The 115,343-nt window shown below is 66.9% G+C and carries 94 protein-coding genes (1 of these 94 running past the window's edge); 49 read left to right on the top strand and 45 right to left on the bottom strand.

The features are described from left to right. The first annotated feature begins 84 nt into the window (after positions 1 to 84). The 4 genes from ABIC51_RS07715 (at position 85) to ABIC51_RS07700 (ending at position 2,744) form a co-directional block, all read left to right on the top strand. Positions 85 to 822: a helix-turn-helix domain-containing protein gene (locus tag ABIC51_RS07715; RefSeq protein ID WP_027791371.1), complete on the top strand. Its 738-nt coding sequence runs from the start codon at positions 85 to 87 to the stop codon at positions 820 to 822. Positions 823 to 899: 77 nt separating this feature from the next. Then, positions 900 to 1,886 (top strand): pca operon transcription factor PcaQ, encoded by a 987-nt coding sequence (gene pcaQ, locus ABIC51_RS07710; protein ID WP_124917828.1) that lies wholly within the window; start codon positions 900 to 902, stop codon positions 1,884 to 1,886. 128 nt (positions 1,887 to 2,014) lie between these two features. After that, positions 2,015 to 2,374: a type II toxin-antitoxin system RelE/ParE family toxin gene (locus tag ABIC51_RS07705; RefSeq protein WP_060085512.1), complete on the top strand. Its 360-nt coding sequence runs from the start codon at positions 2,015 to 2,017 to the stop codon at positions 2,372 to 2,374. 73 nt (positions 2,375 to 2,447) lie between these two features. Beyond that, positions 2,448 to 2,744 (top strand): XRE family transcriptional regulator, encoded by a 297-nt coding sequence (locus ABIC51_RS07700; protein ID WP_027791374.1) that lies wholly within the window; start codon positions 2,448 to 2,450, stop codon positions 2,742 to 2,744. Between the two features lie 160 nt (positions 2,745 to 2,904). Here the strand turns inward: ABIC51_RS07700 and ABIC51_RS07695 are convergent, their stop codons facing one another. The 3 genes from ABIC51_RS07695 to ABIC51_RS07685 form a co-directional block, all read right to left on the bottom strand. Next, positions 2,905 to 4,179, bottom strand: coding sequence for an APC family permease (locus tag ABIC51_RS07695; RefSeq protein WP_027791375.1), 1,275 nt, complete (start codon positions 4,177 to 4,179; stop codon positions 2,905 to 2,907). 135 nt (positions 4,180 to 4,314) lie between these two features. Beyond that, positions 4,315 to 8,844 carry a DEAD/DEAH box helicase gene (locus ABIC51_RS07690; protein ID WP_354006396.1) on the bottom strand — a complete coding sequence of 1,510 codons (4,530 nt, stop codon included), beginning with the start codon at positions 8,842 to 8,844 and terminating at the stop codon, positions 4,315 to 4,317. Positions 8,845 to 9,065: 221 nt separating this feature from the next. Next, positions 9,066 to 9,590, bottom strand: coding sequence for a metal-dependent hydrolase (locus ABIC51_RS07685; RefSeq protein ID WP_226128884.1), 525 nt, complete (start codon positions 9,588 to 9,590; stop codon positions 9,066 to 9,068). Positions 9,591 to 10,011: 421 nt separating this feature from the next. Here ABIC51_RS07685 and ggt point away from each other — a divergent pair, with 421 nt between their 5' ends. Beyond that, on the top strand, positions 10,012 to 11,733 hold the full coding sequence (gene ggt, locus ABIC51_RS07680; protein WP_027791378.1) for a gamma-glutamyltransferase: 1,722 nt from the start codon (positions 10,012 to 10,014) through the stop codon (positions 11,731 to 11,733). 86 nt (positions 11,734 to 11,819) lie between these two features. Here the strand turns inward: ggt and ABIC51_RS07675 are convergent, their stop codons facing one another. Beyond that, a complete protein-coding gene (locus ABIC51_RS07675) occupies positions 11,820 to 12,743 on the bottom strand; it encodes an alpha/beta fold hydrolase (protein ID WP_226128882.1) in 924 nt (307 codons plus the stop codon). 352 nt (positions 12,744 to 13,095) lie between these two features. Here ABIC51_RS07675 and ABIC51_RS07670 point away from each other — a divergent pair, with 352 nt between their 5' ends. After that, complete coding sequence (locus ABIC51_RS07670) at positions 13,096 to 13,545, top strand: winged helix-turn-helix transcriptional regulator (RefSeq protein ID WP_089453165.1); 450 nt, start codon at positions 13,096 to 13,098, stop codon at positions 13,543 to 13,545. A gap of 38 nt (positions 13,546 to 13,583) precedes the next feature. Here the strand turns inward: ABIC51_RS07670 and ABIC51_RS07665 are convergent, their stop codons facing one another. The 7 genes from ABIC51_RS07665 to ABIC51_RS07635 all read right to left on the bottom strand — a co-directional run bounded on the left by ABIC51_RS07665 (position 13,584) and on the right by ABIC51_RS07635 (position 21,259). Then, positions 13,584 to 14,195, bottom strand: a complete 612-nt coding sequence (locus ABIC51_RS07665; RefSeq protein WP_027791381.1) for an ANTAR domain-containing response regulator — start codon at positions 14,193 to 14,195, stop codon at positions 13,584 to 13,586. Positions 14,196 to 14,201: 6 nt separating this feature from the next. After that, on the bottom strand, positions 14,202 to 15,344 hold the full coding sequence (locus tag ABIC51_RS07660; RefSeq protein WP_134255725.1) for a transporter substrate-binding domain-containing protein: 1,143 nt from the start codon (positions 15,342 to 15,344) through the stop codon (positions 14,202 to 14,204). A 32-nt stretch (positions 15,345 to 15,376) separates the two neighbouring features. Further along, the gene (locus ABIC51_RS07655) at positions 15,377 to 16,936 is read right to left on the bottom strand and encodes a nitric oxide reductase activation protein (RefSeq protein ID WP_226128880.1); all 1,560 of its coding nucleotides are present in this window, start codon (positions 16,934 to 16,936) and stop codon (positions 15,377 to 15,379) included. Then, the gene (locus tag ABIC51_RS07650) at positions 16,933 to 17,772 is read right to left on the bottom strand and encodes a CbbQ/NirQ/NorQ/GpvN family protein (RefSeq protein WP_027791384.1); all 840 of its coding nucleotides are present in this window, start codon (positions 17,770 to 17,772) and stop codon (positions 16,933 to 16,935) included. Before ABIC51_RS07650 ends, ABIC51_RS07655 begins: the two co-directional genes overlap by 4 nt. Then, positions 17,772 to 18,254 (bottom strand): AmiS/UreI family transporter, encoded by a 483-nt coding sequence (locus ABIC51_RS07645; RefSeq protein ID WP_021159494.1) that lies wholly within the window; start codon positions 18,252 to 18,254, stop codon positions 17,772 to 17,774. The genes ABIC51_RS07650 and ABIC51_RS07645 overlap by 1 nt, the downstream gene beginning before the upstream one ends. 68 nt (positions 18,255 to 18,322) lie before the next feature. Then, positions 18,323 to 19,360: an aliphatic amidase gene (locus tag ABIC51_RS07640; RefSeq protein WP_021159493.1), complete on the bottom strand. Its 1,038-nt coding sequence runs from the start codon at positions 19,358 to 19,360 to the stop codon at positions 18,323 to 18,325. A 483-nt stretch (positions 19,361 to 19,843) separates the two neighbouring features. Beyond that, entirely contained in the window at positions 19,844 to 21,259 is a 1,416-nt protein-coding gene (locus tag ABIC51_RS07635; protein ID WP_060194667.1) for a TolC family protein, read from the bottom strand. Positions 21,260 to 21,540: 281 nt separating this feature from the next. Here ABIC51_RS07635 and ABIC51_RS07630 point away from each other — a divergent pair, with 281 nt between their 5' ends. The 7 genes from ABIC51_RS07630 (at position 21,541) to ppk2 (ending at position 29,170) form a co-directional block, all read left to right on the top strand. Beyond that, a complete protein-coding gene (locus ABIC51_RS07630; protein WP_006495012.1) occupies positions 21,541 to 21,714 on the top strand; it encodes a hypothetical protein in 174 nt (57 codons plus the stop codon). Positions 21,715 to 21,939: 225 nt separating this feature from the next. Then, positions 21,940 to 22,125 (top strand): hypothetical protein, encoded by a 186-nt coding sequence (locus tag ABIC51_RS07625; protein ID WP_027791386.1) that lies wholly within the window; start codon positions 21,940 to 21,942, stop codon positions 22,123 to 22,125. A 144-nt stretch (positions 22,126 to 22,269) separates the two neighbouring features. Then, complete coding sequence (locus tag ABIC51_RS07620) at positions 22,270 to 24,390, top strand: peptidase domain-containing ABC transporter (protein WP_146253257.1); 2,121 nt, start codon at positions 22,270 to 22,272, stop codon at positions 24,388 to 24,390. Then, the gene (locus ABIC51_RS07615) at positions 24,387 to 25,391 is read left to right on the top strand and encodes a lysophospholipid acyltransferase family protein (protein WP_059696547.1); all 1,005 of its coding nucleotides are present in this window, start codon (positions 24,387 to 24,389) and stop codon (positions 25,389 to 25,391) included. Before ABIC51_RS07620 ends, ABIC51_RS07615 begins: the two co-directional genes overlap by 4 nt. Before the next feature lie 12 nt (positions 25,392 to 25,403). Next, positions 25,404 to 26,699, top strand: a complete 1,296-nt coding sequence (locus tag ABIC51_RS07610) for an HlyD family secretion protein (protein ID WP_027791389.1) — start codon at positions 25,404 to 25,406, stop codon at positions 26,697 to 26,699. Positions 26,700 to 26,703: 4 nt separating this feature from the next. Next, complete coding sequence (locus ABIC51_RS07605) at positions 26,704 to 28,131, top strand: OmpW/AlkL family protein (protein WP_226128878.1); 1,428 nt, start codon at positions 26,704 to 26,706, stop codon at positions 28,129 to 28,131. Positions 28,132 to 28,219: 88 nt separating this feature from the next. Beyond that, a complete protein-coding gene (gene ppk2, locus ABIC51_RS07600; RefSeq protein WP_027791391.1) occupies positions 28,220 to 29,170 on the top strand; it encodes a polyphosphate kinase 2 in 951 nt (316 codons plus the stop codon). Positions 29,171 to 29,236: 66 nt separating this feature from the next. Here ppk2 and ABIC51_RS07595 read toward each other — a convergent pair whose 3' ends face one another. The 3 genes from ABIC51_RS07595 to ABIC51_RS07585 form a co-directional block, all read right to left on the bottom strand. Then, positions 29,237 to 29,824: an IMPACT family protein gene (locus tag ABIC51_RS07595; RefSeq protein ID WP_060085147.1), complete on the bottom strand. Its 588-nt coding sequence runs from the start codon at positions 29,822 to 29,824 to the stop codon at positions 29,237 to 29,239. Positions 29,825 to 30,072: 248 nt separating this feature from the next. After that, positions 30,073 to 30,723, bottom strand: coding sequence for a DUF2625 family protein (locus tag ABIC51_RS07590; RefSeq protein WP_226128876.1), 651 nt, complete (start codon positions 30,721 to 30,723; stop codon positions 30,073 to 30,075). Positions 30,724 to 30,798: 75 nt separating this feature from the next. Further along, a complete protein-coding gene (locus ABIC51_RS07585; RefSeq protein ID WP_027791394.1) occupies positions 30,799 to 31,656 on the bottom strand; it encodes a LysR family transcriptional regulator in 858 nt (285 codons plus the stop codon). Positions 31,657 to 31,781: 125 nt separating this feature from the next. Between ABIC51_RS07585 and ABIC51_RS07580 the strand changes: the two genes are divergently transcribed. After that, on the top strand, positions 31,782 to 32,360 hold the full coding sequence (locus ABIC51_RS07580) for a DUF4865 family protein (protein WP_027791395.1): 579 nt from the start codon (positions 31,782 to 31,784) through the stop codon (positions 32,358 to 32,360). Further along, on the top strand, positions 32,357 to 32,530 hold the full coding sequence (locus ABIC51_RS07575) for a hypothetical protein (RefSeq protein ID WP_167562613.1): 174 nt from the start codon (positions 32,357 to 32,359) through the stop codon (positions 32,528 to 32,530). Before ABIC51_RS07580 ends, ABIC51_RS07575 begins: the two co-directional genes overlap by 4 nt. Before the next feature lie 76 nt (positions 32,531 to 32,606). On the opposite strand, the gene ABIC51_RS07570 is transcribed toward ABIC51_RS07575, so the two are convergent. Next, positions 32,607 to 34,808 (bottom strand): glycoside hydrolase family 3 C-terminal domain-containing protein, encoded by a 2,202-nt coding sequence (locus tag ABIC51_RS07570; RefSeq protein WP_027791396.1) that lies wholly within the window; start codon positions 34,806 to 34,808, stop codon positions 32,607 to 32,609. A gap of 590 nt (positions 34,809 to 35,398) precedes the next feature. On the opposite strand from ABIC51_RS07570, the gene ABIC51_RS07565 reads away from it, so the two are divergent. The 9 genes from ABIC51_RS07565 (at position 35,399) to ABIC51_RS07525 (ending at position 52,396) form a co-directional block, all read left to right on the top strand. Further along, positions 35,399 to 37,828, top strand: a complete 2,430-nt coding sequence (locus ABIC51_RS07565; RefSeq protein ID WP_027791397.1) for a right-handed parallel beta-helix repeat-containing protein — start codon at positions 35,399 to 35,401, stop codon at positions 37,826 to 37,828. 198 nt (positions 37,829 to 38,026) lie between these two features. Next, entirely contained in the window at positions 38,027 to 40,417 is a 2,391-nt protein-coding gene (locus tag ABIC51_RS07560) for a hypothetical protein (protein WP_027791398.1), read from the top strand. 523 nt (positions 40,418 to 40,940) lie between these two features. Then, positions 40,941 to 42,125 carry a polysaccharide biosynthesis/export family protein gene (locus ABIC51_RS07555; RefSeq protein ID WP_027791399.1) on the top strand — a complete coding sequence of 395 codons (1,185 nt, stop codon included), beginning with the start codon at positions 40,941 to 40,943 and terminating at the stop codon, positions 42,123 to 42,125. A 389-nt stretch (positions 42,126 to 42,514) separates the two neighbouring features. Continuing rightward, positions 42,515 to 44,335 carry a serine aminopeptidase domain-containing protein gene (locus ABIC51_RS07550; RefSeq protein ID WP_027791400.1) on the top strand — a complete coding sequence of 607 codons (1,821 nt, stop codon included), beginning with the start codon at positions 42,515 to 42,517 and terminating at the stop codon, positions 44,333 to 44,335. Positions 44,336 to 44,756: 421 nt separating this feature from the next. Continuing rightward, on the top strand, positions 44,757 to 45,950 hold the full coding sequence (locus ABIC51_RS07545; protein ID WP_027791401.1) for a glycosyltransferase: 1,194 nt from the start codon (positions 44,757 to 44,759) through the stop codon (positions 45,948 to 45,950). A 38-nt stretch (positions 45,951 to 45,988) separates the two neighbouring features. Continuing rightward, positions 45,989 to 47,242, top strand: a complete 1,254-nt coding sequence (locus tag ABIC51_RS07540) for an oligosaccharide flippase family protein (RefSeq protein ID WP_027791402.1) — start codon at positions 45,989 to 45,991, stop codon at positions 47,240 to 47,242. Positions 47,243 to 47,540: 298 nt separating this feature from the next. Beyond that, positions 47,541 to 48,752 (top strand): O-antigen ligase family protein, encoded by a 1,212-nt coding sequence (locus ABIC51_RS07535; RefSeq protein WP_261325234.1) that lies wholly within the window; start codon positions 47,541 to 47,543, stop codon positions 48,750 to 48,752. After that, complete coding sequence (locus ABIC51_RS07530) at positions 48,749 to 50,101, top strand: cellulase family glycosylhydrolase (protein ID WP_027791404.1); 1,353 nt, start codon at positions 48,749 to 48,751, stop codon at positions 50,099 to 50,101. The genes ABIC51_RS07535 and ABIC51_RS07530 overlap by 4 nt, the downstream gene beginning before the upstream one ends. 102 nt (positions 50,102 to 50,203) lie before the next feature. Beyond that, positions 50,204 to 52,396: a GNVR domain-containing protein gene (locus ABIC51_RS07525; protein ID WP_226128874.1), complete on the top strand. Its 2,193-nt coding sequence runs from the start codon at positions 50,204 to 50,206 to the stop codon at positions 52,394 to 52,396. Between the two features lie 262 nt (positions 52,397 to 52,658). Here the strand turns inward: ABIC51_RS07525 and ABIC51_RS07520 are convergent, their stop codons facing one another. The 5 genes from ABIC51_RS07520 to ABIC51_RS07500 form a co-directional block, all read right to left on the bottom strand. Beyond that, positions 52,659 to 53,738 carry a glycosyltransferase family 4 protein gene (locus ABIC51_RS07520; RefSeq protein WP_027791406.1) on the bottom strand — a complete coding sequence of 360 codons (1,080 nt, stop codon included), beginning with the start codon at positions 53,736 to 53,738 and terminating at the stop codon, positions 52,659 to 52,661. A gap of 174 nt (positions 53,739 to 53,912) precedes the next feature. Beyond that, positions 53,913 to 55,061, bottom strand: coding sequence for a glycosyltransferase (locus ABIC51_RS07515; protein ID WP_146253250.1), 1,149 nt, complete (start codon positions 55,059 to 55,061; stop codon positions 53,913 to 53,915). A 453-nt stretch (positions 55,062 to 55,514) separates the two neighbouring features. After that, complete coding sequence (locus tag ABIC51_RS07510) at positions 55,515 to 57,086, bottom strand: mannose-1-phosphate guanylyltransferase/mannose-6-phosphate isomerase (RefSeq protein WP_226128872.1); 1,572 nt, start codon at positions 57,084 to 57,086, stop codon at positions 55,515 to 55,517. Then, positions 57,083 to 57,667 carry a GNAT family N-acetyltransferase gene (locus ABIC51_RS07505; protein WP_027791409.1) on the bottom strand — a complete coding sequence of 195 codons (585 nt, stop codon included), beginning with the start codon at positions 57,665 to 57,667 and terminating at the stop codon, positions 57,083 to 57,085. The genes ABIC51_RS07510 and ABIC51_RS07505 overlap by 4 nt, the downstream gene beginning before the upstream one ends. Further along, positions 57,648 to 57,983, bottom strand: coding sequence for a hypothetical protein (locus tag ABIC51_RS07500; protein ID WP_124531402.1), 336 nt, complete (start codon positions 57,981 to 57,983; stop codon positions 57,648 to 57,650). Before ABIC51_RS07500 ends, ABIC51_RS07505 begins: the two co-directional genes overlap by 20 nt. 1,122 nt (positions 57,984 to 59,105) lie before the next feature. Here ABIC51_RS07500 and ABIC51_RS07495 point away from each other — a divergent pair. Then, positions 59,106 to 60,497 carry a sigma-54 dependent transcriptional regulator gene (locus ABIC51_RS07495; RefSeq protein WP_034196042.1) on the top strand — a complete coding sequence of 464 codons (1,392 nt, stop codon included), beginning with the start codon at positions 59,106 to 59,108 and terminating at the stop codon, positions 60,495 to 60,497. 45 nt (positions 60,498 to 60,542) lie between these two features. On the opposite strand, the gene ABIC51_RS07490 is transcribed toward ABIC51_RS07495, so the two are convergent. From ABIC51_RS07490 to ABIC51_RS07465, 6 genes are all read right to left on the bottom strand, one after another. Further along, the gene (locus ABIC51_RS07490) at positions 60,543 to 63,023 is read right to left on the bottom strand and encodes a glycoside hydrolase family 2 protein (protein WP_146253249.1); all 2,481 of its coding nucleotides are present in this window, start codon (positions 63,021 to 63,023) and stop codon (positions 60,543 to 60,545) included. Then, the gene (locus tag ABIC51_RS07485; RefSeq protein ID WP_027791413.1) at positions 63,020 to 64,078 is read right to left on the bottom strand and encodes a DUF1839 family protein; all 1,059 of its coding nucleotides are present in this window, start codon (positions 64,076 to 64,078) and stop codon (positions 63,020 to 63,022) included. The genes ABIC51_RS07490 and ABIC51_RS07485 overlap by 4 nt, the downstream gene beginning before the upstream one ends. Further along, positions 64,075 to 65,049, bottom strand: coding sequence for an amino acid--[acyl-carrier-protein] ligase (locus ABIC51_RS07480; RefSeq protein WP_059696323.1), 975 nt, complete (start codon positions 65,047 to 65,049; stop codon positions 64,075 to 64,077). Before ABIC51_RS07480 ends, ABIC51_RS07485 begins: the two co-directional genes overlap by 4 nt. Then, positions 65,046 to 66,242 carry an acyl-CoA dehydrogenase family protein gene (locus ABIC51_RS07475; protein WP_060171107.1) on the bottom strand — a complete coding sequence of 399 codons (1,197 nt, stop codon included), beginning with the start codon at positions 66,240 to 66,242 and terminating at the stop codon, positions 65,046 to 65,048. The genes ABIC51_RS07480 and ABIC51_RS07475 overlap by 4 nt, the downstream gene beginning before the upstream one ends. Further along, positions 66,239 to 66,490 (bottom strand): acyl carrier protein, encoded by a 252-nt coding sequence (locus ABIC51_RS07470; protein WP_006490451.1) that lies wholly within the window; start codon positions 66,488 to 66,490, stop codon positions 66,239 to 66,241. Before ABIC51_RS07470 ends, ABIC51_RS07475 begins: the two co-directional genes overlap by 4 nt. Before the next feature lie 189 nt (positions 66,491 to 66,679). Further along, on the bottom strand, positions 66,680 to 67,462 hold the full coding sequence (locus tag ABIC51_RS07465; protein WP_027791416.1) for a Crp/Fnr family transcriptional regulator: 783 nt from the start codon (positions 67,460 to 67,462) through the stop codon (positions 66,680 to 66,682). Between the two features lie 923 nt (positions 67,463 to 68,385). Between ABIC51_RS07465 and ABIC51_RS07460 the strand changes: the two genes are divergently transcribed. The 4 genes from ABIC51_RS07460 to polX all read left to right on the top strand — a co-directional run bounded on the left by ABIC51_RS07460 (position 68,386) and on the right by polX (position 73,274). After that, on the top strand, positions 68,386 to 69,168 hold the full coding sequence (locus tag ABIC51_RS07460) for a Crp/Fnr family transcriptional regulator (protein WP_027791417.1): 783 nt from the start codon (positions 68,386 to 68,388) through the stop codon (positions 69,166 to 69,168). A gap of 2 nt (positions 69,169 to 69,170) precedes the next feature. Continuing rightward, complete coding sequence (locus tag ABIC51_RS07455; protein WP_404841756.1) at positions 69,171 to 70,586, top strand: undecaprenyl-phosphate glucose phosphotransferase; 1,416 nt, start codon at positions 69,171 to 69,173, stop codon at positions 70,584 to 70,586. Positions 70,587 to 70,966: 380 nt separating this feature from the next. Continuing rightward, a complete protein-coding gene (locus ABIC51_RS07450; RefSeq protein WP_034196043.1) occupies positions 70,967 to 71,359 on the top strand; it encodes a TraR/DksA family transcriptional regulator in 393 nt (130 codons plus the stop codon). Positions 71,360 to 71,507: 148 nt separating this feature from the next. Further along, entirely contained in the window at positions 71,508 to 73,274 is a 1,767-nt protein-coding gene (gene polX / locus ABIC51_RS07445) for a DNA polymerase/3'-5' exonuclease PolX (protein ID WP_175898007.1), read from the top strand. A 48-nt stretch (positions 73,275 to 73,322) separates the two neighbouring features. Here the strand turns inward: polX and ald are convergent, their stop codons facing one another. After that, positions 73,323 to 74,438: an alanine dehydrogenase gene (gene ald / locus ABIC51_RS07440; protein ID WP_027791421.1), complete on the bottom strand. Its 1,116-nt coding sequence runs from the start codon at positions 74,436 to 74,438 to the stop codon at positions 73,323 to 73,325. Between the two features lie 301 nt (positions 74,439 to 74,739). Between ald and ABIC51_RS07435 the strand changes: the two genes are divergently transcribed. Then, positions 74,740 to 75,156 carry a DUF3995 domain-containing protein gene (locus ABIC51_RS07435; protein WP_027791422.1) on the top strand — a complete coding sequence of 139 codons (417 nt, stop codon included), beginning with the start codon at positions 74,740 to 74,742 and terminating at the stop codon, positions 75,154 to 75,156. Between the two features lie 9 nt (positions 75,157 to 75,165). On the opposite strand, the gene ABIC51_RS07430 is transcribed toward ABIC51_RS07435, so the two are convergent. Beyond that, the gene (locus tag ABIC51_RS07430) at positions 75,166 to 75,750 is read right to left on the bottom strand and encodes an RNA 2'-phosphotransferase (protein WP_175898006.1); all 585 of its coding nucleotides are present in this window, start codon (positions 75,748 to 75,750) and stop codon (positions 75,166 to 75,168) included. Between the two features lie 604 nt (positions 75,751 to 76,354). Here ABIC51_RS07430 and ABIC51_RS07425 point away from each other — a divergent pair. The 4 genes from ABIC51_RS07425 (at position 76,355) to ABIC51_RS07410 (ending at position 82,203) form a co-directional block, all read left to right on the top strand. After that, positions 76,355 to 77,092 (top strand): gluconate 2-dehydrogenase subunit 3 family protein, encoded by a 738-nt coding sequence (locus ABIC51_RS07425; protein WP_060207677.1) that lies wholly within the window; start codon positions 76,355 to 76,357, stop codon positions 77,090 to 77,092. Continuing rightward, positions 77,092 to 78,870, top strand: coding sequence for a GMC family oxidoreductase (locus ABIC51_RS07420; RefSeq protein ID WP_021163240.1), 1,779 nt, complete (start codon positions 77,092 to 77,094; stop codon positions 78,868 to 78,870). Before ABIC51_RS07425 ends, ABIC51_RS07420 begins: the two co-directional genes overlap by 1 nt. Continuing rightward, positions 78,867 to 80,279, top strand: coding sequence for a cytochrome c (locus ABIC51_RS07415; protein WP_175898005.1), 1,413 nt, complete (start codon positions 78,867 to 78,869; stop codon positions 80,277 to 80,279). The genes ABIC51_RS07420 and ABIC51_RS07415 overlap by 4 nt, the downstream gene beginning before the upstream one ends. Positions 80,280 to 80,487: 208 nt before the next feature. Beyond that, positions 80,488 to 82,203 (top strand): cation:proton antiporter domain-containing protein, encoded by a 1,716-nt coding sequence (locus tag ABIC51_RS07410; protein WP_021164046.1) that lies wholly within the window; start codon positions 80,488 to 80,490, stop codon positions 82,201 to 82,203. Positions 82,204 to 82,261: 58 nt separating this feature from the next. Here the strand turns inward: ABIC51_RS07410 and ABIC51_RS07405 are convergent, their stop codons facing one another. The 4 genes from ABIC51_RS07405 to ABIC51_RS07390 form a co-directional block, all read right to left on the bottom strand. Beyond that, positions 82,262 to 83,026: an SDR family oxidoreductase gene (locus tag ABIC51_RS07405; protein WP_059485031.1), complete on the bottom strand. Its 765-nt coding sequence runs from the start codon at positions 83,024 to 83,026 to the stop codon at positions 82,262 to 82,264. Between the two features lie 19 nt (positions 83,027 to 83,045). After that, entirely contained in the window at positions 83,046 to 84,041 is a 996-nt protein-coding gene (locus tag ABIC51_RS07400; protein WP_175860992.1) for an arabinose ABC transporter substrate-binding protein, read from the bottom strand. Between the two features lie 210 nt (positions 84,042 to 84,251). Then, positions 84,252 to 86,147: a peptidoglycan D,D-transpeptidase FtsI family protein gene (locus ABIC51_RS07395; RefSeq protein ID WP_027791428.1), complete on the bottom strand. Its 1,896-nt coding sequence runs from the start codon at positions 86,145 to 86,147 to the stop codon at positions 84,252 to 84,254. Between the two features lie 418 nt (positions 86,148 to 86,565). Beyond that, a complete protein-coding gene (locus ABIC51_RS07390) occupies positions 86,566 to 86,910 on the bottom strand; it encodes a DUF3564 family protein (RefSeq protein WP_027791429.1) in 345 nt (114 codons plus the stop codon). Positions 86,911 to 87,556: 646 nt separating this feature from the next. On the opposite strand from ABIC51_RS07390, the gene ABIC51_RS07385 reads away from it, so the two are divergent. Continuing rightward, positions 87,557 to 88,768 (top strand): SDR family oxidoreductase, encoded by a 1,212-nt coding sequence (locus tag ABIC51_RS07385; protein WP_021164053.1) that lies wholly within the window; start codon positions 87,557 to 87,559, stop codon positions 88,766 to 88,768. 55 nt (positions 88,769 to 88,823) lie between these two features. Here ABIC51_RS07385 and hpaR read toward each other — a convergent pair whose 3' ends face one another. Then, positions 88,824 to 89,264 (bottom strand): homoprotocatechuate degradation operon regulator HpaR, encoded by a 441-nt coding sequence (hpaR, locus tag ABIC51_RS07380; protein ID WP_021164054.1) that lies wholly within the window; start codon positions 89,262 to 89,264, stop codon positions 88,824 to 88,826. 152 nt (positions 89,265 to 89,416) lie between these two features. On the opposite strand from hpaR, the gene ABIC51_RS07375 reads away from it, so the two are divergent. The 9 genes from ABIC51_RS07375 to ABIC51_RS07335 all read left to right on the top strand — a co-directional run bounded on the left by ABIC51_RS07375 (position 89,417) and on the right by ABIC51_RS07335 (position 96,469). Further along, on the top strand, positions 89,417 to 90,106 hold the full coding sequence (locus tag ABIC51_RS07375; protein ID WP_027791430.1) for a fumarylacetoacetate hydrolase family protein: 690 nt from the start codon (positions 89,417 to 89,419) through the stop codon (positions 90,104 to 90,106). Next, positions 90,103 to 90,867 carry a fumarylacetoacetate hydrolase family protein gene (locus ABIC51_RS07370; RefSeq protein WP_059530536.1) on the top strand — a complete coding sequence of 255 codons (765 nt, stop codon included), beginning with the start codon at positions 90,103 to 90,105 and terminating at the stop codon, positions 90,865 to 90,867. The genes ABIC51_RS07375 and ABIC51_RS07370 overlap by 4 nt, the downstream gene beginning before the upstream one ends. Before the next feature lie 22 nt (positions 90,868 to 90,889). Further along, positions 90,890 to 92,353: a 5-carboxymethyl-2-hydroxymuconate semialdehyde dehydrogenase gene (gene hpaE / locus ABIC51_RS07365; protein WP_059696297.1), complete on the top strand. Its 1,464-nt coding sequence runs from the start codon at positions 90,890 to 90,892 to the stop codon at positions 92,351 to 92,353. Between the two features lie 49 nt (positions 92,354 to 92,402). Continuing rightward, positions 92,403 to 93,251, top strand: coding sequence for a 3,4-dihydroxyphenylacetate 2,3-dioxygenase (hpaD, locus tag ABIC51_RS07360; RefSeq protein WP_027791433.1), 849 nt, complete (start codon positions 92,403 to 92,405; stop codon positions 93,249 to 93,251). A 33-nt stretch (positions 93,252 to 93,284) separates the two neighbouring features. Beyond that, the gene (locus tag ABIC51_RS07355; RefSeq protein WP_027791434.1) at positions 93,285 to 93,677 is read left to right on the top strand and encodes a 5-carboxymethyl-2-hydroxymuconate Delta-isomerase; all 393 of its coding nucleotides are present in this window, start codon (positions 93,285 to 93,287) and stop codon (positions 93,675 to 93,677) included. Between the two features lie 20 nt (positions 93,678 to 93,697). Further along, positions 93,698 to 94,501, top strand: coding sequence for a 2-oxo-hept-4-ene-1,7-dioate hydratase (gene hpaH, locus ABIC51_RS07350; protein ID WP_021164056.1), 804 nt, complete (start codon positions 93,698 to 93,700; stop codon positions 94,499 to 94,501). A gap of 12 nt (positions 94,502 to 94,513) precedes the next feature. Further along, positions 94,514 to 95,320, top strand: a complete 807-nt coding sequence (gene hpaI / locus ABIC51_RS07345) for a 4-hydroxy-2-oxoheptanedioate aldolase (RefSeq protein WP_354006395.1) — start codon at positions 94,514 to 94,516, stop codon at positions 95,318 to 95,320. 109 nt (positions 95,321 to 95,429) lie between these two features. Next, positions 95,430 to 95,897, top strand: coding sequence for a helix-turn-helix domain-containing protein (locus tag ABIC51_RS07340; RefSeq protein WP_027791436.1), 468 nt, complete (start codon positions 95,430 to 95,432; stop codon positions 95,895 to 95,897). Then, positions 95,894 to 96,469: a PIN domain-containing protein gene (locus tag ABIC51_RS07335; protein WP_027791437.1), complete on the top strand. Its 576-nt coding sequence runs from the start codon at positions 95,894 to 95,896 to the stop codon at positions 96,467 to 96,469. Before ABIC51_RS07340 ends, ABIC51_RS07335 begins: the two co-directional genes overlap by 4 nt. A gap of 55 nt (positions 96,470 to 96,524) precedes the next feature. On the opposite strand, the gene ABIC51_RS07330 is transcribed toward ABIC51_RS07335, so the two are convergent. Beyond that, positions 96,525 to 97,304 (bottom strand): AraC family transcriptional regulator, encoded by a 780-nt coding sequence (locus tag ABIC51_RS07330; protein WP_027791438.1) that lies wholly within the window; start codon positions 97,302 to 97,304, stop codon positions 96,525 to 96,527. Between the two features lie 95 nt (positions 97,305 to 97,399). On the opposite strand from ABIC51_RS07330, the gene ABIC51_RS07325 reads away from it, so the two are divergent. Together ABIC51_RS07325 and ABIC51_RS07320 are read left to right on the top strand one after the other, a co-directional pair. Next, on the top strand, positions 97,400 to 97,651 hold the full coding sequence (locus ABIC51_RS07325; protein WP_059696293.1) for a hypothetical protein: 252 nt from the start codon (positions 97,400 to 97,402) through the stop codon (positions 97,649 to 97,651). Between the two features lie 46 nt (positions 97,652 to 97,697). Next, positions 97,698 to 98,663, top strand: a complete 966-nt coding sequence (locus ABIC51_RS07320; RefSeq protein WP_175898004.1) for a quinone oxidoreductase family protein — start codon at positions 97,698 to 97,700, stop codon at positions 98,661 to 98,663. A 170-nt stretch (positions 98,664 to 98,833) separates the two neighbouring features. On the opposite strand, the gene ABIC51_RS07315 is transcribed toward ABIC51_RS07320, so the two are convergent. From ABIC51_RS07315 to pdxR, 5 genes are all read right to left on the bottom strand, one after another. Further along, positions 98,834 to 99,925, bottom strand: a complete 1,092-nt coding sequence (locus ABIC51_RS07315) for a porin (RefSeq protein ID WP_034196044.1) — start codon at positions 99,923 to 99,925, stop codon at positions 98,834 to 98,836. 159 nt (positions 99,926 to 100,084) lie between these two features. After that, positions 100,085 to 101,152 (bottom strand): ABC transporter ATP-binding protein, encoded by a 1,068-nt coding sequence (locus ABIC51_RS07310; RefSeq protein ID WP_060171080.1) that lies wholly within the window; start codon positions 101,150 to 101,152, stop codon positions 100,085 to 100,087. Continuing rightward, on the bottom strand, positions 101,145 to 102,917 hold the full coding sequence (locus ABIC51_RS07305; RefSeq protein ID WP_021164063.1) for an ABC transporter permease: 1,773 nt from the start codon (positions 102,915 to 102,917) through the stop codon (positions 101,145 to 101,147). The genes ABIC51_RS07310 and ABIC51_RS07305 overlap by 8 nt, the downstream gene beginning before the upstream one ends. 122 nt (positions 102,918 to 103,039) lie before the next feature. Beyond that, positions 103,040 to 104,140, bottom strand: a complete 1,101-nt coding sequence (locus ABIC51_RS07300; RefSeq protein ID WP_027791443.1) for an ABC transporter substrate-binding protein — start codon at positions 104,138 to 104,140, stop codon at positions 103,040 to 103,042. Positions 104,141 to 104,357: 217 nt separating this feature from the next. After that, the gene (gene pdxR / locus ABIC51_RS07295; RefSeq protein ID WP_146253241.1) at positions 104,358 to 105,845 is read right to left on the bottom strand and encodes a MocR-like pyridoxine biosynthesis transcription factor PdxR; all 1,488 of its coding nucleotides are present in this window, start codon (positions 105,843 to 105,845) and stop codon (positions 104,358 to 104,360) included. Positions 105,846 to 105,947: 102 nt separating this feature from the next. On the opposite strand from pdxR, the gene ABIC51_RS07290 reads away from it, so the two are divergent. The 3 genes from ABIC51_RS07290 to ABIC51_RS07280 all read left to right on the top strand — a co-directional run bounded on the left by ABIC51_RS07290 (position 105,948) and on the right by ABIC51_RS07280 (position 109,527). Continuing rightward, positions 105,948 to 107,189 (top strand): multidrug effflux MFS transporter, encoded by a 1,242-nt coding sequence (locus ABIC51_RS07290; RefSeq protein WP_146253240.1) that lies wholly within the window; start codon positions 105,948 to 105,950, stop codon positions 107,187 to 107,189. Positions 107,190 to 107,348: 159 nt separating this feature from the next. Continuing rightward, on the top strand, positions 107,349 to 108,029 hold the full coding sequence (locus ABIC51_RS07285) for a response regulator (protein WP_027791446.1): 681 nt from the start codon (positions 107,349 to 107,351) through the stop codon (positions 108,027 to 108,029). 79 nt (positions 108,030 to 108,108) lie between these two features. Further along, positions 108,109 to 109,527, top strand: coding sequence for a sensor histidine kinase (locus tag ABIC51_RS07280; RefSeq protein ID WP_060315286.1), 1,419 nt, complete (start codon positions 108,109 to 108,111; stop codon positions 109,525 to 109,527). 107 nt (positions 109,528 to 109,634) lie between these two features. On the opposite strand, the gene ABIC51_RS07275 is transcribed toward ABIC51_RS07280, so the two are convergent. The 6 genes from ABIC51_RS07275 to ABIC51_RS07250 all read right to left on the bottom strand — a co-directional run. Further along, positions 109,635 to 110,501, bottom strand: coding sequence for an MOSC domain-containing protein (locus ABIC51_RS07275; RefSeq protein WP_175853594.1), 867 nt, complete (start codon positions 110,499 to 110,501; stop codon positions 109,635 to 109,637). A gap of 88 nt (positions 110,502 to 110,589) precedes the next feature. Beyond that, entirely contained in the window at positions 110,590 to 111,543 is a 954-nt protein-coding gene (locus tag ABIC51_RS07270) for an ABC transporter substrate-binding protein (RefSeq protein WP_354006394.1), read from the bottom strand. Positions 111,544 to 111,580: 37 nt separating this feature from the next. Further along, complete coding sequence (locus ABIC51_RS07265) at positions 111,581 to 112,774, bottom strand: c-type cytochrome (RefSeq protein WP_146253238.1); 1,194 nt, start codon at positions 112,772 to 112,774, stop codon at positions 111,581 to 111,583. 50 nt (positions 112,775 to 112,824) lie between these two features. Then, positions 112,825 to 113,646, bottom strand: a complete 822-nt coding sequence (locus ABIC51_RS07260) for an ABC transporter ATP-binding protein (protein WP_027791451.1) — start codon at positions 113,644 to 113,646, stop codon at positions 112,825 to 112,827. Further along, positions 113,640 to 114,737: an ABC transporter permease gene (locus ABIC51_RS07255; RefSeq protein ID WP_060171254.1), complete on the bottom strand. Its 1,098-nt coding sequence runs from the start codon at positions 114,735 to 114,737 to the stop codon at positions 113,640 to 113,642. Before ABIC51_RS07255 ends, ABIC51_RS07260 begins: the two co-directional genes overlap by 7 nt. Before the next feature lie 4 nt (positions 114,738 to 114,741). After that, positions 114,742 to 115,343: the 3' portion of an ABC transporter substrate-binding protein gene (locus ABIC51_RS07250; protein WP_060207467.1), read on the bottom strand. It continues 442 nt past the right edge of the window; only the last 602 of its 1,044 coding nucleotides appear in the window; its start codon lies off the right edge, out of view; it ends in the stop codon at positions 114,742 to 114,744.

Here is a 115,343-nt window from a genome sequence, read left to right as displayed (position 1 = left end):
TATGCAGACAAGTATCTGAAATTGTTCATTTGCGTGTGAAGGTAGCCTAATATCTGACCTTGAGCATCATTTTTCGATACCAAAATGACCGAAACCGCCCAACTCATCGAAATGCTGAAGCGCCAGTTGAAGGCGCAGGGCATGACCTACCGCGACGTCGCGCGGGCGCTCGATGTCTCCGAGACGAGCGTGAAGCGGCTGTTCGCCAGCGGCCGCTTCACGCTGGAGCGTGTGGTGGAGATCGCCCAGCTGCTCGGCTATACGCTCGCCGAACTCGTGCAGGAGGCTTCCGCGTCGGCGCCGAGGCTGCGCGTGCTGACCGAGCAGCAGGAGGCGCTGCTCGTGTCGGACGACAAGCTGCTGCTCGTTGCCGTTTGCGCGATCAACTACTGGACCGTGCAGGACATCGTGTCGACCTATCAGGTGACCCAGGCCGAGTGCGTGAAATACCTGCTGATGCTCGACCGGATGAACGTCGTCGCGCTGCTGCCGGGCGACCGGATTCGCGTACGCGTCGCGCGCGATTTCGACTGGCTGCCCGGCGGGCCGATCCGCCGTTATTTCCACGCGCACGCGCTCGGCGATTTTCTCGACAGCCGCTTCGACGGGGAGGGCGAGACGATGACGTTCTCGCAGGGGATGCTGACGGAGGCTGCCGCCGCGGAGCTCGAGCTGGAGTTGCGCCGGCTGCGCAGCAAGGCGGCCGCGCTGCATGCGGAATCGTCGTCCGCGCCGCTCGCGCAGAAGCACGGGACGAGCTTGCTGATCGCGAAGCGGATGTGGGAGCCGGCCGGTTTCCAGGCTCTGCGGCGTCGCGCGTGATGCCTCGTCGAACGCTTGGGGCGATCCGGAAAGTTATGCAAAATGGCGTTTCATCGTCAATCGCATAACCACCCGTTATGAATAACCGTATCGCCGACGGCCGCGTCAAGTTCCGGCACCTGCAGTGCTTTCTCGCGGTCGCGCAGCTGGGCGGCGTGCAGAAGGCGGCGGAAAGCCTGTCGATCACGCAGCCGGCCGTCTCGAAGACGATCGCCGAACTGGAGGCGATCCTCGGCGTGAAGCTGTTCGAGCGCGGCCGGCAGGGCGCGCAGCCGACCCGCGAGGCGCAGCTGTTCATGCCGCATGCGAACGCGTGCGTGCTGGCACTGCGGCAGGGTGTCGGGCTGCTTGCGCGTGAGGGCGGAGCCGCCGCGGCGACGCTGGAAATCGGCATGCTGCCGACGGTCGCGGCATCGCTTGCGCCGGCGTTGATGAAGGCGCTCGCCGCGCGCTGGCCGCGCGTCGTCGTGCGGATCACGACGGCCGCGAATGCCGATCTGCTCGAGCGCCTGAAGTCCGGCGCGATCGAGTGCGCGATCGGGCGGCTGTCGGAGCCGGAGCGGATGATCGGGCTCGCGTTCGAGCAGTTGTACAACGAGCCGCTGGTTGCCGTCGTGCGTGCCGGGCATCCGCTGCTTTCAAGCGCGGCACCGGCGGCCGAGCTCGCACGCCATCCGGTCGTGCTGCCGCCGTTCGGCACGCTGATCCGCCAGTCGGCCGAGCAGTTGCTCGGTGCCTGCGGCGCGCCGCCGCTGGATTCGTTCATCGAGGTGCTGTCGGTATCGGTCGCGCGCGCGCTGACGCTCGAGAACGATGCGGTCTGGTTCGTGCCGCTCTATGCGGCCGAATACGACCTGTCGGCCGGGGCGCTGGCACGCCTGCCGCTGCCGTCCGCGGGCACCGACGAGCCGGTCGGGCTCATCCTGCGTACCGATGCGCAGCCGTCGCCGGTCGCGCGGACGCTGATCGATGCCGTGCGCGACATCGCGCGGTCGCGGTTCGGCGATGCGCGAGCGCACCAGTCGCCACGCGTGGCGCGCAAGCGGGCTCGTCGCGACGAATAACCCGGGGCGGATCGCGCGGCAAGCGCGGACCGAGCCGTCCCCGGCTATCGAATTGGCCGTCCGGCCAGTAGCTGCCCCGGTGGTGCTTGGCTTATCGTACCGATTTTGGTACGATGGGTGTCAAGACGATGACGAGACAGCAGATCCAGGTCACGCTCGGCGTGCGGTTCTTCCAGACGGCTCGTGGCAACGAGCCGGTGCGCGAATGGCTGAAGTTGCTTGGGCAAGCGGAGCGAAGGGTGATCGGCGAGGAGATCAAGACCGTTCAACTCGGCTGGCCGCTCGGCATGCCGCTGGTCCGGAAGATGGCACCGGATCTGTGGGAGATCCGCGTGGCGCTGCCGGGGCGGAGCGCCCGTGTGCTGTTTACGGTCGTCGGCGACACGATGGTCCTGCTGCACGGCTTCTTCAAGCAGTCGCGCGCCACGCCGTCGGACGATCTCGATGTCACCGTCGCGCGTCTCAAAGCGTTGACGCATGCCATCTGAATTTCCCGGTTGCGCCGGAACGCACCGTCTTCGACGGGCAGGCAGCCGGCAACGCCATGCACTGGAGTACCTCATGACGACCACGAACCATCCGCATATCGGCAGCGATTTCGATACCTTCCTCGAGGAGGACGGCAATCTCGAAGCGGCCACCGCCACCGCGATCAAGCGCGTGATCGCGTGGCAGATCGGGCAGGAAATGAAGGCGCAGCACATCACGAAAACCGCGATGGCCGCGCGGATGAAAACCAGCCGCGCCGCGCTCAACCGGCTGCTCGACGAAACCGACACGAGCCTCACGCTCGCGACGCTCGCGAGCGCGGCCGCCGCGCTCGGCAAACGGCTCAGCTTCGAGCTGGTTCCGGCCTGACGAGCGTGAAGCAGCGGCGTATGGCGCGGGTTCGCGCCCATATGCGTGATGCGCACGATGCGCACGGCGCAGTGGCCGGCCCTCCGGCCGGCGGGGCGGCCATGATTCGCCGGCGTGTTGCCGCAAGCCGGCGAGTGCCGGCCCGCGCGCGCATGCCGGGTCACTGGCGCGGTCCGGTCACCCGCAGATAGAGCAGCGCACCGCCCGCGAGCAGCAGCGGGCACAGGATGGCCCAGCCGGTCGTCAGGAACAGCCCGGCAACCGCGACCAGCGAAACCCACGCACAGCGGTAAGCGATGCCGCCGCGCGGCAGCAACTTCAGCGCGGCGGCCGCACCGAGCCCATACACCATCACGAAACATCCGGACGTCACGAGCACGAGCGGTTTGGGCCCGACGTCCGAGAGCGTCGTCGCGGCCAGCGCAACGGCTGCGAGCGTGGCGATCACGCCGAGGCTGCGGCGCGGGACGCCGCCGACCTGGCTGCCTTGCGCGAGCCACGCGGGTAATGCACCGTCGCGACCGAGCGCCGCACCGAGCTTGGCCGCGCCCGCGAAATACGCGTTCATCGTGCCGAGCGTGAGCAGCAGCGCGGCCGCGGCGGCGAGCACCTGTGCATGACCGCCGATGCCGCCTGCGATCAGTTCGGCGAGCGGCGCGCCCGATGCGCCCGCGGAAGGCCCGAGCACCGTCACGCTCGCGGCGGCGACCGACAGATACAGGAACCCGACCACCACGACGGCGATGCCGGCCGAGCGCGGCATGTCGTGCGCGGGCCGTCGGAACTCGGCCGCGAGGTGCGTGATCGCTTCCCAGCCGGCGAAACTCCACACGAGCAGCGCGGCGGCCTGGCCGACCGCGAGCCAGCCGTGCGGGGCGAACGGATGCAGGTTCGCCGTGCGCGCATGCGGCGCGGAGGCGAGCACCGCTGCGAGCAGCAGCGTGACGAGCAACGCCGACAACACGAGCTGCATGCGGCCCGAAACGGTGACACCGAAAGCATTCGCGGCCGACACGGTCGCGATCAGCGCGGCAGCGGTAACGATGACGGTCGTGTGGCCGCCGCCCGTCACGGCCGCGACGTATGCGCCGGCGAACATCGCGGCAGCCGGCGCGCCGGCCGGTACCGCGAAGTAGAAGCACCATCCGACGACCGCCGCGGCTTTCGGCCCGAATGCGCGCCGGGCGTAGGTCGAGACCCCGCCAGCATCGGGATAACGCGCGCCGAGTGCGGCGAAGGTAGCCGCGAGCGGCCCGGACAACACGACCAGCGCGGCCCACGCGAGCAGGGATGCCGGGCCCGCGACCTCGGCGGCCAGCGCGGGCAGCGCGATCACGCCGGTGCCGAGCACCGCGCCGATATAAAGCGCGGCGCCCTGGAAAATGGTCAGCGAGCCCGCGTGATGTGCGGCGGGCGAGTCGGCATGCGAGGGCATGGACAGCAGTCTCCGGAAATCTTGTTGTGCTGGAGCGCGGGGGCACGCGCGGAAAGTCGTTCGATGCTACCCGAAGGCAGGCGGTCGCGCGGCCCCGCGATCAGTAGTCGGTGTGGTGCCGCGTGTCAGCCGATGTCAGTGGCTGCGCGCGAGCCGCAGGCGCGCATCCTCGCGCGCGGCGGGCGACAGTTCGGGGGCGTAGTGGAACGCCCCGGAAACCAGCGAGGCGACGGGCACGCCGTCGCGGAACAGCACGCGATTTCCCGCGAGGGCCGGCACCTTGTCGCCGGGCAGCAGCGTGCCGGCAAGATTCAGCGGATCGGCGCCCGTCACGCAAACGTACTGTCCGTCGCCCGGTTGCCGCCGCAGTTCGCGCAGGACCGGGATCGCTTCAGGCAGCGCGAACTGTTCGCCCGCGAGCCCGGCGACGAAGCGTCCGCCGCGAATCTCGCCGCGCGCTTCGAGGCGTTGCAGCACGCGCACGAGCTCGCGCCAGTTCGGCAGCCAGTCGGCTTCGCGTTCGAGCAACCGCCAGAACACGACGCCGTAGCGGCGCAGCAGCGTCCAGACGATGTGTTCGAGTGCGTCGGGATCGGTCGCGGGCGCACCGCGCTTCGGTGCCGGCGTTGGCGTGTCAGCCGGTGCCGAAGCGCGTTGCACGAGCGCCCAGCGGCCGGCGTCGTCCATTCCGCCGATCAGCGCACCGCCGCGCCGCGTGCGCGGCGCATAGGTCGCGCTGCGCTTGACGGCAGGTTTCAGCAGTGCGCGGAGGCCCGCGTAGCTGTCCGCATTCACGAGGCCGGCCGACACCAGTTCGCCGAGCGCCTGCTCGAGTTCGACGGGCAGCATGTGCAGGTCGTCGAGCAGCGCATCGAAGAACATCGCGCCGTGCGCGGCGAGGGTGTCGCGCACCTGGGCGGCCCGTGCGGACAGCGCCGGTTGCGCGTCGGGATCGCGCAGCGCCTGCCAGGCAGAGAGGTGGCGGCGCGGCAGCAGCACGATCGGTGTCGTCTTAACGGGCGTGCCGGCCGCGCGGGCCGGCGCGCCGATGCGCGTCCACACGAGCTTGCCGGAGCGGCACAGCTCGTCGAGCCCGCCTGCCGTGTAGTCGGTGAGGCGCGCGGGCAGCAGCGCGTCTTCCCATGCGCTCGCCGCGGCCTCGTAACCCTCGAGCTGTTCGACCACGGCCGCGAGTGCATCGCGGCCCGTACCGCGCGTGTCGGGTGTCAGGTGTTGCCAGTGGAACAGGAAGCGCATGAAGTCGGCGCGCTCCACCGGCTCGATTTCGCGGCGCAACCGTTTCACCGTGTAGCGATGAATGCGCGCAAGCAGATGGCGTTCGCACCATTCGTCGGTCGTCGTGCCCGGTGTGAACCGGCCGCGCATCACATAACCTTCGCGCTCCAGCGCCGCGAGCGCCGTCGCGATCGACGCAGGCGGCAGGCAGAGCGGTGTCGCGATCGCGTCGAGTGCAAGCGGGCCGAAACCGGTGAGCCGCGCGCGGATCACGTCGACGAGCGCGGTATCCGCTTCCCACGGCTGCGCGCAGGCAGCCGGCACCTTGAGCGCCGGCGCGATGCGGGCATCGGGATGCAACGCACGCAGGCACACGAGCCGTTCGACCGGCACCCACAGGGCGCCGCCGCCGGGCGTCACGAGTTTCGTCGCGCGGCGGCGTTCGGCAAGTTCCGCGAGCCGGTCGGGCCAGCCTTCGTGCGCGTGTGCTTCGCTGTCGGCGATGCATGCGAGCGTGAGCAGCGCGTCGTGCATTTCGTCGGCGTCGCGCACGAGCGGCCAGGCCTCGTCGCGCACGGCATCGATCGCGTCGGCGTCGAGCGCGCCGAGATCGTCGGCCGATTCAGGGTCGCTCCAGCGGCGCGACTGTACGGCCTGCGTGCGGCGCTCTTCCAGCGGCGCGTCGTCGAGGAACGCATACGGTTTCGCGTTCAGGATCTCGGCCGCGAGCGGCGACGGCGCGGGCAGGTCGCGCGCGATCAGCTCGATCGCACCGCTCTCGATCCGGCGCAGCAGCGCGAGCCAGCCATCGGTGTCCATTGCGTCGTGCAGGCAGTCGTCGAGCGTCTGGTCGACGAGCGGGTGATGCGGTATCTCGCGTTCGCCGACGATGTTCTCGAGGCACGCGACCTGATCGGGAAACACGGTCGCGAGCAGATCCTCGCTCTTCATCCGCTGCAGTTGCGGCGCGGTGCGCTTGCCGCCGGTGAAGCGCGGCAGCGCGAGCGCCGTCGTCGCGTTCCAGCGCCAGCGCACGCCGAACATCGGCGCGTCGAGGAGTGCCTGGACGAGGACGTGTTCGGCGCTGGCCGAACGCAGGTAACGCCACACTTCGTCGAGCGCGAAGCTGTGCGCGAGCGACAGCGACAGGATGATCGCGTCGTCGGTCGCGGCCGCCTGCAACTCGAAGTTGAAGCTGCGGCAGAAGCGCTTGCGCAGTGCGAGCCCCCATGCGCGGTTGATGCGGCTGCCGAACGGCGAATGGATCACGAGCTGCGTGCCGCCCGATTCGTCGAAGAAGCGTTCCATCACGAGCGTGTCCTGCGTCGGCAGCGCGCCGAGCGCGGCGCGGGTGCGGGCGAGGTAGTCGACGATCTGGCGGGCGGCGTCGGGCGACAGGCGGAGATCGTCGACGAGCCAGCGCAACGCCGGCGCGAGGCGGCTTTCGGCGGTGGCGGCGACGACGGTGTCGTGCCGCAAGCCGGTCGAGGCGTCGGTATCGGCTTCGATCCCGGCCTTCGATTTCGCCTTCGCGCCCGCTTTGGCGTCGGCCCGGGGCACGGGCTTCCCGCCAGTCCCTTCACCGATGCGTTCACGGTTCTTGCCATGTGCGAGCCGGTCGCCGTCCGCGAACAGTCCGTCGAGCCGCGCGCGCAGCCGGCCGACCGCCGCCGACAGCTCGTCGCTGCGCCCCGGCGCCTCGCCGAGCCAGAACGGAATGTTCGGCGACTGGCCCTGCGCGTCCTCGACACGCACGCGGCCCGTTTCCACGCGAATGATCCGGTACGACTGGTTGCCGAGCTGGAACACGTCGCCAGCGAGGCTCTCGATCGCGAAATCCTCGTTGACCGTGCCGACCTGGATGCCCTGCGGTTCGAGCAGCACCGCGTAGTCGGCCATGTCGGGGATCGTGCCGCCCGACGTGGTCGCGGTCATCATCGCGTTGCGGCGCCCGCGCACGGTGCCGCCGACCACGTCGCGATGCAGGTACGCGCCGCGCACGCCGCGCCGGCTCGTGAAGCCTTCGGCGAGCATCTTCATCACTTCGTCGAAGCGCTCGCGTGTCAGCCGCGCGTACGGCGCCGCGCGCGTGAAGCTCGCATACAGCGCGTCTTCCTGCCATTCCGTGCACGCCACTTCGGCGACGATCTGCTGCGCGAGCACGTCGAGCGGCGCTTCGGGAATCCTCAGCGCGTCGAGCTCGCCGCGTTGCACGCAATCGAGCAGGGCCGCGCATTCGACGAGCTCGTCGCGCGACAGCGGGAACAGGCGCCCCTTCGGCACGCCGCCGACATGGTGTCCGGAGCGGCCGACGCGCTGCAGGAACGGTGCGATGCCGCGCGGCGAGCCGACCTGGCAGACCAGATTGACGTCGCCGATATCGATGCCGAGTTCGAGCGATGCGGTGGCGACGAGCAGCTTCAGTTCGCCGCGCTTCAGCCGCTGTTCGGCGTCGAAGCGGTGCTCCTTCGCGAGACTGCCGTGATGCGCGGCGATCGCATCCTTGCCGAGCCGGTCGGCGAGATGGCGCGCCATGCGCTCGGCGGTGCGCCGCGTGTTGACGAACACCAGCGTCGTGCGGTGCGCGGCCGCGAGCCCGGCAATGCGGTCGTACACCTGTTCCCACACGTCGGTGGCCATCACGGGTTCGAGCGGCACGTTCGGCAGTTCGAGCGCGAGGTCGCGCTCGCGTGTGTGGCCCGTGTCGACGATCGTGCAATCGCGCGGCGCGTCGGCCGGGCCGCCGACGAGGAAGCGCGCGACCGCGTCGATCGGCTTTTGCGTGGCGGAGAGCCCGATACGCGGCAGCGCACGGCCGGCCAGCGCGTCGAGACGTTCGAGCGACAACGCGAGATGGCTGCCGCGCTTGGACGATGCGAGTGCGTGGATCTCGTCGACGATGACCGAGCGCACGTTCGACAGCATCTGCCGCCCCGACGTGGACGACAGCAGCACGTACAGCGACTCGGGTGTCGTGACGAGGATGTGCGGCGCGCGCTTGCGCAGCGCCGCGCGCTCGGCCTGCGTCGTGTCGCCGGTGCGCACGGCGGTGCGGATCGCCGGCACCGGCAGGCCGAGTTGCGCGAGCGAATCGGCGATGCCGGCGAGCGGCGCATCGAGGTTCACGTGGATGTCGTTGGACAGCGCCTTCAGCGGCGACACGTACACGACGAGCGTCGCGTCGGGCAGCGTGCCGTCATGCGCGAGCGCATCGCGCACCAGATCGTCGAGCGCGCACAGGAACGCGGTGAGCGTCTTGCCGGAGCCGGTGGGTGCGGCGACGAGCGTCGAGCGGCCGGCCTTGATGTGCGGCCACGCGAGCGCCTGCGCGCCGGTGGGCGCGGCGAACGTGCGCCGGAACCACGCGGCGACGGCCGGGTGGAACACGTCGAGCGCACGGGCGGCAGGGCGGGTAGCGGTGACGTCCATCGGAGCGTTGAAATAGGGTGCAAGCAGGGCGCAAAGCGTGCGCAAGGCGCACACGAATCGAATCGCCAGTGTGCCAGACGTCGCGCGTGCGTGCCGGGTGCGCGTGTCGGCGAACGGGACTCAAATGGGGGCCTGCACCGTACTTTCAATGGACGGAAAGTTGCATGCGCGCCGGCGTGCCGATGGCACGCCGAATCGCGTCAAATTGCGCCGAATTGCAACTAGACGCGATGCAGCCAGCCGAGCCAGTGTTCGAGCAGCGGCGTACGCGAGCACAACGACTGCGCGAGCCACAGCGTGCCGCCCCATGCGGCGCCCACGACGATCAGGTCGCAACGCCCGCTGTTCCACAGGTTGAGTGAATGACGCCGCCAGATCCACGGTACGCCGAGCGGGTTCGGCCAGTCGGCGAGCAGGTGCATCACGCCGCCGCATGCGAAGCCGAACAGCGGCGCGGCCCACAGCGGATGCGGATGATGGATGAGCCCGTGCCAGCCGAGCGCGAGCAGGGCGATCCAGCCGATGCCCCAGTGCGTGATGGTTCGATGCGTGACCCACAGGCGGCGCTTGCGGCGCCACCATGCGACTTCGAGCCAGTCGGGCGCGGTACCGCCCGCGACGCCCGCCGCGAATGCGGCGAACATGCCCCAATGCCACGGGCCCGTGGCGCCGGTTTGTGCGACGAGGGCGGCGGCGACGACGCCGGCCGCGAAGCCGGACGCATGATGCGCGTTGTGTGATGCCATAGGAAGCGAGACGAAGAAACGTGAGGCGGCGCGTGAACGAACCAGTGATGCGGTGTGAAAGCGGGGCGCTATCTTCGCAGATCGGATCGTGCAGCGGGACGGGCGTTTGCAGATTTTTTTTCACGCGTCACGTGGCCTGTCGCGCAGTTCGCAACTTTCGGTTTTTGTGCGCTGCGTGATGACGTGAACCGGTGTGAATTGCGGCCGCGCGCCCGGTGCAATTTCGACCTGTCCGCATCCGTGTCGAGAAGCGGCGACATGACCAGGCGCACACAGCGAATGCGCTTTCATCGCATGTCACGTGTTCGACCCTTTTTGTCCCCCTATACTACGAAACCGGATATGGCCGTCGGTGCGCCGGCGGTCATGCGCGGGACAGGTGCTTTTCCTGCCTGAAGGAGATCCACATGGGGGACATGCAATGACTACGCTGAATCGCTTCAAATCATCCGCTGTCGTGCTCGCGACGGTGGCCGGCATCGGTTTCCTGCCGAACGCACCCGTCTATGCGAAGGGGCCGCAGCCGGCCGTCCTGACGAGCTCGGCGGTCGCGGTGGCCGACAAGTACAGCGCGGATGCCGCGGAGCGGATCTTCAAGGAAGGCGGCAACGCGATCGACGCGGCCGTCGCGATCGCCTTCACGCTCGCCGTCACGTATCCGGAAGCCGGCAACATCGGCGGCGGCGGCTTCATGACGATCTACAAGGACGGCAAGCCGTACTTCATCGACTACCGCGAGCGTGCGCCGCTCGCCGCGACGAAGGACATGTATCTCGACAAGGATGGCAACGTCGTGAAGGGCATGAGCCTGTACGGCCCGCGCGCGGTCGGCGTACCGGGCACGGTCGCGGGCATGTGGGAAGCGCAGAAGCGCTTCGGCAAGCTGAAGTGGAAGCAGGTGCTCGCGCCGGCGATCCACTATGCGCGCGATGGCTTCGTCGTCGACGAGCAGCTCGCGCAGCGCGGCGTCGACGCGTCGAAGGAGTTCGGCGGCAAGACCAACTTCGACAAGTATTTCTCCGGGCTGAAGGCGGGCGTGAACTTCAAGCAGCCCGATCTCGCCGACGTGCTCACGCGCATCGCGAACGACGGCGCGGAAGGTTTCTACAAGGGCAAGACGGCCGAGCTGATCGCCGCGTCGATGAAGACCGGCGACGGCAACGGGCTGATCACCACCGAGGATCTCGCGCAGTACCGCGCGGTGTGGCGCCAGCCGGTGCAGGCGAAGTGGAACGGCTATGACGTGATCACCGCGCCGCCGCCGAGCTCGGGCGGCATCGGCCTCGTGCAGTTGCTGAAGATGAAGGCCGACCTCAAGCAGGACTTCGAGGGCGTGAAGCTCAACTCGCCGCAGTACATCCACCTCGTCGCGGAAATCGAGAAGCGCGTGTTCGCCGATCGTGCGCAGTATCTCGGCGATCCCGATTTCTACAAGGTGCCGATCGCGCAGCTGACCGACGACGCCTATATCGCGAAGCGGGCGGCCGAAGTCAACCCGAAGGAGCCGTCGGATACGAAGAGCGTGCAGCCGGGCCTCGGCACGACGATGCCGGAGAAGGCTGAAACGACGCACTTCTCGGTGGTCGACAAGTGGGGCAACGCGGTGTCGAACACCTACACGGTCAACGGCTATTTCGGTTCGGGCGTGATCGCCGACGGCACGGGCATCGTGCTGAACGACGAGATGGACGACTTCTCCGCGAAGCCGGGCGTGGCGAACATGTTCGGCGTGGTCGGCAGCGACGCGAACGCGATCGAACCGAAGAAGCGCCCGCTGTCGTCGATGTCGCCGACGATCATGACGAAGGACGGCAAGGTGTCGCTGGTGATCGGCACGCCGGGCGGCTCGCGCATCTTCACGTCGATCTTCCAGGTGATCAACAACATCTACGATTTCAAGATGCCGTTGAAGGAAGCGGTCGGCGCGATGCGCTTCCATCACCAGCTGCTGCCGCCGAACACGATCTTCTGGGAGCCGTACCACCCGATCGAAGGCGAACTCGCGAAGCAGATCGAGGCGCGCGGCTACACGCTGAAGGGGCAGGATTTCAGCGGCGACATCCAGGTGATCAAGATCGACGGCAAGACGCCGGAGGCGATGGCCGACCCGCGCGGGCGTGGTGTGACGCGGGTCATTCGCTGATGTGAAGCGGTGCGTGCGCGGTTGCGAAGGCGGCCGCGCACGCCGTGTTCCGCGGCGGGGCGCCGGATGCCCGCTGCGGAACGCACTCAGCCGGTCGTCCGGATGAAGCCGGCGATCCGCACCGCGATGGCGTCGGGCGCATCCTCGAAGCAGTAGTGCCCGACGCCCGCCAACCGCTCGACGGGCGCGGACGGAAACAGCGCGGTGAAGAGCGGCAGGAAGTGTTCCGCGCCGAGTGTCCGGTCGGCGTCTCCCCAGATCGCGAGCGCGGGTTTCTCGCGTATCGCGCGCAATGCCGCCGCATCGGGCACTTCGAACCGGTGCGCGCCCGCGGCAAACCCGCGGGCCCATCCGATCGCGCCGAGACAGTCCGCCGGTTGCGCGAACGGCGCACCGTATGCGGCGATCCATGTGTCGGTGATGACTGCGTGGTTCTCGAAACCGTTCAGTTTCAGCGTGCTCAGGATGTTGAAGCCGAGCTGACCGAGCACGGTTTCAAGCGTGTCGTCGGCCGCCGCACGCATGATCCACTGGAACCACGGCGCATCGCGACCGTTCGCATTCAGGCGCTCGACGAGATCGGGCTGGCCGAACGGCGTCGGCCCGTTCGCCGACACGATGCGCCGGATGCGATCCGGATGACGCGCGGCGAGCCCCATGCCGACCGGGCCGCCGAAATCGTGCATCACGAGCGTGATGCGCTCGAGGCCGCGCGCGAGCACGAAGCGCTCGAGGTTGTCGATATGGTCCTGCAACCAGTAACTGCGATCCTGCGGCGTCGCGCTTTTGCCGAAGCCCATGTGATCGGGCACGACGATGCGGTGCGTCGGACGCAGCGCCGCAACCAGATGGCGGAACAGGTAACCCCACGTAGGTTCGCCATGCAGGCACAGAACGGTTTCGCCGTTGTGCGGGCCTTCGTCCACGTAGTGCATCCGGAAGCCGGATGCGTCGTCGAAATGCGGGGTGAAAGGAAAGGTGCCGTCGAACGTGGCATCGGACCGGATCATCGAGCGCTCCTTCGGTAGTCGGATAGTTTGGTTTCAAGTTGAAACCGAATCGAAGCGTAGGATATCGGGTTGCAAGTTGCAACCAAAAAGAGGGCCGCGGCAATCGGCGGATGCTCGGCACGTTGGTGCGGGATGATGTGCCGGAACGGGGAAATGCCGGAATTTATAGGCCAGATGTACGAACTGAAGTGCCAATGAGACCCGAATCGGCCATGGCGTTCATCGATCGGGAACAGTCGAGCCCCGCGCGATTGATCTTTCGTGTGACGAGTTTTATATTGCAACCATTCATTTCAACGAGCGTAACCGCCGTTCCGGCCGCATTCCCGGAACGGCATTGCCTCATGCATCGATGAACAGACGAACCACGCATGAAGATTCCCCCTGCGGCGTTGCCCGCCCGCTGGACGCGATCGGCGACTGGTGGTCGCTGCTGATCGTCCGCGACGCGTTCGACGGGTTGCGCCGCTTCGGCGAATTCCAGAAGAACCTCGGGCTGGCCAAGAACATCCTGGCCGCGCGTCTGCGCAATCTGGTCGCGCACGGGATCATGGACATCGTGCCGGCCGCGGACGGCGGCGCGCATCACGAATACGTGCTGACCGAGAAAGGGCGCGGCCTGTTTCCGCTGCTCGTCGCATTGCGGCAGTGGGGCGAGGATTTCTTCTTCGAACCCGACGAGGCGCACGTGCTGCTCGTCGACCGGAAGACCGGGCTGCCCGTCAGGAAGCTCGAGCTGCGTTCGCAGGACGGGCGCGTGCTCGGGCCGGAGGACACGGTCGTGTTGCCGCCGCCGGACTGACGCGCCTGACGCGCGGCGATCGGCGATCGCCGATCGCGTTACCGCTTCAACAGCGCATGCGCGTGCACGATCTGCTCGGCGAGCTGGTTGATCGAGATGCGCCGTTCCATCGCCTGCGAGCGGATCTGCTGATATGCCTCTTCCTCGCTGATCGCGTTGTGCTGCATCAGCAGCGTCTTCGCTTCCTGCAGCGTGCGCGCGGACATCACGCGCTGTTCCAGCTGCGCGATGCGGCGCCGGTATTCGTCGTGCCGCCGGCTCTGGTGACACGCGAGCGCCATCGCGCTCAACAGGCCGAACGAACGCACCGGCGTCGTTACCGCGCTCTGCGCGTCGATGCGCAGCATCAGTTCGAGGATCGTCGGGCTTTCGTAGGTCGTGACGGCGATGAGCGGCGGCCGCGCATCGTCCTCGAGCCACGGGATCGACAGGTGCAGCAGGTCGGGCCGGACCGCGAGGATCACGAGGTCGACACTCTCCGGCAGCGCGGCGGGCGGCGGCCAGCGCTGCTCGCTCGGGCAACCGATGCGCGAGAGCTGCTCGACGAGCAGCAGGCCGTTGTCGTCATCCGGGTAGTACACCATCACGCGCAGCGAGCGCAGTTCGGCGAGCAGGCGCGGCGTCGAGCGGATCGGGGTGCGGGCGCGCATCGTCGGTTACGCCTTCTGTTCGTCGGGCGCGTGCACGCGGTCGCCGAGCGAATGCGTGACGAGGTACGGATCGGGATGCACGCGCCGCGTCGCTTCGCGCACGATCGTGAAATTGCCGTCGGCCGTCGCGCAGCCGATGCGCGGGTACAGGCACGTGTGCTGCGTGAGCCGGTCGATCTTCACGCGGCCCTGCGGCGCGTCGAATTCCGCGTCCGCGAGATGTTCGACGAGGCGGTCGCGCTGGTCGGTGCCGGCGCGCGCGAGCGCATTGGCGAACAGGTGAACCTGGAAATACGCGGCTTCCCACGGCGCGGAGGCGTTCGCGTCGTCGCCGAAGCGCGCCTTGAGCTGCGCGATGCAGCGCCGGTTCACGTCCGAATCGATGGTCTGGAAGTAGGGCGACGACGTGTAGTGGCCGGCCGCGGCCGCGCCCATCTGACCGAGCTCGATCTCGGAGGTCGTCAGGCTCGCGATCGGCATCTTGCGCGCATCGAGGCCGGCTTGCGCATACGCACGGTAGAACGCGGCCGTGCTGTCGCCGACGAGCGTGCTGAACACGAAGTCGGGCGCCTTCGCGCGGATGTCCTCGACGACCGCCGCGAAATCCTGCTCGGACGCGACGAGCGGCATGTAGACCTCGCCGAGGATCTGGCCTTCCGGATGCTGCGTGACGAGATCGATCATGATGCGGTTCGACTCGTACGGGTAGATGTAGTCGGACCCGACGAGATACACGCGCGCACCGAACTGCGCGGTCATGAACGCAGCGAGCTGCACGCTGTTCTGGTTCGGGGCCGCACCTGTGTAGATCACGTTCGGCGAGAACTCGAAGCCTTCGTAGAGCGTCGGGTAGAACAGCAGCTTGTCCCACTTCTCGACGATCGGAATCAGCGCCTTGCGGCTGCTCGACATGTATCCGCCGAACAGCACGTTCACGCGCTCGGTGGCGATCAGTTCCTCTGCAAGCCGCGCATAGACGGCCGGGTCCGAACAGGCATCGCGCACGACGGGCACGATCTCGCAGCCGTTCGCGCCGCCCGCTTCGTTGATCTCGGCGATCGCCTGCAGCGTGCCGCGCAACTGGCTCCGGCCAAGGTGCGACGTGCATCCGCTCTGCGAGAACAATACGCCAACCTTCACACTGTTCATTCGGTCGTTCCTGTCTCTTCCGGGTGGGGCCGTCATGCGGTCAGTCGTCCGGCCGCGTGCGCGACGACGGCCGGCAATGCGTCGCCGTTCGCCGCGTGCACGCAGCGCGGGCCGACGCCAAGTATTGTAGACAACCCGGGCGGCTCGCCGAACGACAGACCGGCAATCGCGACACCGCGCCGCCGGCCCAGGCGTGCCGCGTGACGCGCATCCTCGACGAGGTAGCGTGGGTCGAACACGTCGACGTCGGCGGCTTCGCCGTCGCCGATCAGCAGCACGGCGGCCCGCGCGCTCGCGGCTTCGCGGCGCAGCAAGGCTAGCGCATGCCGCAGTGCCGCGCCCGTGCGCGTGCTCATCCCGCTGTCGGCCGCGAGCAGCGCCGCGCGGCGGCCGGCGTCGAACGCTTCGCCGAAATCCTTGAAGCGCGCGTAGTACACGCGATGCCGGCCGTCCGACGTGTAGCCGTGCACGGCCCAGCGGCGCCGCTGCCGGTCGAACAGGTCGCCGAGCACGAACGCCGCGCGTTTCTCGAGCGTGGCGACCTGCGCGGCCGTCGACGCCGACAGGTCGAGCAGGATCAGCACGGGCCCGCGCGCGTCGTGCGGCACGCGGCGACGGAACACGCGCGGATCGGGCGCGTGCCCGGCGTGCCGGGCGATGCGTGCGGCGATCGCCGCATCGACGTCGAGCGCATCGCCGTCGAGCTGGCGGCCCACGCGCCGCAGCAGCTCCGATGCGCGCTCGGCCGGCATTCGCTTTGCCGCGCGCCGGTCGGCGTCGATCAGTGCGGAAAGCGACGGCGGCGGCGCCGACGTGGCGGGCGCGCGTTCGACGATCGTCGTCCAGTCGCGTCGTTCGCGCTGCGTGTGGCAATTCCACTCGGGATAGCGCGGCGCATCGGGTGCGGACGGCGGTGCGTCGTCGCGCTCGTCGCTGTGGCCGCCGGTCGAGGCCGACATCTCGACGCCGTCGTTGCCCGCCTGTTCGGCCGCCGCGGTGGCCGGCTGCGCCCACAGCCACGCGTTGTCGTCGCGATAGGGCAGCCATGCGCCGTCGTCGGGTTCGAAGCGGACGCGCATCTGGCCGAGATCGTTCGCGAGCCTCGACGCAATCGTGCGAAACGCATGGTAGTCGTCGAGCATGTCGAGCCGTTCGGCGAACAACTGCGCGCCCTTGTCGACCCACGGGTTGCCGTCGCGATACGACGGATCGAACAACGCTTTCGCGAGCCGCGCGCACAGGCAGCCGAACGTGAGCCCTTCACGGCCGATCGGCGCGAACGCCGGCGCCCAGAACGTTGCGAGCCCCGGCCATTCGCGGGCCAGCAGCGCCTCGACGCGCGCATCCTCGATCACGCCGGCGACGGCCGAACCGATCTGCGTCAGCGTGTCGGCCGGCTCGCCGGACGGCGAGTGCCGCCAGTGAGCCAGCGCGTGCGCGGCCGCCGCGATGCGCGCATCGGGCGGCAACGCACGGGGCACGCGCAGCGCGGCATGGCCGAGCGTCGCGCGCGGCGCCGCGTCGTCGAGGCGCACGTCGGTCTCGTGCGCGGTCATCCCGTGCAGGAAGCGGGCGAGTGGCAGTGCGCTCATGTCGCGAAGTACGCGGCGGCCATCGTCTGCAACGCGGCACGCGTGTCGGCGTCGTCGGTCGCCGCGTCGCTGATCGCGATCCGGCAGGCATCGAGCGGCGCGAGCCCCGCGACGATCAGCCTTGCCGCGTGCACGAGCAGGCGCGTCGACGCGCCTTCGTCGAGCCCGTTGCCCGCCTGCGCCAGCGCCCGCGTGCGCTGCGCAAGATCGACGAGCCGGCGCGCGGTTTCGCGGTCGGCGCCGCTTTCGCGCACGACGACGTCGGCCTCGTGCGCGGCATCCGGATAGCCGAAGTCGATTGCGACGAAACGTTGCCGCGTCGACGGCTTCAGCCGCCGGTGCTCGCCGTGATAGCCGGGGTTGTACGAGATCACCAGATGGAAATCCGGATGCGCATGGACGACTTCGCCGAGCCGGTCGAGCGGCAGCACGCGCCGAGAATCGGTCAGCGGGTGGATCACGACCGTCGCGTCGGGGCGCGCCTCGACGATCTCGTCGAGATAGCAGATCGCGCCGTGCCGCGCCGCGAGCGTGAGCGGCCCGTCGGCCCAGTAGGTGCCGTCGGCGTCGAGCAGGTGGCGGCCCGTCAGGTCGGCCGCCGACGTGTCGTCGTTGCACGCGACCTGGATCAGCGGCAGGCCCATGCGCCACGCCATGTATTCGACGAAGCGCGTCTTGCCGCAGCCGGTCGGCCCTTTCAGCAGGACCGGCAGGTGATGGCGGCAGGCCGTCTCGAACCAGTCGGCCTCGGCACCGGCCGGCTGGTAGAACGGCACATCGGCGATGCGGTGCCCGGCGAGCGGATCGGTGGCCAGCGGCGTATCGCGTGCGCTCATTACCACCTCCCCGTCATCATCAGCATGCCGGGCAGCCAGCAGGTGCCGACGCCGATCGCGATCGTGTAGCCGGGCAGGAAGCGCACGGTCCGCTTCAGCCCGAGCGCGACGAAGAACAGGAACCACAGGCTCGACCACAGCAGCCACATCGCCCCGAAACGCGCGTCGCTCGACGTGCCCGCATAGACGAGTGCGCTGATCGCGACGAACAGGCAATACCAGCCGAGGCCGGCGCCTTGCAGCCCGCGCCACTGGACGGCGGCGAGATACAGGTACGTGAACGCGAACAGCAGCCCGCCCGCGCTCGAGAAAAACTGCGGCGGCGCCGACGCCTGCACGAGGCCGGCGAGGTTGATCAGCAGCGCGAGCAGCCCGACGAGCAGGTTCAGGCCGGCCGCGTCGCGCGGTTCGATGCGGCCGGTGAGCGCGACGCCGTTGACGACCAGCACCGCGCCGATGAAGAAAAGAGCGACACCGAGCATGATGAAGGCTCCAGAGTGAGACGGCGCCGTTCGCGCAGGCAGCGCGAACGGCCGGGCGGGGCGCGGGTTCAGCGATGCGCGGGCGCTTCGGACGGAATGCCTTCGATCGGGCATTCGGGCGTGCCGGGTGTCGCGCGTGTCAGCCGTTCGACGGCCTGGCGCGTGCCGTCCGGGTCGTTCACCCAGTTCGCATAGAACTCGAACGGGCATTGCGCGACGCCGTTCGGCGATTCGCCGGAACCGATCTTGCCCGTGTAGCCGCGGTGCAGCAGCTTGTACAAGTGGTTCTGCGACTGCATGTTGCGGCGCGCATCGCGGATCAGGCTCACCGACAGCTCCGCGTACTGCACGCCGTTCTCTTCCTCGCCGCATTCGCCGAGCGTGCGGCCGTCGAAGCCGACGATCGCCGAGTGGCCGAAATACGAGTACACGCCGTCGAATCCGGACGCATTCGCGACTGCCACGTAGCAGTTGTTCATGAACGCCATCGCTTTCGACACGAGCACCTGCTGGTCCTTCGCCGGGTACATGTAGCCCTGGCAGCGCACGACGAGCTCGGCGCCGCGCATCACGCAGTCGCGCCAGATCTCCGGGTAGTTGCCGTCGTCGCAGATGATCAGGCTGATCTTCAGGCCCTTCGGCCCTTCGGCGACGTATGTGCAGTCGCCCGGATACCAGCCTTCGACCGGCACCCACGGCATGATCTTGCGGTACTTCTGCACGATCTCGCCCTGGTTGTTGATCAGCACGAGCGTGTTGTACGGCGCCTTGTCCGGGTGTTCCTCGTGGCGCTCGCCGGTCAGCGAGAACACGCCCCACACGTTCGCCTTGCGGCACGCGGCCGCGAAGATGTCGGTTTCCTCGCCGGGGATCGTCGATGCGGTGTCATACATCTCCTTTGCGTCGTACATGATCCCGTGCGTCGAATACTCGGGAAACACGATGAGGTCCATGCCGGGCAGGCCGCGCTTGATGCCGACCACGCGCTCCGCGATTTCGCGGGCGTTCGCGATCACGTCGGCGCGCGTGTGCAGGCGCGGCATCTTGTACTGGACGACGGCGACGCCGACGGCGTCGTTGCTGCTGGAAATATCGCCATGACGCATGGTGTGCTCCTGGTTCGGGTGAAGACGTGCGTTTTCGAAAGACAAAAAAAAGCCCTTGCCTCGACGAGCGAGGCAAGGGCTTCTTTGCCGGTCCGTTCATCCGACAACGCTGTCGGATAACGGGAATGCGGATGGGCGGCCCGAAACGGGGCCGGCGAAGCGCGGGCTAGCGGGCGCGCGCTGCGCACGATCGTGGGACGTCTTTGTCCGCCGGATCGATGGGATGCACTCTAGGCAAAGTTTTTTTTGGACGCAACATCGCGTATACCCCTGCACGCGGTGAGGGCGCGGCGTGCGCCCGGGATCGTGTATTGCGCCGCGATCGAGCGGGGTCGGACGCACGCTTGCGTGAACGACGGCGCATTGTCGTTCCGCGCCGGCTTAGATGGATCGACCGGCCGGCGCGTCGGCACCGGTCATCAAGGTTGCGTGTACAACCTTTTTGCGCGATGCCGATGCGCGCCGACCCACGCTCAACTACGCTTAACCGCGCTCGCTCGCCGCATTGCTTTCGAGAAAGCTGTCCACCGCGATCAACGACTGCTCGTCGAGCGTGCCGAGCACGCTTTTCAGCTTCAACTGCAGCTTCAGCGCGTCGAGATAGCTGTCGAACAGCTTCTGCCGGATGCCCGAGATGTCGCGCCGCAGGTTCAGCGTTTCGTACGTCGTGCTGTAGCCGACCTGATGCGCCTTCATCGACGAATCGTACGCGAGGCGCGCGGCCTGCAGCGACTGCTGCAGCGCGCGGATGCGCTTGCCGACCGATTCGAGCGCGGACAGCGCCTCGCGATGATCGGTGCCCAGTTGCTCCTCGACTTCGCGCAGCCGGTTGCGGTACTGCTCGGTCACGTGCTCGGCTTCCACCTGCCGGTAGTACACGCTGCCGCCCGAGAAAATCGGGATCGTCACCTGCACGCCGACCGCGCTCTGATGGAAGTCGGAGCGATCGGTGAGCCCGCGCAGGTTCGGGTTGAGCCCGCGCGAATACGACGCGAACAGGTCGACGGTCGGCAAGTGCTCGGCGCTGACGCGCTTCGCGGCGAGCCGCGCGACCTGGACGTCGCGGTACGCCTGCCGGTACGCGGGGTTGTCCTGCGGTGCGTATTCGCCCGACGGAATGCGCGGTGACGAGCCGCGCATCGCGAGCCGCGGCCAGCGCGAGAAATCGATCGTCGAACCGAGCAGCGTCTCGTAGCGCGCGCGGCGCGCGTCCACGTCGGTTTGCGCGAGGGCTTCGTCGGATTGCGCAAGACTGCGGCGCGCCTCGATTTCGGCCGTGTCGCCGATCGTCTTCATGCCGAGCTGTGCCATGCGTCGCGTATCGCTTTCGAGCCGGGTGAGCGCGTTCACTTCGTCGTCGGCCGACTGCAGTTTCTCGCGCGCGCTCAGCAGGTCGAAGCACGCGTTCGCGACGCGCAGGATCAGGTCCTGCTTCGCGACCTCGAGTTTCTGTTTCGCCGATTCCTCGTACTCGGTCGCGCGCCGCATGTCGTACAGGTAGGGCACGTTGAACAGCGCCTGCGTGACCTGCGCGGAACCGTATGCGGCATTGCTCGAGCCGCTGACGTCGATGCCGAACAGGTTCGCGTGCGTACCGTAGCGTCCCCATTCGAGTTGCGCGGCGGCCTGCGGCAACATCTGCGCGCGTGCTTCGGGGAATTTCTGGCGGGCCGCATCGTATTCGCTGCGCGCCTGCAGGTAGCGCGGATCGTGCACGACCGCGTACTGGTAGGCGGTGTCGAGGCAGAACGCGCGCGCGTTCGCTGACAGGCCGGCTATCGTTACAGCGAACAATGTCACGGTTGCAAGTCGGGGATTCCACCTAGTCGTAAAACTTGATAGGGAATTACCCGAATTCCGCGTCGCCGATCCGTAATTCGCGCGCCTCGTTTCAAACATGGCCGTCTCCGTCTCCTGCCCGTGCCGCAATGCATCGCGGCGGGATTTAAACGTATTGAAATTGAAATTCAAACAGAATGAATGCCTGCCATCCGTGGCGCACCGGAAAACGCGCCTGTAAGAGTGTGTCCTCCATTGAATTCCGATGCGCCCGCATGATAGCCTGATTTCGGCTCGTAATCGCAGTGATTATTAGATTAACAAGTCGCTAGGGATTAAAAGCCGTTTGTCTTTCAATGAAGGTTCTTTGCATCATCTTTATTTTTTACGAGGAGAGAATGATGAAGGTCATGACGACGGAACAGGTCAGGAATGTGCATGGCGGCGGTGCGATCAGCTCGCTGGGTAGCCTCGCCGTTGACGCCGCGCCGGTGGTGACCGCGCTCGGCCAGTTCCTGCCGAGCCTCGGCAATTACCTGCAGAACCCGAAGACGTTCAATAACACCGGCAAGTAACCGCCGTGCGCGGGGAGGCGCCCCCCGCGCGAAATGCTGCGAAACAGAAGGAAAAGAATCGATCGCCGAAGTGGCAATAAAGCGAATCCGGAATGCATTATTTCCGGTTCGGGCGATTATCAGGAGGCGGGAGTGCCGGATTATCCCCGTAATAAAGTTAACAGCCATTGAGATTGCAATTGGCTGACGGTGGCGGGCATTCCGACAATATAAAGGCCACAACAAATGCGAGACATCACGGAAGAACAGGCCCGCCAGATTCGCGGCGGCGCGTCGCTTTACTCCAATTCGGCCGCCTATACGGTCGATCTCGTCAACCAGTCGATCGGGACCACGCTGCAGGGCCTGATGACCCAGTACCAGACCCGCGCCGTCGAACAGTTCCGGATGTCGCTCGGCTCGTCGCGCTGAGCGGCCCGCCAGGCGGCCGGTAACACCGGTCTTCCGTCGCAGCCGGCAGCGTGCCGGCTGTGCCCTTGCGTATCGCGCACGACCCGCCACGGGCCCGCATCGGCAGGCCCGGGCGGCGCCTCGTCGCGCCTCGGGTGCCCGACCATGCTCTTCAATACGCGTAAAGTCCGTCCGGTCCTGCAGGACGAGGTGACGGAGTGCGGCCTGGCCTGCCTCGCGATGATCGCGTCGTGGCACGGGCGCGAAACGACGTTGCGCACGCTGCGCAACCGCTATCCGGTCCGGATCGATTCCGGGCTGTCGTTCTTCGACCTGATGGAGATCTCGAACGATCTCGGCCTGCGCGCACGCGGGCTGCAGTTCGACGCGGGCGAACTCGACGCGCTCAAGACGCCGTGCATCCTGCACTGGGGGATGAACCACTATGTCGTGTTGACGAAGGTCGGCTACGGCAGCGTGCACATCGTCGATCCCGCGCTCGGCGAAACGAAGCTGCCGCTCGCGCAGGCGCTCACGCACATCACGGGCTACGCGCTCGAACTGAATCCCGATATCGGCTTCACGCGGGCGGGGCGGGCCGACCGGATCCGGCTGCGCGACTACCTCGAAGGGCTGACCGGCATCCGCAAGAGCCTCGCGATCGGCATCGCGGGCGGCGTCGCCGCGCAGTTCCTGCTGCTGCTCGGCCCGTCGTACGTGCAACTGACGATCGACGAGGCGCTGAAGAAGACCGACGTCGACATCCTGTACCTGCTGACGATCCTGTTCGCGATCGTGTTCCTGTTCGACACGCTCTACGCGAACCTCGTCGGCAACATCAAGAGCTACCTGCGCAACATCGTGTCGCAGCAGTTGTCGGCGAACATGGTCGGGCATCTCGCGCGGCTGCCGATCGGCTATTTCCTGTTCCACAACACCGGCGATTCGATCTCGCGCGTGTCGTCGGTGTCGGAGGTCGGGCGGTTTCTCGTCGACGGGCTGGTCGGCGGGCTGCTCAATATCGTCACCTGCACGCTGACGCTCGTGCTGATGCTGTACTACAGCCCGGTGCTGGCCGGCATCAGCCTGGCCGGGATGGTGCTGTTCGCGCTCAGCCGGCTCGCGATCCAGCCGCAGCTGCAGGACGCGATGTCGCAGATCCTCACGCGCGGCGCGGAAGCCGACGCGCTGCTGATCGAGAACATCCGCTCCGCGCACTCGATCAAGCTGCTGTCGGCCGAAACCGCGCGCAGCAGCCTGTGGGTCAACGCATTCACGCAGAAGCTGCAGGCGATGCGCCAGCAGGAGCGGCTGCAACTGCTGTTCGATGCGGTGTCGAAGGGGATCGTGCACGTCGAGCAGCTCGTGATCGTCACATACGGCGCGTGGCTCGTCATGCACGGGCAGAGCACGATCGGCGTGATCTACGCGTTCATCCAGTACAAGAACCTGTTCGCGGACAAGTTCATCGATTCGATCCAGCTCTACGTGCGCCGCAAGGTGTTGCAGGTGCACATGGACCGCGTCGCCGACGTGTTGCAGACCGAGACCGAGGAACCCGCGCCGGACGCGGTCGTGCGGCCCGTCGACGGTTTCGACGGCACGCTTTCCATCCGTGCGCTGTCGTACACGCCGAAGGGCGGCAACCGCCCGATCCTGCGCGACATCGCGCTCGACGTGCCGGCCGGCAGCAAGATCGCGATCGTCGGCCGCACCGGCAGCGGCAAGACGACGCTGCTGAACCTGATCTGCGGGCTCGTGCGGCCGGAGCCCGGCACGCTGTTCGTCGGCGGCGTCGATCTCGCGGAAGTGAACCTGCGGCAGTACCGCAAGCATCTCGCGGCCGTCACGCAGTCCGACCAGCTGTTTCGCGGCACGATCCGCGACAACATCACGAACTTCGCGCCCGCGCCGCGGATCGGCGCGATGTTCGACGCGGCGAAGCTCGCGTGCATCCACGACGAGATCGAGCGGCTCGACCATCGCTACGACACGCCGCTCGGCGATACGCAGAAATTCCTGTCGGCCGGGCAGATGCAGCGGCTCCTGATCGCACGGGCGCTGTATTGCGAGCCGCGCCTGCTGATCCTCGACGAATTCTCGTCGAACCTCGATCAGGCGACGACCCACGAGATCTGCCGCAACGTGCTGACGCTGCCGTGCACGATCGTGCTCGTCACGCACGACGCGTCGATCCTGTCGATGGTCGACCGGATCTACCAGATGCACGACGGCGTATTGACCGACGCGACCGATGCGTGGCGCGCGGCCGAGGAGGCACGGTGATGCTCGGGCGACTCTTCCTGCTCAATCCTTTCTCGTATGCGTTCCTGGTGCGGCGCGCGGTGCGGGCCGTCGCGCTGCGCACGTCGCCGGCGCGCGGGTTGCGGCTGATGCGCTGGTGCTCGGGCGCCTGCCTGCGCTGCTTTCCGTGCATTCGCGAGTCGATCGAGCGCGCGGTCGCATACATGCTGAGCGCGCACCTGAACGATGATCCGCGACGCGTGCGGGACGTGTCGGCGGCGATCGTGCGCGAACTGTTCGAAGCGGAATTCGCGGGGCTCAAGCTGCGCACGCACAGCCTCGAATCGATGAAGTCGATGATCGACGGGATGGCGTGCGAAGGCGACGAGCAGCTGCGGGCGGCACTCGCGCGCGGCGGCCCGCTGATGCTCGCGGGGCTGCACTTCGGCAACCTGATGCTGTTCGTCACGAAGCTGCGCTTCATGATTCCCGACGACCGCAAGCTGATGGTGATCCTGCACCGGGATGCGCCCGGTGCGTTCTTCGACGATGCGCTGCGGCTCGTCGCCGAATACGGCGCCGGCGAAGTCGAGTTCATCGACATCGAGGAGCGCGTGCACCTGCGGCGGCTGATCACGAGCCTGCGGCGCGAGGCACCCGTGTTCCTGCTGTTCTCCGACCTGCACGGCAAGTTCGGCAAGACCAACCGCTGCCGGCTCGGCGGCCGCTGGGTGCGGATGGCCGGCGGCGGCGTGAAGCTCGCGGTCGAGCAGGGGATTCCGCTGCTCGTCGCGTATGCGACGGGCGTGCCGTTCCGCGATCGCTGCGCGGTGCATTTCACCGAGCTGGCGGCCAGCCCGCTCGCGCCGATGCTCGGCGCGGACGACGACGCGTCGCCGGTGCGCGCCACGCACCAGCGCATCGTCGACCGTCTCGAACAGGCGCTCGTGCGGCAGCCCGAGCAGTGGCATTTCTGGGAACACTTCACGCCTTACCTGATGCCGACGCCGCTGCTCGATGCGGCCGCGCGGCGTCGCTCCTGACGAGCCTGCCCCATGCCGACCTGGAATTCCGCCCTCCGAGAACAGAAGCCGTCGCGCAAGCTCGCGCGCGGCACGACCTTCGGCACCGTGATCCACGGCGTCGTCGACGTGCCGGTGTCGATGCGCTTCTTCTGCTACCTGTCGCTTGCGATGTTCGCGATGTTCGTGACCGCGCTCGTCGAACTGAGCTACGCGAACACCGAGAGCGTATCGGGGATGCTGACGCCGCGTTCGGGGCTGATCGGTGTCAGCGCGCCGCCGGGCTGGGCCGTGCGCGACGTCTACGTCGGCAAGGACCAGCACGTGAAGGCCGGCCAGCGGCTGCTGGCGGTGACGCGCGACACGAGCTTCGTGAGCCAGGCGAACAACGTGCAGGGGATGCGTGCGGCGCTCGACCGGCAGCGCGTCGAGGTCACGCAGCAGATCGACGCGGCACGCCTCGAATACCGGTCGTCGGTACAGCAGATCAACCAGCAGATCGCCGCGCAGGGCGAGAGCCGCGGGCTGATCGACCGGCAGATCCAGGACCAGAAGCGCATCGTCGACGAGTACGGCGAACGGCGCGCACGCGTGAAGCAGCTGCTCGACGAACAGGTCGTGACGCTCGAGCAGTACAACCAGGTCAACACGCAGTACCTGCAGGCCGGGCAGGCGTACCAGGACCTGCTGCTGCGCCGCGCCGAGCTCGCGAAGAATGCGATGAAGCTGCGCGGCGACCTCGACACGATGCAGAGCAAGTACGACGGTGCGAACGCGGAACTGAAGATCAAGCAGGAGGAGCTGAACGCGAAGGAATACAACATCGACGAGAACGTGAACCAGGTGCTGTACGCGCCGGCCGACGGGCAGATCGTGCGGCTCGACGTCGTGCAGGGCGGTGTGATCGACCCGCCGGGTACGCGCGTCGTCGAGATCCTGCCCGCGAAGGCGGACGGGCTGATCGCCGAGGTCTACATTCCGTCCTCGAAGGCCGGCTTCGTGAAGAAGGGGCAGGAGGTGAAGGTTGCGTACGCAAGCTATCCGGTCGAGAAGTTCGGCACGTATCGCGGCAAGGTGCTGTCGATCTCGCCCGTCGCGTTTTCCGCGAAGGAGCTGAACCTGCCGGGCGATGCCGCCACGCCGCAGACCTACTTCAAGACCTGGGTCGAGCTGGCCGACCGCACGCCGGCGTTCGAAGGGCGGCCGCTGTCGCTGCGGGCCGGGATGATGCTGAAGGCCGACATCGTGCTGGAGCGGCGCAGCCTGCTCGAATGGCTGTTCGAGCCGTTGTACCGCATCCGTCAACGCCTGTTCGGCGTGCCGGCCTGAGCCGATGGCGAGCCGGGACACGTACCGCCGCCGTGCGCGGCCGGGCGCCGTGCGTCCGCTGTCGCGCTGGCTCGGCGCGACGCTGTTCGCGTGCGCGGCCGCCGCGCATGGCGCGCCGCCGCCGGACGCGGACGCTGAACCACGCTGGCAGGCCGGCGCCGACGGGATCGGCTTCTGGCCGGGCGGCGACGCGGACGGGTTCGATGCGAGCGCATGGACGACCGACGCGGGGCCGGCGCGCGGCGGGCGCGGCAGGCACGGCAGGCACGGCAGGCACGGAGAAGAGGCCGACGGGCCGCAACCCGACGCCGTCCCGTTGACGGCGCGCAAGATCACGCTCGGCCAGCGAACCGGCGGGGCGGGGCGCGCATGCGCGGCAGCGTCCGACGACGGCGCGGACGGCATCGGCTTCGACGACGGCGGCGCCGGTGGCGCCGTTGGCGGCTGCGATCCGGCCGTGCCGCGCGACGCGGCGGCGGGCGACATGCCGGCGCCGGGCGTCGTCCATGCCGACCGGATGCCGTACGAACTGCATCCGGTCGATCCGTCGAGGCTGCCCGATCTGCCGGCCGCCCAGGCGCCGCCGTTGCTGACGCAGCTGATGGGCGACGACCGCAACATGGTCGGCCTCGGCTGGCACTTCGTCGGCACGACCGGCCGATCGACGCCCGTGACGACGCACACGGACGCGCTCGGGCTGAACAGCTTCGAGAACCAGGGGTCGCAGCTGTCGCTCGGCAACACGAACACGCTGGCGTTCACGCTGACGCATTTTTTCTCGGAGAACTGGGCGGCCGAACTCGGCGCGGGCATTCCGCCGGTGCTGACGCTGCGCGGGCACGGCAGCATCGCGCTGCCGCTCGACCGGATCTTTTCAGGCGCCCAGGGGCGCTTTCCGCTGATCGATCTCGCGAACACGCAAAGCAACCCGCTCGCGACCACGCGCGCGTGGCTCGGGTCCGTCGTGTTCAAGTATTACCTCGGCGAGCGCGACGACCGTTTCCGCCCGTTCGCGGGCATCGGCGTCAGCTATACGCGCTTCACGAACACGAACCTGAATCCCGTGTTCCAGCGCAAGCTCGCGTCGCTCGGCGGGCTGCTCGCGGCGGGCGCGGACATCGGCAGCCTGCAGTCGCTGCTGCTCGACCCGGCGCTGTTCCAGCGGATCTGGGATGCCGGCGGCGACCTGCTGCTGTCGGGCAAGACCAACGTGTCGGCGAAGGTGAAGAGCGTGTGGGAGCCGGTGTTCACCGTCGGCGCGAGCTACCAGATCACGCGCCAGTTCTGGATCACCGGCATGGTGACCTATATCCCGTTACGTACGAAGATTACGCTGGATATCGACCAGCCGAACCGGCAGCTCGCGTCGAACACGTTCGATATTGCCGCGAACCCCGTGCTGGCGAGCGTGCTGCTCGCGTTCCGCTTCTGACCGGTGCGCCGGCCCTTTTTCATGAATTTGACGCGCGACGCTGGGATAATGTCGGCGTTTGGCTGCGTCAACGATGGAAGGAGGCCCCATGGGCGACAACGATAACCGCACCGAGACCGACAACCGCACCGATCTCGAATCGATGGAAGCGCGTCAGCGCCGCTTCGAGGAAGACCTGGTCGACGCCTACGACGAAGAACTCGAGATGGAGCTCGACGATCGCCGCTTCGACGACAGCGACGACCTGCTGTTTTCGCAGGAGCGGCGCGAAGCGCGCAAGCAGTATTTCCGCGAGCTGTTCCGCCTGCAGGGCGAACTCGTGAAGCTGCAGGACTGGGTCGTGAGCACGGGGCACCGGCTCGTCGTCATTTTCGAGGGGCGCGACGCGGCCGGCAAGGGCGGCGCGATCAAGCGCATCACGCAGCGGCTGAACCCGCGCGTATGCCGCGTGGCGGCGCTGCCGGCGCCGAACAACCGCGAACGCACGCAGTGGTACTTCCAGCGCTATGTCGCGCATCTGCCGGCCGGCGGCGAAATCGTGCTGTTCGACCGCAGCTGGTACAACCGCGCGGGTGTCGAGCGCGTGATGAACTTCTGTACCGACGACGAATACGAGGAGTTTTTCCGTTCGGTGCCCGAGTTCGAGAAGATGCTCGTGCGCAGCGGGATCCAGATCGTCAAGTACTGGTTCTCGATCACCGACCACGAGCAGGAAGTGCGATTCCAGAGCCGGATCGAGGATCCGCTCAAGCAATGGAAGCTGAGCCCGATGGATCTCGAGAGCCGCCGCCGCTGGGAAGCCTACACGGCCGCGAAGGAAGAGATGCTGCTTCGCACGCACATTCCGGAAGCGCCGTGGTGGGTCGTGCAGGCGGTCGACAAGAAGCGCGCGCGGCTGAACTGCATTCACCATCTGCTGCAGCAGGTGCCGTATCACGAGGTGCCGCACGCACCGATCGACCTGCCGCCGCGCGAGCATCACGAGGACTACATCCGCCGGCCGGTGCCGGACCACATGATCGTCCCCGATACCTACTGAATGACCGACTGACCGGCGACGGGATTCGTCCGGCCACGCGGGGAACGCGGACGCGTTCCCCGCGCGTCACGTCGCCGGAAAGCCCGAGCGTCCTTGCGTCAGGTCGAACAGCTCGGTTCTTGCCGCGGCTTCGGCGTTTTCCGGCAGCTTGATCGCGAGCTTCACCGTCATCCCGTACGCGCTGTCCACGAGCGCGTACCCGGCCTGTTCGATCCAGCGGCGCACGCGTGCCTCGTCCGGGTAGCCGATCTCGATCGCGAGCCGCGTGTAGCGGACACGTTCGACGCGCTCGGCGTCGAGCAGCGCCGATGCGATCGCATCCGTATAGGCCCGCACCAGCCCGCCCGCGCCGAGCTTCACGCCGCCGTAATAGCGCACGACCGCGCCGAGCACGCCGTCGAGATCGTGATGGCGCAGCACTTCGAGGATCGGCCGGCCCGCGGTGCCCGACGGCTCGCCGTCATCCGACATGCCCGACTGCCCACCCGCCAGCAACGCCCAGCATACGTGGGTGGCCGCAGGATGCTCGTCGCGCAGGCGCTGCAGCGCGTGCATCGCGGCGTCGCGATCGTCGACGGGGATCGCGAACCCGATGAAGCGGCTCTTGCGGATCTCGAGTTCGCGGATGCAGGTGGTGGCGAGCGAGTAACTCATGCGTCGCGAGATGAAAGGTGTAGGGAAATCAAGGTGATGACGGCCTGACGATGCGTTTGATATCGACCCGCGCAGGCATCGGGCGGCGGCACGAGCGGGCGGGATGAAACACGAATTTTACCGTGGCGCGCATCGATGCCTTTCGAAGCCGTCAAAACGCGACGCCGATGCGAATGGTCAGGCGCGGACGAGCGCACCGGCTCTGCCGCGGGACTCGGCGTTTCGGATTCGAAGGCAGGCACACCGGATCACGGTTGCCTTGACGTCGTGGCGCCGGCGCCGATCTGGAGCGCATACAGCTCGGCAACGTCGACCGCCTGACGGCTGCTGCGTTCGACCGATCCTTCTTTCGTCCACAGGAATGGATGGAAGCTGAAGCATTGATCCGTCGTCAGGCGCTGGACATCGGCCTGCCAGCCGGGCCAGCGCATGCTCGCGTAGAAGTCGCTCAGCGTGTCGCCGAGCGACCATCGCACGAAGTCGCCGTACCCGATCCCGAGGGGCTCCCATTCCAGCGTGTCGGGTGCAAAGTAGTACACGGAACCCGTGTCCTCCCCGAGTGCGCCGCCGTTCAAGGCGAAGAATCCGCCGACGGCGTCATCCGCGACCAACAGAAAGCCCGAGGATCGTCCGTGATTCCAGCCGACGATGTCCCGAGGCAACGCGGGATGGCCCGAGCCGAGCAGACGAAGGTAGCCGCCGTCCACGAGCAGGCCGCCGGTCGAATAGGCGATGGCCCCCAGGAGCGATCGCGTGGTGACCTGAAGGGTGGACAGGATTTCGCCATTCCGGCCCGATGGCGGCAATATCTCGCAACGATCAGGCGCTGCCGCCGACCACTCGATCAATGACGGCAGGGCGGATTCACGCTCGTTGACCAGTTCGTCCAGCGGACGCATGTGTCTTCTCTCCAGGTGGTTCGGTTCGGCATGGGCCGAGCCGGGACGATACGGCCTGCACCGGCTCGAGCGGCATCAACGCGCCCCGACCGACGCGCGCAGTGCCGCGCCCAGCGTGCGCAGCGCCTGCCGGGCTCGCGCATCGGTCAGGCTCGAGTGGAGCACCACGTCGCGCGTCGGCAACGGCGGCAGCCCGTAGCGCGCACCGACGTCGACCGTGCCGGCGGGCGCCACGCGATGCCCGAGCGCCGCGACGGCCAGCCCCGCGGATACCGCCGCGCCGATCGTCGCGACGCCGCCGCCGACGAACACCTCCGTCCAGCCGACACCGGCCTGGTCGAGCGCGCCGATCGCCATGCGGCGCACGCTGCAGGGTTCGGCTTGCGTGGCCAGCCGCAGCGGTTGCGGCGGATGGTACTCGAAATCCGCCGCGGCCATCCAGCCGAACGACTCCGACAGGATGGTTTCTCCGTCGAGCCGCCGGCTGTCGTGCTGCAGCGCGACGGCCGCGTCGAGCTGACCGCGGTCGAATGCATCGAGCACGTCGCGCGACGCGGCGACGCGGATCTCCAGCACGAGCGTCGGCTCCGCTTCGCTCATGCGCCGCAGCAGCATCGGGAGATCGGCGCCGACGACATGGTGGCTGACGCCGATCACCAGGCGCCGCCGGCCGGTGCCGAACGCGCCGATCGCACCGTGGTGGGCGGCCACCAGTTCGCGCGCCGGTTCCAGGAATGCGGTGCCGTCGGCCGACAGGCGAACCTGCCGCGGTGTGCGTTCCAGCAGGCGGCGGCCGAGGCCGCTTTCGAGCCGCTTGATCTTCAGGCTCACCGCGGACTGCGTCGTGTCCATCGCCTCGGCGGCCCGCGTGAAGCTCTTGAGGTCGGCGGTCAGCACGAACGCCTGCACGGCTTCGATGTCGAGCGTTTTCATCGCACTCTCATCCATTGAGAAATCGAATCATTGAAATATTCTGCCATCGTATTTTCAAATGATTCAAGGTCTTCTACGCTGTTCTCGAGCCATTCGGAATCTCCGTTTCCCTTCAGGAGTCGATCATGCTGACCGCGTACTACGTGCACCGCCTGCCGGCGGACTACGACCTCGACATCATCCGCCATCGCGTGCGCGAGCGCGGCAGGCTCTGGGACGACACGCCGGACCTGGTGTTCAAGGGGTTCCTGCTGCGCGAGGCGGGGCGCTACGGTGCGACGGAAAACGGCTATGCGTCGTTCTATCTGTGGCGTAACGAGCAGGCGTTCGCCGGGTTCGTCACGGGCGGCCGCTACCGGGTCGTGACGGACAGCTTCGGCCGCGCGCCGATCGACGTGCAGGTCGCGCTCGATGCGCGCAAGGGCAGTGCGTCGACGGGGCGCTTCGTTCGTCTGGAAGCCGTCGATATTCCGGCGGATGCCGACCTCGAGGCGACGCTGGCGCGGGAGGTGACGCGCAATCGCGAAGTGGCGGCGCGGCAGGGTGTGGTGGCGGCCGCGGTCAGTCTGGACTCGCTACGCTGGCGGCTGACGCGTGCCCTCGTCACCGAACACGAGCCGGACGGCGGCGGCGCAGGCACGGTGTATCAGGTGCTGCATCTGGCGAGGCCGTTGCTCGATACGCTGGAAGGGAGCGGAGCATGACGACGGGCGTCGCGTCGCGATCGCGGGCCGGGCCGTCGGGTGGGGCGAGCGGCCCGGCGTCCGTGCGATTGCCGGCCGGCCTCGTGGTCGCCGCGCATCTGGCCGGGATGGCGGCGGGGATCGCCGCGATTGCCGCGCTCGCGACGCTGCTGGCGCTGCTGTTCCGGTGAGGATCGCCGGTGTGGATGGCGGAAGACGGAAGAGCCGGGCACGACACGCGCGGCTCTTCCGCTGGGTGGGCGCCGCTCAGTGCCCCTGCAGCCGGATATCCCGCGACGACGCACCGACGTACACGGTCCCGCCCGGCACGAACCGCCAGCCGTTACGCGACGTATCCCACACGCTCTGCATGCGCGGCGACACGGTCACGCGGACACGCCGCGCCTCGCCCGGGTTCAGCCGGATCTTCTCCCAGCCGACCAGCCGCTTCGGCGGTTCGTCCTTGTACGGCACGCCGAGATAGACCTGCGGGATCTCCGCACCGGCGACGCGCCCGTCGTTGCGTACCGTGAACGCGACGCTCAGCGACCCGTCCCACTGCTTCGACACCGACAGCCCCGAATACGCGAAGCGCGTGTACGACAGCCCGTAGCCGAACTCGAACATCGGCTTGATGTTGCGCGCGTCATACCAGCGATAGCCCATGTTCAGCTTTTCCGCGTAGACCGGGTCGTTGTCGAACGTGCCGTTTTGCCCCCAGGCAGGCGAATCCTGATCGCGCGCGGGGAAGGTGACGGGCAGTTTGCCGGACGGATTGACCGCGCCGAACAGCACGTTCGCGATCGCCTTGCCGCCGGCTTCACCCGGATACCACGCCTCGACGATCGCCGACACGTTGTCCTTCCACGGCATCAGCACCGGATTGCCGCTCTGGACGACGACGATCGTATGCGGATTCGCGCGCGCGACGGCTTCGACGAGCGCGTCCTGGTTCGACGGGTTCGCGAGGCTCAGGCTCTGCAGGTCGCCGAAATCCTCGCCGGCCGGCTGGGCCACCACGACGATCGCGACGTCCGAGCGGCCCGCGAGCGCCGCGGCCTGGTCGATTTCCTGCTGCGTATACGCACGGAACGGCGACTGCTGGTCGCTGTTGCCCGCATACGTGACCTGTGCGGCCGGCGCAAGCGCGCGGATCGCCGCGACGATCGGCACGTCGACCTTCAGCCACGGATTGCGCCACCAGCTGCACCCGGTCGACGCGCCGAACGTCAGGCCGCCGCAACCCGCGAACGAACCCGACACCGGGTCGCGCGTGTTGCCCGAGCCGCCGCCGGACAGCACGGCCGCGTCCGCATGGCCGCCGATCACGGCAATGCGCGACAGCGCCGATGCCGCCAGCGGCAACTGATTGCCGTCGTTCTTCAGCAGCACGATCGACTGCTCGGACGCGGCCTGCGCGAACCGGTTCGCGGCCGCGAAATCGATCGTGCCGCCGCCGGTGGCCGGATCGTCCATCACGCCGACGCGGATCATCACGGCGAGCTTGCGCCGCACCATGTCGTCGAGTCGTGCGGTCGACACCGAGCCGTTCGCGATCGCCTGCTTGACGGCCGTCGGCGTCAGGTACACGCTCGGCCCGACGTCTTCTTCCTCGTCGAGCCCGGCGTTGATCGCGGCGGCCGTGCTGTGCGTGGCGCCCCAGTCGGACTGCACCTGGCCCTGGAAGCCCCATTCGTTCTTCAGCACGTCGTTCAGCAGGTGAGGGTTTTCGCACGCGTATGCGCCGTTCAGCCGGTTGTAGCTGCACATCACGCTGCCGGGGCGACCGCGCTTCGCGGCGATCTCGAACGGCAGCAGGTAAAGCTCGCGCAGCGTGCGTTCGTCGATCTGCGTGTTGCCGCCCATCCGGCCGTGCTCCTGCTCGTTGCCCGCGTAGTGCTTGATCGTGGCGATGACCTTTTGCCGTTGCGTGGCGAGCGTGCGTTCGGCGAGCAGGTCGCCCGCGAGCAACGGATCTTCGCCGAGATACTCGAACAGCCGGCCACCGCGCGGCTCGCGTGCGAGATTGGTGCCGCCGCCGAGGCCCATGCCGAATCCTTGCGCGCGCAACTGGATCGCGACCTGCTTGCCGTAGTCGTACGACAGCCGGCGATCCCAGCTCGCGGCGACGGCGATCGTCGCGGGGAACGTCGTGCTGGCCTGCGACGTGCTGCCGGAGCCGGTCGCCGAGTCGACCATGTTGAGATCGGGAATGCCGAGCCGCGGCACGCCCTGGATATAGCCGGCGCCGCCGCCCGGCACCTTGGACATTTCGTATTGCGAATGGATGAACTGGAGTTTCTCGTCGAGTGTCATCTTGCGCACGAGCAGGTCGGCGCGCCGTTGCGCGGCGGCCGACGCGAACGCATCGGTCGCATCGCCTTGTGCGTTGAAGTCGGCGTCGCCTGCGTAGGCGGTGGTGCAGAGGGTCGCTGCCAGCACGACGGCCGGCCAGAGTGTGTCCCGCATGTTGCTCTCCTGATCGTATTGCCGATTGTTCGGATGATGTCTGGAGCTGCGCTCGTCCGGTGGATTCGCACCGGACGCATTCGGCTGGCGATGCAGGGTGGTTGCGCGTCGGCATGCCAGGCCGGGCGGGGAATCGTTACGGCCGGTTGGGCTCGACCGGTCAACGCGGGCGGCGACGCGCAGGCCGCCCGGCACTGCCGAATCGGATGTAGCGATTCTCTGCAGCGACTAATGGTATGAATGTAGTTTGACTACAGCATCGGTGTTTCTACCGATACGTACGATCTTTATCGGGCAGGGCCGCGCGGCGGGGTGGAAAAGCGGTCATCGTTCCCGACGGGGGTGTGCGATCGGGTAAGAAGTACCCGGGGCAAGCGCGTGTGAGAGTCATGCTGCGGCGCGGGTGCGCCGGTTCGTTGCGTATGCATCGAACCGGGCTTCGGTCATGTTGCGCACTGTTCGTCGGGTATGCCGCTTCTATTCTGGAATAGGGGCGTACGAACGATCGTGCACGGGCGTTCCCTTCGAATTCCCCCGTTTTCTTGATGTTTTTGCATCGAGATTGAATTGCGACGATACGGAGCGCGTGAATGACAGCAGAATTTCCGGCTACATATGTTGTGGGTAACGCAACGGGCCTGACCGCCCGACCGCTACTGCAGGAACTGGTCGATCTCCCGATGAGCGTGAGGCGGTTCGGGGTGATGGGAGACGGCGTGACCGACGACACGGCGGCACTCCAGGTGGCGCTCAACGCCGGGATCCCGCTGTACTTTCCGCCGGGAACTTACCTGTACAGCAATACGCTGACTGCAACGGCGTCGATCGTGGGAGCCGGTTGGGATTCGATCCTGCAGTGCACGACACCGCAAGGCGAAAATTCGGTGATTTACTGGCGCAACGCCAGTCATTTCAAAATCAGGGATCTGCAATTCTTTTCGAAGAATTCGACCGCGTACTATCCGGACGAGAACGCAGGTTCACTCAACCTGCTGGATTGCAGCCAGTTCGAGATTTCGGGATGCAAGTTCAACAACTCGGCCGGCGGTGGCGCGATCATGCGCAGTTGCGTCAACGGCAAGGTGTTCGGCAATACCCTGCTCGACGTCTGGCATGACGGCATCCATGTCACGAAGGCCAGTTCGGACATCACCATCACGAACAATGAAGTGATCAACGGCGGTGATGACGCGTTTGCGGTGGTGGGCTATTTCAACGAGGGTGTTCGGCCCTGCCGCGTCACGATCGCAAACAACCGGGTTGTTGGAACCAAATACGCGCGGGGCATAGCGATTGTCGGGGCGCAAGACATCACGGTGACCGATAACCAGATCTATAACCCTATGGCGGCCGGTATTTATGTCGCGTCGGAGTTGACGAGCATCTACCAGTCTTACGGCAACAACAATGTGACGGTCGCCAACAACGTTCTGGATACGTGCGGCGTGCAATCCAATATCGGTGCTATCGTCAATTCGCCAAACGGGCCGCTCGGTTATGGGGCATTGGTCGTGACCGCGACGGCCGGATTCAATAACTCGAACATCACGATCGTCAACAACACGATCAAGAACGCCGCGGGAACGCCGATCGGACTGTGGCAGCCGGCCGGAAGCAACATCCACGTCAACATTTCGCAGAACACGATCACTAATGCGTGGGACCCGAACAACAAGAACGGTTTCCCGTTGACGACGATCGGCGCGACGTCCGCATCGACGACGCTGAACTTTGCCAATACCCCCGGCGTCGCTGTCGGCATGATGGCCTGGTATTTCGACGGGTCGACAAGCGTACCGATCGGCACGGTCGTATCGGCAGGCGTATCGACTGTGACGCTGAACCGCAGTGCGACCGTGCCGAGCGGCGGGACCGTGATCTTTTCCGGTGTCGGCCTGTTCGGTTCGACGATCCCGACCACCGCGGCGGCCCTGAACGGTGCGACATCGTTGACGTTCGCCACGACGACGGGTGTCGCCTGCAACGACAACTACGGTTTCGGGTCGCCCGGAAACGAAACGACAGGTGTGTCGATCGGGCAGGGTGTCAGCGGGGCCAACATCGCGGCCGGAACCTTCGTGACCGGCGTGACGGCGAATTCCGTCACGCTGAGCAAGGCGACGACCGGCACCGTGGCGAGCGGTGCTTCCATCGTCTTTACCCCGATGGTCTGCATGACGACTCAGACGATCAAGACCTCGGCCGCGGCGGCGGCTGGAACCAACACGCTGACGTTTACGCCGTACCCTTCGGCACGCGGCTGTGCCGTGGGGCAAGGTGTATCCGGAACGAATATCCCGGTCGGCGCTTACGTGACGTCGGTTTCCGGTAACGGAAATGGCCCGACCGTGACACTGTCCAGCAATTTCACGGGTAGCGGAATCGCCAGTGGCGCGTCAATCACGTTCACCGGAACCGGCGGACTCAGCGCCGTTTCCGGAATCACGCTGTACAACACGCGAGGGTGCATCGTCTCGAAGAACCAATTGTCCGGCATCTCGAAGGACGGAATCTACGTGGATGGATCCTGCGCGTCGTTCACGGAGATCAGCGGCAATACTGGTGAGAATATCGGCTGCTGCAACGGCTTTGCTCGCCTCATCACGGTCGGGGCGCTCGCGGCCGGGGCGTCGCTCAAGTTGCGGGGAAACTATATGGCCCAGCCGGTCAATTATCCCCGTGCAATCGACGCGCTGATCTCGTCGAACTCGTGGGCCTACACGTCGTGGAGCGAAGACAACATCGCGCAAAACGGTTTTGTCGGTTTCGGCGTGCAACTGATACCGGTTCCGCAGGCGGTGGGTACGTCACCGTGGACGTTCGCGAACAGTTACCCGAGTGCGGTCAGCCTGTCGGTCGAAGGCGGCACCGTGTCGTCGATCGGCGTATCCCGAAACGGGCAAGCGTCCCATGCGTGCGGATTGACGAACGGGTTGATCGATCTCAAGCCCGGTGATGCGATGACGGTCACCTTTAGCGTGGCGCCGAGCGTCACGATGATTCCGAGACTGGGGCAGTAACGCGCGTCCTCGCGTCGAAATCCGGGCGGGGACGGCAAGCCGGGATCATGCCGATCCGACGGATCGGTGGGACGGCCGCATAACTCGCCTGAGACAGCTTAGAGAGGTTCGAAACAAATGCGTCACTCGGTAGGCCGCATTCAACGTTTTCGTCAACGTTCATCAAGCGTATTCATCAACCGCATGTCGAGGATCGATATGGCATTCCAGCTTCAGGATCGTGTTCAGGAAACGACGACGACCACCGGTACGGGGGCGCTCTCTCTGGCGGGTGCAATGACCGGATTCCGTTCGTTCTCGTCCGTTTGTGCAAATGCCGATACCTTCTATTACGGGTTGCAGGCCGTGACCGGTGCCGGTACCCCGAGTGGCAACTGGGAGATCGGAATCGGCACATACAACGCGAGCGGGAACACACTGTCGCGTACCACCGTGTTGGCCTCGAGCAACGGCGGGTCCGTCGTCAATCTTGCAGCAGGTACCACGCAGGTATGGATTGATCTGCCGGCGGCGCTGCCTGCCAATTTGCCGGTCAGCGCCAAATACTTCGGTGCGAAGGGAAATACGAGGATCGTCAACGATGGTGTGACGACGTCGGGGTCGACGGCGATTTCGTCGGCGTCGGCCGCGTTCACGGCGGCGGACGTCGGCAAGCGTATCGATATTGCGACGACCAATGCAAGCGGCGTCGCGACGCTTGTGGTTTCCACGACGATTGCGGCATTCGTCAGCGCAACACAAGTGACGCTCGCGAAAGCAGCCGGTGCTTCCGCCACGGCGGCGAATGTGGTCTACGGCAGCGACGACGGCCCGGCCCTGACGGCGTGGTTGAACTACCTGATGACCATCTGGCCGGTCAAAGGGGATCTTCCTGCCGGGGTCTACTATTCGGGTACCGCGCTGCCCGCGATCACGAAACCGATCGCCTTGTTCGGGCATTCGGCGCGTACCTCGATCATCCAGTTTGGCGCCGGGGTCAGCGGTCAATGCCTGACAGTACTGAACGCGGGTTTCAATAACGAAGCGACGGACCTCCCGCAAACAGGCAACGTATCCTGGACATCCAACACGGCCGTCCTGGCCGGTTGCGTGCTGCGTGACTTTACCCTTCAGGGCAATCGCGCGTGCACGTCGCTTCAACATGGATTGGTTTTGCAAGGCAACGTGGACTGGCTCGACGTCGCGCACGTGAACTGCCTGTATTTCCGGGGCGGCGGTGTGCTGTGGATGGATACCGGAAGCGGATCGACGCAAGCGCGCGCCAACGTACGCGAAGTCAATCTGGATACGATGAAGATCAGGCATTGCGGCGACGTGTCGACGAACACGCCCAGCCTTGGCATCTATCTTGACGACAGTCCGGCCGCCGCCGGATCCGATTCGTCGAACCTGTTCAACCTGAACAATATCGACATCATCTTCAGTTACGGCACGGCGTTCGCCGTGCAGGACCGGCGCACGTCGAACACCGGCTTTCCGCTGTACGGTATCCAGGCGCGCAACATCGTGCTGCATGATCGCATGACGACGATGGGCCTGAGCGGAGGGCGCATGTTCAGTGTCATCGGACAGGTCACCAACTGCCTGTTCGACATCAACTTCCCGTTGAGTGCGCGCAACGACTATGCGGCCGAGATTCTGCCGAACCCGAATTTCAATGTTTATCCGACCGACAACGAATTCACCTTTGCATTCCCGAAGACGGTCAAGGGCGTGATCGTCGGGAACGTCGGCTATAACACGATCAGGTTCAGGAATTACTTCGGATGTGCTGAAGCGGTCTTTATCGCCACCGAGAGCCCATACAATCTGAGAATCGATTGCGAGACCGACAGCGTGTTCCAGCAAATCACCGCGGCCCTGGTGCTGACCGGTACGGGTGCCGTGGCGATTCCGGGCTGGTCGTTCGGTACGACGCCGAACCTGTCGATCTTCATGCCGGTGAATGCCGTCAACGGGACCGGCGACACGACACTGGCGACGATCTTCGGGATCACCGGCACCATTACGCGTTCCGGAAGCGTGACGGCAGGAACGGACAGCTATACGTTTACGCCGTCTTCATCCAATACCTCGTATATCCCGGCCGGTGAATACTTCTCGAAGATCTGCGTCGACGCTTCGCAAGGCAACGGTGTCGCCGGTCGCTACAAATATATTCCGGAAGACCGCTACGGGCGCGCAGTCAATAGCGCATGGGCAAGCGGGCGCCTTCTGCAAATGTGGCCCTGGCAGTTTCACATCGAGAATGCAACCGGGCTCGTTCGGTACAGCTACGGTGTGCCGACGGCCGACAGCGCCGGCAATGCGATAGCGGTCTGGGCAAATGGCTTCGTCGGCACAAGTTCGACGCCGAGTGTGACCGGAATCAGCAAGCTGACGGCGAACTATGCGTTGCCGACGACGCTGACAAACCTTGTCGGCGGGATTGACGGTCAGTCGATCAAGATCGTTGCGACCAACGGGAACTGCACGATTGCGAACAACGCGAACATCCAGACAGCAACCGGGGCCAACGTCGTCATGGCGACCGGTCAGGTTCTGACCTTGACTTTCGACGCGACACTGAACAAATGGTGTAGCGGCTGACAAGACCGTCATGGTGACTTTGTGACTCGGCCGTCCACGGCAACGCGCACCGATCGGTGCGCTTTTTTTGCAACGACGGATCCGGCGACCGAGCTTGCGGTGGCCGGGCGACGATTTCCGGTGGTGTGGTCAGCGTAGCGGGGCGTGATCGTCTGGGGCGATCGGATGCTTGTATGAAGATTGGCTTTCGGTGAGGTTGCTCACATACACGCGGTGCCGGACAGTGTTCAATCAGGTATCAGCGCGTGAGTACTCTGGCACGACCGGCAAGGCGGTGTCGGCGCGTGGTGCGCGGGGGCATATCAGGCGACGATTGACGCTGCGATGCAGGTGGCATGGGGTGCGCCGGCCGACCGGCTGCAGACGAGCGCGACATGGTATCGCTCATGATGACCTGTACGGATCGACGTGCGGCCGACGTGCGATGCAAGGGCCGCGCGGCAATGCAATGCGAGTCGCACCGGCAATCGTAATGCGGCAATCCGTCATGTCGGCGGGTTCCAGCACAGTTTGGAAAGACGCGATGTCAACTACTACACAAACCAGATCGAGGCTCGGTTCACCGCGACTGTTCGCGGCGGCGGTGACCGTGTGTGCGCTGAGCGCATGTGCATTTGCGCCTGGCATGACGTACCGCGCGCCGGCCGAACGCGACGCGAATGCAAGCGTGGGTGTCGCCGCGTCGGGCGCGGGCGGCCTCGACGGCGTACAGAACGTGTCAAGCGCGGACTTGATCGAGATCACGCCGGCATTCGTCGAGCAGCAGCACGCCACGCGTTCTGCCAGTGTCGACGCCGAAGTCCGGCACCTGTTCGGCACGCCGAAGGCGTACGTCATCGGTCCCGGCGACGTGCTGAACATCGTCGTATGGGATCACCCCGAACTGAATCTGCCGGCGGCCCAGGCGACGAATGGCGACAACGTCGGTACCAACTCGGTCGCGGCGGGCTACACGGTCGACGCGAGCGGTAACGTGCAATTCGCGTATGCCGGCCTCGTGCATGTCGCCGGGATGACCGAAGCGGAGGCGCGCACGGCGCTGACCAGGCGACTCGGCGAATATGTGCGCAAGCCGCAGATTGCACTGCGCATCCAGGCGTATCGCAGCAAGCGCGTGTATCTCGACGGCGAAGTTCGCACGCCCGGGTTGCAGATCGTCAACGACATGCCGATGACGCTGCCCGAGGCGATCGATCGCGCAGGCGGCTTCACGACCGCGGCCGATCGGTCGCAAGTCACGGTGACGCGCAGCGGCAAGACGGTAAACGTGAGCCTGCCGGCGATGATTGCGGCCGGTGTGAATCCGTCGAACATCCTGCTGCGCGACGGCGACCTGGTGCGCGTGCGTGCGACGAGCGAAGCGAAGGTGTTCGTGCTTGGCGAGGTGTCGCGCCCGGCGACGCTGACATTGACCGATGGGCGAATGAGCCTGGGCGAAGCGCTCGGCGACACGGGTGGCGTGAGCCAATACACGTCGGACGCGCGGCAGATTTACGTGGTGCGCCGCGGGCCCGGCAACCGGCCGCTGGTCTATCACCTGGACGGGAGTGCACCAGCATCGTACGCGCTTGCCGACCAGTTCGCGCTTGAGCGTCGCGATGTCGTATTCGTCGACGCGTCATCGCTGGTGCGCTGGAGCCGTGTCGTGAACCTGCTGATTCCGTCTGCGGCGCAGGGAGCGCTGACCGCCCGCGCCGTTACGCCGTGAAGCGCGTTTCGGATGCCACCGTCGCGATGTTCCGGCCCGCTCCGAGCGGAGTGCGGCGAAATGTATTGAAAATGTAATGTGACGTACGCAATACGTCAGAAATGGATGGTCTACTACCCGTAGACATTCGAGCGGGGCCGTCTGCCCGACGCATCGAGGTCATCCGGCGTGAAAAATGGCGATATGACGGAATGCGAATGAAGGACATTCTCGGAAGCAGTCTCAACGACGAAGCGCAGGCGGATCGGGGTGGTCCGCGGCGAACGCTCACACGTCAGGCGTGCGCGTCCCTTCGTTCAGGCGAGTAGCGATCGACCACTTGCCCCATGGCCTGCGGCAAGCACGCATTGAAATCCGGCCTGTCAGACACTTAAAACAAGGACCAAACCATGACACCCATCCAGTTCGATGGATGCGTCGGCTGGCTTCACGAGGGTAACCGATCCCATGGCATCGTGATTTGCGAACCGCTCGGCCACGAGGCGCTCTGGCTTCATAAACTGGTACGCTCACTCGCCGAGCATCTCGCGGATCGTGGCTTTCCGGTGCTGCGCTTTCACTATCCTGCGAGCGGTGATTCGCTCGGCGACGAACAGGACGCGGATCGCTTCGAGCGCATGCTCGAGAGCATCCGGCAGTCCGTTCGCACGCTGCACGAGCGGGTAGCGCCAGACAGCCTGACGCTCGTCGGCATACGCGCCGGCGCGGCGTTGGCGCTCCTCGCAGCCGATGGCATGCCACGGCTCACGCGTTTCGTCGCAATTGCGCCGGTCGTGCGTGGCCGCAGCTACGTACGCGAGCTTTCCCTCGTCGCACAACGTTGGCTCGATAATGTGCCGCCGACCGTACGGGATGCGGTGCGCGACGAACGGCCGTTCAATGTACTCGGTCACGCGTATCCCGACGATCTCGTCGACGCACTCCGGCGCATCGACCTGAGCCACGCTGCGGCGAACATGCGCACGTTGCCGGCACGCGCGTTGCTCGTCGATGCGCCATATGGCGACAGCGCCACGTTGTCGGACGCACTGCAGGCGCGCGGTGTCGCGGCGAGCGTTCATACGTGTCAGGATTGGGCGGTCGCGATGCGCGAACCGCTCTGGTCGCGGCTGCCCGATGCGCTTCCCGATACGATCGCGAACTGGATCGAAGACGGTGCGGATACGGTCGTACGCGTCCGTGCGCCACGTCCGGTATCAGGCGTCGTACCGGCGGGCAAGGGCAGCGTCGAACATTTGATACGTGTCGGCCCGCAACAACTGGTCGGCGTGTTGAGCGAACCGGCCGGCGACAGGCTATGCATCGGTGCACCCACACTGCTGATCGCCAATACGGCCGCCAATCCACGCATTGCCGACGGACGGCTTGCCGTTCGACTGGCACGGTCGCTCGCGGCGCGGGGTATCCGCAGCCTGCGATTCGATTCGAGCGGCATCGGCGACAGCAGTGAGCGTGCGCGTGACGACCAGACGGACATTCCGTACTCGGACCAGGCGGTTGGCGACGTGGTTGCCGCCGCGCGCTGGCTGAAAGAAGCGGGACACCACAAGATCGTTGCGTTCGGGATCTGCTCCGGGGCGTACGCATCGCTTCATGCGGCCGCGCGGGCGCCCCTGGCCGGCGTGATAGCGGTCAATCTCCCGGTTTTCATCTGGCCGCGCGGGCAGACGCTCACGAATGCCGTCAATAACCAGACCAATTCGATGCGCGGCTATGCCGCATCGTTGCGCAATCTCGACAAGTGGCGCCGCCTGCTGGCCGAGGGTCGCGACCTGCGTCCCGTATTGCGCGCGCTTATCCGCTTCGTAGCGGATGTCATGAGCGTACCGGTCAGGCGCTTCATGGAGCGTGTCGGCCGGGGGGGCGGCAAGGACACCCCCCGTGGCTTGCTGCGTGACATGTCTGCGCGCGGCATCCAGACGCATCTGATCTACGGTACGTTCGACGCGGGCGTCGACGTCGTAGTCCGGAATTTCGGCTCGGCGTCCAGCGGTGCGTTCGCGCACTTGCCGAATGTATCGATCGACACTCAGGATGCGCTCGATCACTCGCTGCGCGGCACGGCTGCCGCGCAATACGTGATCGATCGATGTACTGCGTTGCTGACCGGCTGGCATGCGCCGGCAGTGCCAGCCGTCAGCGCCGGCACCATCGCGAAACCGAAACCGAAACCGAAAGCGGAAACGAAGACGAAACGAGCGATCCAATAGCACGTCGGCGTGCGCCGAACCGACGCAAACGCGGTGGAGTCGGCAATTTGCGGAGGGCTGAACGTCTGGCAGAGGGGCGGTGCCGGGGACGTAACACGCCTCGATGCGTCGGGACGCCCGTTTGAAACCGCCCGTAAGTAATCGTGCGAACAGATCCCGGACGTCCGAAACACTATCGTGGCGGTGTCCATTTCTCGTGTCGTCGCGCCTGTGAGGGGGCGGCGCCACGAGGCCGTTCAGGAATACCGATGCAACGAAATTGCCACGAATGCCGAAACACGAGCACATGCTGCGAGCTGCGGGCCGCGCATGCCGGATGGCTTAGTACGCGCCCGCGAAAAGGGCGAACCGGGCCGCTTCCCGCGTACGAGGACCGTGACGACGCGTCGCGTTCACGGTACGACGTCCGTTGAGGCCTGTCGTGACGCGTGTGTTGATCATCAATGACTTCGTTCGCAGGGGCGGGGCCGAAGAGGTATATCGGGTATCGGTTGACGTGCTGCGCGCCCGCGACGACGTAGTGGTCGAAACCTTCGACGAGCACACGCTCCCCGATGTCGAAGACAGCCGGCGTTCGCGTGCGTGGTCGCCAGCCGCTGCACGTGCGCTCGTCACGCTGCTCGAGCGATTTCGTCCGCAACGGATCCTCGTGCACAACTATCACAACCTGTTGTCGAGCGCGATCCTGCCTGTGCTGGCGCGCTACAAGCGGCGGTCGGGATGTGGCTTGTACCTGACCGCGCACGACTACCATCTGTTGTTCTACAACCCGAGCCTGATGGTCTATTGCCGGGGAACGGCGCGGCCGTTGTCTCCGGACGAGCTGTGGCGCGTCCGGCGTCTTGCGCTCACGGCCAGTCCGCGCGGTTTTCTTCACGACCTCGGGAAGAAGTTGCACTGGCATGCGGTCAAGGCGCTGTTCGACCCGATCAGCCTGTTCGACGAGATCCTCTGTCCAAGCCCCTTCATGCGGGACCTGATTGCGCGGTCCGGTCGAACGCCTGCCACGCTGGTGCCGAACCCGATCGACGCCACGCTGGTGCCCCGCGCGCCGAAGCCGGCGAAGGGCGATCGTCTCGATCTCGCGTTCGTCGGTCGCGTGGAACCGGACAAGGGCCTTGCGCAGTTCCTTGCGCGAATGACCGAATCGGCAGGCGATGCGATTGCGTCGCTCACTGTCTACGGTGACGGATCGGAACGCGGCAACCTGGAACAACAGTACGCGGCACTCGTCGAATCGGGGCGGTTGCGTTTCGCAGGACGTCTCGATCACGACACATTGTTCGCCGCACTGCCCATGCACGATGCGCTCGTGTTGCCGTCGATCTGGGTAGAGAACGCGCCCCTCGTCATCGTCGAAGCCGCGGTGCTCGGCCTGCCGGCGCTCGTGCACGACATCGGGAGCCTGTCGACCTTCGGCGACGAGATCGGCAACAAGATTCGCTACCGGAATACGCCTGACGGCTTCGCGCGCGCACTGGCCGAACTGCGTGCGCACCTCGACAGCGAGAAACGACGCTACGACTGGGCGCGTTACTCGGTCGACTGCTATGCGTCGTCGCTGTACGCCGTACTCGGTCTCGGTAGGGACAGCCCGCGCACGTGGGCACATTGACGGTCGGTGCACTGTTCATATTCAGCCCGGAAAGCACGATGACCGCCGTCCGAAAAAACTTTGCGTTGTTGTTTTCGCTGCAAATCTCGACCTATGTCATACCGCTCGTCACGTTGCCGCTGCTGACGCGCGTGCTCGGCCCGCAACAATACGGAACGCTGTCGTTCGTGCTTGCGGTTGCAACGTACTTCATCAACCTCGCGAATTACAGTTTCGACCTGACTGCAACGCCGCGTGTTGCGCTCGCGAAGGACAGGGGGGAGCGATCACGCATCTTCTGGACGACGGTTTGCGCCCAGTGGCTGATTACCGTTGCCGGCTTCGCCGTGCTCATCGCGCTAACGATGCTGATTCCGCATTTCGCGGCGGAGCGCACGGCACTGCTCATCGGGTTCGGGATGGCGATCGGTGCCGCGCTGACACCAGGCTGGTATTTCCAGGGAATCCAGCGGTTGAGCGTGTACAGCGTCACGGTAGTCGTGTACCGTGCGCTCAGTGTCGCCGCCTTCTTCCTGTGGGTTCGCACGCCGGACGATCTCCTGCCCGCCGTCGCGATCAACGCGGCGGTACCGTTGCTGTGCGGGATCACCTTGCTTGCCTATCTCTTCTTTCAGCGCGAGATCGAAGGGGTACGCGTGCGGTTTGCCGATATCGTTACTGCGCTGCAAGGCGGTTTTCAGGTGTTCCTCGCGTCGACGTCGATCTCGTTCTACGCGTCGACCAATACCGTGCTGCTGAGTATCGTCTCGGGTAACGTCGCCGCCGGCTATTTCGCTGCAGGTGACAAACTGATCCGGGCAGCGGTCGGCCTGTTGCAGCCGCTTCGGGCATCGACCTATCCACACATTACCTATCTGATGCATCACGCGCGCGACGAGGCATTCGCGTTCCTGCGCAAGCTGATCGTCATGCAGGGGGCGCTCGTCCTGGCCATGTCGGCCGTTATCTACGCGTGCGCGCCGATCGCTGTCCGGATTCTGTATGGCAGCTCATTCGCGCCGACGATTGGCGTACTGCATTGCCTGGCGCTCGTGCCGTTCATGGCATGCATGACGGATCTGTTCGGCGTTCAAACGATGCTGCCACTCGGCATGAAGCGCGCCTTCAGCATCATCCTGATTTCATCCGGCATGCTGAATGTGACGTTGCTGCCGCCCCTTGCCATGCTGTTTGCCGAGCGGGGTGCGGCTATCGCGGTGTTGATCACGGAAACGGCCGTCGCTGCCGCGCTTGCGTATGTCCTCCGTCGCGAACGGGTCGGCGTCGTCGATATATCGGTGCGTTCGGGTTGACGCGATTCGCGCCATGAACACACGACGCAGGGGGCAGGGCCGTGGCGAGAACCGGCCATGCCGCAGGTACGGAAAGTGTGAGGTGTCGAACGTTTCGTCGGATTGCGCCCGCCTATACTGGCCTGACGTGAGCGCAGGCCGGCGACGCTTCGCTGCGCCTGATCGGCGCGATTCGCACGGGGCGGATTGCGCGAACCACGTCGCGCGCCACGCCTTCGCGTCGCTCCGCTCGAAAACAGGTGTATCCAGCATCATGAACGGAAACCGATCGATTAACCGGCTCTGGGCCGCCACATTCATGATCGCGATCGCGAGCGAGGTCTTTTCCGGCGCGATTCGCTACTACACGTCGCTCGCTGGCATTTCGATGCTTGGCTATCTGCCCAAGGCGATGATGGTCGGCTGCATCGTGCTTGGCCTCGTGATTCGACCGCGTATCGATACGCTGCTCGTCGGAAGTTACCTGGCCGTGCAACTGTGCGTTTCGCTCGCGAACGGCGTCAGTCTCGTGGCCGCGTGTTTCTGGGTCTGGACGGTCGCGCCGTTGCTGTTCGTGCTTCTCATGCCGCCCGGCGCGCTTGACATGCTCGAGTCGAACCCGATCCGGTTCGCGTTCATCGTGTTGACGACGGCATGCTGCGCCGGCGTCATGCTCAACGGGTTGGTGCACCTGCCGTGGGTGGGCGGGAGCATCGACGTCGACGGCGTCAATGTGCAGCTTGCTTCGTCCAATTACGTCGGTACCGTTCCACGCTTGCCCGGGTTCGGTCGAAGCAGCGCGACGACCGGCCTCGTGATCGGCCTGCTGACCGCGTGGCTCGTCCCGCGCCTGCGCCATGCGATGGCGACCGTGGTGCTGCTCGTCATGTCGGCCGCCGCCATCTGGGCCACGACCAACAAGACGACACTCATTGCACTCTCGCTCGTGTTGCTCTGTTTCGCCACGCTGAAAACGACAGGCCTGAGGCGCGCCTGTATCGTCCTGACGGTACTGGTGATCGTATTGCCTGTCGCGGGATGGGTGATCGCTGCGACGACCAACGTTGGAGTCCCCGATACGGGATCGCTCGCTTCGATGCAGGACCGGTTGTTGAACACCTGGCCAAAGCTGCTCGACGGTATGGCGAACGCAAACCTGCTCTGGTTCGGTGTCGGGCCCGGTGGCTTCGGTTCCGCGACGGCGTACTATACGGCCGATTTCGGCTTCAATACCGGCTACTCCGATAATGCGGCGCTCTATGTCGTCGCGAATTTCGGTGTGGTGGGGGCCATGCTCGTCATGCTCGTATTCGTACAGCGCGTGCTTGCAAGTCGTGCCGACGACCCGCGTGCATGGCTGATGCTGCTCTTCGTGTTGTTGAGCGGCGTGACGACCGACATCTTCGAAGCGCTTGGCTGTCTGCTTTTCACGGGCCTCGCGATTCGCACGCTGACCATGCATGCCGGCCGCGAGTGTCTAACCGGTCGCGACGCGCCGGAGCGTGCGGTGAACTGGGCGGGCATTCAATGAGCACGGCTGTTCATTCCGCACGCGCGAGGCGCTGGGCGAGGTGGTTCGCAAGCGCGCTGCTCTGGGTCGTCGTCATATCGACGGCGTCGAATTCCGCGGGCTCGGACGAACCGGCTGTCGTCCTGCCGAACGCGACACAAATGACGGCGCTGCCGTTCGTCGCCCTCCCGCGCTTTTTCGACACGCGCGCGAATTCGGGGGTAGCGATTCACCAGATCGACGATCCGGCGCTGCTCGACGCGGTACGAGACGCCGGATTCTCGTTCGTCCGTACCGACCTGTTCTGGGATTCGGTGGAAACGCCGAGAGGCTGGGATTTCTCGCGCTACGATGCACTCGTCGCCAACCTGCGCGCGCGCCGGTTGGGGGCGCTGTTCATCCTCGGCTACGGGCATCCACGATACGCGCCCAAGCAGCCGCCGACGTCGTCCGCACAGATCGACGCATTCGCCGAGTATGCGACCCAGGCCGCGAGGCACTATCGCGATCAGCCCGTACGCTTCGAAGTCTGGAATGAGCAGGATCACAAGGACTACTGGCTCGCGCCGCCTTCGCCGGCCGCGTACCGGAACCTGCTGGAAGCGACCGTCCGGGCGGTCAAGGCCTCGAATCCGGATGCAGTCGTTGCGACTGGGGGCGTTCAGCAGGTGGACGTGACCTTCATCCGTGCAGTCGGCGATATCGGCAGCGCGTCGCAGCCCGCACCCGACGCGGTCAGCGTGCATCCGTATCGGCAGAATGCGCCGGAGACTGCGCTGGGCGACTATGCCGCGCTAGCGCGCGATCTCGCCACCTATCGCACGGTTCCCGCGATCTGGGCCACTGAGTGGTCGTATCCGACCTATGCATACAAGTACGTGTCGCACACGCGTGACGGTCACGATCCAGTCGCGCGTGAACGCCAGGCGCGCTACGCGGTGCGGCGCCTGCTGGTCGACTGGATCGCGCAGATCGGGCTCACCGCCTACTACGACATGCGCAACGATGGCCGCGACCCGAAGAACATGGAGCACAACTTCGGCTTGCTGGACGCCGACAACACACCGCTGCCGGCGTACGTCGCGGTTCGCCATCTGTTCTCGTTTACCGCGAACGCCCGCGCCGCACGACTGTTTCTCGATCCGGTCCGCCGCTTCGCCGTCCTGCAGTTGCGTGCCGAAGGCGTCGTGAAATACGTGGTCTGGTGCTATGGAAACGACAAAGCGGTCGACGTCGACCTGTCGCAGTTGCCCGTTGCCGGTACGTTCGCATCCGACCTTTATGGAGCGTCGCTCGACATCACTGGGCGTCGGCTGACACTACGCGAAGAGCAGGGCCCGGTGTTCATCGTCTCGGCGACTGGCCGATAGCCGGCAAGCAGGATCGAAAACGGTCGCCTCATTCAGAAAACAAACATGATATCCAACGCACGAAACATCCAGGCCCCGCAGCGGGCACCGGACGAATCCGGGATGACGCAGCTTTGGCAAGCCGTCATGCGGCACCGCCGCCTGTTCTTCGCAACGATCGGCGTCACGTTCGTCGCGGGCGTGCTATACGCGCTACTGGCCACGCCGCAGTATCGCGCCGAAGCACTGCTGCGCGTCCAGACCAAACCCGGTTCGTCGATCAGTTCGCTCTCGGACGTCTCCGGAACGATCGCAGCATCGCCGTCTGCCTCAGACGAAAGCGAGATGCTGATTTCGCGCGCAGTCATCGACAGCGCGATCGATGCGACCGGTGCCGATCTGGATATCCGCAACGCAAGCCGGTTTCCGGTGATCGGCTCATTCGTTGCGTCGCGCTTCGATGCGGACGACGCGCTCGCGCCGGCACCGCTCGGGCTGACCGGTTACGCGTGGGGCGGCGAGCGGCTCGACATCGGTGAATTCTCGATTCCGGCGAATGCGCTTGGCGATCGATTCAGGATCGTCGCGGACGACGCGAACACCTGGACGCTCCAGGACGACGACAGCCGTACGCTCGCGCACGGCAAGGTCGGTGAAACGGTGCCGTTCCGGCTGCCCGGCGAAAGTACGGCCGGCCGGTTGCGCGTCGATGTGCTGCGCGCGCGCCCGGGTATCGCATTCACGGTGCGCAAGCAGCCGGAGCCGCTCGTATACGAAAACGTATCGAAGCATCTGAAGACGGTCGTGCCGAACCGCGACTCGACCCTGGAGTCGCCTTCGATGATTCGGCTCAGCTACCAGGCGGATAGCGCGCGGGAAGCGACGAACATGGTCAACGCGATCGTGCAGCAGTATCTGCAGCGTGATCTCGCGTTTCGAACCGATCGTGCACGACGCAATCTCGACTCGCTGCGCCAGCGGCTGCCGGTCCTGAAGCAGGACTTGCAGAAGGCCGAGGACGATCTGAACCGGTACCGGACGCAAAATGGTGCGATCGACGTCGATCAGCAAGGCGCCGCGCTGATCACCCGCCTCAACACGCTAGCAGAACACCAGACCGCGTTACAGATCTCGCTGGACGACGTCAGACAGCGCTTTCTGCCAAAGAGCTTCCAGTACCAGACCGTGCAATCGCAGCTTGACCAGGTGAAGCGCGAGATCCGTGACACGAGCGCAACGGCGGCCAGATTGCCCACGACGCAGCGCGAATTCGTGCGGTTGTCACGCCAGGTGACGATTGCGACGCAGCTCTACACGAGTGTGCTGACCAACGCGCAGCAGCTCGAGCTCACCATTTCCAGCGCGTCGCCGGGCGTGACGGCCGTCGACTGGGCGGTTGCGCCGTTCCGGCCGGTCTGGCCCAAGCGGGGCATAGTCGTGCTTGGCGCACTGTTGGCTGGGGTGTTCTTTGCACTGACGAGCGTGCATCTGCTGTCGCTGTACCGGCGTGAACTGCATTCACCGGCCGCGCTGGCCAAGTTGACCGATAGCCCCTGTCTCGCGATCGTGGCGTCGTCGCCGGCGTTGGCAGCGCTGCCCGGCGGGTCGCGCCCGACCGCGTTGCCGTTGGCCGCGGCACATCCCGACGATGCGGGTATCGAATCCGTGCGTGCATTGCGAGCGAGCCTGAAGGCCGCGCTCGCGGCGCATGGCGATGACAGCGAGCGTGGCAAGGTCCTGCTGCTCACGGGGGTGACGGCGGGCGTCGGCTGCAGTTTCGTGTCGTCGAATCTGGCGTATCTGTTGGCGGGAACGAACGCCAGCGTGCTGCTGATCAACGCCGACTTGCGTGTTTCGTCGATGGCCGGGGGGCCGGGCCTCGCGCAGGTGCTCGACGGCTCGGTGTCGCCCGATACTGTGACGCTGCCCGTCGCGGGCAGCCACCTGTCGATCATGCCGGCGGGTGCTCCGGTCAAGACGTCACCCGGCGAGTTGCTGGAAGGATCCGGCTTCATGACACTCATCCTGGCGATGCGCGAGCAATACGACTTCGTCGTCATCGACGGGCCGCCGCTGCTGCCGAACAACGATGCGCTCGGCATCGTCGGCGTGAAGTGCGACGCGCACGTCCTTGTGTCGCGCAGCGGCATGACACGCGCAGCCGACGTCGAGACCGCGTTGTCGAGGTTGCGAAGCATCGGTGGCGACATCACGGGGTACGTGTTCAATACATACAAGGGATCGCCTCGGCCGGTCGTCGAACGCGTGCGGACGCGTGGTTTTCCGGTTCGCCCGACCGAGCGCCAGCGTGTGTAATGTCGGGAAGCCCGGTGTCGCGGATTATTGTTGCGGCACCGGTGTAGCGGGGGAAGGCTCGCGTTGCAACGCCGTACGGCTGATGCGGTTTACCACGATCGATAACTGCATCGCAGGGGCGGTGGTAGACGTGGACGAGCGCTTGCGGGCTTGTGGCGGCCACCCATTCGCCATGAACGTCGAAGCGGCACGGATTTGATCGGGCTCGACTCGCGCCGGCGACAGGCCGTTCGCGTGCGCTCGACGATGCGCGTCGACTGCCTTAAAGCCCGTCGAATATCCGGGTCATGATTTCGGCGCTCTTGCTCCAGCTGTATTGCTTGGCGTGAACGGATCCCCGGTGTTTCAGATCCTCCCGGAGTTCGGCGGAGTCGAGCAGATTGCGCAGTTTTTCCGCGATGTCGTTCGACGAGTAGGGGTCGCAATAGAGTGCAGCATCGGCGCAGACTTCCGGCAATGCCGCCGATCGTCCCACCAGGGTCGGGCAACCGTATCGCATCGCCTCGAGAGGCGGTATGCCGAACCCCTCGTAGATCGACGGATAAAGGAAGCAGGCCGCATGCTGATACAGCGCCTTCAGCTTTTCGTCGCTAATATACCCGGCGTACTTGATGTTCGGTTCAGGCGCGGAAATATCGTCCTGCGTGCCGAACACGGCGGCATTGCGCATGCCGACGATGACGAGATCCACCGATGGGTCGTCGATTTGACGAAACGCCTCGATCAGCCGGCGGAAGTTCTTGGTGGGGTTCATGCTGCTGACCGCCAACACGAACCGGCCCGGCGTGAGCGCATGCTCCTTCAATACGCTCGGGTCGGGTTTCAGTGCGTCGAGATGGTCTGCCCCCAGTGGCACGACGCTGATTTTGTCGGTTGAAACGCCACAGTGGTGGGCCAGGCGATCGCGCGAGAAGCTGGAGTTGGTCAACACGCAAACGGAAGTGCGCGCCAAAATCCAGAACATGATCCGATACCACGCCCGGAATGGGCGGGAGAAGTGCGCGGGGGTGTCGAACACCGCGGCATCGTGCATATAGATGATCTGGTTGCCACGGAAAATGGAACCGGAATTGCTCAGGTTGACGATGCGGTCGCGGCGTGCAAAAAGCGGAAGGACCAGTTGTTCCCAGATCACGCCCTTGGCGAAACCGACCTTGACCGTCTTCGTGCCGCTCACCACAGCGTCGGTATGTGGGGGAACCAGGAGCGTGACGGAGTCTTGCGGCCGCGTCCGGGCAAGTGCAGCGATCAACTCGCGCGCGACGCGTTGTACTCCTGTCGTTTTCTGAGTGGCGAAACGGCCATTGTAGACGAGTTTCCTGGGTTCTTTGGGGTTGCTCATGTCAAATCCGGTGAAATCGAGGCGCAGCCGGGGCGCGTGCGCATCATGCTGAACAGCGGCGCCGGTATCGCGTTCATGGGGCGCATCGGTTCGATTGCTGAAGGCCGAGCGGGCAATATGGCGAGTGCATTGCTGTCGGGGCCGACGCGCACGTTTCCCGATGTCTGCAAACCGTCAGGCCTTGACGTGCTCCGGCGCGGCATGCTCGAAATACCGGGCGTCGGCGCGACGCGGGTGCACATTCAATCCGTAGAGGGAATGCCACTGCCTGAAGATGGACTGCATCGAGAACCGATGGAGCGCGAACTTTCGGGCCGATTCCCCCATTTGTTCCCGGAGCTGCCGGTCGTCGCGGAGCAGCGCGACATACCGCACCATCTCGTCGACACTTGACGCGACGTATCCGGTTACGCCGTGAATGACCACGTCGCGGTTGCCGACGACGTCCGTCACCACGGCGGGCAGGCCGGCCACCTGGGCCTCGATCAGCGCCACCGGCATGCCTTCCCATCGGGAGGTCTGGACGTAGATGTCCAGCCCGGACGTCAGCTCGAGTGCGCGCGAACGCGTCACCCAGCCGCTGCAGACGATTGCCCGACTGTCACGGGGATCCGGAATTTCGGCTGCGTCACCGCCAATCCAGAGAAACTCGACGTCGGGGGCGTGCAGTTCGGATGCCAGTTGCACGAAGGCTTGATGATTTTTCTGGAACGACGCGCGACCGCTCATTCCGATCGCAATCTTGCGATCGTCACGCGCACGGCGCGAAGGAATCTCGGCGACGTTGACGCCGTTCTCCACCAGCACCGCCGATTTCGCCCGAATTCTTCCCTTGATCTCTCTGAGTTCGCTGTCCGAGCAGGCGACAATGGTTCCGCCGAGGAGGGCTGCCGCTCGCTCGAAACTCAGGTAGGCGAACTGTTTCGCGCGGGAAACATCGCAGCGCAAAAACGAGAGACCATGCGGGGAATAGAGCACCTTTGCGGCAGGCGCGGCAATTCTTGCCGCGGCCCGCCCCAGTACACCAGCCTTCGACGAATGAAGATGGATCACCGTCGGACGGCATTCGCGCAAGTATTGGACCAGCACGCGCAAACCGATCAGATCGTTCCTGACACTGACTTCGCGAGCCATGCCGACGTGGACGAGTTTGACGTCGGGCCGGAAGAGCGTCTGGAAATCGTCCGGCGTTTCGGGACGAATGGAATGCAAAACGGTCACATCGACGCCCGTTGCCGCTGCGTGATTGGCGAGATGGACGAGCATCGAAAGCACGCCCCCGCCAAACGCTTCGACAATATGAACGATTCTTTGGGTGGTCATCTTCTGGCCTGCCTGTTCGACCGGATACTGCGCGGTCGACCGCAAAATCGAATATCTGACGGGCCGCCACGTCGACGGCATTCAATTCGGTTGATGGAATACATCGAAAAGATATGTATGACTAAGTGACTGGATGTAATCGAACCGGTCTATCCTTATCCGTTCTACCTTGCTCAGGCGCGCGATATGTCGACTTTGCCGCGGGCTCGATCCGGTCGATCAAGCGCCGACATGGCGAGAGCGCGAAACGCGTCTCCACCGTTGAACGCGATCGGACGATACACGTCATGCAACGACGGTCGCGCATTCGAGGACGCGTGACGCCACGTGTCTGAAGCATTGTGCTACGCACGCACGACGTGCTGGGTGCGATGGCTTACATTGGGCGAGTGAAGCGTGGGTGGCCGCGCATCGGTTTTCTACGCACGTGGTGGCGTGGTCGACACATGCTTGTCAAGCGACGTCCGGTGCGGCCGTTGGCACGTGCGTTTTCTGTGACGCAATCGGAACCGATTGCGCCGCCCGTGCCTCGACCGCCCGCCCATACTGATCGTCGAACCGAACGATATCGTCCTCGCCGAGATAGTCGCCCGATTGCACTTCGATGATTTCGAGCGGAATCCGGCCGGGATTCTCGAGGCGGTGCACTTCGCCGACCGCGATGTACGTCGACTCGTTCTCGCACAGCAGGAACGTCTCGCTGCCACGCGTCACCTTCGCGGTGCCGCGCACGACGATCCAGTGCTCGGCGCGGTGATAGTGCATCTGAAGCGACAGCCGCTTGCCGGGCTCGACGACGATCCGCTTCACCTGGAAGCGCTGGCCGAGATCGATCGAATCGTAGTGCCCCCACGGCCGCTGCACCTTGCGGTGCTCGCGTGCCTGCGGGCGCCGGTCGGTCTTCAGGCGCTCGACGATGTTCTTCACGCGCTGCACGTCGTGCTTGTTCGCGACCAGCACGGCATCGGGCGTCTCGATCACGACGACGTCCTTCATCCCGACGCACGCGATCAGGCGGCCCTCCGAACGCACGAGGCTGTCCTGCGTGTCCTCGAACATGATCGGGCCGCGCGCGACGTTGCCGTGATCGTCCTTCGGCATGATTTCCCAGATCGCATCCCAGGTGCCGACATCCGACCAGCCGGCCGCGAGCGGCACCACGATGCCTTCGATGCCGAGTTCGCCGTGTTCAGCGAGCCGTTCCATCACCGCGTAGTCGATCGAGTCCGACGGGCACGTGTCGAAGGCCGCCGCATCGATCCGGAAGAACGGATCCTCGGGGATGCCCGCGCGCCACGCGGTTTCGCAGGCCGCATGGATGTCCGGTGCGAGTGCGCCGATCGCCTTCAGCCAGACCGATGCGCGCGTCACGTAAATCCCGCTGTTCCACCAGTAATCGCCGGATTGCAGGTAGCGCTCGGCCAGTGTCGCATCGGGTTTTTCGACGAAGCGTCCGATCGCGTAGCCGCCCTGGCCACCGTGGCGGCCCGTGCGCGGCTCGCCGACCTGGATGTAGCCGTAGCCCGTCTCCGCGCGTCGGGGCAGCACGCCGAGCGTGACGATCGCCCCTTCCTGCGCGTAGCGCGCCGCGCGCGCGATCGCGTCCTGGAACGCGCCGACGTCGGTGATCACGTGATCGGCCGGCATCACCGCGAGCACGGGATCGTCCGCGAGCTGGCTCGCGTCGAGTGCCGCGAGCGTCAGCGCGGGCGCGGTGTTGCGCGCGGCCGGTTCGAGCAGGATGCGGGCGGGCGCCGCGCGACCGACCACCTGTGCGGCACTCATGACGCGATGCTGTTCGCCGCAGACCAGCAGCAACGTGTCGCCGAGCGACGCGTTCGCGATGCCGTTCAGGCGGCGCGCTGTCGCCGACAGCGGCGATTCGTTCGAAATCAGCTCGATCAACTGCTTCGGATACTGCTCGCGCGACAGCGGCCACAGCCGGGTGCCGGAGCCGCCGGCGAGAATCACCGGCAGGATGCGCGGCAGGTCGGGATCGGGAACCGGGCGAAGGGTGCGGGTCATCGATTGGCTCCGGTGTCGGCGGGCAGCCGGTTGTGTGTACGGCTGTCGGCACGTGCGTCGTCGTCGCGCGACCGGTGTGCCGAAACGACCCGGTGCAGCAGGCCGCGCAGTGCGCCTGCTGCGCGGTCGCTGGGCCGCACCAGGCCGACGAACGGCGCACCCTGTTCGAGATACGGGCCGTAGGCCTTGCGAAATCCGAAACGCTTGTAGAACGCCTGGCGCGGTGCCGGGACGTGCGTGCGCACCGCGGCGTCGGGCCACGCCGCCTGCGCGGCGGTGAGGGCGCGCCCGATCAGCTGCTCGAGCGTAGCGTCGTCGCGCCGGCGCTCGCTCGTCAGCACCTTGTCGATCACGGCGTCCGGGTCGATGTCGTCGCCGGGCAGGATGCGTGCGTAGGCCGCGACTTCCATCGTGTCGCCGTCGCGTACGGTTGCATAGACATGCAGCGCGCCCGCGTCCTTGCCGTCGATGTCGAGATGCGTGTGCGCGTCCTCGACCACCAGCACGGCGTTGCGCGCGCGCAGGATTGCATAGAGATCGACGGCGCCCAGATGTTCGAATTCACAACAATGCCATTCCATGATGCTGTCCTCGCGTGATGCCTTCGGCACGCCGTGCCGCGCGGACGCGATCGTTCCGTGCGGTGCGGCGATTCTCATCATCCGGGTGCGCCGTGCGCCGGTCTGTTCGAAAGCGTACTCTCGCTCCGGATTCGCGCGGCCGGCACGGCATGCACGGCGCGGCCTGCCGCGCGAGCGCCGCAAAGTGCGGTAGCACACACCGCGGCGGCCGGTGCTTTTCCATAATTGACCCATCGTCGCGGCCCGCCTCGATGCGCGGCCAGCCAACATCGAACGTCAATAAAGAACCGGGGCAGGACTTGAAGATTTCGAGCATTCACGACGGGGCGATCGTGCATGGCGGTGCCGGGTGCACCCTCGCGCACGCGGTCGGCTGCATCGCATGGGCAGACCGTGTGGAGCCTCGTCGAATTCCTTCCGGATCGTGCGCGCCCGCGCGGCACACGCGTCCCTCATCCCCACGCCATTGTTTGCACGCATGCGCCCCCGCGGCGATGCGTCGTCGCCGCGGCTGGCGACCAGGCGGTGCGGCATGGCCGACTGCGACAACGGGCGGCCCGCATCCTTACAGATGGAATGCAGTGCACGGGCGTGACGCAACCGGGCGTCGCCATGCTGCACTGCGGGAGGCGGCGGTCGGCACGACCGGCATCACGCCTGGCCGCGACGATGCGCCGGAACAAGACCGGCGTGCGCGGCGGGCGTTTCGCCGCGCGCCGGCACAGCGGAACGGGATGCACGACGCGGCGTGGTTGATTACGGCATGTAACCGACAAGAGCAGGACGGGCAGGCCGCATGCGGTCGCGATACGATGCGGCCTGCCGCCGGTGGGCCCGATTATGTGGAAAAAGAAATGCGGTGCCGCCCATTCCAGGGGATTTCGATGAATATCACAGGCAATCGACCGTCCCCATCTTGCGGAAAAGTAGTATTTGCCACTGATTGACTGGAATGCTCGTAGATAATCAAATCTCAGTGGACAAACACGTGTGGTGCGGTGCGACAGGTCGCGTAACCGGTTGATTCAGGATTATCTTTTGGTAACACGACCATCTCGAAACGGGGTGTAAATTCAGATGCGGATGAAATGCGGCAGTCATTCCGGGAGCGGGTTGGCGGCCATCCGGTTCGGCATCGGGCGCCATTGTCGTGTACGACGTGACGCACATGCCGGCGGCATTCCCGTCTGCCGACGCGCTCCGCCTTGACGGCGGGGCGCTTCAAAGCGGGAACGTCGTGGCTCCCGCAGCCGCGCGTTCCCTTCGAGTTAGATGACAACGAGGCCGGATGACATCCGGCTCGACCTCCGGGGGTTCTCGCCGTGTGCAGTTTCGATCTTCGCCAAAGCTGCGGAAACGCAGCGCGGAAAGGCGGCCATGCGCCGCCGGCCGCAGCGCACGCGAACGGTTCGCGGAGTGGAGAAAGTGATGGTTCGTTATGAATATGCCAATAACGCGCGATAAGAGCGCCGGCGCGGGGAGTGGTAACGGGCAGCGTCCGCTGATTTACTGGACGCAGTCGCCGTCCGTCATGCTGCGAAAGGAACTGTCGCGACGCGACTGGAAAGTGTCGATCGTCGCGCAGGCGAGTGAGCTGCGCGACACATCCGGCGAGATCACCTGCGGCATCCTCGACCTGAGCGGCGGCCACGCCGACGCGATCGGCAGCATTGCGTCGACCTGCGCGTCGATGCGCGACGTCGTCTGGGTCGCACTCGTCGACGTCGGCCAGACGGCTTCGCCGAACGTGCGCGCGCTGTTGCGCGACTATTGCTTCGATTACGTCACGTTGCCGGCGTCGCACCAGCGGATCGCCGATACGGTCGGCCATGCGTACGGCATGGAATGCCTGTTCGCGCGCGACCGCGAACGGCTCGAATCCGAAGAGAAAGGCATTGTCGGCACCTGCAGCGCGATGCTGCGGCTGTTCGATACGGTGCGGCGCTTCGCGCGCACGGACGCACCGGTGTTCGTGTTCGGCGAAACGGGAACCGGCAAGGAGTTGACGGCCGTCGCGATCCATCGCCATTCGGAGCGCCGCAACGGTCCGTTCGTCGCGGTCAACTGCGGCGCCATTCCGCCACATCTGCTGCAATCCGAACTGTTCGGCTACGAGCGCGGCGCGTTTACGGGTGCGAACGCGCGCAAGATCGGTTATGTCGAAGCGGCGAACGGCGGCACGCTGCTGCTCGACGAGATCGGCGACCTGCCGCACGAGAGCCAGGCAAGCTTGCTGCGTTTTCTGCAGGAGCGTGCAATCCATCGCCTTGGCGGCAGCGATCCGGTGCCGGTCGATGTCAGGATCGTGTCGGCGACGCACGTCGACCTGCGCGACGCGATGGAGGAAGGGCGCTTCCGGGCCGACCTGTTCCACCGGCTGTGCGTGATGCGCATCGACCAGCCGCCGCTGCGCGCGCGCGGCAAGGACATCGAGCTGCTCGCGCATCACATGCTCGAGCGCTTCCGCGGCGACGCGCGCCATCGCGTGCGCGGCTTCTCGACGGATGCGATCACGGCGCTGTACAAGCACGACTGGCCCGGCAACGTTCGCGAACTGATCAACCGCGTGCGCCGCGCGGTCGTGATGACGGAAGGCCGCCTGATCACCGCCCAGGATCTCGAACTCGAATACTGTCTCGATGCGGCGTCGCCGTCGGTGGCCGACATCCGCAAGTCGATCGAGCGCGAGGCAATCGAAACGGCGCTGCTGCGCACGCGCGGGCGCGTCGCGGCTTCGGCGCGGGAGCTCGGGGTGTCGCGCGCGACGCTGTACCGCTGGATGGAGGCATACGGGATCGAGCGGCCGCGCGGGACGGGCTCGTCCGACTGAGATTCGACTGCGGCGCTCGCGGCTTGCGCAGCCGCGCGCGCCGCGTCAACCGGCCTGCGTGGCGCGCACCGCGCGCGCGGCGTTCACGGCGCGGATTTCCACGGCCGGCGGCCCATCCGCGGCCCCATTCTTCCCGGCCGTTCCAAGCGGAACGAGCACCACCCGCGCCGGCGTGCCGGGCGCGAGATGGAACCAGTCGTCGCGCGGCACGAATCCCGGCGCATCGATCTGCACATGGCGTGCGACGTGCCGTGTATCGATGTCGACGTGCCACGTGTCGCCGGTACGCGACACACACGCCTCCAGCCCGAGTTCGCGGCGCGCCAGCACCGCCGGATGCGTACGGGACGGGAAATGGAATGCCTGCGACAGCAGGGTGCCGTCGTCGCCGCGCAGGGTCGCGACGACGGTGTCGTGTTCGCAGGGCCCGAAGCGGTACGCGTAGGTCCAGTCGAAGAAGCGGCCGAGCAGCTCGGCCGAACCGATCCGCACCGTGTCGTGCGCGGCGATCCGAACCGGGCAGCCGGCCCGTGCAACCGCCGTGCGGCCGTCGCGCAGCGCGACCAGTTCGAGCGCCGCCGACAGCGGCGCGGGGCGCTCGTTGACGACATGCACGTCGAGCCCGTTCAGGCCTTCGTCGACGAGCAGCACCTGTACGGGTTGCAGCACCTGGCGCAGCGCATGCCACGCCGATTTCGGGCGGTGCGCGGCGTCGATTACCCCCCAGCCGGCGCCCGGCATCACGTCCTGGAACTGCCAGACCAGCGCGCCGGCGCAGCGCGAGCCGGTGCGCCGCCATTCGGAAAACGTCTCGCGCATCACGTCGGCGACCACCGCGCGCGACAGTTCGAAGTAGCGCGCCGGATCCTCGCGCCGCAGCCGGTCGGGCACGACGTCGTACAGCGTCTGCAGATAGTGGTCGCGAATGTCCTCGAAATCCCACGACGTGCCGGGGTCGCGCGGCACGGCGGTTTTCCAGCGCGGCTCGTGCACGCCGGGCCAGCCGAGCTCGGCGAGCGTCGCGTCGCATGGCACGTTCGAGAACGCGAGGCATTCGCTTGCGAAGCGCACGTCCGCGCGGCGCGCGTCATCGAGCGGGCGCAGGTAGGCACCGACACCGTAATAGTGCGACACGCGTTCGCGCGGCATGAACGGCAGCACGCCGCCGTCGGGCGAATCGGGCACGTACGGGACGTCGGGCCGGCATGCGGCCGCATGGCCGGCCAGCCGGTCGGCGGTCAGCTCGAGGAAGCGCTGCTTCGGCCCGAGCCCGGACATCGCGGCCTGCTGCGCGATCTCGCTGCCGCCGCACAGGACGGCAAGCGACGGCGATGCGCCGTGACGCGAGAGGAACTGTCGGGCTTCGCGATCGACGTTGTCCGCGAACGCGGGGTCGTCGAGCGCGTAGTCGAAGTTCGCGAACATGAAATCCTGCCAGACCAGCAGGCCGAGCCGGTCGCACCACGCATGAAAGGCATCGGCCTCGTAGGTCATCGTGCCGCCGACGCGGATCATGTTGAAGCCGGCGTCGCGCGCGAGCCCGAGCAGGCGGGCGTAGGTGGCGTCGTCCGCGTGCAGCGCGAGCGGCGCGGCACTGCTCCAGCACGCGCCGCGCGCGAACACGGGCACGCCGTTGACGCGCAGCCCGAAGCCCTTGCCGTCGGCGCCGGGGTCGACCTCGATCGTGCGAAAGCCCGTCGCGCCGAGCGGCCGACGCTCGGCGCCGATATGCAGCGCGATGTCGTACAGCACCGGCTCGCCGTGCGTATGCGGCCACCAGCGGCACACGTTGGGCACCGCGACGCTTGCGCGCAGGCGATCGGGGCCCGCACGTTCGAGCGTGGCGTGGTGCTGGCCGCACGACAGCCGTGCCGCGAGCGCGTCGGGCAGCGGCGCGGCGAACGTCAGGTCCGCGTCGAGCCAGCCGGTGTCGCCTTCGATGCGCGCGTGCAGGTTGCAATCGGCGAGAACGGGCCCGTCGGCCGGATCGAGCACGTCCACGGGCCGCCACGGGCCGGTCGGCACATGCGGCGGAAACCAGCCCGGCATGTGCCCGAACAGCGAAGTGCGGATCGTGCGCAGGGCTGCCGGCTCCGCGAGGCGCGTGCGCCAGCGCGCGCGGCGCGGCGCGCGCGCGTCGCGCAGGTGCGGGGCGAGCGCGCGGAAACAGAGGGTCAGCCGGTGCGACCCGTCGAGCGACACGGGCACGTCGTGCGCGACGAACATGCTGTCGGAGCGGAGGATCGGCGTGTCGTCGAGCCACGCCTGCGCGAGCGTCGCGAGGCCGTGGAAGCGCAGCACGCGCGGCCCGTGTCCGCGCAGTTCGATCCGGTACCAGTGGTCGCGTTCGTCGAGCGATACGGCTTCGTCGAGCCGGCCGGCGAGCGCGAGCGACTGTGCCACGGTACCGGGCACGGCCGCCGGAATCCAGCCGTTGCCGGCGGCCGGGAGATCGCGCGGTTCCCGCGCGGCCCCCGCGGCCGTCGCCAGCATCGACCACGCGGGCAGGGCGCGCGTGCGCGTCACCGCATGACCGGCACGGGTGCCGCCGTGTCGCTGTGCACGGGCGTCATGTGCCGCAGCGGCAAGCCGATCTGCCGCGCGCACGCGACCACGTCCGCGTAGGCGGCCTCGATCGCTTCGAGCGTCGAATCGCCGCGTTCTTCCTTGCCGCGCGCGCAGGCGCGTGCGAGCCGGAATTCCAGCACCATCGCTTCGGACGCGATGCGGTCGCACGCGGCGCGGATCTCGGCGAACGGCCCGACGCAGCCGCTGGCCTGCAGCCAGCGCGCGTAATGGCCGAACAGCTCGAAGTTCGCGCCGAGCTGCCGCACCGAGTTGAACGAGTACGCATGAAAGCGCTCGAGCGGCGAATCGGCGAGCGTCCGCGCGTCGGTCTGCAACTGCCGCCGGAACGCGGCGATCGGGTCGACCACCGGCAGGCGCCGCAGGTGGCGCTGCAGCGCGGCGAGCGACGTCTCGCACAGCGTGCGTTCGTCGAGCGGCGCAAACCGCCGTTTCGCGCATTCGACATAGGGTGGCAGCGTCATCGGCGAGCTGCCGCCGACGAGCCCGTCGTAGTCGAAATCCTCGGCCACGTAATAACCGCTGTTGTGGAAGTAGCCGATCTGGCGATTCGCGCGGTCGATCGCATCGATGCCGATCGTCGTCTTCGTGTGCTGCGTGCGGTAGCTGCTGCCGCGCGTATCGGGCAGGAACCACGCGTCGACTTCGACGATCATCAGGTGACCGCGCGCGACCTGCGTCTCGATGTGCCGGTCGAGCGGTTCGTAGATCGAGTGCTCCTGCACGACGATGCCGTACAGCCGCTCCAGTTCGTCGTGCGGAAACTTGAAGAACGTGAACTGGTCGCCCTCGAAATCGAGCGCGATCGTGAACGGCAACGCCGCGTACGGATTGAAGCCCCACCACCGGAGCACTTCGAGCCACATGTCGACGTAGCAGTTGGTCTGCTTCCAGACCATCTCCTGGCTGTGCAGCGGATGTGGCCGGTAGTGGCGCGCACGGTGACGCACATCCTCGAACGACGCGTCTTCGCCGTCGCGGGACACGAATCTCATCGCGTGCCCCACAGCACGTCGCGGACTTCACGCGGCCATGCATCGATGTCGAAGCCGTGGTGGCGGAACAGCGCGAGCGTGAGCCGTTCGAGGCCGAAGCCGACGCAGCCCGTGTGCGCGACCTCGTCCGTCGCGGTGCGGATGTTCCACAGCAGCCCGAAATGGTCCATGTGGTAATTGAAGCTCAGGCAGGCGGTCTGGCGATCGTCGTGCTCGATCGGGATCAGCAGCTCGAACTTCAGGTTCTGCTCGCGCTGGCTGTTCGCGACGATCTTGCCGCCGCGCCCGAAGAACGGGTCGTTCGCGAGGTCGATCGCGTTGGGCAGGCGCAGCGCCTCGATCATCCGCGTGCCGCGTTCGATCCAGGTCTCGCGGAACGAGACGATCTGCTCGGGCGTGCCGATCCGCACGTATTCGCGCATCCGGAACAACTGCATGCGGGTCGGGTCGAGCGACGGCTCGTGGCGGAAGCAGTACGAGAATACGTCGACGATCCGGCCGTCGGCCGGCAGCGCGCCCGCGCGCGCCACGACAGGGTAGACGGGGTAGCACGCGGCCGGCGTCATCACGACATAGGTCGGCTTCTGGCTTTCCGTCCAGTCGTCGCCGCGATCGAGGCACTGCAGTACGCGCTGGTGCTGGCGTTCGTCGCCGCAGAACGCATGCACGCTGCCCGCGAGCTGGGGGAAGCTCTTCATGTATTCGCTGCGCTCGAACTCGATGCGGCTCATGGCCGGCGGAAAGCGCAGCACTTCGGCCTGCTGGTCGGCGCCGATGCGCGTGACGAACGCGTCGAGCGCTTCCACGACGCGCTCGAACCGTTCGCTGCGGCCGAACAGGCCCTGGATACCGGTCGAGACCAGCAGGCCCGCGTCGATCAGTTCGTCGCGCAGCGGGTTGACGCCCGGGCGGTCGAGCGGTGCGTCGGCGGGAGCGGAGGCGGCGGAGGGCACGGCAAGGCGATCGTTCACGTATGTTTCTCCAGCGTCGCAGGACGCAGCGCGAGCAGCAGGTTCGAGGTGTTGGTGGCAATGCGGTCGTTGCTGATCATCAGCGGCGCAGCATGCAGGTCGCGAATGTGGCGGCCGATGCTGAACGGCGTGCCTTGCTTGTAGCCGGCCATCCCGCAGATCATCATGGCCTGGTGCGCGACTTCCAGCGCGGTCGTCGACACGTAGGTCTTCAGCGTGTTGATCTCGGCGGCCCAGGCCATCCCGGCCGACCACGAGCGCGCGGTCGCATTCGCATGGAGGCGCAGCACGTTGTCGACGCGGGCCTGCATGGCCTGCATCAGCGCGAGCGATTCGGCGATGCGTCGCGACGCGGGCGACGGTGCGCCGTCGGTCTGGCGTGCCTGCGCGCGGAAGAACTGGTGCGCGCGATGGAACGCGTCGCCGGCCACGCCGATCCAGACCGCGGCCCACAGGATGTGCGACACCGGCACCATCGTTTCCTCGGCGATCTTCGCGAACGGCACCGGCAGGCACTGGACGGCGGCGCCTTGCGCGTCGAGCTCGAAACCGTTGCTGCAGGTGCCGCGCATCCCGAGCGTGTCCCATTCGCCGCGGCGCGTGAGCGTGTAGCCGTCGCGCAGCAGCGTGACGAGCACCTGCTCGGAAGCCGGGGCGTCCGCATCGCGTCGTGCGGTCGCGAGGATGCCGTCCGCATAGTCGCCGTACGAGATCGTCGGCGCGGATTTGCGCAGCCGGAACTCGCCGTTGTCGGTTTCGAGCGCGCACTGGCTCGCGCGCAGGTTGCCGCCGACGCCGTTTTCCGACGTAGCCGATGCGAGCAGCCACTGGTGGCGCACGAGTTGCTGCAGGAACAGCTTGTGCCAGCCCTGGTCGACCGCATGGTCGACGATGCAGGCGACCTGGATCTGGTGCATCGCGAACACCATGGCCGACGACGCGCAGGCCTGGCCGAGAATCGAACAGGCCGACGCGATGTCCTCCAGCGACGCGCCAGCGCCGCCGAGATGGGTCGGCACCATTGCGCCGAGCAGGCGGCGCGCGCGCATCGCCTCGATCGCCTCGACGGGGCAGCGCGCGTCGCGGTCGACCGCGTCCGCGTGCTGCGCGGCGATCTGCGCGACGGCATGCGCGGCCTCGTCGAGCCGATGCGCATCGCTGTCGGTCGCGAGTTCGGGAAGCAGCGCGCTCATGCGGAATGCTCGGTGCGTTGCAGCGTGGCGATCGTGTCCGCGAGCGCGTCGATGCTGCGGAACAGGTTGCGGTTCAGCATCTCGTCGGGAATCTCGATGTTGAATTGCTTCTCGATCGCGAGCATCAGCTGGATCGTATCGAGCGACGAGAGGCCCGCTTCGTAGAGGTCGTCCCCGTCGCCGATCGAATCGATCGCGGCTTCGAGGTGGGCGACGTGCTTGAGGATGGTTCTGATTTCGTTTTTCACGTGCTGCTCCGGCGTGCGTGGTGTCGTCCGCTCGGGCAGACGCGGCATACGCGCTGACGTCCCCCCGGCAGTCCGGCATCAGTAGACCATTGGCAGGCACGGCGTTCTGTTCGCCACCCTACAAACCGCTAACCCTGCGTACAGAGGAAGCGCAGCGCCGAAGCGCCGCGCGGGCAGGCGGGAGGCGGGTCAGGCGCGCGAAGCGGCCGGCACACCCGAGTCGGCCGACAGGATGCGCTTCATCTCGTCACGCACGATCGCGCGGCAGCCGCACGACATCTTCTCGAGACCGTCGAGGTCGGCGAGCTCGATCGAACTCCGGTATTGCCGGATCAGGCCCAGCTTCTGAATCTCGCCGGCGGCATCGGTGACCGTTTCGCGCCGCACGCCGAGCATCTGCGCCAGCATGCTGTGCGTCACCTGGATTTCGATGCTGCGGGTCCGGTCGTACGCGAGCAGGAACCATCTGCATAACTGATGTTTGAGCACGTGATGACGGCTGCAGAACGTGATCTGCGAGACCTGCGCCATCAGCAGCCGCACGCAGACGAACACGAGATGGCGAATGACCGGCGACGCGTCGAACGCGGCGGCGAACACGCGCCGGTCGAGCCGGTAGGCGAAACCGTCGCGGCAGGCCACTGCCCGGCAGGGCATCCGGCCGCTGCCGCCGATCACGTCGTCGCACGCCACGCTCTCGCTGCCGATCTCCGCGACTTCCAGCGTCATGCCGCCGGACGACACGTACTGCAGCGAAATCGCGGTCGTGACGGGCAGGTAGACCGCGGCGAGCATTTCGCCGGGCTCGCAGAGCACTTGCCCCGATTTCAGGTGGACAAGTTGAAGGTGGGGGGCGAATGTCGCAAGTTCATCGCGGTCGACGGCCGCGAGAAACCGGTTCGCATCGAAGCTGTGAGAAAGCTCGATCATGCCGTTCGCGTACGCGACGGTATCAGGGGCCTGGTGAGTCACGGCGCATCCTCGTAGGGTGGCGGTCGCGCGTCGTCTCGGCGATACCCCGAAAATGGGGAATTCGCACGATCGTGCGGACTTGTGTTCGTCAGAAATGGAGTGACGATACTCGCGAAAAGGCTAACACGCCATTGAATTCGATCAATTGCACATTGCGTCATTTCACAAAGTTTGACGATTTTTGGCGGGCGGGAATGTTATCCGGATTTAATGATTCGTTTTAGTGGAATTAATCATCCGGAAATCGAATGGGACGTTTGACATTCATTCGATGTCGAACGGGAATCAATCGAACGGTGCCGTGCTTCGTGCGGCGAAAGTGCCGGGCGGACATTGAACATTATTTGACAATCGAATGACGCTCGCAAAAATATCCATAAAAATCAATTGTGTACGAGCGAAATGTGCGTCAGGCAACAGAGCCTGAATTTAGTGTATCGATTCAAATTTGAGACAGTTTCAAACGGCCGTGCGAGGCATGATGCCGCAGCGAAGTGCTGCAGGGCACATCACGGAAACAATTGAAAATCGACTGTAAGTATATGAGCGACAAGCCTGGCAGCCCCGCCGTATCTGTCTTGGTTCGATGCAGGGGAAATGATCAGTCAAATAGCTCGCGGTGTCCGGCGCCCGGAAGAGTGTCCGGAAATGAGACGCTTTTTCTGGTTTTGAGCCGGTAATTCGGGCGATCTAAATCGGGCGTGATTCACATATTAAGGATGGGCAAGGTTTGGCACGTAAATCGCTTATTCGGGCTGGCGTGTCGAAACGGGACGGCCGATTCGATCCGGCGGCAATGAGCCGAGGGTCGGTCGGAATCAGGGTTGTGGGCCGCAACCACCGCCGACGTCCGGGCGCGCATCGCGATAACGAGTTCCGTGCCCGCGGCTGCATGCGGCGCGAACGATAAAAGGGATACAGACATGCTTCATCTTCACTCGAGCTACTCGGCGAATGCCATCCTCGATGCCCTCCCGGAGGACAGCATCCGCACCATCGCACCGCATCTCGAACTGGTCAGGATCAAGGCCGGGATGCTCGAGCGGGTCGGCGAACCGATGCGCCACGTGCATTTCCCGACGACGTCGATGATGTCGGTGCAGCACCTGATGGAGGATGGTGCGATGGTCGAGGTGGCGCAGGTCGGCCGCGAGGGAGTGGTCGGTCTGGCGACGCTGGTCGGTGGCGCCGCGGCGTCGCACCGGATCGAGGTCCGCATCGGCGGGATGGCCTATCGTGTGCCGAGCTGCGTGATGCGCGCCGAATTCGAGCGGTCGCCGGCGACCTACCGGCTGCTGCTCAGCTACTGCCAGGCCGCGATGGCGCAGATCTCGCGCAGCGCGCTGTGCAACCGGCATCACTCGGTCAGCGAGCAGCTCAGCCGCTGGCTGCTGCTCGCGCACGACCGCATCGACGGCGACGAACTGGCGGTCACGCAGCAGACGATCGCGAACATGCTCGGCGTGCGGCGCGAAGGCGTGACGGAAGCGGCCGGCAACCTGCAGGAAGCCGGACTGATCCGGCAGCGCCGCGGCCGCATCACGGTGCTCGACCGCGACGGCCTCGAACATCACGCGTGCGAATGCTACGACCTGATTCGCGCCGACTATCGCAGGCTGCTCGGCACCCGCGAGACGGCGAGGCCGACACCCGTTCGGCCCCGCATGCCGGACGGGCATCGCGGGTTCCCCGCACATGGTGCGTGACGATGCAGCCGAGGTTCGGTGGAACGAATGCGATGCGGCGTGCCGCGATCGCAGCGACCGACGCCGTACTCGTGCTGGCCGGCGCGCTCGCGGCGCAGGCGGCCTCGGGCCTCGCGTGGCGCGCGCTGTCCGACGCGCAGCGCGGCGCGATCGCGCTGCTGTGCGTGCTGACGGTGGCGTTGCTGCCGCGCTACCTGCGCACCGTGCGCGGCAGCGTGGCGCCGCAAGGCGGCACGCATGCGCTGACGCAGACGATCGTGGCGCTCGTCTGCGCGAGCGTGCTGACGGTGGGCGCCGCGATGTGGATCATGAACCGCGGCGGCACGATCACGACACGCTGGATCGCACGCACGGTGCTGGCCGGCGACGCGGCGCTGCTGCTCGGCCGTGCCGCGCTGCTGGCGCTGGCACTGACGCGCGACGACCCGCGCGCGCGGCAGCGCCGCGTCGCGGTGGTCGGTGCGACGGCGTACGGGCGTGTCGCGGTCGAGCGGATGCAGCTCGCGCCGCAGGGCCCTTTCGTGGCGGCGTGCGTATTCGATGACGACGCGCCGGCTGCCGCCGGCGGCATCGGCGGCGTGCCGGTGATCGACGACTGGAACGCACTGCGCGACCTGATTCGCGGTGGAGAGATCGACGAGGTATGGCTCACGCTGCCGATGTCGCAAGAGTGGCGGATCCAGCGCATCGTCCGTGAGTTGCGCGACGAGTTCGTGGAATTGCGGCTGCTGCCCGACGTGCGGCAGATGGCGATGGTCGATCGCTCGGCCACCGACGTGCTCGGCATGCCGGCGATCAATCTCGCGACCACGCCGCGCTCGGCCCCGGAGCTGTGGGCGAAGTTCGCGTTCGACCGGCTGTTCGCATTCGGTGTGCTGATTCCGCTGCTGCCGCTGCTGTCGATACTGGCGATCGCGGTCAAGCTGTCGTCGCCGGGGCCCGTGCTGTTCAGGCAGCGCCGCAAGGGCGTCGACGGCCGGGAGTTCGACATCCTGAAGTTCCGGACGATGCGCGTGCATCGCGCACAACCGGGCGTCGTGCGGCAGGCATCGCGCAACGATGCGCGCATCACGCGCGTCGGCGCGTTCCTGCGGCGCACGTCGCTCGACGAGCTGCCGCAGTTCTTCAACGTGCTGTTCGGGCAGATGTCGGTCGTCGGCCCGCGTCCGCATGCGATCGAACACGACGACCTTTACCGGCAACTGATCGACTGCTACATGTACCGCTACCGCGTGCGGCCCGGCATCACCGGATGGGCACAGGTGAACGGCTATCGCGGCGAGACGCGCAAGGTCGAGGCGATGGAGGCGCGCGTCAAGTTCGACCTGTTCTACATGCAGAACTGGAGCTTCTGGTTCGACATGAAGATCATCCTGTTGACGGTCGTGCGAGGGTTCATCGGCCGGAATGCCTTTTGAGGATTGCGAATCGTCCGGTGCGGTAAATCACGCCGGCAAATCCGTCGGTGGATCGATGCCGAACCGAAGGACAGACGCGATCATGCGGCGAATTGCTGCGCTGCGGCTGCGCTGACGGGCGTTGCGGCGTGAATCCTGCATCGTGTTTTCGCGTCCGTCCCCAGTTTCCGCAAGCCTTCACGTGCATCGCGGGGCACGCTGATTCCGGTCAACACACGCGTGTGCAATGGGTTTATCCTGCATCGAATGCGTCCGGCGCCTGATGCGTCCGGGCGCGTATCCGTGGCGCGGCGGCGCCGGTCGAACCTTGCCCGCCGCACACCGGCGCGACACTGCGCGCGACCATTTTCCGCGCGGAACCCGGAACAGGAGAGACGGCCATGGCGCTCGACGCACAACAACGGCAGACGCTGAAACAGCGGCTGAACGAGAGCGAGCAGACGTTACGTGCGGAGATACGCACGAGCGAAGACCAGCGCGCGTCGGAATCCTATGCAGATCTCGCCGGCGCGGCGCCGGACGAGGGCGACGAGGCGAATGCGGACCTGTTCGTCGACGTCGATCACGCATTGATCGGCATGAAACTGACCGAACTGCGCGCGGTCGGCCGCGCGCAGCAGCGGATGCGCGACGGCAGCTACGGCGAATGCATCGACTGCGACGGTTCGGTCGGCTACGAGCGCCTGCTGGCGCGCCCGGCCGCCGAACGCTGCACGCATTGCCAGTCGATCTACGAGCGGCACTACGCCACGACGCCGCGCGCCACCCTCTGACGTCGCGCCGCAACGTCGCTGCACGCGACGCACGGCCGGCGTACGATGACGAACGTGCGCCCGGCGGCGTCGGCATGCGGCACCGCGCGGGCAGACGGCGTCGCGCACGCGCGCGGCACCATCCACGTGGAAGGGAGCCACGCCGATCATGCCGATCCACAATGCCGGGTGTGCGGCCGTGTTCGCCGAGATCGCCGACATGCTCGAGATCCAGGGCGCCAATCCGTTCCGGGTGCGGGCGTATCGCAACGCCGCGCGCACGATCGCCGACTACGGGCGCGATATCGCGACGATGATCGCGAACGGCGACGATCTCGGGAAGATTCCGTCGATCGGGCCCGATCTCGCGTCGAAGCTGCGCGAGATCGCCGCGACCGGCACCTGCGAACTCCAGCAAACGCTGCGTCACGCACTGCCGGGCGCGATCGTCGAACTGCTCGACGTGCCGGGGCTCGGCGCGAAACGCGTGAAAGCGCTGCATGACGCGCTGCACGTCGATTCGCTCGAACAGCTTCGCGCCGAGGCGAAGAGCGGGCACGTGCGTGAATTGCCCGGCTTCGGCGCGAAAACCGAAGCCCATCTGCTCGAAGCGATCGACGACCGGCTGCAACGCGAACCCCAACGCTTCCTGCTGCCGGATGCGGCGCACGCGCTGCTGCCGCTGCTCGAACGCCTGCGCGCGATTGCGGGTGTCGGCAAGGCCGTGCCGGCCGGCAGCTTCCGCCGCCGCCGCGAGACGGTCGGCGATCTCGACATCCTCGTCACCGCACGCGATCCGCAGGCCGTCGCCGACGCGTTCGTCGGCTACGGCGAGGTGGCGCGCGTGCTGGCGCACGGCAAGACGAAGTCGAGCGTCGTGCTCGCGAGCGGGTTGCAGGTCGACCTGCGCGTCGTCGATGCCGATGCGTTCGGCGCGGCGCTCGTCTACTTCACCGGATCGAAGGCGCACAACATCGCGTTGCGCAGGATCGCGCAGGCCGGCGGGCTGAAGATCAACGAATATGGCGTGTTTCGTGGCGACGAACGGATTGCCGGCGCGACCGAGGCGTCGGTGTATGCGGCGATCGGGCTGCACGAAGTTCCGCCCGAATTGCGCGAGGATCGTGGCGAGATCGACGCGGCGCGCGCGGGCGCGCTACCGGCGCTGGTCGAGCGCAAGCATGTGCATGGCGACCTGCATGCGCATACCGACGCATCGGCCGGCCGCGACAGCGTGCGCGCGATGGCCGATGCGGCACGCGCACGCGGATTCGCGTACCTGGCCATCACCGACCGGGCACCGGATGCCGGCGGCGGCCGCAACGGCTTCGACTGGCTTGCCCGGCAACTCGACGAGATCGACCGCCTGAACGCGTCGTTCGACGATTTCGTGCTGCTCAAGGGCGTGGAGGCCGGCATTCTCGAGGACGGCAGCCTCGACGTGCCCGACGCGTTGCTCGGCCGGCTCGATCTCGTGGTCGGTGCGGTACGCGACGGCTTCGAGTTGTCGCGCGACGCGCAGACCGCGCGCGTGCTGCGCGCGATGGACCAGCCGCATTTCACGATTCTCGCGCACCCGACGGGCCGCATGCTCGGCGAGCGCGCCGCATGCGAACTCGACGTGGCACGCGTGATCGCGCATGCCGCGGCGCGCGGCTGTTTCGTCGAACTCGATGCGCAGCCGCGGCGGCTCGACCTGCCGGACATCTGGTGCCGCGAGGCCGCGAAGGCCGGCGTGCCGGTGGCGATCGGCTCGGATGCGTGCAGCACGGACGAACTCGACAATCTCGCATACGGCGTCGATCAGGCGCGACGCGGCTGGCTGACGCGGCCCGACGTGCTGAACACGCGCACGCTCGCGCAATTGAGGCCGCTGCTTGCACGCACGATGGGAGTAGACGGCGCGTCCAGGCGCCGCGGCTCGAAGGGCGCATGAACGCGGCAGGCGGGCGCGAGCCGCCCGCCGTGCGAGAAGGCGGTCACGTCATGCCAGCACGCCGGCCGCCGGCACGTAGGGCAGGCCGAGCGCCAGCGCGACCGCTTCGTACGTGATATGCCCGTCGCACACGTTCAGGCCCGCGCGCAGGTGCGGATCGTCGGTCATCGCCTGCTTCCAGCCCTTGTCGGCGAGTGCGAGCGCGTGCCCGAGCGTCGCGTTGTTCAGCGCGAAGGTCGACGTGCGCGCGACCGCGCCGGGCATGTTCGCGACGCAGTAGTGCACGACGCCGTCGACGACGAAGGTCGGGTCCGCGTGCGTCGTCGCATGCGAAGTCTCGAAGCATCCGCCCTGGTCGATCGCGACGTCGACGACGACCGCCCCCGTGCGCATCGTCGCGATCATGTCGCGCGTGACGAGCCGCGGCGCCGATGCGCCCGGCACGAGTACGGCGCCGATCACGACGTCGGCATCGCGCACGGCTTCGTCGATCGTGTGCGCGTTCGAGCAGACGGTCGCGATCCGGTTGGCGAACACGAGGTCGAGCTGGCGCAGCCGGTTCACGTTGGTGTCGAGCACGGTGACGCGCGCGCCGAGGCCGACCGCCATCTGCAGTGCGCCGGTGCCCACCACGCCCGCGCCGAGCACGACGACGTGCGCGGCCGGCACGCCGGGCACACCGGCCATCAGCAGGCCGCGCCCGCCGCGCGGGCTTTCGAGGTGGGTCGCCGCGACCTGGATCGACATGCGCCCGGCCACCTCGCTCATCGGCGCGAGCAGCGGCAGGCCGCCGCCCGGGCCCGTCACGGTTTCGTACGCGATGCAGACGGCGCCTGACTTCACGAGTGCTGCGGCCTGTCCGGGATCGGGCGCGAGATGCAGGTACGTGTAGAGGATCTGCCCGCGTCGCAGCATCGCGCATTCCGCCGGCTGCGGCTCCTTGACCTTGATGATCATGTCGGCACGCGCGAAGACTTCGTCGGCGCCGTCGCAGAGCGATGCGCCCGCGGCCGTGTAGTCGTTGTCGAGCAGGCCGATCGCGGTGCCCGCGCCGCGCTGCACCAGCACGCGGTGGCCGTGCCGAGTGAGTTCGCGCGCGCCGGCCGGCGTGAGGCCGACACGGTATTCGTGGTTCTTGATCTCCTTCGGCACGCCGATCAGCATGAGTCGCCTCCATGGCCTTCGTTATCGTTGTCGTGCAGGTGCGCCGTGCGGCCGATCGCGCGGATGCGTATCGACCGCGGTACTGGAATAACAGGGTAGTAGCGCGCGGAGGGAAGTCAAGCGGCCGGCCCGCGCGCACTGCGTTGCAACATCCGTCGTGGCGGGTTGCGACCGGAGGTCGCAATGCGCGTGTTGCCGGGTTTCGGTATCGTCATGTGTGTCGCGGCCCGGGGCCGCGCGCCGGCGTTTTGCCGGCAGCACGTCGAGATAACGACACAACGAGACGAGGGCATTGACCGACATGACCGGGGCGTATTTCAGCGTGCCGACGCTTTGCGCGATCGCGCTCATTCACGTGTACTGGGCGTTGGGCGGGCGGCGCGGCAAGCGTGCGGCCATTCCGGAGCAGGACGGCGAGCCGCTGCTGCGGCCGACCGCCATCGGCACGCTCGCCGTCGCGGCGGCATTGCTGGGCGGTGCGTGCGTGGTTGCCGCGCGTGCCGGCTGGCTGGGGCCGAACCCGTATCCCGGCACGATCTCGTTCGCGGTCGTTGCGCTCGCATTGATCTTCGCGGTGCGGGCCGTCGGCGATTTCCGTTACGTCGGCTTCTTCAAGCGGATTCGCGGGTCGCGTTTCGCACGGATGGACACACTGTATTACTCGCCGCTGTGCGCGGCGCTGGCGCTGTCCATCGCGTCGATGTTCTGGCCGCGGTGAACGCGCGTCTCAGCGCGCAGGCGCGTCCCGCTCCGTAAGGTATTCAGCCGGCACGGCATCCGTCAGCCATACGCCGTTTTCGGCGACGAAGAACGTGTGGCCTTGCCGATGCATGCGCTGCGCATCGACCTCGAGAATCACGGGCACGCCGTAGCGCGTGCCGACGGCCAGCGCGGTCCGGACGTCAGGCGACAGATGCACGTGATGACGGGCGCCGGGTATCAGCCCTTGCGCCCGAATCGAATCCAGGAGGCGCGTCGCGGTGCCGTGATAGAGGCGCTCGGGCGGTTGCGCGGCCGGATAGCGGCGCTGCACGACGGGCGTCGAATGGCCTTGTACCGCGCGGATGCGTCGGCCGTCGTCGGACAGGGCGAAGCGCTGCTTGTCGTTGGTCGCGCAGACGGTTTCGAGCGTCGCGCGATCGACGGGATGCCCCAGGCGGGCGATGCCGGCGATCAGTTCGTCGATGTCGGCCCAGCCTTCCGGGTCGAGCCGCAGCCCGATCGTTTGCGGCGCGTGGCGCAGCAGGTAGCTGAGGGTTCGGCTGATGCGGGTCGCGTCGACCGCCGGCAGTTCATTCTTCTGTGGTCTCATGAGACGCGGAGGCTACCAGAGCGCGATGCAGACCGGCACCCACGGGTGCGCCGCGTGGCTGGAAAGCCACAGCCTTCCGCGAAACCCGACACACGACAATCCTTTGCCTGACGCCCGTGTCGGCGGGTAATCGCGCGAATCCTTTCGCGTTCCGGCTTCCGGATTTTTCAATTGTTGCGATTTTCGATGCATTGAATTGCATTGGTGTACATTTGAATGGAACCGGTTCCATATATAATTCGCGGCACTTGTCGCCGGGCCCGAAAGAGGGTCGTGCACGTTGCGCTTGCTGTCGGCAAACGCGACGTCTAAGTTGAATGAGGGTCATGAGCGATGAGGGGCAGATGCAGGCAGATGCCGGTATTTGTCAGACGATAGGGTTCACAAAGAAGCCGATCCGTGCAGCGCAGCCTGAACCGGCGCGATGCGCGGCCGCATGAAGGCGCTGCCGCGCATTGCACGGGCGGCGCCTGCATCGAGGTTGTTCGCAACAGACGAAAGAACAGGACGGCCAGCCGGTTGCGGCAAGGCTGCCATGCCGGACATGCCGCATGCGGAGTGCGCGCGTCCGGGCCCCGAGATCCCCAACGATCAACATCCGACCATGTCCACGCCACCTGACAAACCCAACTCGCGCCGCCGTTTCCTGCGCACGTCGGTCGCGCTCGTGCCGATCGCGTCGGTCGCCGGCTGCGACCTGCGCTCGTCGTCGCCTTCCGCGACGACCGGCAACGCGCCCGGTGCATCAGCCAGCGCCGAACGCGCCCCGTACAAGCCGACCTTCTTCGATGCGAAGGAATGGGCGTTCGTCCAGGCCGCCGTCGACCGGCTGATTCCGGCCGACGCCGAAGGCCCCGGCGCGCTCGAATCGGGCGTGCCCGAATTCATCGACCGCCAGATGGAGACGCCGTATGCGCACGGCGCGACCTGGTACATGCAGGGGCCGTTCCAGCAAGGTGTGCCCGAGCTTGGCTACCAGCTGAAGCTGGTGCCGCGCGACATCTACCGGCTCGGTATCGCGGCGGTCAACCGCTATTGCGAGAAGACCCACGGCAAGGCGTTCGCGGATCTCGACGCGCCGACGCGCGACACCGTGCTCGGCGCGCTGGAGAAGGGCGGCGCGCAGATCGACGACGTGCCGCCCGGCGTGTTCTTCGGCCAGTTGCTGCAGAACACGCGCGAAGGCTATTTCTGCGATCCGGTGCATGGCGGCAATCACGACATGGCCGCGTGGAAGATGATCGGTTTTCCCGGCGCACGCGCGGACTTCATGGATTTCGTCAACCAGAGCGGCAAGCCCTATCCGTACGGCCCCGTCTCGATCAACGGGGAGCGCAGCTGATGGCCGCAGAGAAAAAACCGCATGTCGATGCGGTGATCGTCGGCTTCGGCTGGACCGGCGCGATTCTCGCGAAGGAACTGACCGAAGCGGGCTTGAACGTGGTCGCGCTCGAGCGCGGCGAGTATCGCGACACCTATCCGGACGGCGCGTATCCGAACACGATCGACGAACTGACCTACAACATCCGCAAGAAGCTGTTCCTCGACCTGTCGAAGACGACGGTGTCGATCCGCCACGGGCTGCAGGACACCGCGCTGCCGTACCGGCAGCTCGCCGCGTTCCTGCCGGGTGAAGGCGTGGGCGGCGCGGGGCTGCACTGGTCGGGCGTGCATTTCCGGATCACGCCGGAAGAGCTGCGCCTGCGCAGCCACTATGAAGAGCGCTACGGCAAGAAGTTCATCCCCGAAGGGATGACGATCCAGGACACCGGCGTGACCTACGACGAGCTCGAGCCGCATTTCGATTTCGCGGAGAAGGTGTTCGGCACGTCGGGGCAGGCGTACAAGGTCGGCGGCAAGGTGGTCGGCGACGGCAACGTGTTCGAAGCGAACCGCAGCGACAACTTCCCGCTGCCCGCGCAGCTCAACACGTATTCGGCGCAGCGCTTCTCCGATGCAGCGAAGTCGCTCGGCCTGCATCCGTACCGGCTGCCGTCGGCGAACACGTCGGGCCCGTACACGAACCCGTACGGCGTACAGATGGGCCCGTGCAACTTCTGCGGCTACTGCAGCGGTTACGCGTGCTACATGTACTCGAAGGCGTCGCCGAACCTGAACATCCTGCCCGCGCTGAAGCAGGCGCCGAACTTCGAGCTGCGCTCGAAGTGCCACGTGCTGCGCGTCGACCTCGACGACACGAAGAAGCGCGCGACGGGCGTGACCTATGTCGACCCGGCCGGGCGTGAAGTGCACCAGCCGGCCGATCTCGTGATCGTGGCCGCGTTCCAGTACCACAACGTGCACCTGCTGCTGCTGTCGGGCATCGGCAAGCCGTACGACCCGATCTCGGGCGAAGGCGTGGTGGGTCGCAATTTCGCGTACCAGAACCTGTCGACGATCAAGGCATTCTTCGACAAGGACACCTATACGAATCCGTTCATCGGCGCGGGCGGCAACGGCGTCGCGGTGGACGATTTCAACGCGGACAACTTCGACCACGGCCCGCTCGGCTTCGTCGGCGGCTCGCCGCTGTGGGTGAACCAGGCCGGCGTGAAGCCGATCAGCGGCATCGCGACGCCGCCCGGTACGCCGCAGTGGGGCTCGGCGTGGAAGAAGGCGGTCAAGGACAACTACGCGCACACGATCTCGATGGACGCGCACGGCACCAACATGTCGTATCGCGACGTGTACCTCGACCTCGATCCGACCTATCGCGATTCGTACGGCCAGCCGCTGCTGCGGATGACCTTCGACTGGAAGGACAACGACATCAAGATGGCGCAGTACGTGACCGGGCAGATGAAGAAGATCGCGGAGGCGATGGGGCCGAAGGCGATCGGCGTGTCGACGCGCGAGTTCGGCAAGCACTTCGATTCGCGCGCGTACCAGACGACCCACCTCGTCGGCGGCGCGATCATGGGCACCGACCCGAAGACGAGCGTGCTGAACCGTTACCTGCAGTGCTGGGACGTGCACAACGTGTTCGTGATGGGCGCATCGGCGCTGCCGCAGGGCATCGGCTACAACCCGACCGGGATCATCGCGGCGCTGGCCTACTGGTCGGCACGTGCGATCCGCGAGCAATACCTGAAAAATCCCGCTCCGCTGGTGACCGTATGAAGAGGACGATGAACCACAACGTCGCGCGCCGGATGTCGCGCGCGCTGGCGGCCGGCGCGGCCTGGGCCGCGCTCGGCTTCGCAGGCTCGACGGCATTCGCACAGCCGGCTGCGCCTGCGGCGGCTTCCGGCCCGGTGACTGCACCCGCGGCCCGATCCGCCGACGCGAACCTGATCAAGCGCGGCGAATACCTCGCGCGCGCGGGCGACTGTATCGCGTGCCATACCGCGAGCGGCGGCAAGCCGTTCGCGGGCGGGCTGAAATTCGACACGCCGATCGGCGGCATCTATTCGACGAACATCACGCCGGACCCGAAGACGGGCCTCGGCGGCTGGACTTACGAGGACTTCACGCGCGCGGTGCGCGAAGGCGTGCGCAAGAACGGCGACACGATGTATCCGGCCATGCCGTTCCCGTCGTACGCGCGCCTGACCGACGACGACATGAAGGCGCTGTACGCGTACTTCATGCACGGCGTCGCGCCCGTCGAGCACGAGAACCGTGCGGTCGACATCGTGTGGCCGCTGTCGATGCGCTGGCCGCTTACGATCTGGCGCAAGATGTTCGCCCCGACGCCGAAGCCGTTCGACGCGGCGCCGTACACCGATCCGGTGGTCGCGCGCGGCGCGTATCTCGTGCAGGGTCTCGGCCACTGCGGCGCGTGCCACACGCCGCGCGCGCCGACGATGCAGGAGCGAGGGCTGACCGACGCGGACGGCCCGGACTTCCTGGCCGGCGGTGCGGCGATCGACGGCTGGGTGCCGACGAGCCTGCGCGGCGAGCCGCGCACGGGCCTCGGCACGTGGAACGAAACCGAGATCGTGCAGTTCCTGAAGACGGGCCGCACGCTGCGCACGGCGGCATTCGGCGGGATGACGGACGTGGTCGGCCACAGCATGCAGCACATGACCGACGACGACCTGAACGCAATCGCGCGCTACCTGAAGACGCTGCCGCCGCGCGTGCAGGGCGAGCAGCCGCACATGTACGACGCGGCGGCTGCCCAGGCCCTGCAGGCCGGCGATGCGAGCAAGCCGGGCGCGGCCGTCTATCGCGACAACTGCACGGCCTGCCACCGCAGCGACGGCCATGGCTACACGCGCGTGTTCCCGGCGCTCGCCGGCAACCCGGTCGTGCAGGGCGACGATCCGACCTCGCTGATCCACGTCGTGCTGGAAGGCAGCGCGCTGCAGGGCACGCGCACCGCGCCGTCGACGTTCACGATGCCGCCGTTCGGCTGGCGCCTGTCGGACCAGGAAGTCGCGGACGTGTCCAACTTCGTGCGCACGAGCTGGGGCAACACGGGGGCGCCGGTGACCGCGGCGCAGGTCGCGAAGGTGCGCAAGAGCGTGCCATCGACCCGGCCCGAACCGCCGCCGGGCGCGCGGTTCCCGCAAGCGTCGCGCTGACGGGGGCGGCGGGGCGCCAGCCCCGCCTGCCCGATGTGCTTCAAGGCGCCGCGTGATCCGCGCGGTGCCTTTCGATTCGCCGGGGTTGTACCCCGCCAAGGCGCGCCGCCGCGTGAATTTTTCGCGGCGGCGCGCCATTCTTCCGCCTCATCCCTTATCCTTTCGTTCTTGAACCTTACTAAATCGTTACAAGAACTCGGGAGGGGGGATGCCTCATGACATCAGCCTGATTGCGTTGCTCGCGGCCGGTTTCGGTCTCGCGATGGTCTTCGGTTACTTCGCGTCGCTGCTGAAAATGCCGCCGCTCGTCGGCTATCTGCTCGCCGGGATCGTGATCGGCCCGGGCACGCCCGGTTTCGTCGGCGACCTGTCGCTTGCGCAGCAGCTCGCCGAAGTCGGCGTGATGCTGCTGATGTTCGGCGTCGGCCTGCATTTCTCGCTCGGCGATCTGCTCGCGGTGCGCAAGATCGCGCTGCCGGGGGCCATCGTCCAGATCACGGTGGCCACGCTGCTCGGCGGCGGCCTCGCGCTCACCTGGGGCTGGAGCGTCGGTGCGGCGCTCGTGTTCGGGCTCGCGCTGTCGGTGGCGAGTACCGTCGTGCTGCTGCGTGCGCTCGAAGGGCGCGGGCTCGTCGAGACGGTCAACGGGCGCATCGCGGTCGGCTGGCTCGTCGTCGAGGATCTCGTGATGGTGCTCGTGCTCGTGCTGCTGCCGCCCGTCGCGGGGCTGCTCGGCGGCACGCCGCCCGGCGACGCGCACGCGGCCGGCGGCAGCGTGTGGGGCACGCTCGGTGTCACGATGCTGAAGGTCGCGGCGTTCATCGCATTGATGCTGGTGGTCGGCAAGCGCGTGTTCCCGCGCATTCTGTGGCTCGTCGCGCGCACGGGCTCGCGCGAGCTGTTCACGCTGTGCATGATCGCGGCCGCGGTCGGCATCGCGTTCGGCGCGGCGAAGCTGTTCGACGTGTCGTTCGCGCTCGGCGCGTTCTTCGCCGGGATGATGATGCGCGAGTCGGAGTTCAGCCGGCGCGCGGCCGACGAGACGCTGCCGCTGCGCGATGCGTTCTCGGTGCTGTTCTTCATTTCGGTCGGGATGCTGTTCGACCCGAAGATCCTGCTCGCGGAGCCGCTGCACGTGATCGAGGTCGCGGCGATCGTGGTGATCGGCAAGACGCTCGCGGCGGTCGCGCTCGTGATTGCGTTCCGCTATCCGCTGAATACCGCGCTGACGGTCGGCGCGGGCCTCGCGCAGATCGGCGAGTTCTCGTTCATCCTCGCGGGGCTCGGCCGTGCGCTCGGGCTGCTGTCGGCCGAGGGGCAGAGCCTGATCCTCGCGGTCGCGCTGATCTCGATCGCGATGAACACGCTGCTGTTCGCGATGATCGATCCGGCGCTTGCGTGGATCCGCAAGCATTCGGCGTTCGCGCGCAAGCTCGAGGCGCGCGACGATCCGCTCGCCGCGCTGCCGATGTCGACGCCGCAGACGCATCTCACCGGGCAGGTCGTGATCGTCGGCTACGGCAAGGTCGGCACGCGGATCGCCCATGCGCTCGACGAGCGCGGCATCGCGTACGTCGTCGTCGAGCAGAATCGCGAGCTCGTCGAGAAACTGCGCGCGGAAGGCGTTGCCGCCGTGTCGGGCGATGCGATCGAGCCGATCGTGCTCGTGCAGGCGCATATCGCGCGCGCCGGGATGCTGGTCGTCACGCTGCCCGATGTGTTCGACGTACGGCAGATCGTCGAGATCTCGCGCACGCTCAACCCGGCGCTCGAGGTCGTGCTGTGCACGAACAGCGGCGACGAGGCCGCGCTGCTGTCGAACGAGGGCATCGGCACCGTGTTCATGGGCGAGACCGAACTCGCGCGCGGGATGACCGAGCACGTGCTCGGCAGGATGGCGAAGCCGGTCGCTGCCGCGCATTGACGGCGCACGGCAGCGCGCCGGGCGGCCCGCGCGGCCGCCGGCGCCGCGTGCTTCGGTTTCAGTAGAACGTCTCGAGCGTCAGCTCCTGCGCCATCACGCGATTGCCGGCCAGCAGGCCGCCGTCGACGGGCAGCGCGACGCCCGTGATGATCCGCGCCGCCGGCGAGCACAGGAACAGCGCGGCCTGCGCGACGTCGTCCGGCGTCGCGAAATCGTCGAGCGGATACCACTTCCTCAATTGCTCGAACACCTGCGGATTGCGCTGCACGCGCGCTTCCCATGCGGGTGTCTTCACGGTGCCCGGCAGCACGATGTTCGCGCGCACGCCGTCGCGGCCGAATTCGATCGCGAGCGATTTCGTGTAGCTGATCAACCCGGCCTTCGCCGCGCTGTACGCCGGATGCCCGAGCGCATGCACGCCGTTGACCGAACCGATGATCGCGATTGCGCCGCGCCCGCGTGCGCGCATGCCGGGCAGCACGGCTTCGACGCTCATGTAGGTGGCCGTCAGGTTCGCGTCGAGATCCGTGCGCCAGGTGGCGGGCGTCGTGTCGCGCAGCGTGGTCGACGCGGCCGTGCCCGCGTTGGCGACGAGCACGTCGGCCTGCGGATGCGATTCGAGCGTCGATTGCAGCCGCTCGGCGTCGGTCAGGTCGTCGACGACCGGCGTTACGTGCGCGTCGCCGAGCGTATCGATGAAGCGGTCGAGCGCCGCGCGGTCGCGATCGAGCGCGAGCACGCGGTCGCCGGCCGCGAGGAAGGTGCGGCACAGCGCCTGGCCGATGCCGCCGGCGGCGCCCGTCACGAGGGTGGTGCGTGTCATGTCGGCTCCTTGTGCCGGCTCACAGGCCGAGCGCGGCGCGCGCCTGCTTTTCGTTGTCGCGCGTGATCAGCGTGCCGGACGTCAGCACGAGCGGCGGCGGCGCCTGGTTCTTCGTGATCCAGTCGTACATGTCGATGCTCGTCTGGTAGCCGTGCTGGCGCGGATTCAGCAGGATCGAGCCGTAGAAGCCCGTCGGCTTCGGCTTCGCGAATTCGTTGAGCGCGATCTGGCTGCCGTTGATGCCGACCGCGACCATCGCGTCCGCGCCGATGCCGCGCCCCTCGGCGGCGCGCACCGCGCCGACCGTCGTGTCGTCGTTCGAGCCGAACGCGACCCAGCGCTTGAAATTCGCATGCTTGGTGAGCGCGATGTTCGCCGCGTTGAACGCGCCTTCGGTGTCGGCCGTCATTTCTGGCGCATCGATCACGTTCGCGGCCGGGAAGCCGGCGGCCTTGAGCGCATCGACCGCGCCGGTCGTGCGTTCGCGTGCGGTCGGCAACTGGTCGTACGCGATCCGGATGATGCCGACCTCGGCCGGGTTCCAGCCGCGCCGCTTCGTCTCGTCCGCGATCGCCTGGCCGACCTGCTGGCCGATCTTGTACGCGGAGATGCCCATGTGCGGCACGCCCTGGAGCGGTGCGCCGCGGCCGTCGACGAGCTGGTCGTCGACCGACATCAGCTTGATCCCCGCGCGCTTCGCCTTCGCCGCGATGCCGGGGCCGAGTTTCACGTCGGGTGCGCAGATGATCACGCCCTGTGCCTTTTGCGCGGCGAGGCTGTCGAGCGCGGTCGATACCTTTTCGCCGCTCGGCGTCGCGATCTTGATCAGCGTGAAATGCTTTTCCTTCGCCGCCTGGTCGGCGAAGCGCCATTCGTCCTGGAACCACGGATCGTCCGGCTGTTTGACGAGGAAGCCGATTTTCACGTCGGCGGGGTCGGCGGCATGGGCGGGTACCCCGCCGACCAGTGCCGCGCTCGCGATGGCCAGTGCGAGCGTCTTCCATTGGAATCGCATGCGTCTCTCTCCTTTTTTGTAGTCGCGCGCACGGGCAGGGCTGCCCGACACGCGGAAAAATTGTAGGAGGAGCGAGCGGGAACGCTCAAATGATGCGCGGTGTTCCTAGAAAGTGGGACAGTGCCCGATGGCGGGGAAATGCGCGGCGGCCGGCGGCCGCCGGTGTGCCGCGCGCGCCGGCGGGCGCCGTGTCGCGGGGACGTGCCGCGCTCATCCGGCCGCGGTGGCCGGCTGTGCCGGTACTTTCGACGGCGCGGCAGTCTTCAGCGGCGCGGCGGTTTTCGGTGCCGCAGCCGTCCTGGTTTGCGCAGCCGCTTGCGGCGCGGCCACCGTCTTCTGCGGCGCGGCGGGCTTGGCCGGCGGCGTCTTCTCGGGCTCGACCGGCGCGTCGGGCGGCACGCCGAGCAGTTGCAGCGACCCGCTCGTGACCGACGCGAACACCGGGCCGGCCACCGTGCCGCCGTAGTAGCCCTTGCCGCGCGGCTCGTCGATCATCACCGCGACGATCAGGCGCGGGTTGCTCATCGGTGCCATCCCCGCGAACAGCGCGCGGTACTTGCCCTTCGCATAGGTCGCGCCGACCTGCTTGCGCGCGGTACCGGTCTTGCCGCCGATCCGGTAGCCGTCGACGCGCGCGCGGCGCCCCGTGCCGCCTTCGCCGACCGCCATCTCGAGCATCGAGCGGATCGACGCGGCCGTTTGCGGCGACGTCACGCGGTGGCCGCGATGCGCGTCAATCGTTTGCTGGTCGGTGCCGTTCTTCAGCAGCGACACCGGGTGCAGCGTGCCGTCGCCGGCATAGGCCGTATAGGTTTGCGCGATCTGCAGCAGCGACATCGACAGGCCGTAGCCGTATGCCATCGTCGCCTGCTCGATCGGCCGCCAGCGCTTGTAGCCGCGCAGCCGGCCCGACGCGACGCCCGGGAACGTCAGTTCCGGCGCGCGGCCGATCCCGTATTCCTGGTACTTGTTCCAGATCGTTTCGGCGGGCAGGTTCAGCGCGAGCTTCGCGAGCGCGACGTTGCTCGACTTCTGCAGTGCCTGCGAGACCGTCAGCGAGCCGTGGTTCGACGTGTCGTGGATCACGGCCGGGCCGATCTTGTAGGTGCCCGGCGACGTGTTGATGATCGTGTTCGGCGTGACCTTGCGTTCGTCGATCGACAGCGCGACGACGAGCGGCTTGATCGTCGAGCCCGGTTCGAACGTGTCGATCACCGCGCGGTTGCGCAACTGCTGGCCGGTGAGGCGCGCGCGGTCGTTCGGATCGAAGGTCGGGTAGTTCGCCAGCGCGAGGATCTCGCCGTTCTGCGCGTCGAGCACCACGACGCTGCCGGCCACCGCGTTGTTCTCGATCACGGCCGCCTTGAGCTGGCTGAACGCGAGTTGCTGAATGCGGCGGTCGATCGTCAGCTCGATCGTCGCGCCATGCTGCGCCGGGACGAGCGGGCGCGTGTCCGACACGATGCGGCCGAGCCGGTCGCGGATCACCTCGCGCTGCCCGGACGTGCCCGACAGGCGCGCATTCGCCGCGAGCTCCACGCCTTCCTGGCCCTTGTCCTCGACGTTCGTGAAGCCGACCACGTGCGCGGCCGATTCGCCTTCCGGGTAGAAGCGCTTCGAATCGGCGATCTGCGTGATGCCGTCGATCGCGAGCTTGTCGAGCCTGCCTGCGGTGTCGGCGTCGACCTGCCGCTTGAGCAGCACGAATGTCTTGTCGTTGCCGAGGCGCCGCTTGACCTCGACGAGCGGCATGTCGAGCAGCTTCGAGATCTGCGGGTAGTCGGTGTCGGCGACCTGCTTCGGGTTCGCCCAGATTTCATAGGTCGACAGGCTGACGGCGAGCATCGCGCCGTTGCGGTCGACGATGCGCCCGCGCGTCGCGTCGAGCTCGATCGTGCGCTGGTAGCGTTTCTGGCCCTGGCCGACGTAGAACTCCTTGTTCGCGACCTGCACCCAGAACGCGCGGCCGATCAGCGCGGCGAACGCGAGGAACACGATGATCACGATCAGCTTCGAGCGCCACATCGGCAGGCGCGACGCGAGCATCGGGTTCTTGGTCGCGGCCGCGTACGGATCGGCGGGGTGGGTCTTCTTTTTCACGCTCATGCAATGGCCGGGTCGGGCCGCCGAAGGGCGGCGAGTCAGTCTGAATAATGCGATTGTAATAAATGAGTAAACGCCGTGTGGGGAAAGTATGTTCCGGCCCCGTGAAAAGCCGCAAATCGGCGATCCGGCAAAGGGCGGAACAGGGCGTACGAAAAGAGGGCGGAAGCGGAGTTTCACCGACGCAGCAGGCGAATGAAGGCGGCCGATTCTGCGCGTGTCGATCCGCTCACACGATCTCCTGGACAATCGATGCCGACTGCCCCCCGGCGCGCGGTCAATTGCCCGGCTCGCGATTATTTATTTGCACCAGAAAATGAAAACGCCCCGAAAAGGGGCGCCGCTAATACTGAATATCGAAATGAATATCACTGAAACCGGAATAAACCCGAAAACCGCAGACGAATTACGTCGATCATTTCTACCGGGTGACGGAAATGAATTCCCGGTATTCCGGCTCGCTCGTGCAGCGATCGACCGCCTGCAGCCGCCATGCACCGGGGTGATTGCCGGCGAGTACGGCGGAGCCCTGTTCGCGCTGGGTCGCACCGAACGATAGTCCCTTCAACTGGCACACGGCATTCCCGCCATCAGCCGCGCAGAGCGCCATCGCACCCTCGACGTCGCGGACCTTGCCCCAGGCCGGAAGATCGATGCCCTGATGTGCCTCGCGCGACCACAGTCCTTCGTCGGTGTCGACCCACAGTACCGCGAACGAGTTTCGGGTTGCTGATTCGCTGCCATTAATCCGAATGGTGAGGCGCATTGTGATCGTCTCCAAAAAATGAACATTCGACCGTTTTGACTTGATCAGTCTAGATAGACTGGTGTGAAACGCAAGTGATAATCCTCAATAAATCCGAATTGAGTTCATTGCGGTTTCAGATGAAACGACGTCTGACGATTCATGGTTATTCCGGCAGCGCGCGCAGGCACACGCCTAACGGCGATCGCGGCACCGATCAGGGCCCGGTCGATCTTCGAGACATGGGATGACATCGCCGCGAGGCGCGTCGATCTGTCGCGCGCGACCGGCCGCGGAAACCGGGCCGGCCGACGCGGTTCCGCCATGCCGGAGGGCGGCGCGACCGGAAGTTGCGGCGTTCCGACTGCATTGCTGGACGACAGACTCCGACAATCGCATACAAATCGGCACACTTTCACGAAACTTTCGGGACAGACTTGCCTGCGGTCGGGCCCCACACTGAGATATTCCCGATCCAGTGCCGCGGACGCCCGTCCTCGGCGGCTGCCGCCGCCTCGTGCCAGAGACGCGATCGACGCGATCGCGGGCCGCACGCCCGATCGGGACTGCCGGGGCGCGCGTCAGGCCCCGGCCCGGCCGGTGAGCCGTGCGCAGCCCGCAACCGCGGGCGCCGCGCCGCCCGGCCGATTCTTCGAAGGAGACTATCGTGCTGATCTGGAAAACCGCGTTGTCGCTCAACTGGCGGACGAGCCTCGTGTCGCCGGCCAGCGCACCGGTCGCGGCGGCGAACGTCGGACGGCTGGTGCTGACCGGCGCAACCGGCTTCATCGGCAGTACCGTCCTGACGGCGCTCGTCAATGCGGGGCTGCTCGACCGCATCGTCTGCGTCGTGCGCGCGCAGGATCGCGGCCATGCCGTCGCGCGGCTGCGCGAAGCGGCGCTGCGCGCGGGGCTGGCGCCGTACTGGGCGTCGCGCCTGACCGACGCGAACGTGATCGTCGGTGCGCTCGGCGATGTGTGGCAGGGCGCCGACGCACCGCGCCTCGCCGCCGCGACGCACGTGATTCACTGCGCCGGCCATGCGTCGCCGGCCGACGGCGCGCACCTGCGGGCCGACATCGCCGATGCGGTGCGCTTCGCCGAGCGTTTTGCACGGGCGCCGCGCCTGCTGCGCTTCGTCTACGTCGGCACGGCCTACGCGCATGCGGGCCGTGGCGGGATCGTGCAGGAAGAGGCGGCGGGCGACGCGGCGAACGACGTCGCGCGCGACGAAGAAGGCCTGCCGGGCGCGGTGCTCGCCGCGGACTACCTGCACGCAAAGGCGGAAACCGAGCAGCGCCTGCGTGCGCTCGGGCTGCCGCTCGTCGTGGTGCGGCCGTCGCATGTGGTCGGCCACACGGTGCTCGGTACGCGGCCCGCGCCGAATTCGTTCTGGATGTTCCGGCTGGCGCATGCCGCACGCCGCTTCACCGCGCGACCGATGACGCGCATCGATATCGTGTCGGTCGACGACGTGGCGCGCGCGACGATGCTGCTGGCCGTCAAGCCGACGCTCGCACACGACCTGTATCACGTGTCGGCCGGCGACGAGGCGCCGCAGGTCGCGCAGATCGTGCGCGCGATGGACGAGGCGGCGGGGATGACCGGCGCACCGCGCTACGCGGCGTGTGCGCCGGCCGAATTGCCGCTCGTGGTGCGCGACGTGCTCGGGCGAACCGATCCGGCACTCGAGCGCGTAATCGGCCGGGCGTTGCAGCGCTGCGGGGAATTCGCGACGGTCGATCGCGTGTTCGACAACCGTCGCGTGCGCGACGAAATCGATTTCGAGCCGCTGCCGTTCATCGATTACGTCGAGGAATGCATGCGCACGTCGCGCGGCGTGGCCGTGACCGAGCTGATGCGCGGCGCGGTGCACTGACCGCCCGCGCCGCACCGGCCCCCGTTCCCGCGGCTGGCGGGAACGGGGGCCGTCATCACGTGTTGCCGCCGAGCTCGATGAGCCGGTCGAGCGCGCGATAGATGTCTTCGAGGCCGTCCTCGCCGAACCGCGATTCGAGCTGCCGGTACTGCTCGTCGATCCGCGGGCCGATTTCCGTGACCAGTTTCCTGCTTTGCGGCGTCAGGCTCACCAGCAGCCGGCGCTGATCTTCCTGCGCGCGCGTGCGCGTGATCAGGCCGTCGCGCTCCATCCGTTCCAGCACGCCCGTGAGGCTCGGGCTCAGGATGCAGCAGCGCCGCGCGATCTGTCCTGCTTCGAGCGCTTGCGCCGGTTCGCCGTCGAGCACGCGGATGATCCGCCATTGCTGTTCGGTCAGCGCGAATTCCTTGAGAATGGGGCGGAACAGACCCATCAGCGTTTCGCGGGCCTCGAGCAGCAGCATGGCCAGGTTGCGATGGTCGAGCGTACGGTTCATCGGGGTGGGCAGTGGACGGGGACGCATCAATCTTAACAGCCGAAAGGCGTGAATTTCGCGTATCAGGGTAATCAAGGTTGCCAGCGTTCGATTGTTTACTTAAGATGTTAAGTATTGACGATGCGCCGCGACGCGCGGCAGGGGAATGACGCATGGAGCTGTCTTGCATGACCGCCGCGGCGCCGCCGTTGCCGGTCGCCATCGGTACCGTCTACGGTGCGCTGCTCAACGAGCGTGCGGCGCTCGACGCGCTCGGCGATGCCGTGAACGCACCGCCTTATGGCCGCCCGCCGCAGGCGCCGATCCTGTACATCAAGCCCGCCAACACGCATGCGGCCGACGGCGCGACCGTCGTCGTGCCGGCCGGCGTCGACTCCCTGGAGATCGGCGCGTCGGTGGCCGTCGTGTTCGCCCGGCGCGCGACGCGCGTGCCGGCCGCGCGGGCGCTCGACTACCTTCACGGCTTCACGCTCGCCAGCGACGTGTCGGTCCCCCATCCCGACTACTACCGTCCGGCCGTGCGCTTCAAGTGCCGCGACGGGTTCTGCCCGATGGGCCCGGTCATCGTGCCGGCCGCCGCGCTTGGCGATGTCGACACGATCGGCCTGACCGTGCGGATCGATGGCGAGGTGGCCGTGTCCGCCTCGACGGCCACGCTGATCCGCTCCGTGCGCGAACTGATCGCCGACGTGACGGCCTTCATGTCGTTCGACGCGGGCGATGTCTTGCTGCTCGGCGTCGCGGGCGGCGCACCGCGCGCCCGCGCGGGCAGCACGATCGAGATCGCCGCCGCCGGCATCGGCACGTTGCGGCACACGCTGATCGCGGAGGAAACACGATGAAGACGGCACGCGTGATCTACAACGGCGCATTGCATGCGGCCGAACCGGCCGGCGACGGCGCGATCCGTCTCGATACGGGGCGGATCGTTGCCGAGGACGCGGTTGCGTGGCTGCCGCCCGTCGCGCCGCGCACCACGTTCGCGCTCGGCCTCAACTACGCCGACCATGCGAAGGAGCTCGCGTTCAAGGCGCCGAGCGAACCGCTGATCTTCCTGAAGGGGCCGAACACGTTCATCGGCCACCGGTCGCGCACCGTGCGCCCGGCGGACGCCACCCACATGCATTACGAGTGCGAGCTGGCCGTCGTGATCGGCCGGCCCGCGCGCAACGTGAGCCGCGCGCAGGCGCTCGACTACGTGGCCGGATATACGGTCGCGAACGACTACGCGATCCGCGACTATCTCGAGAACTACTACCGTCCGAACCTGCGCGTGAAGAACCGCGACACCTGCACGCCGCTCGGGCCGTGGTTCGTCAGCCGCGACGAAATCGGCGATGCGGGCGACCTGACGCTGCGCACGACGGTGAACGGCCGGGAGACGCAGCGCGGCAGCACGCGCGACATGATCTTCGACGTGCCGGCGTTGATCGAGCACATCAGCGGCTTCATGACGCTCTCGCCGGGCGACCTGATCCTGACCGGTACGCCCGAGGGGCTGGCGGACACGAAGCCGGGCGACGAGGTCGTGACCGAGATCGAAGGGATCGGCCGGCTCGTGAACACGATCGTCGGCGAAGCAGACTACTATCGCGCGGGCTGAGCCCGTCGCCCAAGGAGAGAGCATGACCATCAAGCACTGGATCGACGGCCGCGAAGTCGAGAGCCGCGAGACGTTCACGACGCTGAATCCCGCGACGGGGGAAGTCATCACCGACGTCGCATCGGGCGGCGAGGCCGAAGTCGACGCGGCCGTGCGCGCCGCGAAGGAAGCCTTCCCGAAATGGGCGAACACGCCCGCCAAGGAGCGCGCGAAGCTGATGCGCAAGCTCGGCGAACTGATCGAGAAGAACGTGCCGATGCTCGCGGCGCTGGAGACGCAGGACACCGGCCTGCCGATCGCACAGACGAGCAAGCAGCTGATTCCGCGCGCGTCCGAGAACTTCAACTTCTTCGCGGAAGTGTGCGTGCAGATGAACGGCCGCACCTATCCGGTCGACGACCAGATGCTGAACTACACGCTGTACCAGCCGGTCGGCGTGTGCGCGCTGGTGTCGCCGTGGAACGTGCCGTTCATGACCGCGACGTGGAAGACGGCGCCGTGCCTCGCGCTCGGCAACACGGCCGTGCTGAAGATGTCGGAGCTGTCGCCGCTGACGGCCGACCAGCTCGGCCGCCTCGCGCTCGAAGCCGGCATCCCGCCGGGCGTGCTCAACGTCGTGCAGGGTTACGGCGCGACAGCAGGCGACGCGCTGGTACGCCATCCGGACGTGCGTGCGGTGTCGTTTACCGGCGGTACGGTGACCGGCAAGCGGATCATGGAGCGTGCGGGCCTGAAGAAGTATTCGATGGAACTCGGCGGCAAGTCGCCGGTGCTGATCTTCGACGACGCCGATTTCGACCGCGCGCTCGACGCGTCGCTGTTCACGATCTTCTCGATCAACGGCGAACGCTGCACGGCCGGCTCGCGGATCTTCGTGCAGCGCACGATCTACGACCGCTTCGTGCAGGAATTCGCGCGCCGCGCGAACAACCTGGTGGTCGGCGATCCGTCCGATCCGGCCACGAACCTCGGCGCGATGATCACGCGCCAGCACTGGGAAAAGGTGACGGGCTATATCCGCATCGGCGAGCAGGAAGGCGCGCGTGTGGTTGCGGGCGGCGCGGACAAGCCGGCGGGCTTGCCCGACCACCTGCGCAACGGCAACTTCGTGCGGCCGACCGTGCTGGCCGACGTCGACAACCGGATGCGCGTCGCACAGGAAGAAATCTTCGGGCCGGTCGCGTGCCTGATTCCGTTCGAGGACGAGGAAGAAGGGCTGCGGCTCGCGAACGACACGTCGTACGGCCTTGCGTCGTACATCTGGACGCAGGATGTCGGCAAGGTGCATCGCCTCGCGCGCGGCATCGAGGCCGGGATGGTGTTCGTGAACAGCCAGAACGTACGCGACCTGCGCCAGCCGTTCGGCGGCGTGAAGGAATCGGGTACCGGGCGCGAGGGCGGCGAATACAGCTTCGAGGTGTTCGCGGAGATCAAGAACGTGTGCATCTCGATGGGTTCGCACCACATTCCGCGCTGGGGCGTGTGACGGGCGCGGGACGTCTGCAGCACGAAAGAACCAAACGGAGACTTGAACGATGGGCAAACTGTCCCTCGCCGCGAAAATCACGCACGTGCCGTCGATGTACCTGTCGGAATTGCCCGGCAGGCATCACGGCTGCCGCGAGGCGGCGATCCGCGGCCATCAACTGATCGGCGAGCGCTGCCGCGCGCTCGGCGTCGACACGATCGTCGTGTCGGACGTGCACTGGCTCGTCAACGCCGGTTATCACGTGAACTGCAATGCGCGATTCGCGGGCACGTACACGAGCAACGAGCTGCCGCATTTCATCCGCGACATGGAGTATGCGTATCCGGGCAACCCGGCGCTCGGCCGGCTGATCGCCGAGACGGCCAGTGCGCGCGGCGTCGCGACGCGCGCGCACGAGATCGACAGCCTCGAACTCGAATACGGCACGCTCGTGCCGATGCGTTACATGAACGCCGACCAGCACTTCAAGGTCGTGTCGATCGCCGGCTGGTGCATGTGGCATCAGCTCGACGAAAGCCGGCGCTTCGGCGAGGCGCTGCTCGAGGCGATCGAGAAAAGCGATTCGAACGTCGCATTCCTCGCGAGCGGCTCGCTGTCGCACCGTTTCAACGACAACGGCAGCCCCGAGGAATCGATCCACCAGATCAGCCGCGAATTCTTCCGGCAGGTCGACCTGCGCGTGGTCGAGCTGTGGAAGCAGGGCGATTTCAAGACCTTCTGCGCGATGCTGCCCGAGTACAACACGCATTGCCACGGCGAAGGCGGGATGCACGACACGGCGATGCTGCTCGGCCTGCTCGGCTGGGATCGCTACGATAAACCCGTCGAGATCGTCACCGACTATTTCGCGAGTTCGGGTACCGGGCAGATCAATGCGATCTTCCCGGTGGCCTGAGCACCGCGCCACGCACTCGACTGGAGACCCGCCATGCCACATATCGTCGTCGAATACACCGCGAACATCCGCGACGACGCACGCATTCCCGCGCTGCTGCGCACGATCAACGCGACGCTGATCGCGCAGGGCGGCGTGTTCCCGACGGGCGGCATCCGCTCGCGCGCGATCGAACTGCAGGACTACTGCGTAGCCGACGGCACGGAAGACGATGCGTTCGTGCACGTGACGCTGAAGATCGGCTCGGGCCGCAGCGACGCGCAGAAAAAGGCCGCGTGCGACGCGCTGTTCGACGCGATCAAGGCGCATTTCGCGGAACTGTACGCGAAACGGTACCTCGCGCTGTCGATGGAACTGACCGAGTTCAGCGAAAGCGGCTCGTACAAGCACAACAACATCCATGCCCGCTACAAGCGGGCCGGCTGAACCCCATTCCCGATCCGACCATGCTCGAAACCGCCCTCATCGACCAGCTCGCGCAGCGTCTGCACGACGCCGAGCGCGAGCGCAAGCAGATCCGCCAGATCTCGCTCGACCATCCCGACATCACGATCGACGACGCGTATGCGATCCAGCGCGCGTGGGTCGCCCTCAAGCTCGCGGAAGGACGCACGCTGAAGGGCCACAAGATCGGCCTCACGTCGAAGGCGATGCAGAACACGTCGCAGATCGACGAGCCCGACTACGGCGCGCTGCTCGACGACATGTTCTTTGCCGACGGCGGCACGATCCCCACCGGGCGCTTCATCGTGCCGCGCGTCGAGGTCGAACTCGCGTTCGTGCTCGGCAAGCGGCTCACCGGCCCGGACTGCACGATCTTCGACGTGTACGACGCAGTCGACTACGTGGTGCCCGCGCTCGAGATCATCGATGCGCGCAGCCAGTCGATCGACCCCGATACGAAACGGCCGCGCAAGGTGTTCGACACGATCGCCGACAACGCGGCGAACGCGGGCGTGGTGATCGGCGGGCGGCCCGTGAAGCCGCAGGACGTCGACCTGCGGTGGGTCGCGGCGATCATGTCGCGTAACGGCGTGGTCGAGGAAACGGGCGTCGCGGCCGGCGTGCTGAACCATCCGGCGAACGGCGTCGCGTGGCTCGCGAACCGGCTGGCCCGCTTCGACGTCGCGCTGGAGCCGGGGCAGATCGTGCTCGGCGGTTCGTTCACGCGGCCGTGCGCGGCGCGGCCGGGCGACACGTTCAGCGTCGACTACGGCCCGCTCGGGACGATCCAGTGCTACTTCGAGTGAGGTGAGCGAACGATGCGGATTCCGACGAATGTCTTCAAGGCCGCGCTCGCGCGCGGCGACGCGCTGGTCGGGCTGTGGCTCGGGCTCGCCAATCCGTACAGCGCGGAAGTGGTCGCGGGCGCCGGTTTCGACTGGCTGCTGATCGACGGCGAGCATGCGCCGAATACGGTGCCGACGATTCTTGCGCAGTTGCAGGCGATCGCGCCGTATCCGTCGCATCCGGTCGTGCGCGTACCGTGGAACGATCCGGTGATCGTCAAGCAGGTGCTCGATCTCGGCGCGCAGACGTTGCTCGTGCCGATGGTGCAGAGCGCCGACGAGGCGCGTGCGGCGGTGGCCGCGACGCGCTATCCGCCGCACGGGATTCGCGGCGTGGGCAGCGCGCTGGCGCGTGCGTCGCGGTGGAATCGCGTCGGCGATTACCTGCATCGCGCGAACGACGAGATGGCGGTGCTTGTGCAGGTCGAGACACGCGCGGGGCTCGACGCGATCGATGCGATAACTCGGGTCGAGGGCGTGGATGGCGTGTTCATCGGGCCGGCGGATCTCGCGGCCGATCTCGGGCATCTCGGCCATCCGGGGCACCCGGACGTTCAGGCCGCGATCGATGGCGCGATCCGGGCGATCAAGGCGGCCGGCAAGGCGCCGGGCATTCTCAGCGCGGATGAGGCGTCCGCGCGGCGTTATCTGGAAGCGGGAGCACTGTTCGTCGCGGTCGGGGTCGATACGACGTTGCTGGCGAGGAGTGCGGAGCGGTTGGCGGAGCAGTTCAAGGGGAAAGGGGGTGAGGCGGTCAAGAAGGGGGACGGGACGTATTGAACGAAGCGGACATACCCCTTTATATAGGGCGATATCAATTTTCGTTTATTGCGATTTTCGTTTGTTTCGAATAAAATTGCGCCGTCCAGAACCCCGTTTGGAGCGCGCGATGCCTCACACCACGATGTCCGAAACGATCTTGCCTGTCGAGCGCGAGATGCGGGCGGCTGTCGAAGGGCAGCGTGCGCTTGCGGCATACCTGGCAACGCGAACGGAAATACAGCGCATCCAGATCTTCGACGACGAAAATCGCGCGCATCAGGTCGAACTTCCGACCTCCGCGCTGCGTCTGCTGGTCGATATCCTCGCCGAGTTGGCCGACGGCAATGCGGTCAAGGTCGTGCCGGTTCATGCGGAACTGACGACACAGGAAGCGGCCGACCTGTTGAACGTTTCTCGTCCGCACCTGATCAAGCTGCTCGAATCGAATGCGCTTCCGCACCACAAGACCGGCAAGCATCGCCGTGTGCGATTTTCCGACCTGATGCGTTACAAGGCGGAACGCGATCAGGCAAGCGCGGACGCGATGGAGGAGTTGAGCCGGCAGGCGCAAGAGCACGGGATGGGGTACGAATGACGAGTTCGCCATTCACGGCGGTCTACGATGCGTGCGTGCTTTATCCCGCACCGCTGCGTGATTTCCTGATGTGGCTGGCGCTGAGCGGATGTTTTCGGGCTCGCTGGAGTGTGGATATTCATGACGAATGGAAACGGAATCTGCTGCGTAACCGGGCCGATCTGACCGCGGCGCAACTCGATCGCACGGCAAGCCTGATGGACAGGGCGATACCCGATGCGCTCGTTACCGGTTACGAGGCGCTGATTGGTGGGCTGACGCTGCCGGACGCGAACGATCGACATGTGCTCGCTGCCGCGATCCGCTGCAACGCCAGCGTGATCGTTACGTTCAATCAGAAGGATTTCCCCGAAGAAGTGTTGTCGATCTACGGTGTCGAAGCACAGCACCCTGACGTGTTCGTCGACAATCTCTTCGATCTCGAACCGGCCGCAGTGGTCGCCGCCGCTCGGCGGCAGCGCGAAACACTCAAGCATCCACCGATGATTGTGGAGCGCTATCTGGAAATCTTGCAGCGTCTGGGGATGGTTCAGACCTGCAAGGCACTCGAAGCCTATCGGACGATTATTTGAACCGCGCTGGATAAGGCGAACCGGATCGCTGTCGTCACTGCTCATTGCGCCGGGCTTATCGCCCCGCCTCCATATACTTCCCCGGCGTCGTCCCCAACGCCCGCCGGAACATGTCGATGAACGCGCTCACGTTGTCGTACCCGAGATCGAGCGCGATCGTCGTCACCGGCACGCCGTCGGCGATTTTCTCCAGCGCGCGCAGCAGCCTGGCCTGCTGACGCCACTGCGCGAACGTCAGCCCCGTCTCGGCCACGAAGCGGCGGCTCATCGTCCGCGCGCTGATTCCCGCCCATTCGGCCCATTCCTCCAGCCGCCGGTTGTCCGCGAGATCCGCGGCAAGCGCATCGGTGATCCTCGTCAGCCGCGGATCCTGCGGCCGCGCCAGCCCCAGCGCCTCGACTTCCGACGACGCGATTTCATCGAGGATCACGTCGGCGATCCGGGTTCGAGCGGCATCCAGCTCCGACCCCTCCCAACTCGCCGCGCGCTGCACGGCTTCGCGCAGCAGCGGCGTCGTGCGGATCGCGCGCGGCGTATCCGGCAGCGCCGCGCAGCGCGCTTCGGCGATGAACGCAGACCAGCCGGAAATCGGCCCGAACGAATGCAACGAATGGCGGCAATGCGGTGGAATCCAGATCGCATGGATCGCCGGCACGACCCAGTCCTGGTCGTCGAGGCCGATCGTCAGCAACCCGCTCAGCGCGCCGACGAGCTGGCCGCGCGCATGCGAATGAGGTGGCGTCACACGCGGGTCGCGTTGCGACAGCACGGCGGCGACGACGAACGGGCCGTCGTCGGACGTGACGAAGCGGGCGGGCAGGAGCGGATCGGACATGGCCGGATATCGGTATCGAATGGCCGTTATACCGGAGATCGGCCGAATTTGCACGCCTACACTGCGTCCATCGATAACAACCGGAGTACGACACGATGCGAGCCGAACAGATGCTTCCCGACCATGCCAACCAAGTCGATGCCGGCGGAACGACGATCCGCAAGGGAACCGTCGGCGCGTTTCTGGTCAACGCGCGGGTGCTGACCGACCCGAACGCTACGCCCGCCGACCGGGCGCGCGCCGAAGTCGACACGATCGACGCGTTGCCCGCGCTGCGGGCACTCGGCCTATTCGACGTGCTGGAAGTGCGCGATCCCGCGCTGCGCGCGTGGCTCGACGCACGCTGATGCGCACCGGGACCGTCGATCGAGATCCCCGATTCAAGGAGTCGTCATGAAAGCAGCAGTCGTGACGGGCGCCGGCGAGCGCCCCGTTCATATGGAGTTCGATGCGCCGCACGCGATGCCGGGCCACAGCCTGATCGACGTGACGGCGTCCGCGCTGAGCCGGATCGCGCAGGGGCGCGCGGCCGGCACGCATTACTCGTCGGACGGGCGTTATCCGTTCGTCGTTGGCGTCGACGGGGTTGGCCGCCGTCTCGACGACGGGCTGCGCGTCTACTTCTTCGGCGCGCCCGCACCGTTCGGCGCGATGGCCGAACGCACGATCGCGCCCGATACGCGGTGCGTGCCGCTGCCGGATACGCTCGACGACGTCACGGCGGCCGCGATCGCGATTCCCGGGATGTCGTCGTGGGCGGCGCTGACCGAACGCGCGCGGCTCGTCGCGGGCGAGACGGTACTCGTCAACGGTGCGACAGGTACGTCGGGGCGGCTGGCGGTTCGGATCGCGAAGCATCTCGGCGCCGCGAAGGTGATCGCGACGGGCCGCAACGCGGCCGCGCTGCAGGCGTTGCTGAATGCCGGCGCGGATGCCGTCGTGTCGTTGCAGCAGGACGACGCGCATCTGGCGCGTGCGCTCGAACCGCACTTCCGCGCGGGTGTGGACGTCGTGCTCGACTATCTGTGGGGCGCCAGCGCGCAGACGCTGCTGGTGGCCGCCGCGAAGGCGACGCCCGAGGGCCGCCGGCTGCGTTTCGTGCAGATCGGCTCGATCGGCGGCGCGGACGTGCTGTTGCCAGGGGCGGTGCTGCGGGCGACCGCGATCGAACTGATGGGCAGCGGCATCGGCAGCGTGTCGCTGCCGCGCTTGCTGGCGTCGGTGCGCGGTGTGTTCGACGCGGCCGGACCGGCGGGGCTGACGATCGACACGCGCACGGTGCCGCTGTCGGCGGTTGGCGAGCACTGGAGCGATACGAGCAGCCTCGTTCGCCTGGTGTTCACGATGCACGGCGAATGACCGGCAAGGGCCACGGATGAGGGCGCGGCCGTCGTGTGCGGGAAGCTGGCCGATCGCCCGTTGTCACGCTGATGCGCGCGGCGCATGCGATGCAGGGCGGCACGCGCGCGATGAACCGCACAAGACGGGCGGCGCGATTCGAAGACCGCTCGCCGCCCGTATCGTCAAGCTCAGAACCGCTGCTGAATCCCCGCCGTGACGCCGACCTGCGTGGTGCCGTAGCCCACGAAATCGCGCGATACACCGACCTTCTGGTCGTGCTTCGCGATCGCGAACGCGCCGGCCGCGTACAGCACGGTGCGCTTCGACAGCGCGTAGTTCGCGCGCAACGACACGAGCGTCGGGTCGGCATCGCTGCCGCCCTTGATGTTCTGGTGATAGACGGCCGCGATCAGCGAGAACGCCGGCGTGAACTGGTACGAGCCGCCGAGCCAGTACGTGTCGCTCAGCTGGTTCGCCGCCGTGGTGCGGAACGTGCGCTTGTAGTTGCGATAGCCGGCCATCGTCTTCAGGTTGCCGAAGTCGTAGCTCAGGCCCGCGTGGATGCCCTGGATGTAGTTGACGGTATCGGCCGGCGTGACGCTGTCGGCCGCGCCGTTCTGCCGGTCGAACGTGACCACCCCGGCGAACGGGCCTTTCTCGTAGCCGACCGCGAAGTCGTATTTGGAGCTGGTCTTCACGCTGCCCGGCACGTTGCCGAAGCCGTACAGCGCGCCGAACTTGAACCCGCTGAATTCGCCGTCGTAGCGCACCGCGTTCGACGAGCGCGTGAACATGCCGTCCTTGCGGCCGCCCGTCGCCGTCGATGCCGAGGCCCACGAGTAGTTCTGCGCGTAACCCATCGGGTCGAACGGCAGCATGTAGTCGTAGGTGACGGTGTAGTTGCGGCCGAGCGTCAGTTCGCCCCATTTGCTTTTCAGGCCGACCGTCGCGCGGCGCGCGAAGATCGAATCGGGGCCGTCGTCGAGCGCGCCGTTCGCGAGGTCGATCCCGCTTTCGAGGCGGAACACGGCCTTCAGCCCGCCGCCGAGATCCTCGACGCCGCGCAGGCCCCAGCGCGACGTGTTCTTGTTGCCCGACTTCAGCTTGACCGCGCTGCCGCCCTCCGGCGCCGCGTGGTTCGTGTATTCGATGCCGGCATCCATGATCCCGTACATCGTGACCGACGACTGCGCGTGCGCGGCGGGTGCGGCGATGCAGGCCGCGGCGGCCGATCCCGTGAGGACTACTGTGCGAATCGAACGTTCTGCGCGTGACTTCATTGACGGTGTCTCCTTGGTTCTTGTGGGTTGGGGTGAAACGGATGCGGCGCGCAGTAGCCCACGACAGACGCCGGAAGACGTCCGCCGGAATGCATGTCATCACATGACGAGATGTGCGCGGTGTGCGTGCGCGACGGCGAGCGTGCCGCCGCGCCCGGGTCAGCCCGCTTTCGCGAACGCCCAGCAGTCGTTGGTCGGGAATTCGATCCAGTGCTTGCCCGCTGCGCGCGGCACGTGGCCGAATGCGCGAAGGCGCATCTCGCCGCAATGGAACAGGTACTCCCAGCGATCGCCGAGATACATCGACGTGACGAGGTCGGCCTGCAGCCGGTTCGCGCCCGGGCCGTCGGCGACCTGCACGCGTTCGAGGCGGATCACGGCCTGCGCGTCCTGGCCCGGTGCGAACGTGTCGCGGGCGAGGGCCTGCAGCTCCCAGCCGTCGCCGGCGAGCGTCACGCGTTCGCCGTCGACGGCCGCGACGCGCGCGTCGATCCGGTTGTTGCTGCCCATGAACTCGGCCGTGTACAGCGAGCGCGGCGCGCCGTACAGCTCGGCCGGCGTGCCTTCCTGCTCGATGCGGCCGTTGCGCAGCAGCAGGATGCGGTCGGACATCGCCATCGCCTCGGTCTGGTCGTGCGTCACGCACAGGGCCGACAGCCCGAGCGACACGATCAGCTCGCGCAGCCACGCGCGCGCTTCCTCGCGCAGCTTCGCGTCGAGGTTCGACAGCGGTTCGTCGAGGAGGATCACCGGCGGGTTGTAGACGAGCGCGCGCGCGATCGCGACGCGCTGCTGCTGGCCGCCCGACAGTTGATGCGGGAAGCGTTCCGCGAGATGGCCGAGGCCGAGCTGGTCGAGCGCGGTCTGCACGCGGCGCTTCTGTTCGGCCGGCGCGACGCGGCGCAGCTTCAGCCCGTAGCCGACGTTGTCGGCGACGGTGCGGTGCGGCCACAACGCGTACGACTGGAACACGAGGCCGAGCGAACGCTGTTCGACGGGCAGGTCGATGCGCTGCGCGCCGTCGAAAAACACGCGCTCGTCGAGCTGGATACGGCCGTCGGACGGCTGTTCGAGGCCCGCGACCGCGCGCAGCAGCGTGGTCTTGCCGCTGCCCGACGCGCCGAGCAGGCACACGACTTCGCCGGCCTTCAGTTCGAACGACACGCCCTTGAGGATCGGATTGGCGCCGTAGCTGAGATGCAGGTCGTCGACGATGAGCTTATCCATGAAGTTTCACTCCGAAGCGCAGGGCCACGCCGAGACCGGCGCCGACCATCGCGATGTTGATGACAGAAAGCGCGGCGACCTGGTCGACGGCGCCGGTCGCCCACAGCGACACGAGCAGCGCGCCGATCACTTCGGTGCCGGGCGACAGCAGGTAGACGGCCGTCGAGTATTCGCGCTCGAAGATCATGAAGATCAGCAGCCACGCGGCGAGCAGGCCGAAGCGCACGAGCGGCAGCGTCACGTCGAGCGACACGCGGCTGCGGGTCGCGCCGACGCTGCGGCCGGCTTCCTCGAGTTCCGGGCCGACCTGCAGCAGCGCGCTCTGGATGAGCCGCATCCCGTATGCGAGCCAGACGACCGTGTACGCGATCCAGATGCTCCACATCGAGTTCTTCAACTCGCGCAGGCCGGGCACGAACAGGAAGATCCACAGGAACGCGAGACCGGCGAGCAGGCCGGGCACCGCGCGCGGCAGCAGCACGAGGTAGTCGAGCAGCTTGGTCGCCCAGTCGGGGCGGCGGTGGCCGGCGAACGCGACGAGCGAGTAGAAGCCGATCGCGAGCGCGCCGCCGATCACGCCGATGCCGAGCGTGTTGACGATCGCGCGCACGAGGTTGTCCTGCTCGAACAGCTCGATGAAGTTCGACAGCGTCAGCACCTCGGCGAGCGCGACGCCTTCGCCCCAGTTGGTCACGAACGCGCGCAGCACGATGCCCGAGATCGGGACGATCACGGTCAGCATCAGCCACAGCACGACGATCGCGAGCGCAACCCAGCGCCACACGCCGAGCGGCAGCACCGTCGTACGGCCGGCCTTGCCCTTCACGGTGACGAAGCGGTTCGCCGTCTTCAGCAGCCGGCGCTGCAGCAGCACGAGCGGGAACGTGATCGCGACGATGCACACCGCGACCGCGGCCATCAGGTGATACGACGGCACGCCGAGCTTGTTGGTTAGCTTGTACAGGTAGGTCGCGAGCACGAGGTGGCCTTCCGGGTCGCCGAGCACGAGCGGCAGCCCGAACACCTCGAAGCCGAGGAAGAACACGAGCACGCCGGCGAACAGCAGCGCGGGCATCGTCATCGGCAGGCTCACGTCGAGCGCGACGCGGAACGGGCGGGCGCCCGTGACGCGCGCGGCTTCCTCGACGTCCGAGCCGAGGTTGCGCAGCGCGGCCGACGAATACAGGTACACGTGCGGCACGTGCGTGAGGCCGACGATCACCGTGATCGCGAAGATCGAATACACGTTCCAGGGCACGTTCTGCACCCCGAACAGCTCCTTGAACCACACCGAATAGAAGCCGACCGGGCCGGCCGCGACCACGTAGCCGAACGCGAGCACCATCGGCGACACGAACACGGGCGTGAGCAGCAGCGGTTCGAGCCAGCGGCGGCCGGGCAGGTCGGTGCGCACCATCAGGAACGCGAGGATGCCGCCGAGCGGGATCGAGATGAACAGCATCCCGCCGGCGATGATGAACGAGTTCTTCACGGCCGACCAGAAGTCGGGATCGCTGAAGACGAAGCGGAAGCCTTCGATGCCGAGCGTCTTGTTCGCATCGAAGAACGGCGCGGACAGCAGGCTCTGGAACAGGATGAAGCCGAGCGGCAGTGCGACGGCGATGGTGAGTACCGCGACGACGATCCAGCGCAGCATGCCGGCGAGCGGCTGCAGGCTGTTGACCGGCAGCGCGGGAATGGCGTCGCGCGGACCGGCGGCGGGTGGCGCGGCCGGTGCCGTGCCGCGGGTGCTGGTTGAAAGCATGAGTTCGCCCCTGCGGCCATCCGGATGGCCGCCTCAAGGAAGTCGGTAAGGGGAAGGGGCCGCCCGCGCGACGTGCGGCGGGCGGCCATGGGTCAGCCGGAGCCGATCAGCCGATCAGCGGATCAGCTCTTGATCGCCTGCTGCCATTGCTTCAGGAACGCGAGCCGCTTCGACTGGTCCAGGTAGACGAGCAGGCCGGTGCCGATCTGGATCGGCTTCAGCGAATCGCCGAGTTCCTTCGTGAGGCTCGCGGCCGACGTCTCGCCGGTCACGTCCGTGCGGATCGCGTACAGGTTCGCCTGGTTCGCGATCATGGTCTGGCCGCGCTTCGACAGCAGGTAGTCCACCCACAGCCTGGCGGCGTTCGGGTTCTTCGCCTTCTTCGAGATGGTGGCGAGGCGGCTCACGATCTGCGTGTAGTCCTTCGGGAATACGTAGCCGATCGACTTGTCCTTCTTCGCCTTCGCGTACGCATACGAGCCGATGATGTTGTAGCCGATCAGGTTCTCGCCCGAAGAGATGCGCTCCATCATCGCGCCGGTGCTCGACTGAAGCTTCGGGCCGGTCTTGCCGATGGCCTTCACGAGTTCCCACGTGACCTTCTCGTTCAGGTGCGCGTCCTGCGTCAGCGCGTTGAAGCCGACGCCGGATTTCTCGACGTCGTACGTCGTGAGCTTGCCCTTGAACTTGTCCGGTTGCGACGCGAGCAGCTTGATCAGGTCGGTGCGCGTTTTCGGTACTTCGTTTTCGGGAATCAGGCGCTTGTTGTAGACGATCGCCAGCGGCTCGAACGTCGTGCCGTACGCCTGCTTCTGGTATTGCGCCCATTGCGGCACGTTCGGGCCTTCCGGCGAATCGTACGACGCCATCAGGCCGTCGTTGACGAGCTTGACCTGCAGGTCCATCGCCGAGCTCCACAGCACGTCGGCGCTCGTGCTGCTCGCCGCGTTCTCGCTGATGTAGCGGTTGTACAGCTCGGTGCTGTTCATGTCGTTGTACTCGACCTTCACGCCGTACAGGCTTTCGAAGTCCTTGATCAGCGGGCGCACGAGGCCCGTGTCGGTCGTCGAGTAGACGATCAGCTTGCCTTCTTTCTTCGCGGCGTCGATCACGCCCTGGTAACTCCCCGGATACCCGGCCGGAACCTGCGCGGCGGCGCTGCCGGCGGCAGTGCCCAGAACGACCGCCAGCGCGGCGGCGAGGTGCTTCGGTGCAAACGGCATGTCTTCCTCCAGTTACGTCTAGGTGTTGTTCGAGTGACGCGGATGTTAATTGCGGCGCACTTTCAGCCCGCTTTCATTTCAGTTCACAATCGCGTCGTTCGTGTCATGGATTTCCCGAGGTCGATGCGGCGGCGGCCCGCCGTTTCGCGGCGCGCGGCACGATCCGGCAACGGAGGGAAGCGGGTTGCCGCGGGGCGCGGCAACGACGGCGGGGCGCCTAGACGGGGTGCGCGAGCAGCTTCGCGAGCAGCCGGCCGCCATGCCGCGCGTGCACGGCCGTCAGTGCCGAATACCCGACGACGACGCCTGCTTCGCACCGCGCGCTTCGACAGAATCCGCGGACCGGCTGCAACTCGACGCCGGCCGCCCGGGCTTGCGTGACATACGTCGCGTCGTCCATCCCCGGCGGCAGCCACAGCACGAAATGAAAGCCCGCGTGTTCGCCGGACACCGCGTACCGTCCGCCGGCGTGTTTCGCCAACTGGTCGAGCACGATGTCGCGCCGCTGGCGGTAGGCGTGACGCGCCGCGCGCAGGTGTTTCGCAAAATCGCCGTGCGCGATGAAGCGGGCCAGCGCCAGCTGGGGCGCCACGCCGACCGAGCGCGCGGTCGCGTGCCACACGGCCGACAGCGCCGGCCGCAGTGCCGCCGGCACGACCATGAAGCCGATGCGCAGTCCCGAGAACAGCGTCTTGTTGAACGAGCCGCAGTAGATCACGCGATCGCACGCGTCGAGCGATTTCAGCGCGGGCAGCGGGGCGGTCTGGTAGCTGAATTCGCCGTCGTAGTCGTCCTCGACGATCCACGCGCGGTTGCGCTGCGCCCAGTCGAGCAGTTCGAGCCGGCGCGACACCGACATCGTGACGCCGAGCGGCGCCTGGTGGGCGGGCGTCACGTAGGCCGCGCGCGCATCGGGATGCCGGTCCAGCGACGCGGTATCGATGCCTTCCCGATCGACCGGCACGTCGATCACGGTCGCGCCCGCGATCGTGAAGATCTGCCAGGCCGACGCGTAGCCGGGGTCCTCCATCAGCACCGTCGAGCCGGGCGTGAGCAGCGTGCGCGCGACGAGATCGATCGAATGCCGGATGCCGGTCGTGATGAAGATGTCGCCCGCGCTGCACGGGATGCCGCGATATTCGCGCAGGTAGGCGGCGATTTCGTCGCGCAGGCTTTCGACGCCTTGCGCCGGCGTCGCCCCGAGGTCGTTCGCCGTCGCGGCAAGCAGGCTGGCCCCGAGCGCCTTCTTCCATTGCTGCATCGGCAGCAGGCCGGGATCGGCAAGCCGCGCGACGAACGGGACGCCCGGACGCACGCCTTGTTCCGGCTCGGCGGCGTCGGTCGTGCGCGCCGGCGCGGGGCGCGCGTCGGCAGGGCGCGCGCCGTTGCCGCGCGACTGCGCGGCCGCGCGCAGGTAGCTGTCCGGTACCACCGCGCATACCCGCGACCCCGATCCTTGCGCGCGGGCGATGTAGCCCTCCGAGCACAGCCTGTCGTATGCCGCTTCGACCGTCCCCCGGGCGACGCCCCAGCGCGCCGCGAGGGTGCGGCTGGACGGCAGCGGGCTGTCGCCGGGGAGCAGGCGCCTCAGGATCGCGTCGCGCAGCGCGTCGGCGATGCACTCCTGCTTCGACTGCGGATTGCCCGTGGACAGCCCCGCAGGGCACGGCAGATCGAGCGGAATCGCGGCTTTGCCTCGCGCCATAGTGGTCCAGTCGGTGTCGAATTTAATGGCCCTTCAGCTTATATCACTTTGACCTTAGATTTCAGTCGACCACATCGATCCGACCGGAGGCGGGCTCACCGCATGAAAACGCGTTCATTACCCCAGTGGGGCTGGCTGTTCCTGTTGATGCTCGTCGTGTGCCTGCCGCGTGTCACGATCGATGCGTACCTGCCGTCGCTGCCGGCGATGGCGGACACGCTGCACGGCACCGACGCCCAGTTGCAGCTCACGCTGACCCTCTACATGGTCGGTTATGCGCTGTCGATGCTGGTGTCGGGGCCGTTGTCCGACCGTTACGGCCGTCGCCCCGTCCTGATCGGCGGCCTGTGCCTCTACGTGGTCGCGAGCGTCGCCTGCGCGTGCTCGACCAGCATCGCGGCGATCGTCGCCGCACGCATCTTCCAGGCATTGGGCGGCTGCTGTGGCACGGTGGTCGGGCGGGTGATCGTGCGCGAGCGCTTCCCGGCCGCGATGCAGGCGACGATGCTGGGCCGGATCTCGGCCGGCATGGCGCTGTCGCCCGTGATTGCGCCGCTGGCCGGCAGCGCGCTGGCCGAGTGGCTCGGATGGCGCGGCGTGTTCGGATCGCTGGCGGCGGGCGGGGTGGTCGCGGCGGCGATGGTGCTGCGCTACCTGCCGGAGACCCGCGAATGCGACGCGCGGCCGGCGCCGGGCGCGGGGCTCCTGCGGACCTACGCGGGCCTGCTGCGCGAGCGCCGTTTCCTGCGCTACTCGCTCGCGATCAGTTTCGCGTACTGCACGTACTACCCGTTCATCGCGGAATCGTCGACGCTGTTCCAGCGGCAGCGAGGCGTATCCGGCCCGGTGTATGCCGCGATCTTCGGCCTGACCGTGCTCGGCTACCTGATCGGCTCGCACGTGTTCGCGCGGACCGGCACGCGCTGGAAGGCCGATTCGGTCATCGCGGCGGCGGCGGGCGTCAATCTGGCCGGCACCGCCGCGTTGTGGATCGGCGGAGCGGTCGCGCCGGCGGCGGTGGCGGCGCTCGTCGTCCCGATGTTCGTCGTGATGATCGCCGTCGGGATCGCGATCCCGGCCTGCCAGTTCGCGGTGATGCAGCCGTACACGACGATCGCCGGGACGGCGTCCGGGCTGTTCTTCTTTATCCAGATGGCGATCACGGCCGCATGCGGCGGCGTGCTGGCGTGGCTGTCGGACGGCACCGCGCGCCCGATGATCGTCGTCACGGCCGGGGCGAGCGTCGCGTTCCTGGCGGTGGTGGTCGGCCTGCGCGAGCGGCGGCGCGCAGGAGAAGGTTCGCGCTTCGCGCCGCGCAGCCGTGCCACTGCCGCAGAGCGCTGAGCACTGAGCACTGAGCGCTGAGCGCCGAGCGTTCAGAGACGGTCGGCGGGCCGGCAGACGCGCGGGCGCGCCGGCGGCGCAACCGGTGTTTCCGCGAGGCGTCGCGACGGAAAGGATCATGTAATGTAGCGGCCTGTCGCTGACCTTCCCGGAATCCCCATGCGTGTGCTGCTCGTCGAAGACAACCCGAACCTCGCCCAGTCGCTGAACGACGCGCTGAGCGCGGCGCGCTTCGCTGTCGATCACATGGCGGACGGCGAGGCGGCCGACCACGTGCTGCGCACGCAGGACTACGCGCTGGTGATCCTCGATCTCGGGCTGCCGAAGCTCGACGGGCTGGAAGTGCTGCGGCGGCTGCGCGCGCGGCGCAATCCGGTGCCGGTGCTGATCCTGACCGCGCACGGGTCGGTCGAGGATCGCGTGAAGGGGCTCGATCTCGGCGCCGACGACTATCTCGCGAAACCATTCGAGCTGACCGAACTGGAGGCGCGCGCCCGCGCGCTGATCCGCCGCAGCCTCGGCCACGAGCATTCGCGGGTCGAATGCGGGCCGCTTTCCTACGACAGTATCGACCGCAGCTTCCATCTCGCGGGCGAGCCGCTGTCGCTCACGCCGCGCGAGCGTTCGGTGCTCGAGGTGCTGATCCTGCGCAACGGCCGTGCGATCAACAAGGAAACGCTGTCGGAGAAGATTTTCGGGCTCGACGAGTCGGTCAACGCCGATGCGATCGAGATCTACGTGTACCGGCTGCGCAAGAAGCTCGAGAACACGGGTGTCGCGATCGTCACGCTGCGCGGGCTCGGTTATCTGCTGGAGGCGAGGGCGGAGGCGGCGGAATGAGCCCCCCGCCCATCCGCGGCGGTGCGCTGCGCCCCGACATGGCGCCTGGCGTCGGGGCGGCGGCCCGGCGGAACGCATGATGCCCCGCCCGAACCTGCGCACGCAGGTCGCGTTGTGGCTGCTGCTGCCGCTGCTCGGCCTGCTCGCGCTCGACTCGTGGCTCACGTACCAGCGCGCGATGAACGCCGCGCACGTCGCGTTCGACCGCACGCTGTCGTCGTCGCTGAAGTCGATCCGCGAAGGCGTGCGGCTCAATGACGGCGAGATCGAGGTCGACCTGCCGTATCTCGCGCTCGAAATGCTCGAATCGAGCGACGGCGGCAAGATCTACTACCTGATCCGCGAGGACAACGGCCACACGGTCACCGGCTACCCGGACCTGCCGCTGCCGCACGGGCGCGACGCGGGCGACGGTGCGCTGTTCGTCACGCGCTACTACGACGTCGTCTATCGCGGCGAACAGCTGCGGATGGCCGCGCTGCGCATCCCGGTGCACGACGTGCCGACCGCGCAGTCGCGCATCGTGTGGGTGATGGTCGGCGAGACGATCGAGGCGCGCCAGGCGCTCGCGCGCGAGATCCTGGTGGGGTCGCTGCTGCAGGAAGGGCTGCTGGTCGTGCTGGCGCTCGGCATCGTGTGGCTCGGCGTCGGGCGCGGGCTGCGGCCGCTGAACCGGCTGTCGGCGACGGTCGCCGCGCGCAGCGAGGACGACACGACGCCGCTCGATACCGGCGCGATGCCGAGCGAACTTGCGCCGCTCGTCGAGTCGATCAACCAGTACATCGGCCGCACGCAGCGGATGCAGGTCGCGCGGCGCCGCTTCTTCGCGGACGCGGCCCATCAACTGAAGACGCCGCTCGCGGCCGTACAGGCGGGCGTTGAACTCGCGCTGCGGCCCGACGAGCAGCCTCGCGCGAACGGGCACCTGCGGCGCGCGAACGGCGCGGTGCGGCAGGCCGCGAAGATCGTCCAGCAACTGCTGTCGCTGTCGCGGCTCGATTCGGACAGCGGCCACGCTGTTGCCCACCAGCCGGTCGCGCTGCACCGGCTCGCGCGCAGCGTGACGCTCGACTGGTCGCCGGTCGCACGTGCGCGCGACATCGATCTCGGCTTCGAGCACGAGGCCGACATCGACGTGCACGGGCAACCCGACCTGCTCGGCGAGATGATCGGCAACCTGATCGACAACGCGATCCGTTATGCGGGCGATCGCGCGGTGATTACGGTACGCGTGTCGCGCGACGGGGAGCACGCGCGGCTCGACGTGATCGACAACGGGCCGGGCGTGCCGGCGGACGAGCGCGACGCGGTGTTCGAGCGTTTCCATCGCGGCAGCAAGACGCAGACGGTCGAAGGGACGGGGCTCGGGCTGTCGATCGTGCGGGAGATCGCGCGCGTGCATCAGGGCACCGTGACGCTTGCCGATGCGGCCGGCGGGGGCCTGGTCGTGACGATCCGGTTGCCGGCAGCGAACGACGCGGGGGCGCATGCCGCGTGATGGCGAGTCGTGAGTCGCGATGAGGGCAGTGGGAAGCAGGAAGCCGCTCGGGCGGCTTCCGGGCTACGAAGACGATGTGATCGGATGAACGGTGCCGTGTACGCGCATCAATCGCCGAACCCGATCTCCGCTTCCAGTGACTGGCCGACCTCGAGCCACCCGCCCGCGCCTTCGACGACGATCGCGTTGATGCCGAACGTCAGCTCGCCGCCGAAGTTCGGGTTCGCGCGATAGGTCTGCATCGTGTCGGTCGGCTCGTGCGGCCACGCGGGGTCGGGCGCGCCGGTGACCTGGTCGATCGTCGGCATCGGGCAGCGCGTGCACGGCTTCACGAGCCGCAGCCGCACGGGCGCCGCACCTTCCGTGTCGAGATGTTCGACGAAATCCTCTTCGTACGCGTCGAGATCCGACACCACGATGTTCGGCCGGAAGCGGTTCATCGGAATCGCCGGTGCACCTTTGGCGGTGAGCCGCGCGTTCAGGTCGTCGAGCGACGACTGGCCGATCACGAGCAGCGGGTAGCCGTCCGCGAACTGCGTGTGCGTATCGATCTCGCCGGTCCATTTACGGTTGCAGCCGCGGCGTGCGTCGGGCGCGAAGCGCGCGAGCTTCGCGGGCGTGCCGAGGAATTCGGTGAGCCAGGCGGCCGTTTCGGCGCCCGTGTCGATCGCATCGACGGTGTCGCGCCACACGGTCGCGGCCATTTTCGGCGTGGCGGGCGATCCGTCGCCGTCGAGCGGTGTGCGGATCTCGCGCATGCCCGGCCCGCTCAGCACGAGCGCATCGCTGTTCAGCGCGGTGCGGATCAGCGCGAGGCGCGGGTGCGTGCGCTGCGTGATCATCTGTCCGGCGGGGTCGGTGATCAGCCAGTGTCGGTCGTACGCCAGGCCCGTTTCGAGCAGCTGCGCGCGCGACAGCGCGATGCCGGCGCAGGATTTGATCGGATACACGAAGAGTTCGGCGATGGCTGGCATGACGCTGGCTGAAGGCGGATGGCGAGACTGCGATTGTGCCAGATCGCGCCGCAGCCGTTCGGACGGCTGCGCTCCGTTGCACGGCCGGTCATGCGAGCGGGAAGCCGGGGTCGAATGTGGTACGCACGTCGAGCGGCTGGCGCAGCAGTCCCGCCTTCAGGTAGAAGTCGGCCGTGCGCTGCTGTTCGGCGATGACCGTCGCGTCGATCGGCAACCAGCGCGTGTTGCGGCGCTCGAACTGCAGCTTCGCGGCTGCCGGCGGAATGCCGATGATGCGTGCGAGCGCTGCCGAATACGCGTCGGCATGCCGGTACGACCAGGCCTGCGCGCGCACGACGCGCCGCAGGAAATCGTGCAGCACGTCGCGCTTCGACGCGATCGCCGCGTCGGTCGCCGCGATGTAGCTGAGGCCCGACCACAGCCCGCGGCCGCTGACGAGCACGCGCGCGCGCCCGCTCGTTTCCGCGAGTGCGGTATAGGGCTCCCAGGTCGCCCACGCATCGATCGAACCGGTTGCGAGCGCAAGCATCGTATCGGCCGGCGGCAGGAAGCGGAACGAGACGGCGTCGGGAGGCAGGCCGGCCGCGTCGAGCGCCTTCAGCGTGACGAAATGCCCGATCGAGCCGCGCGTGGTGCCGATGCGCTTGCCTTTGAGGTCGGCCGGGCTTTTCAGCGCGGCGTCGGGCCGCACGAGCACCGCCGTGCCGTACGGGTCGGAGCGGTTCGAGCCGATCACCTTGATGCGTGCGCCCGACGCGAGCGCGAAGATCACCGGCGCATCGCCGATCGGCCCGCAGTCGACGGCGGCCGCGTTCAGCGCTTCGGCGAGCGGCGCGGCGGCCGGGAACTCGGTCCACGCGATGTCGTACGGCAGGCCGTTCAGTTCGCTGGCTGCTTCGAGCAGCGCGCGCAGCCCGCCTTTCTGGTCGCCGGCGCGCAGCAGCGGCCGCGTGCCCGATTGCGCGCGCACGGCGGCCGGGGCCGCGGCGATCGTGGCGAGGGCGCTCGCTTGCGCGAGGAAGTGGCGTCGGGTCGGATTCATCGTGAAGTTCGGTCGGAAGAGAAGGTCAGGGATTCGATCAATGCGGGAGCCCGGCCTGTACGTCGCGCACGGGTTCCGTGTCGACGCGCAGCAGCAGCGCGGTCAGCTCGTCGCCGTTCGCGGCCGGTACTGCCGGCCGTGGCGTGGCGTCCGAGCGGCACAGCAGGTCGGCATCCGACCAGCCCGCGCTGCCCGGCAACGCACGCGCCCGCAGCCAGCCGCGGCGATCGGCGAGGAGCTGCGTGCCGCCGAGTGCGGCGGGCGCCACGCCGGCGATCGTCGCGAAGGCGAGCCACGCATCGGGCGTCGACGCGACGCAATCGGCTCGCGCCGTGCCGGCCGTCTGCGCCACGGGCGTGCCGCTTGCCGTGACGAGCAAGGTTTGCCAGCGCGCGTCTTCCGGCGGGGGCGTCGCGCCTGGCGCGAGGGCGACGATGCGCACGCGCTGGCCTGCGCGCCAGCGATCGAGCGGTTGGGGCGCGGCGCTGCCGCAGCGCACGTCGAGCGCCGGCAGCGGCACGGGCACTGGCCACGCGCCTTCTGCCTGCGCGCCGCTGCCCGCGGCGAGCGCTTTCAGATAGTCGAGCACGGCCCAGGTGTCGCGGGGCCCGAGCGTCGCGGCGAAGCCGGGCATCGTCGGCGTGCCGCGTTCGTCGCGTGTCCCGTGGCGCACGCGCCAGAACAGTTCGCCGTCGAGGCGGCGGGCAAGCAGGGCGCCGGCGAAGGTCGGCGGCCAGTGCGGGAGCGTGGCCGCCAGCGGCCCTTCCCCGCGTCCGTCCACGCCGTGGCACGCCACGCAGTGTTGCGCATACAAGTGCGCGCCGCGCATCACGTTCGATACCGAAAACGGCGCGGGATCGCGCTGGAAACTCGTCGGCACGGCAGGCGAAAGCCACAGCGAAGCCGGCGGCCACGGCGCGAACCACGCAACGGCCAGCGCGGCAAGCACCGCAAGCGCCGACGCCACATGCCGCTTGCGTAACGCGAGCGCGATGCACGCGAGCACGGCGGCCAGCGTCGTCGCCGCGACGGCGAACGCGAGTTGCCGCGTGAGCCCTGCGTCGATGCGCAGCGTTTCGAGCGCGATGCGACGGGCCCACGGCCAGACAGGCTGGCCGTCGGCGTCGCCCGTCAGCCCGATCGCGTGCAGCACGCGCGACAGCGCGACTTGTGCGCGATACAGCCCTTGCAGAAACAGCAGTGCCCAGTCGGAGAACGTCGGTGCATTCATCGGCTACGTTCCCGCCGCGCCGCGGCCCATCGTCGAACGGTACCGCGCATCTACCAGCTCGCATCGAGCCCGAGATGCCGCAACGCGTCGTGACGCAGCTCGGCGAGGCGCGGGTCGCCGCGATGACGCGGATAGGGCAGGTCGACGCGCAACTCGGCGACGATCCGCGCGGGACGCGGCCCGAAGACGATCACGCGCTGCGCGAGGAACAGCGCTTCCTCGACATCGTGCGTGACGAGCAATGCAGAGAAACCGTCGCGTTGCCACAGTGCGGTGAGTTCGGCCTGCATCGTGAGCCGGGTGAGCGAATCGAGCTTGCCGAGCGGCTCGTCGAGAATCAGCAGGCGCGGATCGTTGACGAGCGCGCGGGCCAGTGCGACCCGCTGCGCCATCCCGCCGGACAGCTGATGCGGGAACACGTTCGAGAATTCCTGCAGGCCGACGCGCGCGAGCGCATCGTCGACGCGATGCTGCGACGCGCGCGCCACGCCGCGCGCCTCGAGGCCGAGCGCGACGTTCGCGCGCACCCGCCGCCACGGGTACAGCGTCGGGTCCTGGAACACGACGATGCGCGACGGATCGGGTTGCTCGATCGGCACGCCGTCCTGCGCGATTCCGCCTTGCCGCGCGGCGTCGAGGCCCGCGACGAGGCGCAGCAGCGTCGATTTCCCGCAGCCGCTCGGGCCGAGCAGCGCGACGAATTCGCCGGCCGCGACCGACAGCGTGACGTCGTCGAGCACGGGCAGCGGGCCGCCGGGGCCGTCGAACGCATGGCTCACGCGGCGGATGTCGATGCGCGCGCCGCGCGGCGCCGTGACGGCAGGCGACGCGGCTGGCGCAGCGGACGATTCGAGTACGGCGGCGTTCACCATTTGACGGTTCCTTTCTGCCACGCGAGCACGCGGTCGCGCACCGCGAACAGCAGCGCGATCAGCCCGGAAAACAGCAGCGCCATCACGATCAGCGCCGCATACATGTTCACGTACGATGCCCAGCCCTGCGCCCAGCTCAGGTACCAGCCGAGGCCGGACTTGACGCCCATCATCTCGGCGACGACCAGCACCGTGAACGACGCGCTCAGCCCCATGAAGATGCCGACGAACACGTGCGGCAGCGCGGCCGGAATCGCGACGCGCAGCACGAGGAAGCGCGCATTCGCGCCGAGCGTGCGCGCGACGTCGTAATACTGCTTGTTGACGCTCGCGACGCCCGACCACGTCAGCACCGCGACCGGGAAGCCGGTGGCGAGCGCGATCAGGAACGCGGCGGCGGAATAGCTCGACGGGAAGAAGTAGAACGTGAGCGGCAACAGCGCGGTGGCCGGCACGGGGCCGAGCACGCGCAGCACCGGATGCACCCAGTAGCCGATCCGGCGCGACCAGCCGATCGACACGCCGACCGCGAAACCGACCGCGACGCCGTATGCAAAGCCGAGCGCGAGCAGCTTCAGCGTGTTGCCGGCGCTGCCGAGCAGGCGCGGCCAGTCGTCGACGTAGACCTCGATCAGTGCCTGCGGCGGCGCGAAGAACGGCGTCGGCAGCCAGCCGGTTTTCGCGGTGACGATTTCCCACGCGGCGAGCACGAGCGGCAGCGCGACGAGCCACGGGCCGGCCGGGCGCACGCGCGCGAGCCGCGTGCGCGTCGCGGCGACGAGATGGCCGAGCGTCGCGGCGGCGAGCAGCAACGCGGCGATCGTCCACGCGGCCGTGCCGAACGTGTCCGTGTACGCCCAGTCGCTGAAGCCGACGATGCGGTTCGGCCACAGCTGCGTGAGGGCGCCGAGCGCGGCCCAGGCGAGTGCGGCGGCGATGCCGGTCGGCCAGGTGCGCGCGCGGCGCGCTTCGGCCGCGAGCGTCGCTTCGCAGGCCGTGCAGGCCACGCGTGCGGAAGCAGCGGAAGCAGGCGCACCGCCGGCCGGTGACGGTGCGGTGCGCGCGGTGGAGGCGTGTTCGATCGTCGACATCGCGTCACCCGAGCACGTTCGCATAGACCTGCTGCGCGAAGCGCTGCGGGTCGGTGCTCTTCTTCAGCACGCTGATGCGGCGGAAATCGTCCGCATAGAACGCGATTTCCTGCTGCAGGTCGACGTTGGTCGGGTGGTGCGTGTAGGTGAGCGTCGCGTACAGCTTGCGCAGGTCCTCGGGGCTGATCTTCGGCGAATACTTCGCGAACACTTTCGCGGCTTCGTTCGGGTTGTCGTGCGTGAACTCGGTGGCCTGCACGATCGAGCGCGCGAGTGCGGCGGCGGACGGCCGGTCGTTGCGCACCAGGTCGCCGCGCGCGCCGATCACGCAGCACACCTTGCGTGCGTATTCGCCTGACAGGTTCGTGGCGAGTTCCGTGTACGCACCGTTGCTGCGCTTTTCCAGCAGATAGAGGTTCGGGTCGCCGTCGGCGATCGCGTGGATCTCGCCCTTGTCGACCGCGACGCCGAGCAGGTCGGCCGGATACTGCCGCCACGTGATGTCGCGCTCGGGATCGATCCCGTTCTTCGCGAGCAGGATCGAGAAGAAATGCTTGCCGGGCGCGGCCAGGTCGCTGACGCCGACCGTCTTGCCCTTCAGCGCCT

It is taken from the genome of Burkholderia sp. 572 (assembly GCF_040545135.1).
GTDB classification, from domain to species: domain Bacteria; phylum Pseudomonadota; class Gammaproteobacteria; order Burkholderiales; family Burkholderiaceae; genus Burkholderia; species Burkholderia cepacia.
This window is presented reverse-complemented; position numbering and strand designations above follow the sequence as displayed.

Bases quoted from the DNA above. Each gene is read 5' to 3' on its own strand.
- ABIC51_RS07630 (WP_006495012.1), top strand. From the start codon at position 21,541: ATGAAGGTCATGACGACGGAACAGGTCAGGAATGTGCATGGCGGCGGT.
- ABIC51_RS07665 (WP_027791381.1), bottom strand. From the start codon at position 14,195: ATGCGCGCCCGCACCCCGATCCGCTCGACGCCGCGCCTGCTCGCCGAA.
- ABIC51_RS07695 (WP_027791375.1), bottom strand. From the start codon at position 4,179: ATGCCCTCGCATGCCGACTCGCCCGCCGCACATCACGCGGGCTCGCTG.
- ABIC51_RS07375 (WP_027791430.1), top strand. From the start codon at position 89,417: ATGGAGCTGTCTTGCATGACCGCCGCGGCGCCGCCGTTGCCGGTCGCC.
- ABIC51_RS07500 (WP_124531402.1), bottom strand. From the start codon at position 57,983: ATGCTCGAAATCTTCAAGTCCTGCCCCGGTTCTTTATTGACGTTCGAT.
- ABIC51_RS07400 (WP_175860992.1), bottom strand. From the start codon at position 84,041: ATGCGATTCCAATGGAAGACGCTCGCACTGGCCATCGCGAGCGCGGCA.
- ABIC51_RS07705 (WP_060085512.1), top strand. From the start codon at position 2,015: ATGACGAGACAGCAGATCCAGGTCACGCTCGGCGTGCGGTTCTTCCAG.
- ABIC51_RS07550 (WP_027791400.1), top strand. From the start codon at position 42,515: ATGACACCCATCCAGTTCGATGGATGCGTCGGCTGGCTTCACGAGGGT.
- ABIC51_RS07310 (WP_060171080.1), bottom strand. From the start codon at position 101,152: ATGGATAAGCTCATCGTCGACGACCTGCATCTCAGCTACGGCGCCAAT.
- ABIC51_RS07700 (WP_027791374.1), top strand. From the start codon at position 2,448: ATGACGACCACGAACCATCCGCATATCGGCAGCGATTTCGATACCTTC.
- ABIC51_RS07560 (WP_027791398.1), top strand. From the start codon at position 38,027: ATGGCATTCCAGCTTCAGGATCGTGTTCAGGAAACGACGACGACCACC.
- ABIC51_RS07370 (WP_059530536.1), top strand. From the start codon at position 90,103: ATGAAGACGGCACGCGTGATCTACAACGGCGCATTGCATGCGGCCGAA.
- ABIC51_RS07620 (WP_146253257.1), top strand. From the start codon at position 22,270: ATGCTCTTCAATACGCGTAAAGTCCGTCCGGTCCTGCAGGACGAGGTG.
- ABIC51_RS07535 (WP_261325234.1), top strand. From the start codon at position 47,541: ATGATCGCGATCGCGAGCGAGGTCTTTTCCGGCGCGATTCGCTACTAC.
- ABIC51_RS07425 (WP_060207677.1), top strand. From the start codon at position 76,355: ATGTCCACGCCACCTGACAAACCCAACTCGCGCCGCCGTTTCCTGCGC.
- ABIC51_RS07285 (WP_027791446.1), top strand. From the start codon at position 107,349: ATGCGTGTGCTGCTCGTCGAAGACAACCCGAACCTCGCCCAGTCGCTG.
- ABIC51_RS07270 (WP_354006394.1), bottom strand. From the start codon at position 111,543: ATGAATCCGACCCGACGCCACTTCCTCGCGCAAGCGAGCGCCCTCGCC.
- ABIC51_RS07565 (WP_027791397.1), top strand. From the start codon at position 35,399: ATGACAGCAGAATTTCCGGCTACATATGTTGTGGGTAACGCAACGGGC.
- hpaH (WP_021164056.1), top strand. From the start codon at position 93,698: ATGCTCGAAACCGCCCTCATCGACCAGCTCGCGCAGCGTCTGCACGAC.
- ABIC51_RS07590 (WP_226128876.1), bottom strand. From the start codon at position 30,723: ATGCGTCCGCTGGACGAACTGGTCAACGAGCGTGAATCCGCCCTGCCG.
- ABIC51_RS07555 (WP_027791399.1), top strand. From the start codon at position 40,941: ATGTCAACTACTACACAAACCAGATCGAGGCTCGGTTCACCGCGACTG.
- ABIC51_RS07475 (WP_060171107.1), bottom strand. From the start codon at position 66,242: ATGAGCGCGCTGCTTCCCGAACTCGCGACCGACAGCGATGCGCATCGG.
- ABIC51_RS07670 (WP_089453165.1), top strand. From the start codon at position 13,096: ATGAACAGACGAACCACGCATGAAGATTCCCCCTGCGGCGTTGCCCGC.
- ABIC51_RS07255 (WP_060171254.1), bottom strand. From the start codon at position 114,737: ATGTCGACGATCGAACACGCCTCCACCGCGCGCACCGCACCGTCACCG.
- ABIC51_RS07685 (WP_226128884.1), bottom strand. From the start codon at position 9,590: ATGGCATCACACAACGCGCATCATGCGTCCGGCTTCGCGGCCGGCGTC.
- ABIC51_RS07330 (WP_027791438.1), bottom strand. From the start codon at position 97,304: ATGTCCGATCCGCTCCTGCCCGCCCGCTTCGTCACGTCCGACGACGGC.
- ABIC51_RS07650 (WP_027791384.1), bottom strand. From the start codon at position 17,772: ATGAGCGCACGCGATACGCCGCTGGCCACCGATCCGCTCGCCGGGCAC.
- ABIC51_RS07340 (WP_027791436.1), top strand. From the start codon at position 95,430: ATGCCTCACACCACGATGTCCGAAACGATCTTGCCTGTCGAGCGCGAG.
- ABIC51_RS07450 (WP_034196043.1), top strand. From the start codon at position 70,967: ATGGCGCTCGACGCACAACAACGGCAGACGCTGAAACAGCGGCTGAAC.
- ABIC51_RS07655 (WP_226128880.1), bottom strand. From the start codon at position 16,936: ATGAGCGCACTGCCACTCGCCCGCTTCCTGCACGGGATGACCGCGCAC.
- ABIC51_RS07580 (WP_027791395.1), top strand. From the start codon at position 31,782: ATGCTGACCGCGTACTACGTGCACCGCCTGCCGGCGGACTACGACCTC.
- hpaR (WP_021164054.1), bottom strand. From the start codon at position 89,264: ATGAACCGTACGCTCGACCATCGCAACCTGGCCATGCTGCTGCTCGAG.
- ABIC51_RS07585 (WP_027791394.1), bottom strand. From the start codon at position 31,656: ATGAAAACGCTCGACATCGAAGCCGTGCAGGCGTTCGTGCTGACCGCC.
- ABIC51_RS07290 (WP_146253240.1), top strand. From the start codon at position 105,948: ATGAAAACGCGTTCATTACCCCAGTGGGGCTGGCTGTTCCTGTTGATG.
- ABIC51_RS07430 (WP_175898006.1), bottom strand. From the start codon at position 75,750: ATGAGACCACAGAAGAATGAACTGCCGGCGGTCGACGCGACCCGCATC.
- ABIC51_RS07520 (WP_027791406.1), bottom strand. From the start codon at position 53,738: ATGAGCAACCCCAAAGAACCCAGGAAACTCGTCTACAATGGCCGTTTC.
- ABIC51_RS07265 (WP_146253238.1), bottom strand. From the start codon at position 112,774: ATGAATGCACCGACGTTCTCCGACTGGGCACTGCTGTTTCTGCAAGGG.
- ABIC51_RS07510 (WP_226128872.1), bottom strand. From the start codon at position 57,086: ATGACCCGCACCCTTCGCCCGGTTCCCGATCCCGACCTGCCGCGCATC.
- ABIC51_RS07315 (WP_034196044.1), bottom strand. From the start codon at position 99,925: ATGAAGTCACGCGCAGAACGTTCGATTCGCACAGTAGTCCTCACGGGA.
- ABIC51_RS07275 (WP_175853594.1), bottom strand. From the start codon at position 110,501: ATGCCAGCCATCGCCGAACTCTTCGTGTATCCGATCAAATCCTGCGCC.
- ABIC51_RS07485 (WP_027791413.1), bottom strand. From the start codon at position 64,078: ATGAGATTCGTGTCCCGCGACGGCGAAGACGCGTCGTTCGAGGATGTG.
- ppk2 (WP_027791391.1), top strand. From the start codon at position 28,220: ATGGGCGACAACGATAACCGCACCGAGACCGACAACCGCACCGATCTC.
- ABIC51_RS07405 (WP_059485031.1), bottom strand. From the start codon at position 83,026: ATGACACGCACCACCCTCGTGACGGGCGCCGCCGGCGGCATCGGCCAG.
- ABIC51_RS07325 (WP_059696293.1), top strand. From the start codon at position 97,400: ATGCGAGCCGAACAGATGCTTCCCGACCATGCCAACCAAGTCGATGCC.
- ABIC51_RS07660 (WP_134255725.1), bottom strand. From the start codon at position 15,344: ATGAACAGTGTGAAGGTTGGCGTATTGTTCTCGCAGAGCGGATGCACG.
- ABIC51_RS07540 (WP_027791402.1), top strand. From the start codon at position 45,989: ATGACCGCCGTCCGAAAAAACTTTGCGTTGTTGTTTTCGCTGCAAATC.
- ABIC51_RS07390 (WP_027791429.1), bottom strand. From the start codon at position 86,910: ATGCGCCTCACCATTCGGATTAATGGCAGCGAATCAGCAACCCGAAAC.
- ABIC51_RS07410 (WP_021164046.1), top strand. From the start codon at position 80,488: ATGCCTCATGACATCAGCCTGATTGCGTTGCTCGCGGCCGGTTTCGGT.
- ABIC51_RS07320 (WP_175898004.1), top strand. From the start codon at position 97,698: ATGAAAGCAGCAGTCGTGACGGGCGCCGGCGAGCGCCCCGTTCATATG.
- ABIC51_RS07435 (WP_027791422.1), top strand. From the start codon at position 74,740: ATGACCGGGGCGTATTTCAGCGTGCCGACGCTTTGCGCGATCGCGCTC.
- ABIC51_RS07570 (WP_027791396.1), bottom strand. From the start codon at position 34,808: ATGCGGGACACACTCTGGCCGGCCGTCGTGCTGGCAGCGACCCTCTGC.
- ABIC51_RS07260 (WP_027791451.1), bottom strand. From the start codon at position 113,646: ATGGTGAACGCCGCCGTACTCGAATCGTCCGCTGCGCCAGCCGCGTCG.
- pcaQ (WP_124917828.1), top strand. From the start codon at position 900: ATGAATAACCGTATCGCCGACGGCCGCGTCAAGTTCCGGCACCTGCAG.
- ABIC51_RS07280 (WP_060315286.1), top strand. From the start codon at position 108,109: ATGCCCCGCCCGAACCTGCGCACGCAGGTCGCGTTGTGGCTGCTGCTG.
- ABIC51_RS07610 (WP_027791389.1), top strand. From the start codon at position 25,404: ATGCCGACCTGGAATTCCGCCCTCCGAGAACAGAAGCCGTCGCGCAAG.
- ald (WP_027791421.1), bottom strand. From the start codon at position 74,438: ATGCTGATCGGCGTGCCGAAGGAGATCAAGAACCACGAATACCGTGTC.
- ABIC51_RS07530 (WP_027791404.1), top strand. From the start codon at position 48,749: ATGAGCACGGCTGTTCATTCCGCACGCGCGAGGCGCTGGGCGAGGTGG.
- ABIC51_RS07675 (WP_226128882.1), bottom strand. From the start codon at position 12,743: ATGATCCGGTCCGATGCCACGTTCGACGGCACCTTTCCTTTCACCCCG.
- hpaE (WP_059696297.1), top strand. From the start codon at position 90,890: ATGACCATCAAGCACTGGATCGACGGCCGCGAAGTCGAGAGCCGCGAG.
- pdxR (WP_146253241.1), bottom strand. From the start codon at position 105,845: ATGGCGCGAGGCAAAGCCGCGATTCCGCTCGATCTGCCGTGCCCTGCG.
- ABIC51_RS07690 (WP_354006396.1), bottom strand. From the start codon at position 8,844: ATGGACGTCACCGCTACCCGCCCTGCCGCCCGTGCGCTCGACGTGTTC.
- ABIC51_RS07305 (WP_021164063.1), bottom strand. From the start codon at position 102,917: ATGCTTTCAACCAGCACCCGCGGCACGGCACCGGCCGCGCCACCCGCC.
- ABIC51_RS07605 (WP_226128878.1), top strand. From the start codon at position 26,704: ATGGCGAGCCGGGACACGTACCGCCGCCGTGCGCGGCCGGGCGCCGTG.
- hpaI (WP_354006395.1), top strand. From the start codon at position 94,514: ATGCGGATTCCGACGAATGTCTTCAAGGCCGCGCTCGCGCGCGGCGAC.
- ABIC51_RS07420 (WP_021163240.1), top strand. From the start codon at position 77,092: ATGGCCGCAGAGAAAAAACCGCATGTCGATGCGGTGATCGTCGGCTTC.
- ABIC51_RS07355 (WP_027791434.1), top strand. From the start codon at position 93,285: ATGCCACATATCGTCGTCGAATACACCGCGAACATCCGCGACGACGCA.
- ABIC51_RS07635 (WP_060194667.1), bottom strand. From the start codon at position 21,259: ATGTTTGAAACGAGGCGCGCGAATTACGGATCGGCGACGCGGAATTCG.
- hpaD (WP_027791433.1), top strand. From the start codon at position 92,403: ATGGGCAAACTGTCCCTCGCCGCGAAAATCACGCACGTGCCGTCGATG.
- ABIC51_RS07715 (WP_027791371.1), top strand. From the start codon at position 85: ATGACCGAAACCGCCCAACTCATCGAAATGCTGAAGCGCCAGTTGAAG.
- ABIC51_RS07395 (WP_027791428.1), bottom strand. From the start codon at position 86,147: ATGAGCGTGAAAAAGAAGACCCACCCCGCCGATCCGTACGCGGCCGCG.
- ABIC51_RS07505 (WP_027791409.1), bottom strand. From the start codon at position 57,667: ATGGAATGGCATTGTTGTGAATTCGAACATCTGGGCGCCGTCGATCTC.
- ABIC51_RS07455 (WP_404841756.1), top strand. From the start codon at position 69,171: ATGCAGCCGAGGTTCGGTGGAACGAATGCGATGCGGCGTGCCGCGATC.
- ABIC51_RS07300 (WP_027791443.1), bottom strand. From the start codon at position 104,140: ATGCCGTTTGCACCGAAGCACCTCGCCGCCGCGCTGGCGGTCGTTCTG.
- ABIC51_RS07625 (WP_027791386.1), top strand. From the start codon at position 21,940: ATGCGAGACATCACGGAAGAACAGGCCCGCCAGATTCGCGGCGGCGCG.
- ggt (WP_027791378.1), top strand. From the start codon at position 10,012: ATGACTACGCTGAATCGCTTCAAATCATCCGCTGTCGTGCTCGCGACG.
- ABIC51_RS07645 (WP_021159494.1), bottom strand. From the start codon at position 18,254: ATGCTCGGTGTCGCTCTTTTCTTCATCGGCGCGGTGCTGGTCGTCAAC.
- ABIC51_RS07525 (WP_226128874.1), top strand. From the start codon at position 50,204: ATGACGCAGCTTTGGCAAGCCGTCATGCGGCACCGCCGCCTGTTCTTC.
- polX (WP_175898007.1), top strand. From the start codon at position 71,508: ATGCCGATCCACAATGCCGGGTGTGCGGCCGTGTTCGCCGAGATCGCC.
- ABIC51_RS07460 (WP_027791417.1), top strand. From the start codon at position 68,386: ATGCTTCATCTTCACTCGAGCTACTCGGCGAATGCCATCCTCGATGCC.
- ABIC51_RS07335 (WP_027791437.1), top strand. From the start codon at position 95,894: ATGACGAGTTCGCCATTCACGGCGGTCTACGATGCGTGCGTGCTTTAT.
- ABIC51_RS07495 (WP_034196042.1), top strand. From the start codon at position 59,106: ATGAATATGCCAATAACGCGCGATAAGAGCGCCGGCGCGGGGAGTGGT.
- ABIC51_RS07575 (WP_167562613.1), top strand. From the start codon at position 32,357: ATGACGACGGGCGTCGCGTCGCGATCGCGGGCCGGGCCGTCGGGTGGG.
- ABIC51_RS07595 (WP_060085147.1), bottom strand. From the start codon at position 29,824: ATGAGTTACTCGCTCGCCACCACCTGCATCCGCGAACTCGAGATCCGC.
- ABIC51_RS07640 (WP_021159493.1), bottom strand. From the start codon at position 19,360: ATGCGTCATGGCGATATTTCCAGCAGCAACGACGCCGTCGGCGTCGCC.
- ABIC51_RS07515 (WP_146253250.1), bottom strand. From the start codon at position 55,061: ATGACCACCCAAAGAATCGTTCATATTGTCGAAGCGTTTGGCGGGGGC.
- ABIC51_RS07415 (WP_175898005.1), top strand. From the start codon at position 78,867: ATGAAGAGGACGATGAACCACAACGTCGCGCGCCGGATGTCGCGCGCG.